Origin of the sequence: Ectothiorhodospira haloalkaliphila ATCC 51935, from assembly GCF_000633935.1 — a bacterium.
GTDB lineage: Bacteria > Pseudomonadota > Gammaproteobacteria > Ectothiorhodospirales > Ectothiorhodospiraceae > Ectothiorhodospira > Ectothiorhodospira haloalkaliphila.
This window is the reverse complement of record NZ_KK214998.1, coordinates 522,611-603,498: the sequence shown is the minus strand read 5'-3', so window position 1 is coordinate 603,498 and position 80,888 is coordinate 522,611. Positions and strand designations below refer to the sequence as shown.

73 protein-coding genes (1 of these 73 cut by a window edge) are annotated in these 80,888 nt (G+C 63.9%); 27 read left to right on the top strand and 46 right to left on the bottom strand.

What is annotated here, in order from left to right; all coding sequences use genetic code 11:
- Nucleotides 1-83: 83 nt before the first annotated feature.
- From ECTHA_RS0110660 to ECTHA_RS0110645, 5 genes are all read right to left on the bottom strand, one after another.
- Complete coding sequence (locus ECTHA_RS0110660) at nt 84-275, bottom strand: hypothetical protein (RefSeq protein ID WP_025280450.1); 192 nt, start codon at nt 273-275, stop codon at nt 84-86.
- 6 nt (nt 276-281) lie between these two features.
- Nucleotides 282-449, bottom strand: coding sequence for a hypothetical protein (locus ECTHA_RS19915; RefSeq protein WP_156946832.1), 168 nt, complete (start codon nt 447-449; stop codon nt 282-284).
- 165 nt (nt 450-614) lie between these two features.
- Nucleotides 615-1,277 (bottom strand): hypothetical protein, encoded by a 663-nt coding sequence (locus ECTHA_RS19520; RefSeq protein ID WP_174411996.1) that lies wholly within the window; start codon nt 1,275-1,277, stop codon nt 615-617.
- A 4-nt stretch (nt 1,278-1,281) separates the two neighbouring features.
- The gene (locus ECTHA_RS0110650; protein ID WP_026623726.1) at nt 1,282-2,574 is read right to left on the bottom strand and encodes an AAA family ATPase; all 1,293 of its coding nucleotides are present in this window, start codon (nt 2,572-2,574) and stop codon (nt 1,282-1,284) included.
- Nucleotides 2,575-3,116: 542 nt separating this feature from the next.
- A complete protein-coding gene (locus ECTHA_RS0110645) occupies nt 3,117-4,031 on the bottom strand; it encodes a LysR family transcriptional regulator (protein ID WP_025280886.1) in 915 nt (304 codons plus the stop codon).
- 111 nt (nt 4,032-4,142) lie between these two features.
- Here ECTHA_RS0110645 and wrbA point away from each other — a divergent pair, with 111 nt between their 5' ends.
- The 6 genes from wrbA (at nt 4,143) to ECTHA_RS19060 (ending at nt 11,809) form a co-directional block, all read left to right on the top strand.
- Nucleotides 4,143-4,751 carry an NAD(P)H:quinone oxidoreductase gene (gene wrbA / locus ECTHA_RS0110640; RefSeq protein WP_025280885.1) on the top strand — a complete coding sequence of 203 codons (609 nt, stop codon included), beginning with the start codon at nt 4,143-4,145 and terminating at the stop codon, nt 4,749-4,751.
- A 101-nt stretch (nt 4,752-4,852) separates the two neighbouring features.
- Nucleotides 4,853-5,359 carry an RNA 2',3'-cyclic phosphodiesterase gene (gene thpR, locus ECTHA_RS0110635; protein ID WP_025280884.1) on the top strand — a complete coding sequence of 169 codons (507 nt, stop codon included), beginning with the start codon at nt 4,853-4,855 and terminating at the stop codon, nt 5,357-5,359.
- A 234-nt stretch (nt 5,360-5,593) separates the two neighbouring features.
- The gene (locus ECTHA_RS18005) at nt 5,594-7,099 is read left to right on the top strand and encodes a BCCT family transporter (protein WP_025280883.1); all 1,506 of its coding nucleotides are present in this window, start codon (nt 5,594-5,596) and stop codon (nt 7,097-7,099) included.
- A gap of 18 nt (nt 7,100-7,117) precedes the next feature.
- Nucleotides 7,118-9,265 carry a glycogen debranching protein GlgX gene (glgX, locus tag ECTHA_RS0110625; RefSeq protein WP_025280882.1) on the top strand — a complete coding sequence of 716 codons (2,148 nt, stop codon included), beginning with the start codon at nt 7,118-7,120 and terminating at the stop codon, nt 9,263-9,265.
- 61 nt (nt 9,266-9,326) lie between these two features.
- Nucleotides 9,327-10,343 (top strand): DUF21 domain-containing protein, encoded by a 1,017-nt coding sequence (locus ECTHA_RS0110620; RefSeq protein WP_025280881.1) that lies wholly within the window; start codon nt 9,327-9,329, stop codon nt 10,341-10,343.
- 113 nt (nt 10,344-10,456) lie between these two features.
- A complete protein-coding gene (locus tag ECTHA_RS19060) occupies nt 10,457-11,809 on the top strand; it encodes a sensor domain-containing diguanylate cyclase (protein WP_025280880.1) in 1,353 nt (450 codons plus the stop codon).
- A gap of 152 nt (nt 11,810-11,961) precedes the next feature.
- Here the strand turns inward: ECTHA_RS19060 and betA are convergent, their stop codons facing one another.
- The 6 genes from betA to ECTHA_RS0110585 all read right to left on the bottom strand — a co-directional run bounded on the left by betA (nt 11,962) and on the right by ECTHA_RS0110585 (nt 21,288).
- On the bottom strand, nt 11,962-13,659 hold the full coding sequence (gene betA / locus ECTHA_RS0110610; protein WP_025280879.1) for a choline dehydrogenase: 1,698 nt from the start codon (nt 13,657-13,659) through the stop codon (nt 11,962-11,964).
- Nucleotides 13,656-15,731 carry a choline BCCT transporter BetT gene (gene betT / locus ECTHA_RS0110605; protein WP_025280878.1) on the bottom strand — a complete coding sequence of 692 codons (2,076 nt, stop codon included), beginning with the start codon at nt 15,729-15,731 and terminating at the stop codon, nt 13,656-13,658. The genes betA and betT overlap by 4 nt, the downstream gene beginning before the upstream one ends.
- A gap of 87 nt (nt 15,732-15,818) precedes the next feature.
- A complete protein-coding gene (locus tag ECTHA_RS0110600) occupies nt 15,819-17,378 on the bottom strand; it encodes a glutamate synthase-related protein (protein WP_025280877.1) in 1,560 nt (519 codons plus the stop codon).
- Nucleotides 17,379-17,592: 214 nt separating this feature from the next.
- Nucleotides 17,593-19,752: a diguanylate cyclase gene (locus ECTHA_RS0110595; RefSeq protein ID WP_025280876.1), complete on the bottom strand. Its 2,160-nt coding sequence runs from the start codon at nt 19,750-19,752 to the stop codon at nt 17,593-17,595.
- Nucleotides 19,753-19,979: 227 nt separating this feature from the next.
- A complete protein-coding gene (locus tag ECTHA_RS0110590; protein ID WP_128571850.1) occupies nt 19,980-20,780 on the bottom strand; it encodes an anti-sigma factor family protein in 801 nt (266 codons plus the stop codon).
- A 10-nt stretch (nt 20,781-20,790) separates the two neighbouring features.
- A complete protein-coding gene (locus tag ECTHA_RS0110585) occupies nt 20,791-21,288 on the bottom strand; it encodes a sigma-70 family RNA polymerase sigma factor (RefSeq protein ID WP_025280874.1) in 498 nt (165 codons plus the stop codon).
- A gap of 193 nt (nt 21,289-21,481) precedes the next feature.
- Between ECTHA_RS0110585 and ECTHA_RS0110580 the strand changes: the two genes are divergently transcribed.
- Nucleotides 21,482-22,480: a DUF2333 family protein gene (locus ECTHA_RS0110580; RefSeq protein ID WP_025280873.1), complete on the top strand. Its 999-nt coding sequence runs from the start codon at nt 21,482-21,484 to the stop codon at nt 22,478-22,480.
- Nucleotides 22,481-22,536: 56 nt separating this feature from the next.
- Here ECTHA_RS0110580 and ECTHA_RS0110575 read toward each other — a convergent pair whose 3' ends face one another.
- Nucleotides 22,537-22,875: a hypothetical protein gene (locus tag ECTHA_RS0110575; RefSeq protein WP_128571849.1), complete on the bottom strand. Its 339-nt coding sequence runs from the start codon at nt 22,873-22,875 to the stop codon at nt 22,537-22,539.
- Nucleotides 22,876-23,113: 238 nt separating this feature from the next.
- On the opposite strand from ECTHA_RS0110575, the gene ECTHA_RS19055 reads away from it, so the two are divergent.
- From ECTHA_RS19055 to ECTHA_RS17985, 8 genes are read left to right on the top strand one after another with little or no spacing between them, the layout of a single operon-like run.
- Nucleotides 23,114-23,809 carry a Na+/H+ antiporter subunit E gene (locus tag ECTHA_RS19055; RefSeq protein ID WP_025280871.1) on the top strand — a complete coding sequence of 232 codons (696 nt, stop codon included), beginning with the start codon at nt 23,114-23,116 and terminating at the stop codon, nt 23,807-23,809.
- Nucleotides 23,806-24,066 carry an MrpF/PhaF family protein gene (locus ECTHA_RS0110565; protein ID WP_025280870.1) on the top strand — a complete coding sequence of 87 codons (261 nt, stop codon included), beginning with the start codon at nt 23,806-23,808 and terminating at the stop codon, nt 24,064-24,066. The genes ECTHA_RS19055 and ECTHA_RS0110565 overlap by 4 nt, the downstream gene beginning before the upstream one ends.
- A complete protein-coding gene (locus tag ECTHA_RS17990; RefSeq protein ID WP_174411995.1) occupies nt 24,066-24,362 on the top strand; it encodes a cation:proton antiporter in 297 nt (98 codons plus the stop codon). The genes ECTHA_RS0110565 and ECTHA_RS17990 overlap by 1 nt, the downstream gene beginning before the upstream one ends.
- Before the next feature lies 1 nt (nt 24,363).
- Nucleotides 24,364-25,317, top strand: a complete 954-nt coding sequence (locus ECTHA_RS0110555; protein ID WP_025280868.1) for a hydrogenase subunit MbhD domain-containing protein — start codon at nt 24,364-24,366, stop codon at nt 25,315-25,317.
- Nucleotides 25,314-25,604, top strand: coding sequence for an NADH-quinone oxidoreductase subunit K (locus tag ECTHA_RS0110550; protein WP_025280867.1), 291 nt, complete (start codon nt 25,314-25,316; stop codon nt 25,602-25,604). The genes ECTHA_RS0110555 and ECTHA_RS0110550 overlap by 4 nt, the downstream gene beginning before the upstream one ends.
- Nucleotides 25,597-27,063 (top strand): complex I subunit 5 family protein, encoded by a 1,467-nt coding sequence (locus ECTHA_RS0110545; protein WP_084306927.1) that lies wholly within the window; start codon nt 25,597-25,599, stop codon nt 27,061-27,063. The genes ECTHA_RS0110550 and ECTHA_RS0110545 overlap by 8 nt, the downstream gene beginning before the upstream one ends.
- Nucleotides 27,060-28,559 carry a complex I subunit 5 family protein gene (locus ECTHA_RS0110540; RefSeq protein ID WP_025280865.1) on the top strand — a complete coding sequence of 500 codons (1,500 nt, stop codon included), beginning with the start codon at nt 27,060-27,062 and terminating at the stop codon, nt 28,557-28,559. The genes ECTHA_RS0110545 and ECTHA_RS0110540 overlap by 4 nt, the downstream gene beginning before the upstream one ends.
- Nucleotides 28,559-30,235 carry a complex I subunit 5 family protein gene (locus tag ECTHA_RS17985; RefSeq protein ID WP_025280864.1) on the top strand — a complete coding sequence of 559 codons (1,677 nt, stop codon included), beginning with the start codon at nt 28,559-28,561 and terminating at the stop codon, nt 30,233-30,235. Before ECTHA_RS0110540 ends, ECTHA_RS17985 begins: the two co-directional genes overlap by 1 nt.
- Before the next feature lie 4 nt (nt 30,236-30,239).
- Here ECTHA_RS17985 and ECTHA_RS0110530 read toward each other — a convergent pair whose 3' ends face one another.
- The 7 genes from ECTHA_RS0110530 to osmF form a co-directional block, all read right to left on the bottom strand.
- Complete coding sequence (locus tag ECTHA_RS0110530) at nt 30,240-31,100, bottom strand: DUF2189 domain-containing protein (protein ID WP_025280863.1); 861 nt, start codon at nt 31,098-31,100, stop codon at nt 30,240-30,242.
- 349 nt (nt 31,101-31,449) lie between these two features.
- Entirely contained in the window at nt 31,450-31,647 is a 198-nt protein-coding gene (gene pufA / locus ECTHA_RS0110525) for a light-harvesting antenna LH1, alpha subunit (RefSeq protein ID WP_025280862.1), read from the bottom strand.
- Between the two features lie 90 nt (nt 31,648-31,737).
- Entirely contained in the window at nt 31,738-31,896 is a 159-nt protein-coding gene (gene pufB / locus ECTHA_RS0110520) for a light-harvesting antenna LH1, beta subunit (RefSeq protein ID WP_025280861.1), read from the bottom strand.
- Between the two features lie 247 nt (nt 31,897-32,143).
- Nucleotides 32,144-32,941, bottom strand: coding sequence for an ABC transporter permease (locus tag ECTHA_RS0110515; RefSeq protein ID WP_025280860.1), 798 nt, complete (start codon nt 32,939-32,941; stop codon nt 32,144-32,146).
- Nucleotides 32,934-33,875 carry an ABC transporter ATP-binding protein gene (locus ECTHA_RS0110510; RefSeq protein WP_025280859.1) on the bottom strand — a complete coding sequence of 314 codons (942 nt, stop codon included), beginning with the start codon at nt 33,873-33,875 and terminating at the stop codon, nt 32,934-32,936. Before ECTHA_RS0110510 ends, ECTHA_RS0110515 begins: the two co-directional genes overlap by 8 nt.
- Nucleotides 33,872-35,035 (bottom strand): ABC transporter permease, encoded by a 1,164-nt coding sequence (locus ECTHA_RS0110505; RefSeq protein WP_025280858.1) that lies wholly within the window; start codon nt 35,033-35,035, stop codon nt 33,872-33,874. The genes ECTHA_RS0110510 and ECTHA_RS0110505 overlap by 4 nt, the downstream gene beginning before the upstream one ends.
- Nucleotides 35,036-35,042: 7 nt before the next feature.
- Nucleotides 35,043-35,954 carry a glycine betaine ABC transporter substrate-binding protein OsmF gene (gene osmF / locus ECTHA_RS0110500; protein ID WP_025280857.1) on the bottom strand — a complete coding sequence of 304 codons (912 nt, stop codon included), beginning with the start codon at nt 35,952-35,954 and terminating at the stop codon, nt 35,043-35,045.
- A 159-nt stretch (nt 35,955-36,113) separates the two neighbouring features.
- Here osmF and ECTHA_RS0110495 point away from each other — a divergent pair, with 159 nt between their 5' ends.
- The gene (locus ECTHA_RS0110495; protein WP_025280856.1) at nt 36,114-38,138 is read left to right on the top strand and encodes a site-specific recombinase; all 2,025 of its coding nucleotides are present in this window, start codon (nt 36,114-36,116) and stop codon (nt 38,136-38,138) included.
- Between the two features lie 88 nt (nt 38,139-38,226).
- Complete coding sequence (locus ECTHA_RS0110490; protein WP_025280855.1) at nt 38,227-38,772, top strand: DUF2058 domain-containing protein; 546 nt, start codon at nt 38,227-38,229, stop codon at nt 38,770-38,772.
- Nucleotides 38,773-38,793: 21 nt separating this feature from the next.
- Here ECTHA_RS0110490 and ECTHA_RS0110485 read toward each other — a convergent pair whose 3' ends face one another.
- The 3 genes from ECTHA_RS0110485 to ECTHA_RS0110475 all read right to left on the bottom strand — a co-directional run bounded on the left by ECTHA_RS0110485 (nt 38,794) and on the right by ECTHA_RS0110475 (nt 40,990).
- Nucleotides 38,794-39,987 carry a BaiN/RdsA family NAD(P)/FAD-dependent oxidoreductase gene (locus ECTHA_RS0110485; protein WP_025280854.1) on the bottom strand — a complete coding sequence of 398 codons (1,194 nt, stop codon included), beginning with the start codon at nt 39,985-39,987 and terminating at the stop codon, nt 38,794-38,796.
- Between the two features lie 91 nt (nt 39,988-40,078).
- On the bottom strand, nt 40,079-40,495 hold the full coding sequence (gene arfB, locus ECTHA_RS0110480; RefSeq protein WP_025280853.1) for an alternative ribosome rescue aminoacyl-tRNA hydrolase ArfB: 417 nt from the start codon (nt 40,493-40,495) through the stop codon (nt 40,079-40,081).
- Nucleotides 40,496-40,501: 6 nt separating this feature from the next.
- Complete coding sequence (locus ECTHA_RS0110475; RefSeq protein WP_025280852.1) at nt 40,502-40,990, bottom strand: LEA/WHy family protein; 489 nt, start codon at nt 40,988-40,990, stop codon at nt 40,502-40,504.
- A 148-nt stretch (nt 40,991-41,138) separates the two neighbouring features.
- Here ECTHA_RS0110475 and ECTHA_RS0110470 point away from each other — a divergent pair, with 148 nt between their 5' ends.
- From ECTHA_RS0110470 to ECTHA_RS0110455, 4 genes are all read left to right on the top strand, one after another.
- Nucleotides 41,139-41,471 carry a DUF3634 family protein gene (locus ECTHA_RS0110470; protein WP_025280851.1) on the top strand — a complete coding sequence of 111 codons (333 nt, stop codon included), beginning with the start codon at nt 41,139-41,141 and terminating at the stop codon, nt 41,469-41,471.
- A gap of 179 nt (nt 41,472-41,650) precedes the next feature.
- Nucleotides 41,651-42,559, top strand: a complete 909-nt coding sequence (locus tag ECTHA_RS0110465; protein WP_025280850.1) for a DMT family transporter — start codon at nt 41,651-41,653, stop codon at nt 42,557-42,559.
- A gap of 103 nt (nt 42,560-42,662) precedes the next feature.
- Nucleotides 42,663-43,820, top strand: a complete 1,158-nt coding sequence (locus ECTHA_RS0110460) for a GNAT family N-acetyltransferase/peptidase C39 family protein (protein WP_174411994.1) — start codon at nt 42,663-42,665, stop codon at nt 43,818-43,820.
- Between the two features lie 46 nt (nt 43,821-43,866).
- Complete coding sequence (locus ECTHA_RS0110455) at nt 43,867-45,342, top strand: RimK family protein (protein ID WP_025280848.1); 1,476 nt, start codon at nt 43,867-43,869, stop codon at nt 45,340-45,342.
- Nucleotides 45,343-45,404: 62 nt separating this feature from the next.
- Here ECTHA_RS0110455 and ECTHA_RS0110450 read toward each other — a convergent pair whose 3' ends face one another.
- From ECTHA_RS0110450 to ECTHA_RS0110395, 12 genes are all read right to left on the bottom strand, one after another.
- The gene (locus ECTHA_RS0110450) at nt 45,405-46,718 is read right to left on the bottom strand and encodes an NERD domain-containing protein (protein WP_025280847.1); all 1,314 of its coding nucleotides are present in this window, start codon (nt 46,716-46,718) and stop codon (nt 45,405-45,407) included.
- Nucleotides 46,719-46,812: 94 nt separating this feature from the next.
- Nucleotides 46,813-47,391 (bottom strand): hypothetical protein, encoded by a 579-nt coding sequence (locus ECTHA_RS0110445; RefSeq protein ID WP_025280846.1) that lies wholly within the window; start codon nt 47,389-47,391, stop codon nt 46,813-46,815.
- A 77-nt stretch (nt 47,392-47,468) separates the two neighbouring features.
- Nucleotides 47,469-47,738 (bottom strand): Lrp/AsnC family transcriptional regulator, encoded by a 270-nt coding sequence (locus ECTHA_RS0110440; protein WP_025280845.1) that lies wholly within the window; start codon nt 47,736-47,738, stop codon nt 47,469-47,471.
- Between the two features lie 129 nt (nt 47,739-47,867).
- Nucleotides 47,868-49,730, bottom strand: coding sequence for a formylglycine-generating enzyme family protein (locus ECTHA_RS19050; protein WP_051582638.1), 1,863 nt, complete (start codon nt 49,728-49,730; stop codon nt 47,868-47,870).
- 33 nt (nt 49,731-49,763) lie between these two features.
- Nucleotides 49,764-53,150: a hypothetical protein gene (locus ECTHA_RS0110430; RefSeq protein ID WP_025280843.1), complete on the bottom strand. Its 3,387-nt coding sequence runs from the start codon at nt 53,148-53,150 to the stop codon at nt 49,764-49,766.
- An 80-nt stretch (nt 53,151-53,230) separates the two neighbouring features.
- Complete coding sequence (locus tag ECTHA_RS0110425; RefSeq protein WP_026623719.1) at nt 53,231-54,358, bottom strand: S41 family peptidase; 1,128 nt, start codon at nt 54,356-54,358, stop codon at nt 53,231-53,233.
- Nucleotides 54,355-54,897, bottom strand: a complete 543-nt coding sequence (locus ECTHA_RS0110420) for a hypothetical protein (protein WP_025280841.1) — start codon at nt 54,895-54,897, stop codon at nt 54,355-54,357. Before ECTHA_RS0110420 ends, ECTHA_RS0110425 begins: the two co-directional genes overlap by 4 nt.
- The gene (locus ECTHA_RS0110415) at nt 54,894-55,538 is read right to left on the bottom strand and encodes a glycine zipper domain-containing protein (protein ID WP_025280840.1); all 645 of its coding nucleotides are present in this window, start codon (nt 55,536-55,538) and stop codon (nt 54,894-54,896) included. Before ECTHA_RS0110415 ends, ECTHA_RS0110420 begins: the two co-directional genes overlap by 4 nt.
- A gap of 29 nt (nt 55,539-55,567) precedes the next feature.
- Nucleotides 55,568-57,247: an SUMF1/EgtB/PvdO family nonheme iron enzyme gene (locus ECTHA_RS0110410; RefSeq protein ID WP_238984820.1), complete on the bottom strand. Its 1,680-nt coding sequence runs from the start codon at nt 57,245-57,247 to the stop codon at nt 55,568-55,570.
- Nucleotides 57,237-59,075: an FtsX-like permease family protein gene (locus ECTHA_RS0110405; RefSeq protein ID WP_025280838.1), complete on the bottom strand. Its 1,839-nt coding sequence runs from the start codon at nt 59,073-59,075 to the stop codon at nt 57,237-57,239. The genes ECTHA_RS0110410 and ECTHA_RS0110405 overlap by 11 nt, the downstream gene beginning before the upstream one ends.
- Nucleotides 59,072-59,824 (bottom strand): ABC transporter ATP-binding protein, encoded by a 753-nt coding sequence (locus ECTHA_RS20560; RefSeq protein WP_275259820.1) that lies wholly within the window; start codon nt 59,822-59,824, stop codon nt 59,072-59,074. Before ECTHA_RS20560 ends, ECTHA_RS0110405 begins: the two co-directional genes overlap by 4 nt.
- Before the next feature lie 10 nt (nt 59,825-59,834).
- Nucleotides 59,835-61,997, bottom strand: coding sequence for a vWA domain-containing protein (locus ECTHA_RS0110395; RefSeq protein ID WP_238624155.1), 2,163 nt, complete (start codon nt 61,995-61,997; stop codon nt 59,835-59,837).
- A 221-nt stretch (nt 61,998-62,218) separates the two neighbouring features.
- Here ECTHA_RS0110395 and ECTHA_RS0110390 point away from each other — a divergent pair, with 221 nt between their 5' ends.
- Nucleotides 62,219-63,466 carry a helix-turn-helix transcriptional regulator gene (locus ECTHA_RS0110390; RefSeq protein WP_025280836.1) on the top strand — a complete coding sequence of 416 codons (1,248 nt, stop codon included), beginning with the start codon at nt 62,219-62,221 and terminating at the stop codon, nt 63,464-63,466.
- On the opposite strand, the gene ECTHA_RS0110385 is transcribed toward ECTHA_RS0110390, so the two are convergent.
- From ECTHA_RS0110385 to hcp, 3 genes are all read right to left on the bottom strand, one after another.
- Nucleotides 63,420-65,798: a hypothetical protein gene (locus ECTHA_RS0110385; protein ID WP_025280835.1), complete on the bottom strand. Its 2,379-nt coding sequence runs from the start codon at nt 65,796-65,798 to the stop codon at nt 63,420-63,422. The genes ECTHA_RS0110390 and ECTHA_RS0110385 overlap by 47 nt on opposite strands.
- A gap of 149 nt (nt 65,799-65,947) precedes the next feature.
- The gene (locus tag ECTHA_RS0110380; RefSeq protein WP_029762262.1) at nt 65,948-67,399 is read right to left on the bottom strand and encodes an HDOD domain-containing protein; all 1,452 of its coding nucleotides are present in this window, start codon (nt 67,397-67,399) and stop codon (nt 65,948-65,950) included.
- Nucleotides 67,400-67,548: 149 nt separating this feature from the next.
- Nucleotides 67,549-68,844, bottom strand: coding sequence for a hydroxylamine reductase (gene hcp, locus ECTHA_RS0110375; protein ID WP_025280833.1), 1,296 nt, complete (start codon nt 68,842-68,844; stop codon nt 67,549-67,551).
- A 165-nt stretch (nt 68,845-69,009) separates the two neighbouring features.
- Between hcp and ECTHA_RS0110370 the strand changes: the two genes are divergently transcribed.
- The 5 genes from ECTHA_RS0110370 to ECTHA_RS19045 are packed head-to-tail and all read left to right on the top strand — an operon-like array spanning nt 69,010 to nt 73,474.
- A complete protein-coding gene (locus ECTHA_RS0110370) occupies nt 69,010-70,125 on the top strand; it encodes a 4Fe-4S dicluster domain-containing protein (RefSeq protein WP_025280832.1) in 1,116 nt (371 codons plus the stop codon).
- Nucleotides 70,118-70,954 (top strand): FAD/NAD(P)-binding protein, encoded by an 837-nt coding sequence (locus ECTHA_RS0110365; RefSeq protein WP_025280831.1) that lies wholly within the window; start codon nt 70,118-70,120, stop codon nt 70,952-70,954. The genes ECTHA_RS0110370 and ECTHA_RS0110365 overlap by 8 nt, the downstream gene beginning before the upstream one ends.
- The gene (locus ECTHA_RS0110360) at nt 70,954-71,736 is read left to right on the top strand and encodes an NADH-quinone oxidoreductase subunit B family protein (RefSeq protein WP_025280830.1); all 783 of its coding nucleotides are present in this window, start codon (nt 70,954-70,956) and stop codon (nt 71,734-71,736) included. Before ECTHA_RS0110365 ends, ECTHA_RS0110360 begins: the two co-directional genes overlap by 1 nt.
- A 17-nt stretch (nt 71,737-71,753) precedes the next feature.
- Nucleotides 71,754-73,049 carry a Ni/Fe hydrogenase subunit alpha gene (locus ECTHA_RS0110355; protein ID WP_203225324.1) on the top strand — a complete coding sequence of 432 codons (1,296 nt, stop codon included), beginning with the start codon at nt 71,754-71,756 and terminating at the stop codon, nt 73,047-73,049.
- Between the two features lie 2 nt (nt 73,050-73,051).
- The gene (locus tag ECTHA_RS19045) at nt 73,052-73,474 is read left to right on the top strand and encodes a hydrogenase maturation protease (protein WP_025280828.1); all 423 of its coding nucleotides are present in this window, start codon (nt 73,052-73,054) and stop codon (nt 73,472-73,474) included.
- A 53-nt stretch (nt 73,475-73,527) separates the two neighbouring features.
- Here ECTHA_RS19045 and ECTHA_RS0110345 read toward each other — a convergent pair whose 3' ends face one another.
- From ECTHA_RS0110345 to folD, 9 genes are all read right to left on the bottom strand, one after another.
- Nucleotides 73,528-75,123 (bottom strand): peptide chain release factor 3, encoded by a 1,596-nt coding sequence (locus ECTHA_RS0110345; protein WP_025280827.1) that lies wholly within the window; start codon nt 75,121-75,123, stop codon nt 73,528-73,530.
- 99 nt (nt 75,124-75,222) lie between these two features.
- Nucleotides 75,223-75,693: a DUF3106 domain-containing protein gene (locus ECTHA_RS17965; RefSeq protein WP_025280826.1), complete on the bottom strand. Its 471-nt coding sequence runs from the start codon at nt 75,691-75,693 to the stop codon at nt 75,223-75,225.
- Complete coding sequence (locus ECTHA_RS17960; protein WP_025280825.1) at nt 75,693-76,109, bottom strand: hypothetical protein; 417 nt, start codon at nt 76,107-76,109, stop codon at nt 75,693-75,695. The genes ECTHA_RS17965 and ECTHA_RS17960 overlap by 1 nt, the downstream gene beginning before the upstream one ends.
- A complete protein-coding gene (locus tag ECTHA_RS0110330) occupies nt 76,106-76,732 on the bottom strand; it encodes an RNA polymerase sigma factor (protein WP_238984817.1) in 627 nt (208 codons plus the stop codon). The genes ECTHA_RS17960 and ECTHA_RS0110330 overlap by 4 nt, the downstream gene beginning before the upstream one ends.
- A gap of 12 nt (nt 76,733-76,744) precedes the next feature.
- Entirely contained in the window at nt 76,745-77,290 is a 546-nt protein-coding gene (locus tag ECTHA_RS0110325) for a type 2 periplasmic-binding domain-containing protein (protein ID WP_025280823.1), read from the bottom strand.
- Nucleotides 77,291-77,391: 101 nt separating this feature from the next.
- Nucleotides 77,392-77,862: a ribosomal protein S18-alanine N-acetyltransferase gene (gene rimI / locus ECTHA_RS0110320; RefSeq protein WP_025280822.1), complete on the bottom strand. Its 471-nt coding sequence runs from the start codon at nt 77,860-77,862 to the stop codon at nt 77,392-77,394.
- Nucleotides 77,859-78,839, bottom strand: coding sequence for a uracil-DNA glycosylase (locus ECTHA_RS17955; protein ID WP_420834490.1), 981 nt, complete (start codon nt 78,837-78,839; stop codon nt 77,859-77,861). The genes rimI and ECTHA_RS17955 overlap by 4 nt, the downstream gene beginning before the upstream one ends.
- Complete coding sequence (locus tag ECTHA_RS0110310; RefSeq protein ID WP_025280820.1) at nt 78,832-80,382, bottom strand: 2-isopropylmalate synthase; 1,551 nt, start codon at nt 80,380-80,382, stop codon at nt 78,832-78,834. The genes ECTHA_RS17955 and ECTHA_RS0110310 overlap by 8 nt, the downstream gene beginning before the upstream one ends.
- Before the next feature lie 328 nt (nt 80,383-80,710).
- Nucleotides 80,711-80,888, bottom strand: partial view of a bifunctional methylenetetrahydrofolate dehydrogenase/methenyltetrahydrofolate cyclohydrolase FolD gene (gene folD, locus ECTHA_RS0110305; protein WP_025280819.1) — the 3' end only. It continues 695 nt past the right edge of the window; the window shows 178 of its 873 coding nt (coding positions 696-873); its start codon lies beyond the right edge, outside the window; its stop codon occupies nt 80,711-80,713.

The window sequence follows — 80,888 nt, the reverse complement described above, 5'->3', positions numbered from 1 at the left end:
CGTCGCTACGCTCCGATGGGTGGCAGCTTTGCCCCGGTCCGGGTGGCAGGCTTCACGTGGAATGGGTGGCAACCTTCAGCGGTCTACGCAGCCTGCTGAAGGAAGGTCAGGTTGGCCCGGTCCAGGGCGCGGGCATAATCCATGGCCGAGGCATCCATCCGCTGACGCAAGCGCGCTGCCGACAGGCCGCGCTTCGAGCCCATGCAGGACAGAAAAAACGGGTCCTTGCGGACCCCCTCGGCGGCTTCAAAGTCGCTCTTGCCCAGGGTGAGCAAACCCAGCTAGGTGCTGAGCACCTGACCATGGTCGGTGCCCCGGTAAGATCCCATCGACTTCACCGCCTGATCCAAGCGGGATGCCGCAATCGCCTCGCCAATCAATGCCAGCCCCGCATGGACGGTGAGAATCCGGCGCGGCGACTGCTCAAGGCGAGGTTTTTTGAGGGTCATATGGGTTCACCCAACTGGTGCAACGGGAAGCCCCAATTTTCTCATTTATCTCGTTTCTTTTGAAGCTTAATCACACATTTTGGCGAGATTTCGTCACGGATTCAGGTACTAGCCATACGGGTTTGATCAATCCTCTATTACCACCAAGACGTCAATCACAACTCATCAATCATTTTCTCCCGCAAGCTCAAGCAACTTCCTACGAAAGTAAATAAAGCTTGGTGAAGCATTATTCGAAACATTCATCTGAGGACTAATTTTCTCCGCCCATTGAGACTTTTCTACGCCGACGGCTTGCCAGCCTTTAGAGGCAAGAGCTGACGCACCTCCGGGATATACTGCATCTGCCAAACATTCCCACGTGCCGCAAATAGAGTCATTCACATATTTATGTAAGACAGTGCTCTTGGCGCTGGGGTAGGCAGCTTTAATCGCTGGAATATCGCCAAGGAACCAAGCTTCGCCCTCCTCAATTGCGATGCAAAAACGGGTTTTGGGCTGTGGATTGCAAGCTTCAAGAATACCAATAAGCTCTTCACGGAATGCTCTAAGGCACTTATCATCGAGATCACATACCAAAATAACCGCCGCAGAGTAGTCATCCGGATAATTGGCGAATGCCTTGCCATACCCACGAAGAAGCCTTGGAAGCTGGTCGAGCAATATGCGTTTATTGGCGTTGTCATTTGCACCAAGATTCTTTGGAAGACGCCCAATTCCTTTGTAAGAGTGGACATTATACGTATGGTCAGCGCTGATAATCTTGGGTATCAATATATCAAGAGCTTTTTTTCCAGACTGATCTTCAACAAGGATTTCAAAATGCACTCGATCACCTCGCATCTAGGTAATCACTGTACCAAAGACTGCCCAAGGGTAGCCCCTCAGAAACCATACTCCTCACTATCTCGTCGTCGCTAGCTCGGCGTATAGCCGAAAAACCATCTGGTCCCTTCTCAAGAATCCATACCTCAGAGGGATCCAGAGCATCGACTAAATAAGGTTGATGGGTAGTAATGAAGACCTGAGACCCACCTTTACGCCCCGTTGCGTGCTCACGAAACTCCTCCGCCAGGGACTCAAGTAGTTTATGGTACAAGCCATTTTCTGGCTCTTCGATACACAAGAATGGCGGCGGCGCAGGGTCCTCCAGCAAAAGCAGATAAGCGAATACTTTCAGTGTACCGTCGGACATTTGCTGCGCATAAAAAGGATCTTGAAAACCCATATCATTGAACCGAAGTAGCAACCTGCCGTCGTTCGTCCGTTCCGTGTCAATCTTGTCAACACCAGGGATTTTCCTTACTATTTGATTTAGGATGGTTCGGAATCGCTTTGGGTGTTCCCTTTCCATAAATTGCACAACATTTCCAAGGTTGTCCCCATGAATATTGAGATGCTTCTGGGGCCCAGCTAGCGGCAAACTCCTAGCTGCATCGGGTGTAAAGTAGCTGAGATACCAACCTTCGATAAATCGACGAAATGCTGAAATCCTTGGATGTTGTTTCAAGGACCCAAGCGTAGCTACGCCTAATTTTCGTATATCCTCAAGCTCCACCAGTTCGGTTTCTTTTGACTCTTCATTGGTTTCATCTGACCTGATCGAATCCAGCAAGCTATCCAAGTCGAAGCACGCCTGTCCCTCTTCGATCTGACGGCCTCCCTGATCCCCTTTCCAAGCAATCCCCTTTCCACTATTCAATAAAAGAAAAGAAAATGGCCATCCTCGCTTTTGACCCTTGCGTCTCTGTCTGAGACGTTCTTTCAAGACATAAGGCCGACCCGAACCATCCATATCGATGGAAATTTCGTAGGTGATTGGCCGAGCGTTCCCGTCTTCTTTATAGTAGACCTCGAATTCAATAGGCCCTGCCTGACCCTGCGCTCGGACCCGCTCAAAGCCTCCCCGCCCATGAGCGTAACATGCCTCTTCGACACCAACCTTCAAAGCGTCTGCTAGAAAGCCAAATGCATCAAATAAGGTGCTTTTACCAACACCATTTTTTCCTATAACTGCTGTCAATGGGGTAAGCGGCTCAGCATGCTGCTGATTCCATAGACGTCCTAAGGTGACGTCTCTGAGAGCTCTGAAATTCTTTATCCGAAAGCCTTCAATTTTAGCCATTATTTGCGTCTCTCTATAGCTGCGAATCGTAAACCGTTGGAAACCACAGCCCACTAGATCCATGCTTGCCGTTGCTTGAAAGTGGGGGGAGCCGGTTACGTGTAACATTAGGTTAAACGCTGAGAGATCCCCATGAATTCATGAAAGGATCCCGGCGGGTAGCTGTTCAGGCTGTCGCAGCCACCCGCAGGAGTTCGAAGGGGAGCATTACACTTTTGTCCCAACCCTTTGGTAGGGCGGTTTTCGGGCCCGTTACAACCGCGTTGACGGGGTGACACCAACACGCCCGCGTGAACCGGGTGCATGAGCGCATCGCGGCTTGGCCCTGGGCCAATGATCTTGCGCCTCGCCGTGAAGGCCGCGCAGGGTTCCTGTGTTCCATGTCCGATCCATCGCATGACTATTGGCAGAACACTACCGGACTTTGTGACGGATTTCATGTTTCAGGTCAATACGACGACGGTACTTGAGCACGGCGCTCTGAGATTGCGAACGGGACATACCCCCCACACTCTTGACCATCCCCCGCTGCGAATCCACTCCTACACCCCCCCAGCAAACCGCGCCACCAAAAAATCAATCAACGCCCGCACCCTGGGCGGCAACCAGCGACGATCCGCGTAAACGGCGTAAACAGTCAGCTCGGGCGCCTGCCATGCATCCAGGCAGGTCACCAGCCGGCCCTGCGCCAGCGCCTCGGTCGCCAGAAAACGCGGCACCAGCACCAGGCCCAGGCCGGTCTCGGCGGCGGTGACCAGCATCTCGCCATTGTCCGAGCGCAGGGAGCCTTCCACGCGCACGGCCACCTCGTCCCGCCCCTGTCGGAAGCGCCATTCCTGGCTGCTGGGTTCGTTGGTGTACACGAGACATTCATGTTCCACCAAATGTTGCGGATGCTCCGGGGTGCCCCGGGCCTGCAGGTAATCAGGGGCTGCGCACAGAACCTTGTCGGTGGTGGCCAGGGGCCGGGCCACCAGGGTGGGGTCCAGGGACGAGGTGATGCGAACCGCCAGGTCGACCCCCTCCTCCACCAGGTTGACCAGGTGATCGTTGAAGGTCACATCCAGTGTGACCGCGGGATAGGCCCGCTTGAAGTCCGCCAGGGCCGGCGCCAGGTGGCGGATGCCGAAGCTCACCGGAGCGCTCAGGCGCAGGCGGCCGCGCACGGCGTCGGTCTCCAGGGCCAGGTCCTGCTCGGCCTCGTCCACCAGTTGCAGGATCTGCACCGCGCGTGGGTAGAAAGCGCTGCCGGCCTCGGTGAGGGAGTGGCGGCGGGTGGTGCGCTGCATGAGGCGGGTGCCCAGATGCCCTTCCAGCTTGCTCACATAGCGGCTGGGTTGGCCGCGCGCCAGGCCCAGGCGCTCCGAGGCGGCGCTGAAGCCCCCGGCGTCCACCACGGTGACGAAGACGCGCAGGGCGCGGATGAGGTCGAAGTCCGGCAGATCGATGCGTTGCATGCATCAATCTTATGCGTTTTGGGGGGTTTATCAACCTGCCGCCATGAATTCCAATGACACACACGCCCCGGTCGGGGGCACCACGTTCTTTTGCACACGGAGGCAAGGACAATGAGCAAGATTCTGGTTTTGTATTACTCCATGTACGGTCACATCGAGACCATGGCCAATGCGGTGGCCGAGGGTGCCCGTGGGGTGGAGGGCACCACCGTGGACATCAAGCGTGTGCCTGAGTTGATGAATGAGGAAGATGCGCGCAACGCCGGTGCCAAGCTGGACCAGGCGGCCCCCATCGCCCAGCCCGAGGAACTGGCGGATTACGATGCCGTGATCTTCGGCACCCCCACCCGCTTTGGCAACATGGCCTCGCAGATGCGCAATTTCCTGGATCGCACCGGCGGTCTGTGGGCTCAGGGCAAGCTGGTGGGCAAGGTGGGCAGCGTGTTCACCTCCACGGGCACCGGTGGCGGTGGCGAGACCACCATCACCTCCTTCTGGCACACCCTGGCGCACCAGGGGTTCGTGATCGTGGGGGTGCCTTATGCGATCCCGGAGCTCACCGATGTGTCCGAAACCCGGGGCGGCAGCCCTTACGGCGCGGCCACCCTGGCGGGCCCCGACGGCAGCCGTCAGCCCAGCGACAAGGAGCTGACCATCGCCCGCTTCCAGGGTCAGCATGTGGCCGAGGTCACCCGGAGGATGACCGGCGGAGCGGTTTGAACCGAGGCCCACGCCATGGCAGGGCGCCCCAACCCTCAGGGGCCGCCCTGCGCTCCTTGAGGCGCGATGCGTCATTGGGTGAATGAAGGCACAATACCTTCATGACCCAACGAATGTTCTTTGCCCTGTGGCCTGATGATCCCCTTCGGGATGCAATCCAGGCCCGCGTGCCTGACGGGCATGGCGGGCGCCCGGTCGCCCGGCACAACCTGCACCTCACGCTGGCCTTCATCGGTGCGGCCGATACGGCCTATGCCGAGTGTCTGAGCCGGGCCGCAAGCACGGTGGAAATCGAGCCATTCGCGTTCGAACTCACGGGGCTTGGGTGTTTCAGAAAGCCCGGCGTGTTGTGGCTGGGGGACGTTGTCCCCCGCGGCCCTCTGGTGCGGCTGGCACAGGACCTGAACACCGCCCTGATACCGTGCGGCTTCCAGCCGGAGGCGCGGGAGTACCGTCCCCATGTCACCGTGGCCCGCAAGCTGAAGGCCCCTGTGGCACGGGCTCCCATTCACCCTATCCGTTGGTCGGTGGACGGCTTCTGCCTGGTGGTATCCAAACCCGGCCCGGACGGCGTGCGCTACGAGGTGGTGCAGCGCTATCCCGTGTGATCACCAGGCGCACCCGCCGTTGCAGGCTCCACGCTCTGTTCAGCGCGTCCCAGGAAACGGCCCGGGCGAGCACGATATAGCCCGACAGTCTCCGTGCCACCGACTCCATCGTGGCAGAGGCATCCAGAGCAAGCCCCGGACGGCGGTGGGTTTGAACTGACCCTGCCCCCATGGCAAGGTGGCTCAACACTCAGGGGACAGGGGACGCCCTGCCATCCTCAGGGCGTGGGAGCCATGCGCGAGCACTCTCTTGTAACGCTGGTAAAAAATCCGGTGTTTTCCGTCTCGGCGGCGGTCATCGGGGTGCTTTCATTGCTGGGCATTCTGCTGCCGGGGCCATTCGCGGCCACCGCCGATCGGCTCTACCGGCTGGTGAGCATCAATTTCGACTGGCTTTATCTGCTGGCGGTGTTCGGCTTCGTGGTGTTTCTGGTCGGGCTGGCCCTGAGCCCCTGGGGGCGTGTCCGTCTGGGGCAACCGGACGACCGACCCGAGTTCGGCTTTTTTGCCTGGATCGGGATGTTGTTCTCGGCTGGCTTTGGTATCGGGCTGGTCTTCTGGGGGGTGGCCGAGCCCCTGAGTCACTTTGTACTGCCGCCTCTGGGGGGCGCGGAGCCACAGACAGAGGCTGCGGGCCGCCTGGCCATGGGGTATGCGTTTTTCCATTGGGGTGTGAGCCAGTGGGCCATCTTCGGCTTGGTGGGCCTGGTGATTGCCTATTTCGAATTCCATCGCCGGGAGGATGGGCGCATCTCCACCGCCCTGCATCCGCTGACCGGTCATGGCCCCCGGCTGCGAGATTCGGTGGACATACTGGCCATCATCGCCACCGTACTGGGCATGGCCACCTCCCTGGGAATGGGTGTGCTACAGACCAATGGTGGCCTTCACACCCTGTTCGGTGTGCCCAACACACCCCATGTCCATCTGCTTATTGTGGTGACCCTGGCCGTGGTGTACCTGGGCTTCACGCTCACGCGGTTGGGAACGGGCATTCAATACCTGAGCATCCTCAATCTGAGTCTGGTCCTGGGGTTGTTGGTGGCGGTGTTCCTGCTCGGGCCTACCCTGTACATCGTGAAGACCTTCTTCCTGGGGCTGTGGGACTATGCACACCATTTCCTGACTTACAGCCTGAGGCTCGGTCCTGGGGAGGGCGATGGCTGGACGCGGCAATGGACCCTGTTCTACTGGGCGTGGATCATCGCCTGGTCGCCCTTTGTGGGGGCCTTCGTGGCGCGGGTATCGCGGGGAAGGACCATTCGCGAGTACGTGGCGGCGGTGTTGACCGTGCCCCCCATGATCGCCTGCTTCTGGTTTGCCGTGTTCGGCGGCACCGCACTGTATCGGGACCTGGAACAAAACGCCGGCCTGGCCGGGTCGGTCAGCGATGACGTGTCGGCCTCGCTGTTCCAGCTGCTGGAAACGCTCCCCCTGGGCACCCTGCTCTCCTGGGTCGCCCTGTTGCTGGTGGTGACCTTCCTGATCACCTCTGCGGCTGCGGCCTCGTACATCCTGGGTTCCATGAGCAGCGGCGGGCGGCTATCGCCCCCCACGCCGGTGCGCGTGGTGTGGACCTTTCTGGTCTCGGCCATCGCCGCCGCGCTGCTCTTCGCTGGCGGGCTGGGAGCACTTCAGACTGCCTCGCTGGTCGCGGCGGTCCCCTTTTCCATTATCATGGTGCTCATGGGGGTGGCACTGATTCAGGCCCTGCGCTCAGACTCCACCCCGCCGAATTGACAACCAGGAGTTGTTCCAATGACGGCCACACCCGATACGCCCTCCCATGACGCGTCGCCCCGGCTACTGCCCGGGATGCCCTACCCCCTGGGCGCCACCTTTGACGGAGAGGGCACCAACTTCTCGGTGTTCTCGGAGGTGGCAGAGCGGGTGGAGTTGTGTCTGCTTGATGAGCAGGGGGAACAGACCGAGTCCTTTGATCTGACGGAGGTCTCGGCCCTGTGCTGGCATGGCTATGTGCCCGGCATCGGCCCGGGGCAGCGCTACGGGTTTCGCATTCACGGCCCCTGGGACCCGGAGCAGGGTCTGCGGTGCAATCCCCACAAGCTGTTACTGGACCCCTACGCCAGGGCGATTGCGGGGCGGGTGAAATGGAACGAAGCGGTGTTCCCCTACCGTTTCGATGATCCCGACAACAGTTTCAACGACCAGGACAGTGCCCCTCATGTGCCCCATTCCGTCGTCGTGGACACGCACTTCGACTGGGAAAAGGATCGCCATCCCCGCACGCCCTGGCACGAGTCCGTGATCTACGAGACCCACGTCAAGGGCTTCACCGTCCGCCACCCGGATATCCCCGAGGCGGTGCGCGGTACCTATGCCGGCCTGGCCCATCCGGTCGCCATTGAGCATCTCAAGTCCCTGGGCGTCACGGCGGTGGAGCTGATGCCGGTGCATCAGTTCATCCATTACTCACACCTTGAGGAGAGAGGCCTGCGCAATTACTGGGGCTACAGCAGCATCGGCTATCTGGCACCTCACAATGAATATGGCTCCAGCGACGACCCCAATGAACTGCTTCGGGAGTTCAAGGGGATGGTCAAGGCACTGCATGAGGCGGGACTGGAGGTGATTCTGGACGTGGTCTACAACCATACCAGCGAAGGCAATCACCTGGGGCCCATGCTCAGCCTCAAGGGACTGGACAACGCCGCCTACTACCGGCTGATGCCCGATGAACCCCGTCACTACATGGACTACACGGGCACCGGCAATTCCCTGAACATGCGCCATCCCCATGTCCTGCAGCTGATCATGGACTCGCTGCGTTACTGGGTGCTGGAGATGCACGTGGATGGGTTTCGCTTCGACCTGGCCTCGACCCTGGCCCGGGAACTGCACGAGGTGGACCGGCTCTCGGCGTTCTTCGACATCATCCAGCAGGACCCCATCATCAGCCAGGTAAAGCTCATCGCCGAACCCTGGGACATCGGCGAGGGGGGCTATCAGGTGGGCAATTTCCCGGTGCTGTGGTCGGAGTGGAATGGCCAGTACCGCGATACCGTTCGTGATTTCTGGCGCGGCGAGGACCAGACCCTGGGTGAATTCGCGTACCGGCTGACGGGCAGCCCCGACCTGTACGAGTCCTCCTCCCGGATGCCCCATGCCAGCATCAACTTCGTGACGGCCCACGATGGTTTCACCCTGCGGGACCTGGTGTCCTACAACGATAAACACAATGAGGCCAACGGCGAAGATAGCCAGGATGGTGCCGATGACAATCGCTCCTGGAACTGTGGCGAGGAAGGCCCCAGCGAGGACCCGCAGGTGAACGCCCTGCGCGCCCGGCAGCAGCGCAACTTCCTGACCACCCTGATGCTGTCCCAGGGTGCGCCCATGCTGCTGGGGGGAGATGAACTGGGACGCACACAACAGGGCAACAACAACGTGTACTGCCAGGACAACGAACTGGCCTGGTATGACTGGTCACAGGTGGACACGTCGCTGCTTGAATTCACGCGCCGTCTGGTGCGTTTTCGGCATGATCACCCGGTGTTCCGGCGGCGACGCTTTTTCGAGGGTCGGGCCATCCATGGCCACGATGTGGAAGACATTGCCTGGTTCACACTCGACGGGGAGTGTATGGAAGAGGATCACTGGGGAGAAGACTTTGCCAGATCGCTGGGGATATTCATCAATGGTGAGTCCCTGCCCTCCCCCGGGCCGCGCGGCGAGCGCATCGTCGATGATCGATTTTTTCTGGCCTTCAACGCCCACCATGAGCCCCTGGAGTTCACCTTGCCCGAGGCCAGCTGGTGCAAACGCTGGCGGGTGGAACTGGATACCGCCGAGGGATGGGTCGATGAGGATCGGCATCACGACGCCGGGGGCACGTTCACCGTGGAGGCTCGCGCCATGATTCTGCTGAGGCGCGTCGGCGAGTGATCAGCGGCTCCCTGGTTTCAGGACGCTTCGTCCTTGAGTTGATGTCGCTGGAGGCGATGAAATGACGCTGCTCACCTGGATCGGAATCCTGCTTTGCCTGTCTCAGTCGGCAATGCTGTCCGGTCTGAACCTGGGGCTGTTCTCGCTCAGCAAGCTGGAACTGGAGGTCGAGGCACGCAAGGGCAACAAACTATCGGAACGCGTGCTGGGGCTGCGTGAGGACGCAAACTTCGCACTGGTCACGATCCTCTGGGGCAACGTGGGGGTGAACGTGCTGCTGGCGTTGCTTTCCGGCTCCGTGATGAGCGGCGTGATCGCCTTCCTGTTCTCCACCGTTGTCATCACGATCTTCGCGGAAATCATTCCGCAATCCTATTTCACCCGCAACGCACTGCGCATGGCGTCGATGCTGGCGCCGGTGCTGCGGGTCTACCAGGTGCTGCTCTACCCGGTGGCACGGCCCACTGCCTGGGCACTGGATGCCTGGCTGGGCGGCGAGAACATCCGCTACTTTCCGGAGCGTGATCTGCGTCGGGTGATCCAGCTCCACATGGAGACCACCGAGTCCGAGATCGCACGGGTCGAAGGACAGGGTGCGCTGAATTTCCTGGAGCTGGACGATGTCCCGATACGAGACGAAGGCGAGCCGGTGGATCCGGGGAGCGTACTGTGTCTTGAATTCGATGGAACAAGGCCCTTGTTCCCAAAAATCACCGCCGATCCCAAGGACCCGTTTCTCTGTCAAATCAACCGCTCGGGCAAGAGTTGGGTGGTCATTGTCGATTCCGACGACTGGCCCCGGCTGGTCCTCAGTGTGAATGACTTCCTGCGGGAGGCCATATTCGCTCCCGAGCACTTCAATCCCCTCCGACACTGCCACCGTCCAATCATCGTGACCAGCGGCACTCGCAAACTCGGTGAACTGATTCCGCGGTTCCGCCTGCATTCCGGGCCGAGGGGGGATGACATTGTCGAGGACGACGTGGTGCTGTCATGGACAGACCAGCCACGATTGCTCACCGGCACCGACATCCTGGGCCGCTTGATGCGAAACATCGTGGGCAAATCCAATCGGTAGCCTGACTGGGCGCCCATCCGACGTCACCTGCCCACTGTACAGGTTGGCTGCCAGCGTGCGATAAAGTGAGCAGATCATTCTCCTTAAGGCACCCAGAGCGGGGGCAAGCCACAATGGATCAGCGTCCACCGAGGCAACCGCCGACCAGTGGCAAGGCATCGCCAGAGTCCAACGCCCCCCTGCCCGGCGGTGAAGAGCATTATCGACTCCTGGTCGAGCAGCAGAATGACCTAGTCGTCAAGGTCGATAACGAGGGCCGTTTCCTCTACGTGAACCCGGGCTATTGCAGCACCTTCGGGAAGCGCGAAGAGGATCTGATCGGCCAACGTTTCATGGCCTTGGTTCATCCCGATGACCAGGCCCAGACCGACGCCGCGATAGCAAGCCTCTATCACCCGCCGCACCGCTGCTATCTGGAACAACGGGCCCTGACCCAGGAAGGCTGGCGCTGGTTCGGGTGGTCCGATGTGGCCGTGCTGGATGAGCGGGGAGAAGTCACTGCCATTATCGGTGTCGGTCGTGATATCCATGACCGCAAAGTCGCGGAACTGCAGCTCCTGCAGACTCAACGAATGCTCGACCTCGCCCTTGAGGCCGGCGGCATCGGCACGTATACCGCCAATTTCAGCACTGGCCAGGTGTGCCCGGACCAGCGTTATCTGGCCCAGATCGGCTATCAACCCGGCGAGATCGTCATCACCGACGAGTGGTGGCGGGCGAACGTCCATCCCGAGGACCTGGCGGCCTTCGCCGAGCAAACGGGGCAAGTCATCCATGGTGGTGTGGACGACTTCACCGCCGAGTACCGTTTCCGGCATCGCGATGGACGCTGGATCTGGCTACAGGACCACGCGCGCGTTTATGAACGCAGTCCAGACGGAATCGCCGTTGCAGTCAGTGGTTTGCGGATCGACATTCACCGGCGCAAGGAGGCCGAGTTGCGCCTCGCCTACCATGCCGACCATGATCCACTGACCGGACTGCTCAATCGGCGTGGCATGTGGCATGTGATCCGTGGCATTCAGGCACAAGGACAGCGGGGACACCGCCCCAATGCGATCGCCATCCTTGATCTGGATTTTTTCAAACGCGTCAACGACACCTATGGTCATCTCGTGGGCGATCAACTGCTTCAAGAGGTCGCCATGGTGCTCCGAGCCAGTACCCGCGAATCCGACTGGGTCGCGCGCTGGGGTGGTGAAGAGTTTCTGATCCTGATGCCCGATACCAACGTGGCCCAGGCACGGAATTTCATTGAGCGCCTGCGCCAGCAGATCGAGGCGGCGCCTTTTTTGATCCGCGAGCACTCGCTCCGCATCACCGTCAGCGCCGGTCTCGCCTCTTCACATCTTGAAGAACACGACAGCCATGAAGCCTTCGTCAGCCGTGCCGACATGGCGCTCTATGCGGCCAAGAAGGCCGGCCGCAATCGGGTCTGTACCGAGACCGAGGCGGACCAGGATTGAGTTGAAAGCCAACTCACCCTGTAACGTTGAAGCCGGCGCGCAGGCGCGACGCTGGAGCGCACTCAATGCCGCGGGGGGATGCAAAGCCCTGGATCATGGAAGCTTCCCATAAGAGTCGACAGCGGTCCCCCATCTCCCCGTCTTTTCAGGTCTTAGCTGGACATCACCCCCGGCCTGTTTTCCCGCTGTTGCTGCTGCCACCCCTCAGGCTCGAACACAGGCACCTCGGAGCGCGGAAGCGGATCGCGGCCCATGATGTGGTCGGCGGCCTTCTCGCCGATCATGATGGTCGGTGCATTGATGTTGCCGTTGGTGACCGTGGGCATGATGGACGAATCCACCACTCGCAGCCCCTCCACGCCGCGCACCCGACACTGCGAATCGACCACAGCGTTCTCGTCCTCGCCCATACGGCACGTGCCACAGGCGTGGTAGGCGGTTGCAGCTGTCTGTGCCACCCAGTCATCAACTTCATCATCCGTATGCACATTCGGCCCCGGTGAGACCTCATCGCCACGGTATGGATCGAAAGCCGCTTGAGCGAAGATTTCGCGCGTCAGGCGCACCCCGTCGCGATAGGCCTGGCGGTCGGCCTCTTCCTGCAGATAGTTGAACACCAGTCGCGGGGCCTCCTCGGGGTTGGCGGACCTCAGCGTAACCGCACCGCGACTCAACGGCTTGTTGGCACCCAGATGCGCCTGAAAACCGTGACCCTTGACGGCCTTGCTGCCGTCGTAGGCGATGGCCCCAGCCAGGAAATGGTATTGCAGATCAGGCCATTTCAGCCCGGGTCGACTGCGGATGTAGGCATTGGACTCGAAATGGTTGGTCGCACCCAGGCCAGAACGGGCGAAGAACCATTGCGCACCAATCCGCAACTGGCCCAGGGGATTCAGCCAGCCATTGAGAGTGATCGGCTGCGTACAGCGCTGCTGCACCCAGACCTCCAGATGGTCCTGCAGGTTCTGCCCCACTCCGGGTAGATCGTGCACCACATCGATACCGTGCTCACGCAGCTGATCCGCCGATCCGATACCGGAAAGCATCAGCAGCTTGGGCGAATTGAAGGTGCTGGCACTGAGGACGACCTCCCGGTTGGCACCTACCCGGTGCACCTGACCTTGCTGCCGGTACTCCACGCCAACGGCCCGCTTTCCCTGCATCACCACCCGCGTGGTCAGCGCATGCATGCGCAGCGTCAGGTTGCCGCGCTTGAGGGCTGGCTTGAGGTAGGCATTGGCGGTCGAGCTGCGCACCCCGTCGCGCACGCTCATGTCCATGCGGCAAAAGCCTTCCTGCCGATAGCCATTGTAATCGCTGGTCTCACCGTAACCGGCCTGCCGACCCGCCTCGATGAAGGCCCGATACAGCGGGTTGCGCATATTGTTGCCATTGCACACACCCACCGGACCGCCGGTATCTCGATAATCATCCTCGCCGTATACACAATCCTCGGCACGGCGAAAATAGGGCAGTACATCCTCATAACCCCACCCTTTGGCACCCGCCTGCTCCCACTCCTGAAAGTCCCCGGCACAACCGCGCACATAGGCCATGCCGTTGATCGAAGAGGACCCGCCAATCACCTTGCCACGGGCATGGTGCAGGCGACGGCCAGCCAGGCCTGGCTCAGGTTCGCAGTACAACCCCCAGTCGTATTTCGGCTTGTTGAGCGGTATGGAAAAGGCCGTCGGCATCTGAATGAAGATCGAATTGTCCTTACCACCAAACTCCAGCACCAGGACCGAGTGCTGACCGTCCGCACTGAGCCGATCGGCCAGCACACAGCCCGCCGAACCGGCACCCACGATGATGTAGTCGAATGCCTCTTCAAATCGTGACTCGCTCATGTATTGGACTCCTTGCCGGCGGCCTTGTCAGGCCCGTCGGGAACCTGCGTGTTGCCACCGAGACTGTGCTGCCGGGAATGGAGAAAGTCCAGATGACGTTCGTACTGGTCCAGCATATCGGCAATCAGTTGCTCCTTGCTGTAACCAGCCACATCGTAACCTTGCCCTCCTTCGCTCAGGTGGACTTCCAGCCTGTAGTAATTGGCCCGGGGCCGGGTGGCGCGCAACGGGAATGCAGGCATGCGCGCCTTGAACGGCCAGATCTGGTAGGTGAAGTCCTGCTCACCACCCAGATCAACGGTCAGCGCAATATGCAACGACTCACCCTTTTCGAACTCGACTTCGGCCTTGATGGACTGCTCACGCAACTGATCACGCACCTGCTCCATGGCCGGTCTGGCAGTATCTGCCAGGAAGCGTTGCGCCTCATTGAAATTGGGGAAGTGCATGGCACGTGCCAGACGTTGCTTCCAGCCATCCTGGCTGACTCGTCCGGTGCGGCCAGAGAGGTGGCCGGAAAGGCTGCGCTGGTGACTATCAAACTTCAGTCCCTCCAGCGTGAGTCCCTTGAACAGCCCGAACATCATCAGGAACAGCACCACAGCAAAGGGCAGCCCCATGATCACCACGGCGCTCTGCAGGGCTTCCAGGCCATCGGTCATCAGCAGGGCCAGGGTCAGCAGGCCAATGATGGCCGCCCAGAGGATGCGCATCCAGTTGGCGGCGTCCTCGTTGGGGTCTCGAATCACGGATGTCAGATTCGACAGCACCAGCGACCCGGAGTCACCCGAGGTGACAAAGAACACAATGGCCAGAATGCTCACCACTACCGTGGTCACACCCGTCCAGGGCAGGCTCTCCAGGAAAAGATAGATGGACGAGCCAGGGTTATTCATGGCCTGCTCGCCAAAGTTCTCCACACCGCTGCCGGTGGCGATCAGATCGATGGCGCTGTTACCCATGGTGGCCATCCAGGCCATCATGAAGGCCAGCGGAAGAATCAGCGTACCGGCAACAAACTCGCGAATCGTGCGTCCGCGCGAAATCCGCGCCAGGAACATGCCAACGAAAGGCCCCCAGGCAATCCACCAGGCCCAGAAGAAGACGGTCCAGGCATTGAGCCAGTCGGCGGGCGGATCAAAGGCATAGGTATTGAACGACAGGCTGACATAGCTCGACAGATAGTCGCCGATATTCATCACGAGCGCGTTCAGCAGCATCACCGTCTTGCCGGAAAACAGCACAAACAAAAGCAGCAACAGTGCCAGCAGCATATTGAACTCAGACAGTCGCCGGATGCCGCGCTCGACACCGGTGATGGCCGATATGGCTGCAAAGACCACGATCATCAGGGCCAGCACCGCTTGCGTGACCGTGCTCTCGGCAATGCCGAACATGTAATTGAGGCCGAAATTGAGCTGGATGATGCCAATGCCCAGACTTGTGGCGATGCCGAACACCGTGCCCAGCACGGCAGCAATATCCACCGAGTGCCCGATCGGCCCATAGATACGCTTGCCGATCAGTGGGTACAGCGCGGAGCGAATGGTCAGTGGCAGGCCGTGGCGGTAACTGAAAAAGGCCAGTGACATGCCCACCAGCGTGTAGATACCCCACCCGGAAAGGCCCCAGTGAAGAAAGGTCAGGCTCAAGGCCTGACGGGCGGCCTCGACAGTGCCCGCCTCACCCACCGGTGGTGCCAGATAATGACTGACCGGTTCGGCCACACAGAAAAACAGCAGGTCAATGCCGATGCCCGCGGCAAAGAGCATGGCGGCCCAGGTGAGGATGTTGAAATCCGGTCGCGAGTGTTCCGGACCAAGGCGAATACTGCCATAGCGGGACAGGCCGATGGCCACCACAAACACCAGGTAGGCGACCACGGCAATAAAATAGAACCAACCAAAGGTGTTGGAAATCCAGGCCAGTACACCGCCGATCACCGCACCGGCCTGCTCGGTAAACAACATTGCCCAAAGCGCAAAGGCTACAATGCCGACGGCTGCCCCATAAAAGACGACATGATTGAGCCCCTGGTCGGGTACCTGCCTACCTTCCGCTTCCTGAGCCATATACCCTCCTGTAACCCACCCCGCTGAAGCGCATCTGGATCACAGGAAACTTAAAACCCATTTTTTCACCCCTGTCCAGTGATTTATTCAACCGCCGCCGGACTCGCCGGCATAGGGCACCCGAGCCATCTCCACCAGGTCGCGATTGAAGGTGATCAGGTCCTCCCGATCGAGGTCCGCCAGGCGTGACCGGCCCGTGGCGCGAGCCAGCACCTGCATCAGCTGCAGGGAGGCCCCGAGGAAGCGGGCGAGCCCGGCGCTCCCTGCATCCGGATCCAGGCGCTTGCGCAGTTCCGGATCCTGAGTCGCCACACCTGTTGGGCAGCGATTGGTGTGGCAGATGCGGGCACCCACACAGCCCACTGCCTGAATGGCACTGTTGCCCAGTGCAATGCCATCGGCGCCCAGCGCCAGGGCCTTGACGAAGTCCGCCGGGGTGCGCAGCCCACCGGTGATGATCAGGGTGACCCGCCCGCTCGCACCTCGAAGGTCCAGATAACGTCGTGCGCGCGCCAGTGCGGAGATGGTCGGCACGCTGATGTGGTCCCTGAGCAGGGCCGGCGCGGCCCCGGTGCCGCCACCGCGGCCATCCAGGATCACGTAGTCAGCGCCTGCATCGAGCGCGAAGGCAAGATCCTGTTCAATGTGGTTCGCGGAGAGCTTGAAGCCAACGGGAATGCCGCCGGTGCGTTCGCGGACCGAATCCGCAAAGCGTCGGAAATCGGCGGGCGTTTCCAGGTCCGGGATCACCGGTGGCGACACCGCATCCTGGCCGGTGTTGATCCCGCGCACCTTGGCAATCTCTTCCGAGATCTTCGCGCCCGGCAACACGCCGCCGACACCGGTCTTCGCGCCTTGGCCGCCCTTGAAGTGGAAGGCCTGCACCTTATCGAGTATTTCCTCGGAGTAGCCATAACGCGCCGGCCCCAGTTCGAAGAGGTAGCGCGAGTTTTCGGCCTGTTCTTCCGGCAGCATGCCGCCTTCGCCGGAGCAGATGCCGGTACCGGCCTGTTCGGCGCCTCGCGCCAGCGCGATCTTGGCCTCGCGGGAGAGCGCACCAAAGCTCATGTCCGTGACCAACAGCGGCATCTCCAGACGCAGCGGGCGCCGGGCCTCCGGCCCGATCACCAGCGCGCTGTCCACATCCATATCGCCGGCAAGCGGGCGGCGCGCGAACTGCGCTGTCAGAATCTGAATATCATCCCAGGATGGCATCCGATCCCGCGGCACGCCCATGGCCACCGTGGGCCCCATGGCCCCCACCTCTTCCAGCCCACCTCGCGCGAGGGCATGAATGAGCTCCACGTGGGGTTCCGTCCCGGTGTTGCGCGGTGTGGGAGCGGCATCGTCGCCGGCCTCTTCCGCGTCCTCATCAAGGCCACCAAATTCCTCTCCCACCGCGCTCTCCGGCACCTGTGCGTGGGTGCCATCGCAATAGGGAAGATCGCCCGACTGCTTGCACATGCACAGCCAGTTCTTGCCATCCTTGCGGGGCTTGAAGGCGATCGGCTCGATGCCGGTCCCCTGGTGGGAGCCATCGCAGAAGGGTTGATCGCTGGAGCGCCCGCAACGACAAAAGTAATACTCCTTGTCCTTTTCGAGCGGGACACCCGTGGGTTTTACTGCCGATACGATTGGCTTTGTCATCCAACCCCCTAACAGTGAACTCAGGACGTGCGAGTCGTTTATGCCAAAACGGCCTCACACCACAACGATTCATCAGTTATTGACAGTTCGCAATATCCCTTATAGTCAGGGCCGAGATCGCTCAGGAACATTCTCATGGCTACCACACTGATCATACCTGGCTATCACGGCAGTGAGGCCGAACACTGGCAGACCTAGATGCCAGCTTCCAGACTCACCCCCTGCCTTTGCAGGGGGAGTCAGGTGACGGACTACCCGGAAAGAACCCCGCCACCTGGTTTCGTCCCTGGCTCTTCGCCTGGTAAAGCGCTTGATCGGCGCGTCTGATGAGATCGCGCATCGTCTCGCCAGGAAAGAATTGGGCAACGCCGAGACTGATCGTCACGCGCCCAACCGTCTTGAAGGGCTCGTCCTCGATACGGCGTCGCATGCCCTCTGCCGCCTGAATTGCCTGGTCCAGTAGTATCTCTGGCAACAGGGCGATGAACTCCTCCCCACCCCAACGGGCGAGCGTGTCCGAAGCCCGCCGGCATTGGTCCAGGCGTTGCGCCAGAGCGTACAAGACTTCGTCGCCCACTTCGTGACCAAAGCGATCATTGAGTGATTTGAAATGATCCACATCCAGGAGCATGACGGAGAACGGGTGACCGTAGCGTTCTGCACGCTGCAGTTCCTTTTCCAGCACGCTTTCGAAATGGCGCCGGTTGGGGATGGCTGTCAGGGTATCCTCGAAGGCTTGCCGATGCAGTTCCGTCTCATAGCGTTTTTGCAGGCTGATATCCCTTATCAGGGTTGAAAAACGCAGGGCATCGCCGTTTTCCGGCGGATGCGCCACCACCGTCTGGTGAACGGGTGTTTCTTCTCCCTGAGCATTGATGATCGCCGACTCTACACACCAGTGCCCGGTCTGCAAGGCTGCCGGAAAACCTTCCTTCAGCACCCGCTGAATCGCCCAGTCCGGCTGCAGGTCCTGCAGAGAAACGGGGGCTGGCTCACCCGGCTGCGGGAGACCATCCGGCAGATTCCAGAACGCCAGGCCGGCTCGATTCATGTAATGGATACGGCCATGTTCATCGCAGGAGCATACGATATCCGGCGCCGCTTCCAGGATCTGGACGATCTTTTCCTTCTCCTGCCAGGCATGACGCTGCTCCGTGATGTCCTCTCCAGAGCAGAGCACCGCCTCGGGGAGTCCGCGTTCATCCCGCAGGGTCACAGCCGTCCAACGAATCCAGCGTTTCTCTCCGGTGCGCGTGAGGATAGGGGAATCCATCCTGGACTCATGAAGCCGCAGGATATGATTCGTCATCATGGCGTTGAATCGTGCCCGCATGTCATGGCGATAACGCTCGGGCACAAACTGCTCAAACCAGTCCAGGCCGACTATGGACCGCGCATCGCATTTCAGGGTGCTGCAGGCGCGCTGATTGGCCATTTCGATGATGCCATTTCTCCCCAGGGTCAGCATGATCACCCCGGCAGTGTTCAGATACGCCTTGGCGCGTTGCTGGGCTTGATGGGCCTGTTGTTCAGCACGCTTGATCTGGCTGATATCCACGTGGGTGCCCATCAGTCGCTGGGGCTGGCCTTCATCATCATATTCGATGACCTGACCGCGACCCTGTACCCACGCCCAGCCACCATGGGAACATTCATAGCGAAACTCGATGGTGAAACGGTCGTTTCCTGCCAGCTGACGACGCCACTGTTCGTCCACGTCCTCCAGATCATCGGGATGAACCATGGCCCGCCACTGGGCATAACTCAAAACACCGGGGGTGTCGGGCGCGTAGCCCAGCATGATCCAGCAGTTGGCGTCCCAATGGATCCGGTCTTCGGCCAGCTCCCATTCCCAGATACCGAATCGTGCCGCCTGTTGAGCGAGGCGGAAGCGCAGTTCCCTACGTCGCAGTTCCTCCTCCTGCCATTTGCGATCGGTGATGTCGTGCACGGTGCCGATCATTTGCAGCGGTCGGCCGGCACCATCAAACTCCACTTTGCCGCGTTCACGGACGATGCGTATCTTCCCATCGGGGCGCAGAATGCGGTGCTCGATATCGTAGGCATCACCCGCGAGCGCGGCATCAACGGCCGCCTGCACCCTGCCTCGATCCTCGGGGTGCACCAATGACATGAACGCCTCATGGGTGGCATGCCAGGCATTGGGAGAAAGCCCAAAAATCCGGTAAACCTCCGGAGACCAACGAATCACGTTCTCCTGGAAATCCGACAGCCAACTGCCCACCTGGGCAATGCGCTGTGCCTCCAGCAGTTCGGTCTCAAGGGAGATGCAGGGGGGAGATCTGGAACCGTCCGATGGTTCAGTACCAACCCCATCGATGCCGCTGTTCGTGTCACCTTCCTGGATTTCCATGACGGTTTTTTGCGGCTCTTGCGGCATCCTGGGATAGCTCTGATAAGGGAAATATCAATCCATGCTCGCTCGATGTTCGCTGTGACATCGGGCTCAAGTGTGGACGTATTCTAAACAGTCTACCCCACACCATGTTGTGGAACCTTGAGCCCACTCAATGTCGGGCGGAGGGAATCCCGGCAACCGGCATCCTTTATGCCAATAGCTCTCGGCCGTCAGCAACGTCTTCATCGGCTCATGGACACAGCGGCGGCGACCTGAGTGAGCATGGCCCGGTCGTGGCCCCCGAGAACCGCGTAATCGATCGACTCGTCGCTCCAGTAGGCGACCGTCTGTGCTCCCTGGCGCGACACGCGCAGCGGGATTTCGGGCATGCCTTCCTCATGCGCGGAAATGAGCACCGATAGGCGCTGACCTTCGGCGTTCTCGTAGATGAACAGCCCGCTCGGCCCGTTCTGCGTTCCCAGGAGCCGCGCGCCGACCACCTCAAGACCCAGGTTATCCAGCTTGGGGCTGTCGACCTTGCGCTGCATCTGCGCTGATAACCAGCCCACCGCCTGCTCCATCTCGTCGGCACGAAACTCCACCGGATATCGATCATCATGGGCGAACACCTGATGGGCCGACAGCGCCTCGGCGACGTAATCCGGGTGATCGGGCACGCTCAGCCGCTCATAGCCCATGTGCGCCCCCCAGCCCAGGACGAAGATGGCCACCGAGGCGGCGAACTGGCCGAGCCTCGGCGAAGCCAGACGTGCATGCCGCTGGCGCTCTGCCAGCCGGCGCGCCAGGTCGCGCTCCAGGGCAGCGGTGCGCAGGTTGGAGTCACCGGTGTCCAGCACGTCGGCAGCGTCGCGGATGAGATTGCGGTGATGCTGCCACTGTGCCGCGGCGTCGGAGAGGGTTTCGTCCCCTGCCAGCCGCGCCTCCACTTCGGCGGCGGCCTCCGGCGATAGGCGGCCATCCAGGTAGGCCTGTAGTTCGGGATCGTGTACGTGATCGGGTATGGGGTCGTCATTGCGTTGCATGATGGTCTCCTCAGGCTGAAAGACTGTCATTCCGGGATTGGGGCTGATCCATGAGTCTGCGCAGGGCCTCGCGGCCGCGGCCAAGCCGCGACATGAAGGTGCCCAGCGGCACATCGAGACTGCAGGCCGCCTCCTTGTAGCTCATACCCTCAAGCGCCACGAGCACGATGGGCGTGCGTTGTGCCTCGGGCAGCTGGTCCAGTGCCGCGAGCACCTGGCGCAGGTCCGCATGATGCGACTGCGTCTCCGGGGAAATCGGCTCGGGCAGATCGGCCGCAGCGGCCTCACGGACCTGCCGGCGACGTATCTCGCTGACATGGGTGTTGTGCAGGATCCGAAAAAGCCACGGACGCAGCGCGGTGCCAGGCTGCCAGGTCTCCGCCCGGGCGATGGCCTTGGTCAACGTCTCCTGCACCAGGTCCTCGGCCGCATCGCGGTTGCGGGTCAGCACCAGCGCGTAGCGGCGCAGGCTCTGGATATGTGTGTGAAGCTCGCTCTTCAGGCTCATGGCGGAACTCCCATCCGGCGCTCGTGATGTCACCCTGCTCGGTGCGTTGTTACGTCATCGTATGAGCGGATAAAACGCGGCACGCTCGGATTTCATCCCTGCCGGATGAGATTTTTTTGCGCGGCCGCCCCGGGTGGGATGAAACCGCGCGCCCGCGCGTTCTCTGGATAAGCATCAACGGACAGGAGCCACCATGTACCAAGATCTGATACCCCAACCCCCAACACTGATGCGACGCCGCAGGGTCTCCTTGCGCGCGCGCATCTTTGGCACGGGTCTGCTCTCCGTGACCAAGCGCAGCACGCTCATGCTGACGATTGCGTTCGGGCTCTACTTCGGCGTGGCGGGCAGCATGATGAACCGGATCGATGCCGACCCGAGCTTCACCCCGCCCACCCCGATCGAGGGGGGAAGCCGCGCGGTGGACATGGCGGCTGCCCTGATCGAGCGCGAGACCATCACCCATCGCTGGAGCCCCAACGACCCATTCTTCTACCCCACGGCCTTTCACATCAACATGCCCAGCTTCCAGAGTGGAATGATGCGAGGGGTGGGCCGTTTCACCCTCGAACTGGAAACCCAGATCGGACGGCTGCGAGGCTCGGGGGCGATTGACAATGATCTTGAACGGGCGGCGGGGCTGTTGCAGTTCCCACCCGATGTCTGGTTGTTCGATCTCAACCAGTCACTCCTGCCCGTGCAGCCGGCCGATGCGCAATACCGGGCCGCTCACGCCGCCCTGATCAACTACAACCAGCGCGTAGCCCGGGGAGAGGCCGTCTTTGAAACGCGCAGCGACGCCCTGGTGATGACCGTGGACCGCATCGCCACCGACCTGGGCTCACGGGCGGCCCGGCTGGATGCCCTGGTGGATACCGACCCATTCATCATCAACTTCACATCCAACCGCATGCTCTACTTCAACAAGGGCATGAGCTATGCGTTCTATCTGCTGCTGCGTGAACTGGGCGAGGACTATCAGAGCGTGATCGCCGCCCACGGACTCGAGCGGGTCTGGGCACAGGCCATCGACAGTCTGCGCCGGGCCTCACAACTGCAGCCGCGGGTGGTGCTCAACGGCAGTGGGGCCAACAGCATTGTCGCCAATCACCTGCAACTGCAGGGGTTCTACCTCAAGCGTGCCGTCCTTCAGCTGGACGAGATCAGCCGCGTGGTGCGCGCCACCCGGTAAAGATGAACACCCCGAGGGAAACACCATCCCTCGGGGTGTTGGCGGCTCAGGACGTCCTACTCGTGCCTGATCACCCGCCGCGACCCACCCGACTTCACCACCTCCAGCACGACGGGACTGACCTGAAGCTCCCTTTGGGCACGGGCCGCCAGGTCTTCCACATCCAGGGCCAGGGTGCGCCGGCTCATGCCGATCCGGCTGAGCTGGCGCTCGGATAGCCGCATCAGGGTGGCGGTGATCACCGCCATATCACGTTTTTCCAGCCAGGACTCGTCGGCCTGGGCATTGCGATGAAACACCCGGCTCCACAGGCCGAGCAACCCATCGCCACAACGCCGCCCCAGGGCGGCGGTGGACGTCTTCATATCGGGCAGATAGCTGAGCATTGCGTTCATGTCCTCGTTCTGGTGCATCCACCCGAAGAACGCTGCTGGCGGGAAGATAATCCCTTCATCTTCCTGCGTGATTGCGTCATGGCTTGATCACTACCGACTCGACCCTCGGGATGAAGCGCCCCCCCTCGCGCGTTCTTATCGACGAACAAGCCAGGCTTCAGCGCGCGCAACGGTTGGCAGCCCGAGCGGGCGCCTTCCTGGCGCGAACAGGTGATCCGGCTGCCCACGGAGACGCATCATGAACCAGTACGCTGACCGCCTTTCAGCAACGCCCCAGCCACTCCTGGAGCGGCCCGCCAGCCGCCCTGTCCAGTTCCCCCTTGGCGTGCATGGGCAAGGGGCAGGCCATGGGCTCCCCGCGCGGCTAACCCGGGAGGCCGATCTTCCCGGCATCGTCGTGGATGCCCACCCACCGCGTCGCGTCCGCCGCCACATTGCCCGTGCAGGTTTCAGCCTGGCCGTCCTTGCGGGGCTGTGGGTGGCGCTCACCGGCGGGACGGCCCAGGGCTGGATGATCGGTGGCCCGGCCATCCTGGCCGCGACGGCGCTGATCTTTCTCTACCCGGCGCCACCACGCTGGCGCCTCTCGCCGGTGGGGGCACTGCGTTTTGGCCCCTGGTTCGCGCTGCGTCTGCTGCTGGGGGCACTCGACGTCGCCCGGCGAGCCCTTGGGCGGCGTCCCCGTCTGGCGCCTGGTTGCCGGGTGTTTCGCACCCGGCTGCCGGAAGGGGCGCCGCGGCTGCTGTTCGCCAACGTCATCACCCTGCTGCCGGGCACCCTGACGGCGGGGCTCCATGACGAGCTCCTGCTCATCCACATGCTGGACACGGACGCCGATCTCGAGGCGCAGCTACGTCCGCTTGAGGCCCGTGTCGCCGCCCTCTTCAGGCTGCGCACGGTGCCCCCACACCTGGCCCTGGAGAACACCCCATGACCCTCGCACTCTCCATCATCGCGCTGGTGCTGCTCGCCTCGATCCTCGCGGGACTCGTCCCGGTCCTGCGCGGACCGCAACCGGCAGAGCGCATGCTGGCGGCGCAGCTCCTGGGGACCGCGGCGGTGGCGATCCTGCTGATCCTTTCGCTGTTGATGGAAATGCCCGTGCTTCTGGATGTGGCCCTGGTCTTCGCGCTTCTCGCGGCCATCACCCTGATCTGCTTCGTCGTCGTCACCCGCAGGGAGGATCACTGATGTCCATCGAGCTTCTGGCCCTCGTGCTGATTGCGGCTGGCGCGGCCTTCTTTGTGGTCGGCACCATCGGGCTGCTGCGCTTTCCCGACACCCTGTGCCGGCTGCATGCCCTGACCAAGGCCGATGGGCTGGGCCTGGGCCTCACCTGTCTCGGGGTGGCCCTGCTGGTCGGCTCGGTCGGCGAGATGCTGCGGATCCTGCTGATATGGGGCCTGGTCGCCGTCTCCAGCGCGGTCTCCGGTCATCTGATCGCGGGCCATGTGCTGCGCTCGAACGCCCCGGTCCGGGGACGCTGACATGATCGATCCGCTCCTGCTCTTCGATGTGATCCTCGGGCTCGCCATCGTCTCGCTGGCCGTGACCGTGCTGGTGGTGCGGGATCGGTTCGCGATGATCGTGCTGGTGATCGTGTTCGGGCTGATGAGCGCGCTGGCCTGGGTGCGTCTGGCCGCCCCGGATGTGGCGCTGGCCGAGGCCGCCATCGGCACCGGGCTGACCGGGGCACTGCTGCTCGCCACCTGGCGGCAGGTGCGCACCGAGCCGGAGCGCTGGCCGGCGCTGCCCCGGGGCGTGATGGTGATCAACATGGGGCTTTGCGCCCTTGTCCTCGCCGGGCTGGTCGGGGCCTTTCTGGCCACGCCGCTGGGAACACCCGGGCTGGGCGTGGCGGTCGCGGACAACCTGGCCGACAGCGGCGTGGAGCATCCGGTGACCGCCGTCCTGCTGAATTTCCGTGCCTACGACACGCTGATGGAGGTGGTGGTGTTGCTGGTGGCCGTGATCGCAGTGTGGATGATCGACCGCGGCGTCAGTCAGGCGCCGCAGCCGACACTGGGGCCAGAACTGGGTGATCTTCCTCGCGGCTTCGCCCGCCTCGTGCTGCCGGCGATAACGGTCATCGGCGCCTACCTGCTCTGGGTGGGGACTTCGGCGCCGGGCGGGGCCTTTCAGGGCGGCGCGGTGCTGGCAGCCGTGGGCATTCTGCTGCTGCTCACCCAGCGGTATCAGCCACAGCCGTCGCATCGGCCGCTGGCGCGGGGGGTGTTCGTCCTGGGCGTGGCGGGCTTTGCCGCCGTGGCGCTGCTGGTGGCCGGCGGGGGACGGGTGCCGTTCGAATACCCGGCCGATCACGCCAAAACCCTGATCCTGCTGATCGAGGGACTGGTCACCCTGTCCATCGCCGCGACGCTGGCCGCGCTCTTCCACGGCCGCGAGCCCGAAGCGATCTCTACCCAGGGGGGCCGTTCATGAGTACTGGACTGATCTTCGGCCTGACCGGCCTGGGCGTCTTTGTGGTGGGGCTGTGCGGCGCGCTCGTGCTGGTGGATCCCCTGCGCCGGGTGCTGGCCCTGAAGCTGTGCTCGGTGGGGGCCGGTTTCATGCTCGTGGTCGCCGCCTGGAAGGCGCCGCCCGAGGCCCCTGATCCGGTACCGCATGCCCTGGTGATCACCGGGATCGTGGTGATGATCAGCGCCACCGCCGTGGCCCTCGCCCTCATCCGTCGCCTGCACACCCTGGAGCACGAGCACCATGATTGAGATGCCGGCCATCGACTGGCTGACCGCCGTCGTCTTCGCCCCACTGGCAGGCGCGATACTGGCCTTCCTGCTGCCCCGCCAGGCCCATTGGGTGGGTGTGGGCGCGGTCGTGCTCACCGCGCTGATGGCCAGCGCGCTGGTGCTGCAGGTGCTGACCGAGGGGGCTGTGGTCACACCCTTGGGCAACTGGGGGGCACCGCTGGGGATCGATCTGCGGGCCGATGGCTTGAGTGCGACACTGATGGCCATGACCACGGGGGTCGGGTTGCTGGTCAGCCTCGGCGCGCTGAATAGCTACGCCCATCACCGCGCCCCGGAGCGCATGCGTCGTTACTTCTGGCCCCTGTGGCTGTTGTTGCTCAGCGGTCTCAATGGCGTCTACCTCTCCACGGACCTGTTCAACCTCTACGTGATGCTGGAGGTGATTTCCCTGGCCGCCGTCGGGCTGACGGTGCTTTCGGGCCGGATCGAGGCGGTGCGCGCGGGGCTTGAGTACATGTATGCCTCGATCCTGGGGGCACTGCTGTTCCTTCTGGGCGTGGGGTTCGTGTATCTGGAACTCGGCCGGCTGGACTTTGCGGGGCTGCTGGCGGCCCCGCCATCCCCCGCGCTGGGGGCCGCGCTGGCGCTGATGGTCGCGGGGCTGGCGCTCAAGACGGCCCTGTTCCCGCTCCACGTGTGGCTGCCCCAGGCCCACGCCAATGCCACCGCGCCGGCCTCGGCACTGCTCTCGGCGCTGGTGGTCAAGGCATCGCTCTATATCGTGCTGCGCCTGGCGCAGTACCTGCTGCCACTCTCGGAGGTGCTGGTCGCGCTCATCGGACTGCTGGGGGTGGGTGCGATCCTGTGGGGCTCGATCCAGGCGCTGCGCGCCGAACGGCTGAAGCTGCTGGTGGCCTGGTCCACGGTGGCCCAGATCGGGCTCGTCTTTGTGGCCTTTGCCCGTGCCGGCGCCGACGGAGTGGCGGAAAGCTGGAAGGCCGCCGCGCTGCTGATGCTGGCCCATGCCATCGCCAAGGCGGCGATGTTCCTGGCCGCCGGGCGCATCAAGGAGGAGATCGGCCATGACCGCATCCGTGAACTCGACCGCTCCCCGGTGCGCCCCACCCTGGCGCAGCTCAGCTTTGCCCTGGCCGCCATCAGCCTGGTGGGCCTGCCACCTAGCCTGGGCTTTGCGGGCAAGTGGATCCTGATGGAAGGGGCGATGACCAGCGGATACTGGCACTGGATCGCGGTGACCATGATCGCGACCATGTTGAGCGTGGCCTATTTCTCCCGGGTTCTCACCGGCTTCCTGCGCTTCGACCGGCAGCGCACCACCGTGGGTGAGCATCAGGGCTGGGCGCTGGCCGACGCGGCACCGCTGACTCTGGCCCTGTGTGCGCTCGGCCTCGGCCTGCTGGCCGCGCCGATCCTGGCCTTCATGAACATCGGCTATCCCTTCGGCGGTGCGCCATGAACAACGCTTCGCTGTTGCCGCTGATCATTCTGCTCATCCCGCTGTGCGCGGCCCCCGTATTGCTGGCATTGCCCGAGCGCAGTGCCGGCCTGCGCACGGCCATCAATCTGGGCGCGGCCCTGGTCAAGGTCCTGCTGGTGGCCTGGCTGAGCTGGAAGGTGAGTCAGGGCGTGATCTACGACCTGCGGTGGACGGTGCTGCCGGGGCTGGACCTCAACCTTCAGGCCGATCCGCTGGCCATCCTGTTCATTGCCCTCTCGGCGGTGCTGTGGCTGATCACCACGGTGTATGCGGTGGGCTACCTGGAGAAGGGTCCGCACCGGGCACGCTTCTTCGGGTTCTTCAGCCTCTGCGTGGCCGCCACGGTGGGGATCGCGCTGGCGGGCAATCTGTTCACGTTTCTGCTGTTCTACGAGATGCTTACCCTGGCCACCTACCCGCTGGTGATCCATTACGGCACCGCCGCGGCGCTGCGGGCGGGGCGCATCTACCTGATCTACACCCTGGGCGGGGGACTGGTGCTGCTGCTGGGCACACTCGGGCTCTGGGTGCTGGCGGGCAGCACCGATTTCGTGCCCGGCGGCATCCTGGAAGGGGTTGCCGAAGACACCCCCCTGGCCGCGCAACTGCTGTTCGCCGTGCTCATCATCGGGCTGGGAGTGAAGGCGGCGATGGTGCCGCTGCACAGCTGGCTGCCCGTTGCCATGGTGGCCCCGGCGCCGGTGTCCGCACTGCTGCACGCGGTGGCGGTGGTCAAGGCCGGCGCCTTCGGCATCATCCGCGTGGTCTATGAGGTCTACGGGATCGAGACGGCCCAGGCCCTGGGGCTGACCACCGCGCTGGCCGTCCTGGCCGCCATCACCATCCTCTACGGCTCGATCCGCGCGCTGGGCCAGGACGACATCAAGCGCCGCCTGGCCTGGTCCACCGTCAGCCAGGTCAGCTACATCGCCCTGGGCGTCGCGCTCGCCAGCCCCATTGCGGCCATGGGCGCGCTCGCCCATCTGATTCATCAGGGCATCATGAAGATCACCCTGTTCATGGTGGCGGGCAACCTGGCCGAGGGGCTGGGCATCAAGCAGGTCAGCCGGATGAACGGCGTGGGCCTGATCATGCCGGGCTCGATGGCGGCCTTCACGCTGGCCGCACTGGGCATGATCGGCCTGCCGCCATTGGCGGGATTCGTGAGCAAATGGTATCTGGCCGCGGGTGGGCTCGATGCCGGGCAAGGCTGGGTGATCCCCCTCCTGCTGGGATCCAGCCTGCTCAATGCCGCCTATTTCCTGCCCATGCTCCACCGGGCCTGGTTCAGGCAACCGGACGCCGCGCCGCAGGATGCGCCGGTCCGTCGGCCCATCGGCTGGATGCTGGCCGCGCCGCCCACGGCCACCGCCGCCCTGGTGTTGGTGGCCGGGGGCCTGGCCAATGCGCCCTTCAGCCCGCTTGAATGGACCCGCTTCATCGTCACCCTGGAATATTCGGCGGAGGCATTCTGATGAAGATCGTGTTTATCCTGCCCCTGTTGCTGCCCACCCTGCTGGCCATGCTGATGGTGTTTCCGGCGGCGCGGCCCTTCATCTGGCGGCTGATGCCGCTGGCGGCGCTGCCGGCCCTGTTGCTGGCACTGCTGGCTCCCGTACCGCTCGGTGTGCGCGGCGATTGGTTGCTGATGGGGGCTTCCTTCGGGCTGGATGAGGTCTCGCGGCTGTTCCTGGGTTTCACCGCGCTGTTGTGGATCGCGGCCGGGGCCGCAGCGCGGGAATGGTTCAGCGGCACGCCGGGCGAGCGCGGCTTCGCGGTATGCTTCCTGCTGGCGATGACGGGTAATCTGGGACTGATCATCGCCCAGGATGCCCTCGGTTTTTACGCCTTCTTTGCGCTCATGAGCTTCGCCTCCTATGGACTGGTGGTGCAGGCCCGCTCGCAGGCAGCCTTCGAGGCGGGCCGGCTGTACATCGCCTTCGTCATCCTGGGGGAACTGGCCCTGTTTGCCGGCCTTGCGCTTGCCGCCAGCGAGGCGGGCTCACGGCTGCTGGCAGATCTGCGCAGCGCCGAACTCTCGGGGCTCAGCGCATCCCTTCTGCTCCTGGGCTTTTCCGTCAAGCTCGGCATCATGCCGCTTCACTTCTGGCTGCCACCGGCCCACGGTGCGGCCCCGGTGCCCGCCAGCGCCGTGCTGTCGGGGGCCATGATCAAGGCCGGGCTCTTCGGTATGCTGGCCACCCTGCCCCTGGGCACGCAGGCACTGCCCGACCACGGCACGGTGATGATGGCGACAGGGCTCGTCACCATCTTTGCTGCGGTGCTGCTGGGGCTGAGCCAGGACAACCCCAAGACGGTGCTGGGCTTTTCCAGCGTCAGCCAGATGGGATTGATCGCGCTGGGACTGGGGGCCGGGCTGATGGCACCCGCCGCCTGGCCGGCGCTGCTGGCGGTGCTGGTGTTCATGGCAGCCCATCATGCCCTGGCCAAGGGCGCCCTCTTTCTCGGCGCCGGGCTGTTCGGTGCCCAAACAGGGCAGAGCGGGCGCGTGCTGGCCCTCATCATCGTGGCCGTGCCGGCGCTGGTGCTGGCGGGCGCACCCGCCACCTCTGGTGCCCTGGCAAAGGAGGCGCTGAAATCGGCCCTCGCGGACGGATCCGAGGCCTGGCTTCCCTGGCTGATCGTGGGGCTGACGCTGTCGGGGCTGGCCACCACCCTGCTCATGGCACGCTTTGGCATCACCCTGTGGCGCAAGCCCCCGGCCGCCCCGTCCATTGCCGTTCCCGAGGGGTTGGTTCTGTCGACCCTGGGTCTGGTCATGGCGGCGGCGGCGCTTCCATTCATCTGGCCCACAGCCGCCGGCCCCCTCGCCGCGCCCATCAGTGCAGCGGGACCGACCGAGACGTGGCCGCTGCTTCTGGGCGCGACGCTAGCCCTGGGTGCATGGATTCGTGCCCGTGCCCTTGCGGTCGGGCCACAGGTGTTCCGGGATCAAATCGCCCGCCCCTTCGTGCGGGTCGCCAAGGGTGCCGAAAAGTTCGTCGCCCGCCAACGCCGCGCCGCAGCGCGCATCGGGCGCCGTGCCCCGGCAATCGTCGGAGAGCGTGCCAGCCACTGGCGGCTCGGCCATACTGCGGTGGCTGCGCTGATCGTCATGGTGCTGATCATCGAAGCAAATGGTTGGAAATGAGTACCTATGACGTTTCGCTCTCAGAGGTCTTGGGATCCTCGTCGTGGACCACCATCTCACGGTATCCATGCCACATGGCGAAGCCAATCCAGGGAAAAACCAGGATCAGCGCGATGAGTGCAGTCAGCACCGACAGGCCGAACAATGCGGTGATCAATGCTGCCCAAGCCAGCATGGGTATCGGATTTCGGCTGAGCACTTTCAGGCTGATCGCCATGGCGTCCACAACCCCTGCGCGACGATCCAGCATCGCAGGTACCGTGACCACGCTCAGCGCGAAGGCAGCGACGGCCAAGGCCGCCCCAGCCACCACGACCCCAATCAGGGAAACGATGCCGCGGGTAGTGGACAGCATGGTGCCAAGCAACTCGCCCAGGCTCCCTGGTTGCCCAAGCACACCCACATTCATGACGCCGATCCATAGGGCCATGTAGCCGGTCCAGATGAGGAACATGGCAGCCAGCATTGCCGCAAACAGCCACAGGGACGAGCCCAGCGCCGGTAAGGCTCGAAAGCTTTGTGGGATGCTCAGATTGCCCTGATCACCATGCTCCAGTTGTCGAGCGAGTTCATTCACTCCCACCGCCAATGCAGGCCCCACCAGCAGAAATCCGGATATCAACGCCATGGTGAGCCATGGTTGGCCCCAGGTGAGCCAGAGAATCCCCAGCCCGAGGGCAGCAACCAGCAACCCGTGAGCCAACCCTGCCGGTGCCCGCCAAAGATCCTTCCATCCCTCTACAAGCCATCGCAGGGGGGCATCGCCAGATATTCGTCGAACGGGCGGCGTACCGCTGTCCAAGGTCTGCCGTGGTTGAATTTCGTCGGAATCTTCCGGATACCGGCGCTTGATCAGGTTGTCCACGATGACATCTCCTTTGGCTCGGCTCGGGTCAGTGTTGGCCCTCAACTTAACCTAGCAGATCACTCAGAAGATTTCTGTCGATGACCACGCCGAACGACAATTCAGGAAGGAGTGGACGACCCGGAACGGGTGTCATTAGCCTGCATGGACAGGCGTGCCACGGCAAAAGGCTACCGATCGGTGGGGATGGGAGGAAAAGGGTACTGACAAGAGACAGTCCTTCGTGGGCGAGGACTGGAACCAGATGGGGTCTTGAGGTGCTGGCGAAGGAATGGCCCGGATGCCGGGCGGGATGAGAACTTCGAAGCCATCCCGCCCGGAAGATCGGGTACAGACAACTCTGGGCCAGTTAGGCCAGGGTCGACTTGCCCGTCTGAGCCTGCATTGCAACCTGCTCGGTCGTGTCGACCAGGGAGGCGGTGTGCATCCAGTTGAAGCGCTCAGTGCTCAACAGGATGAAGTGGATCAAAAGGGCCAGCACGGCCAGGAATGCAAACAGGGCAACCAGCGCTCTGCGCGGATCGAACAGCAGCCAAGTACGCCACATATTGAAATCTCCTATATCGGAAAGAACCTGCTTTTACTGCTTCGCTGAGGGTAGTGCTTCAGACCTGATTCGCCATTGAGGCGAAGGGTCTTACCAGGACACACCCCAGGGACGCCACATCCAGGCCAGAACGTGAGCCACAGCGGCAACCGCCAGGAAGCCCATCATGCTGGTCATGAAGACACCATGAAACTCCATGGCTTCTTCTTCGTTCAGCCCCGAAAGAGAACCTTTCGTTTCACCCATCATTTGAATAGCCTCCAAATCAGCCTTATCGACATATACCGCGTCGACACAACGCGATCTCTTACAACGAGGCCGACACTACACCGGAAGAAGGTCCACAATAGTGATCCAGAACAACTAAATCCCGGAATCCACCAAAAACCGCCCCTGTAGCGGGAACCACTGACCACCATCCACCGGGTGATGGGCGGCTTCTTTCTGGTGGCATCCTCCCGGTCCCGGCCGGGGTGCGCCAGGGGCTATGGCGCTGCTATCCGTTGGCGGCTTGACCATCGCTGGCCTGTCCGGGCACCCGAGGCTGCAATCGCTCGAAGAGACTGTCCACGGCGAGGGCCAGCAGTCCGATCATCACCGCCCCCTGAATGATATAGGGGGTATTGCCATTGACGATGCCAGAGATGATCGGGTCACCCAGATTGCTGGCCCCCACCGTCGCTCCCAGGGCCGCGGTGGCCACATTGATGGTCACCGAGGTGCGGATGCCGGCCAGAATCACCGGCGCTGCCAGCGGCAATTCCACCTGAAGCAATACCTGCCTTGGAGTCATGCCCATGCCCCGGGCCGCCTCAAGCACTTCCGCAGAAACCCCCTGCAGCCCCGCCAGGGTATTGCGTACGATGGGCAGCAGACCATACAGCACCAGGGCCACGATCACCGGCACCGTGCCAAAACCCAGCACCGGCACGGCCAGCGCCAGCACCGCCACCGGCGGGAAGGTCTGACCGATGGAGGCCAGTTGCGCCACCATGGGCATGAAATCGCGCCCGGCCGCCCGCGTGACCGCCACCGCCGCCCCCACACCCACGCAGGTGGCCAGCAACGCCGCCACTGCCACCATCAGGACATGCTGACCCAGCAGCACCAGAAAGCTTTCCCGGACGTAGATCACCTGGCGAAGATCCGGCTCCAGCAGGCGAAACAGGGGTTCCAGGGTGGTCATGCCCACAGCCAGCATCAGCAGGGCCGCCAGCCAGATCAGGGGTACGATAAACCGCCAACGGGATCGCCGATTGCCCCCCTCGCTTCCCTGGATGGCCACCTCACTCATGACGTGCCTTGTGCATCAGCACATCCAGAGAGAGTTGGCCCACGGGGGAGTCGTCCTCGTCCACCACGAGCAGATGCCGCGTGTGATGCCACAGCATCAGTGACAGGGCCTGGTTCACCGTGGCGTGCCGACGCACCATAGGCATACCCTCGGCCTCCGGTGCCACTGGAAGCATGCGTTCCTCCACCCGGATCAGGGCCGCCTCCTTGAGCCCCCGGTCATCCCCGCCCAGCAAGGACGCCACGAAATCATTCGCGGGTGCCCTCAGCAGTTCGGTAGGGCGTCCCTGCTGCACAATGCGGCCCTCGTGCATCACCACCAGCCGATCGGCCAGTGTCAGGGCCTCGTCCATGTCGTGGGTGACGAAGACGATGGTCTTGCCCAGGCGCGCTTGCAGATCGCGCAGCTCTCCCTGCAGGGTCTGGCGAGTGATGGGGTCCAGGGCCCCGAAAGGCTCGTCCATCAGCAGAATCTCCGGGTCGGCCGCCAGCGCCCGCGCCACCCCCACCCGCTGGGCCTGGCCGCCGGACAACTGGTGCGGGTACTTGTGGGCAAACTCCGGCGGCAGCCCCAGCAAATCCATCAGCGCCTCCACCCGTTCCTGAATGCGTGACCCGGACCACTGCAGCAGGCGGGGCACCAGCCCGATATTCCGACCCACCGTCCAGTGGGGAAACAGCCCGGTGCTCTGGATGGCATAGCCGATGCGGCGGCGCAACTGATCCTCCTGGAAATCCCGGATCGGCTGGCCATCCAGATGGATCTCGCCCTCGCTGTGTTCGATGAGTCGGTTGATCATGCGCAGGGTGGTGGACTTGCCGCAGCCGGAAGTCCCTACCAGCACACAGAACTCACCCCGTTCCACTCGCAGCGAGATGCGGTCCACCGCCGTCTCGTCGCCAAACCGCCGGGTTACGTCAAAGAGCTCGATCATGCGGCCTCCCGCCGTCGCATTCGTTCCGCCAGGGCGCCCAGCAGGGCATCGGCCACCAGGGCCATGGCGATGATGGGCAGCGCCCCCAGCAGCACCAGATCCATCGCTGCCTGCCCCAGCCCCTGGAAGATGAAGGTGCCCAGCCCACCGGCGCCGATGAGCGCCGCCACGGCCGTCAGGCCGATGGCCTGAACGGTGGTGATACGGATACCCTCCAGCATCACCGGCAGGGCCAGCGGCAGGCGCACCTGGAAAAAGACCTGAACAGGGCTCATGCCCATGCCGCGGGCCGATTCGATCACGCCCGGATCCACCCCTTCCAGGGCCACGTAGGTATTGCGCACCATGGGCAGCAGGCTGTACGCCACCAGGGCCAGCCAGGCGGGGGCCCAGCCAATCCCGCTCACGCCCAGGGCACCCAACCATTGCACCTGATTGCCCAACCAGGCCAGCGGCGCCAGCAAAAGCCCGAACAGGGCAAGGCTGGGAATGGTCTGCAGGGAGTTCAGCACCCCGAATCCCAGGCGCCGCAGGCCATCGAAACGACGCATCGCCAACGCCATGCCCAGCCCAATCAGCAGGCTGGCACCCACTGCTGCCCCCACCAATGCCAGGTGGTAAAGCACGGCTTCCAGGAATTGTTCGCTGCGGGCCTGGTATTCCTGAACCAGCGCCAGCGGCGTGAGCCATTGGCTCAATGCCATGCCCCATATGGCGATGACGAACAGCAGCAGGCTCCATACCCACACGCGGCGCAACCGCAAGCGAATGCGCAACTCCACCAGCACCAGCAACCACAGGAACAGCAGCACCCAGAGACCGGGGCCGATGCCCACCCTCGCCTGAGGCATATCCGGGTCCAGCACGGCCACAACAGCACCGGACAACCACAGGGGCATGGCCACCAGCAGGCCCGTCACCAGCCCCAGGGCTGTCCAGAGCCTGGCAGAGGAGGGGCGCCAGGCCAGCCACACCACGCAGGCCATGAACATAGCCCCCAGCAACGTGACCATCCATCCCAGGGCCTCAACCGGACTCAGGGGCGTCCCCTGCACCAGCCGATTGGGGGCCACACTGAGGGCATCCAGTCCCAGCCAGGTCAGCAGCCCCAAGCTCATCAGACTGACCAGGACCCGATTGGGCCTGGCGTCACGAGACATGGGTTACTTACTCACCCAGATCCGAGAGGAAGTCCGCGGCCACCCGCCGGGCCGAGAGCCCCTGCACTGCCACCTGACCATTCAGGTGCTGCAGGGTCTCCATGTTCAGTGCCCGGAACACGGGCTCCAGCAGATCGGCAATCTCAGGGTGGGCCTCAAGCACCATCTGCCTCACCACCGGGGCCGGCTGGTAAACCGGCTGCACTCCCAGGGTGTCCTCCAGCACCACCAGATCCAGGGCCTGAATGCCGCCGTCGGTACCGTAGGTCATGGCGGCATTGACACCACTGGTCTGACGGGCGGCGGCGCGCATTGTGGCCGCGGTATTACCCCCCGACAACACCAGCAGCTGATCCGGACGCAGTTCGAACCCATAGGCTGACTGGAAGGCTGGCAGGGCCTGCTCCGACTCGACGAATTCGGCGCTGGCGGCGAACTTGAATTCCCCTCCCCGATTCAGATAATCGGCCAGGTCCTGCAGCGTGACGAGACCATGGGCCCGGGCCAGATCACCGCGCACACTCATGGCCCAGGTATTGTTGGCATCGGCCGGAGCGAGCCAGATCAAGCCGTTTTCCGCGTCTCGCTCACGCACGGTGGCGTAGGCCTGTTCGGCGTCATGCCATACGTCGCTGTCGGTCATATCGAAGAAGAAGGCGCCGTTGCCGGTGTATTCGGGGTAGATATCGATATCGCCCGAATTCAATGCCCCGCGGAGGATGCTCGTGCCCCCCAACTGCAGCCGGTCACGGACTTCGATGCCACCCGCCTCAAGCCGCTGGAGGATGATCTGACCCAGCACGGCACCCTCGGTATCAATCTTCGAAGACACCACCACCGGCTTGCCGGCCTGTGCCACGGAAACGGCGCAAAGGGCGCCAAGCGCCAGTGCAAACAGTCCTTTCATGAAGCGAGACATGACTCTTCCAATGCTTGTGGATCTGGCGGGAGTATAAGGGCCTCCGCATGGTCGACTCCAGCGCCCGAGGTCTGGCTTTTCCGCTCCAGTGCCGCAACAATCGAGCGGTAGTGCGACTCCTCGTCACCCCCATGAAACGGATCCAAACGGCGGGAACCCATGCCAAGGCAATCTCTCGAATCCCTGCTTGAAAGCCTCAACACGTCAGAACACCCCGGCCTGGTCCCCCTGCTCGGCGCCGTGGTGGACTGGCTTCGCCCCGATGGAGCGGAAACCACCGAAGATGTGGTGGAACGGATCCAACAGTTGCATGATGCTCAGAAAGGCCGCAGCCAGAAAGGCGAGCAGCCCGCCGCGCCTGACCTGCGCAAGCACCTGCAAACCTCCATGGCGGAGGCACGACATCTCTCGCTGTACACCGAAATTGGTCTGTTCTCTCGACGGGGCTTCGTGCGGGAGTTGGGCCAGCGTTTCTATGAGCGGATCAACCCTCGGCCGCGCGACCCGGAAAATCTGCGGGATGTGCTCTCCCAGGTTTTCAATCGACCTGGTGACACCGTATGGGTCACCCAGGTGCCCGATGATGCCTGGATCCTGCTGCTGGACGCTCTGGTGGACCTGGATGACACCAATGGCCCGGCCCTGACGCGTGCCCGGGAACAAGTGCTCTATTCACTTGAGATGCTCTCCCTATGGGTGGCCGCCGAAGAACTGGAGCCGGAGCTGCTGCGCCTGGACCCGGACATTGCCGAACGCAACTCCCCCTTCGTGGCCCTGGAGCGGGAACTGTCGGCCTATGTGCGGTACTACGCCCAATGGCTTGAAGACCCGAAACAGGATGCCCACGACGACGAGCACGCCCGGGTGCTCCTGCAACAATGCATGGATCAGGTGGATCGCTTTCACAAGCGGGCAGTCACCCATGGCAGCAGCATGAGCCTGACCCATCTACTGGAGCGTCTGGATCAGACTCTCACCCGCATCAGCGACTTGCTGGACATCCTCAAGCGCGACGACAACACCTGCCAGCGCTGTGCCGGGGCCCGGCTATTCAGGGAAATGGTGGTGCAGAACGCCCGGCAGCGTAGCCTGCGCGCCCTGTGGCAGGACAACATCAAGCTGGTGTCGCGCAGCATCACCGAGCAATCCGGCGAGACCGGTGAGCACTACATCACCCAGAACCGACGCGAATATCTGCAGATGCTGGGTTCCGGCGCCGGCGCCGGCCTGATCATAGCGTTCATGGCCCTGATCAAGATCCAGCTCATGCAGATGGGCCTGTCCCCGGGCGTGGAAACCTTCTGGGTAAGCCTTAACTATGGCCTGGGCTTCGTGCTGATCCATATCCTGCATTTCACTGTGGCCACCAAGCAGCCCGCCATGACGGCCGCCCGACTGTCGGCTGCCATCGAGGCCGGTGAAAAGGGCGCGGCCAACCAGGCACAGATCGCCCGGTTGCTGATCCAGGTGGGTCGATCCCAATTCGTGGCGGTGCTGGGCAACGTGAGCCTGGCGCTGCCGGTGGCCCTGCTGGTGGGCTGGGCCTCGCTGGCCTGGTTGAACCAGCCGGTGATGGATGAGGCCCAGATGCACTATCACCTGCTGGAACTGCGTCCGTTGGCGGGTCTGGCCATATTCCACGCGGCCATCGCCGGCGTCTGGTTGTTCGTCGCCGGGCTCATCGCAGGCTATTTCGACAATCGCAGCGCCTATCTGCAACTGGGGGCCCGGCTGCGGGATAATCCCCTGCTGGCCCGTGTGACGCCCATGGGGTTGCGTCATCGCATTGCTGACTATCTGGACAAGAACTACGGGGCTCTGATGGGCAACTTCCTCTTTGGCGTGCTGCTCGGGGTCACCGGATTCATCGGGCTTTTGCTGGGACTGCCCCTGGATATCCGCCATGTGGCCTTTGCCTCGGCCAACCTGGGCTATGTCGCCTCCATCGAGGCCATGCAGAGTGCCACCTTCCTGATGTACTTCCTGTTCGTGCTGGTGATCGGGGCGGTTAATCTATGGGTGAGCTTTGCCCTGGCCATGTATGTGGCGCTGCGCTCACGGGGTGTGCGCCTGGGAGACCTGCGTCAGTTGATGCGCGCCTACGGGCGGGAATTGCGCAAGGATCCGCAAGGCTTCCTGCTACCACCACGGCACACCCCGGAGGATTCCCAACCCAAGGATTGACCCGGACTGGCTCTGGCTCGGGCGGGCGGCGTAGAATGTCGCCCCTTTCCCAAGCCAACATTTCCAGCCCACACCCGCGGATAGTCCCATGGCCAACTCCCTGCATGAACAGCTCCTGAAAGCGGGGCTGGTGGATGAGAAAAAACTCAAGCAGGCGCGGCACGCCTCGCCAAAGAAGAAAAAGAAGGGCAAAGGCAATGCGGCGGCGGAACCGGCCCAGCCCAGCGCGGCCGAGGAGGCGCGGCGCCGGGAGGCGGAACGCTCCCGCGAGCTGAACCGTCAGCAGAAGGAGGCCGCCGAGCGCAAGGCCCTGGAGGCGCAGATCCGCCAGTTGATCGACACTCATCGCCAGGACCGGGAGGGTGGCGAGATCGCCTATAACTTCCAGCACGGCAAGTTGATCCGCCACCTGCATGTCACCCCGGAGCAACGGGATCGGCTGGGCAACGGGCGGATGGCCATTGTCGCCCTGGAGGATGGCTACGAGGTGGTGACCCGGGAGGGGGCCGACAAGATCGCCGAGCGGGATGCCGACCGAGTGGTGGTCTGCAATGACCCCGACCCCCGGGACAAGGCGAAGGATGAGGATGACCCCTACGCCGGTTACGAGATACCGGATGACCTGATGTGGTGAGTGTCCACCGCGCGAGGCGGGCTATCCAGCCAGCGCACAGCCCGCCGCATGACCGGATGCCCAGGCCCATTGGAAGTTGAAGCCACCCAGATGACCGGTGACATCCACCACCTCTCCAATGAAGTACAGCCCCGGATAGGCCCGACACTCCAGGGTCTTGGAGGACAGGGCATCCGTATCCACCCCGCCCACCGTGACCTCGGCCACGCGATACCCTTCCGTGCCCGACGGCCACACCTGCCATGACTGGCACACCCGCTCCACCTGGGCAATGTCCTCGTCACTGAGCTGATCCAGGGGCTTGCTCTCCACCCAAAGATCACACCAGCGTTGCGCCACCCGTCGGGTGAGTCGCTCTCCCAGCAGGGTCTTCAATTCCATCTTCGGACGCTGCGTGCGCACGCTACGGATGTGATCGCCCAGGTTCACGCCCGGGAAGAGATCGATCTCCACCGGCTGCCCCGGCTCCCAGTAGGATGACACCTGCAATACCGCCGGCCCGCTCAGCCCCCGATGGGTGAACAGCAGGTTCTCCCGGAAGCTCTGGCCATCAAATCCTGCCTCGGCATCCAGGGCGATGCCGCTCAGGTCCTCCAGGCGCTTGAGGGCCTTGCCCTCCAGCGTGAGGGGCACCAGCCCGGGGCGTGTGGCGCGCACGGGGATATCCAGGGATCGGGCCAGGTCAAAGCCGAACCCGGTGGCCCCCATGGTGGGAATGGAATAGCCCCCGGTGGCAATCACCAGGGCGTCGGCCTGCACGGTCCCCGTGGGTGTGTCCACCTGATGGGGCGCGCCGATGCGCACATCCTTGATGGCGGTGCGGGTGCGGATCTCCACATGACCGACCTCGCATTCCGCCAGCAGCATGTTGAGGATGTCCTTGGCGGAGCGGTCGCAGAACAGTTGGCCGTGTTCCCGTTCGTGGTAGGGAATGCCGTAGCGCTCCACCAGGGCGATGAAGTCCCAGGGGCTGAAACGGCTCAGGGCGGATTTGGCAAAGTGGGGATTGGCGCTGATGAAATCCTCGGCGGTGCAGTGCAGGTTGGTGAAGTTGCAGCGCCCGCCGCCGGACATGAGGATCTTCTTGCCCGGTTTGTTGGCATGGTCCAGCACCAGCACGCGCTGGCCCCGTTGTCCGGCCACCCCGGCACACATGAGGCCAGCGGCACCGGCGCCGATGATGATGACGTCGTAATGAGTGGGAGGGGTTGGCATGGTGGCGGAGTTTAACAGTAGTCCGGGCCCCTCTCCCGCAAGCGGGAGAGGGGTTGGGGTGAGGGCCGTCGATGGCAGAAGCGCGTCGGACTCAATCCGACCTGACCGGCCCCCGTAACGCCTTGGTCCGACCGCGCTGAATCTTCTTCTCCAGGCGTCGCCGTTTGGAGGCCAGTGTCGGCCGCGTGGGCTTGCGCTTCTTGACCGGCCGCCCGGCCTCCTGGATCAACTCCCGCAACCGCTCCAGGGCATCTTCGCGGTTCTGTTCCAGGGTGCGGAAACGCTGGGCCTTGATGATGATCACGCCATCCTTGCTGATGCGCTGATCCGACATCCGCAGCAACCGGTCCTTGTACAGGCGCGGCAGTGAAGAACGCTGGATATCAAAACGCAGATGCACCGCCGAGGCCACCTTATTCACATTCTGACCGCCCGCCCCCTGAGCGCGGATCTGGCTGATCTCTACCTCCCAGTCGCCCAGGGTCACGTTGTTGGAAATATGCAGCATGACAACTCACCGTGGTGCCGGCCGACCACTCAGGGCTGAGATGGGAATCTGACCCGTTTCCTCCATGGTGATCAGGCGGCTGAAACCACCCGCATCCAGCCGCGCCCGCACCTTGTAGTTCAGGTGATCGCGATCGGCGCGGGCCATCAGATCATTGAGCAGACGCAGGCTGTTGATCAGATCCAGCCCCGCTTCCACCTCAAAGCGTGACTCACCAAACGCCGGGATGGTCTCAAGGTCGCTGGCTACACCGGTGATCAACTGGTGCCCCTCGAAATCCACGGCGTAGCTCATGCCCCGCAGGGGCAGGCTGGCGGGGTTGGGATTGACCACCCGCAGGCCCAGGGCAAACCGGGGCGTCATGCCCTGATTGGGCACGACGCGGAAGGACTCCAGGCTCACCGACGGCGTCTCGAAGTCACTGCGCATGGCGGCGCAACCGCTCAGCAACAGGGCACCGGAGGCCAGCAGGAGACGACGTCGTGTGATGAGCATGGAAAGACTCCAGTGAGCCGGGGAAGATGGACCCTCAGCTTAACGCAATCAGGCCCCGTTGCAGCAGGGATTGGACCACGGCTTGCGAACGCGTGCCAGGCCATGCGATGGTTATCGGTTCACCAAACGTGAACCACGACGCCCTGCCATGCTGATGCCCCTGCTGCTCATGTTCGCCATCCTCGCCGTGGGCGCGGGCCTGCTCATCTGGCATGCGCGGATCGCCTTTGTGGTGAAGCTCCAGGACGGCAAGGCCCAGGCACAACGTGGCACGCCACCGCCGGACTTCCTGAGGGGCTGCGGGGATGTGGCACGCATGTATGGCCTCAAGCAGGGCCGGATCCAGGGCATCCGCACGGGACAGGGAGTCCGGCTGAGCTTCTCCCGGGACATCCCCGAACACACCCACCAGCCCTTTCGCAACGTCTGGACCCCTCCCCCAGGTGGCAACGGTGGCGGCGGCCGCCGAGCCGCCGGTTAGCCTCGGGAAGCGAAAAACGGACAGCCTCCTTTTCGTGGGAGCTGGCCTGCCAGCGATGCCCTGCGACAGCAGTGCGCCGCCTGGACTGGCCCTGCGCTGAAATCCTTCGCGGCCAAGGGCCGCTCCCATGATGGCTTGGCGACTCGCGGTTCCCGCCTCAATCACAAGGCCCGTATTTGATGTCCACCCACAACCCCGCCCCGACCCGCGATACTTCCACCCTGATCCAACAAGGACCTGGCCATGGCCTGGCTGTGGGCGCCCTGCTCATCGGCGCCGGGCTCTGGGGGTGTTTCTGGATCCCCCTGCGCTGGCTGGAACAGGCCGGCCTGCACGGCCTGTGGTCGGTAGCCTTCATCTATCTCGGTGCAAGCCTGGTGGGGCTGGTGGTGGCACGGCACCATCTTGGCTGGGTGCGCCGTCACCCGGGGCGATTTGCCGGCATTGCGCTCACCTCGGCGCTGTCGGGCACCGCCTTCTCCCTGGGCATGATCGAGGGCGATGTGGTCAGGGTGCTATTGTTCTTCTACCTGTCGCCGGTGTGGGCGGTCATCCTCGCGCGCCTGCTTTTACGCGAACCGCTCACCCCGCAGGCGCTGTTCGCCCTGACCCTGGCCATGACCGGTGCCCTTGTGATGCTCTGGCCCACCAACACCGGCCTGGCCCTGACCCGGGCGGATCTGCTGGGCCTGCTGGCGGGCATGGCCTTCTCGGCCACCAATATCCAGGTGCGCTATGCCTACTGGATGCCGCTGCGGGTGAAGACCCTGGCGGCCTGGTCTGGAGCCCCCCTGCTGGCCATGGGGGCTGCGGGCACCCTGGGCATCGGCCTCACGCCGGACCCATGGACCATCGCCGTGGCCCTGCTGGTGGGCATGACGATCATGACCACCATGACCCTGACGGTGCAGGTGGGCGTGACCTGGCTCCCGGTGCGCCAGTCCTCGGTAATCCTCATCTTCGAGCTGGTGGCTGGCGCCGTCTCAGCCGCCTGGCTGGCCGGCGAGCTGCTGGGCCCCAGGGACTGGATCGGTGGCGCGCTCATCGTGATGGGCGGCCTCATCGCCGGGTGGCGACGTTCCCGCTAGGGCAGATCATGGGTCGGTCCAGCCGACCGGCGGCGGCGTTTGGCAATTGACGAAACCCCGGCCATGCCCAATTCTGAAGGCTTGACGGCCACTCGATGATGCCATGGAACACGCCACTGCCCCCCTGCCTTGCGCCGACACTGCCTCGACTCCCGAGGGTGTGATCCGGCCTGCCCGGATGACCGATATCCCTGCACTCGTGGCCCTGGAGCAGCGCTGCTTCCCCACAGATCGCCTCTCCCGACGGCAATTCCGCTACATGCTGACCAAGGCCAATGCACACACCCTGGTGCACGACACCGGCAAGGGCCCTGGGGGTTACGTGCTCGTGCTGTTCAGCCGCGGCACGTCAAGCGCAAGGCTGTATTCCATCGCCCTGGACGCCGCCGCCCGGGGGCAGGGCCTGGGCCGAAACCTGGTGCGGGCGGCCGAAGCCGCTGCCCGGGCCAGGGACTGCGCCTACCTGCGCCTGGAGATCCGCAAGGACAACACGGCCTCGCAGTATTTGTTCGAGTCCCTGGGCTATCGACGTTTCGGTGAGTATGACGACTATTACGAAGATCACATGGATGCCTGGCGCTACGAAAAATCACTGGCAGCCGATCTGCGACCGGAGATGGTCCGCGTGCCGTTTTACGAGCAGACCCTGGATTTCACCTGTGGCCCTTCCTGTCTGATGATGGCCATGAAGGCCCAGGACCCGACGCTGACCCTGGACCGCAAGCTGGAACTTCGCCTTTGGCGGGAGGCCACCACCATCTACATGACCTCGGGCCATGGGGGTTGCGGGCCTTTCGGGCTGGCCCTGGCTGCGGCCCATCGGGGCTTTTCCGTGGAACTCACCCTGGGCGATGAACAGATACCGCTACTGGATTCCGTGCGCAGCCAGGACAAGAAAGAGGTGATGCGTCTGGTTCAGGAAGACATGCTGGACGAGATCCACGGCCTGGGCATTCCGGTGCATTACGGGCACCTGACACCGGTGGACCTGCGGGCGCGTTTTGATGCCGGCGGCATCCCCGTGGTGCTCATCAGTTCCTACCAGATCTACGGCGAGAAGTTTCCCCATTGGGTGGTGGTGACCGGCTTTGATGAGCACTTCATCTACGTGCATGATCCCTTCGTGGACTACGACAACGGTGAAACCCCGCTGGACTCGTTGAACATGCCCATCCTGCAACGGGATTTCGAGCGCATGGCCCGCTATGGCAAGGCGGGACTCAAGGCGGTCCTGGTGATCGGCCCCCGAGCCGATTCGTAACCACACAAAGCCCGAACCCCGCGCAACAAGCCACAAGGAAGCCCCCATGTCGGATCATGTCCTGCTCATCGAGCAACCCGGAGACTGGAAGCCCCATTTCCCGGACTACCCCGTGGTGCTGGCCGCGGACTACCTCACCCACCCGGACCATGCCGCCGGCAAAAGCCGCTTGCGGGTGATCAACCTGTGCCGCAGCCTTCGCTACCTGAGCGTGGGTTACTACTGTTCGCTGCTGGCCGAGGCCCGGCAACACAAGGTGGTGCCCTCGGTGCGAACCCTGCAGGACCTCTCCCGCAAGTCCATCTACAGCCTGGACACCGAGGACATCGACCGCAAGGTGGCCCGGGTACTGGGGCGCAAACGCTCGGGACTGGAACCCACGGCGTTCGAGATCACCGTCTTCTTCGGGCAGTGCGCACCCAAGGAACTACGGGAGATCGCCCAGCAGTTGTTCACCGTCTTCCCCACCCCATTGTTCAAGGTGGAATTCCGGTTGGTGGGCCAGTGGCGGATCGAAGCCCTCAAGCCCATGGCCCTGAACAGCCTGGATGCCGAGCAGGAGGACGCCTTTTTCAGCGCCCTGGAAACCTATCTCAAGCGCCCTTGGCGCAAACCCCGGGGCACCCGCAGCTACAAGTATGATCTGGCCATCCTGCAAAACCCGGAAGAGGATCTGCCGCCCTCCAACCGGGCGGCCCTGAACCACTTTGTACGCCTGGGACGCACCATGGGGCTGGAGGTGGACCTGATCGACCGACGGGATTTCGGGCGCCTGGCGGAATACGATGCCCTGTTCATCCGCGAAACCACCCGCATCGACCATCACACCTACCGCTTCGCTCGCAAGGCCAGCAGCGAGGGCATGGTGGTGATCGACGACCCCGATTCCATCCTCAAGTGCACCAACAAGGTCTACCTGGCTGAACGGCTCTCGGCCAACAAGGTCCCCACGCCCCGCACGCTGGTGCTGCGCCGAGAAAACCTCCTCACCGCTGAGGAGCATATCGGCTATCCCGTGGTCCTGAAGATCCCGGACGGATCATTCTCCCGAGGCGTGTTCAAGGCCGAGAACCGTGCCGAACTGGAAGAGATCGGCCGCAGGCTGCTGAAGGAATCGGATCTGATCCTGGCCCAGGAATTCGTTTACACGGAGTTTGACTGGCGCATTGGCGTGCTCAACAAGCAACCCCTTTACGCATGCCAGTACCTGATGTCCCGAAAACACTGGCAGATCGTGAACCACCAGGCCAAGGGCCGACTGCGGCAAGGGGGTGCGCGTACCCTGGCAGTGGAGGATGTCCCTCCCATGGTGATCAAGACGGCCCTCAAGGCCGCCAATCTCATCGGCGATGGGCTTTACGGGGTGGATCTGAAACAGACAGACCGTGGCATGATGGTGATCGAGGTCAACGACAACCCGAGCCTGGACGCGGGCGTGGAGGACGCCCTCCTCAAGGAGGACCTGTACCGCCGCATTCTGGAGGATTTTGTGCGGCGGCTGGATTTAACCCGAAAGCGCTAGGGCACAGCCCGCGGTCATGATCTCCCTTGAAGACCACCAGGCATGGCAGGAGGCCGCCCGAATCAACCCCCGTCCCTTGCCGCCCTCGCCTCTTCCTTGACCGACTCAGGCCAGGCGAAGGAGATACGGTTGCCGCTGCCCCGTTGTTCGCCGCCGCGCTCGGTCCCCTTTTCCGTGAGTTGCCAGGCGCCGTCCTTTTGCTCCAGCAGGCCCTGCTCAGCCAGCAGGTCGAGGAAAGGGGCGGTCTTCATGCCCAGGGCGGAGGCGATACGGGAGGAAGGTAATTTCTTCTCGGACGCCTGGCCTTCATCCCGATGGGAGGCCGGTGGCGAGGGGGCATCGGAAGCCGCCGTGGATGACTTCTGTGCCTTCCCCCCCGCAGATTTTGCCTTGCTGCGGCGTTGGCCCGCGGTCTCCTTGGCCGCCTCCCCGGTCTTGCCTCGGGCTGCGGGTTTCGCCTTTCCTTTGGGGGCCGCGCCCTCCTGGGTGGCGGATTTGGAGGACTTCCTAGCACCACGGGCGCCCGCACGACCCCGTTGGGTGCGGGGCTTGGCGTCGTCCTCCCTGGGTGCTGCTGGTGCGGCGGGCGCGGTATCGGCATCCTCGGGCCGTGCTGCCTGCTCCGGCGCCACCCCGGGGGAGGCTGCCTGATCACTGATGCCGAATTCGGCCTCATAATCCGGCGCACGTGCCACATGCCGCCCGACCAGCGCCTCGGCACAGCCCTGAAGGGCCTGGATGCTCACGGTGGAGGCCAGGGCACGTAACATGGCCAGGTAGTTTCCACCCTGCCCTGGCTTGCCCCGAAGGCCTTGTTCCAGAACATCCTCCAGCCAGGTGACCTGGCCACCCGGGTTGTGCTCGCCAGCCAGGTGCACATGGGCATCGGGCCCCACCACGATGCGGCCGTGGACCTGTGGAATGAGCCTCACGCCCAAACGATGGGGCCAGGACATGAACAACACCGCGTTGCCCAGGGCTCGCACCTGCTCGGCCAGATCGTTCAGCGGGTCGATGACCTCCAGCGGGTTGCCGTCCACTTCCTCATCCACATGGAAGAAGCGCTCCTCGGCCTCCACCCTGACCCCGGTATTGAAGAAGCGGGAATCCAGCACGAACGCCTCCATGCGGCGGTTGAACACCACATGATCGAAGTGAACGGACGTGCCCCGCACTTCCAGTTGCAGGTCATGGATGACCACAGCCTGATCGGAGTCGGCCAGTTGCTGATCCAGTTCGGCGGCTGCGGCCAGCCGCCCCTCCAGGGCCAGGATCCTCGCCCGGATCTGCCGGGCCGGTTCTTCGCTGGCCCGCTCAAGCAGACGGTTTAGTTCCTCAATGTGGGGGGCGAGGTCGTCAACAGGCTTGATCAGCATGGCACACTTACCTGTGGTTTCCCGGAGTATTTATGTGGGTAGCCAATATCCCACGAAAAATAAGTCATATCTACCCTGCGCAGGGAGCCCGACGCTACATGGCCCAAAGCAGAAACGTGCTGATGGCACCAAACAGCAGGACCGAGACAATGGCCCAGAGGCTCAGACCCTCCACTTCGGCGGCCCGCTCACGCCGAAAGGTCCCGCTGAGCCGATAACGCAGGGTGAACAGGGCGGCATACCCGATGATTGCGGCAGCCGGCACGTAGATGATGGCCAGCAACACACCCCATACCACGAAGGGTGGGCGGGTCTGGGCGAAGATGTAGCCCAGGATGATCCAGAGGGCCACCAGGCCCAGCGGGATGGCTGCAACCACGGGGTTGAGCGGCGAAGGCTCCTTCAGACGCGCCCAGAGGCCCACCCGGGGTTGCTTGGGTGGCCTGCCACGGCGCACCCCACCGGAGCCGTCAGGATGCGGTGTACCCTCGCCACGCCCCTGGGCCAGGTGCTGGTCGTAGAGGGCGGCCGCCTCGTTCAGGTACTGGGCCTTGGCCTCGTTGGGGTCCTGGTCGCACTGCTCCAGGCACCGCTGCCAAAGGCTTTCACTTCGATTTTCGTCAAACTCCCGCGAGGCCAACAGCCAGGCCTCGCGATGCTGAATCTGGGTCATGGGGGTTCCTTGCAAATGAATGAATACCCACCCTGGCGCGAGGCAAACCACGCAGCCCTGGGTCGGTCGGGATCACATCAAACGGAGAACATGGCCTCCAGATCGTGCCGGGAGTACGCCTTGAAGGCCAGCAGTGTGTTGGTCTTCTCCAGGCCGTCGATGGTCAGCAGTCGACGGGTCACCACCTCGGCCAGATCATCGTTCCTGGGCACGCGCGCGATGGCGATCAGGTCATACTGACCGCTGACGGAAAAGACCTCGGTGATCTGTTCCATATCGGCCAGTTCCTCGGCGATCTGGTTGATCTTCTGACGCTGGACATTCATCAGGATGATGGCGGTGACCATGGGGACTCCTCGGTTGGGAAAGGGTCGGGATGGACAGCAAAATACCTGAACAGGTGGGCACAACGCCAATCCCGCCAGCCCCGCGACTCATGCCTCATGGCATGGCTGTCAGGGCAGGTACACCATGGCTCATTCCGCCTCCGCGCTCGGGTCCGGGTCCGGCAGAACCCGGACCGGCCGAAATCCATCATCGCCCATGCCCATCATGCCCCCCGCGCCCCGGGCCGCGGCACGCACCTGATCGCCTTCACTGAACGAGCCGCCCCCCCGGGAGACCCTGAGCGTGCAGGAGGCGCGTTCCGTGAGCGGGCTGCCATCCGTCGGCATCAGTTCATAGTCTTCCGTATAGCAATCCCGGGTCCACTCCATGACATTGCCGCTCATGTCATACAGGCCGAAGGCATTGGCCGCCTTGGAGGCCACAGGCTGTGACCGACCGTCGCTGTTGCATAGGTACCAGGCCACATCGTCAATGTGATTGCTGCCGCAAAAGCGCAGATCGGTGCCGGCACGACAGGCGTATTCCCATTCCGCTGAACTGGGCAATCGGTACGTGTGACCGGTCTTCTCACTCAAGCGACGCAGATACTCCAGGGCCATGCTGTAAGACACGTTGTCGGCGGGACAGTCCGGGCAGTCCGGAAAACGGAAGGGCGTGGAGTCCAGCAAGGCGGACCACTGCGCCTGGGTGACCGGCGTTCTGGCGATGGCGAAGCGGCTGGCGATGGTGATGGTTGTCTGCGGCCCTTCCTGCTCATGTCGACCATGCTCGGACTCCGGTGACCCCATGACGAAACTGCCTGCCGGGATGACCACCATCTCCGGGCACTGGGGGCAATCCCGGATGGTTTCCAGATCGACCACCGCAGGCTCAGGGTTCTGCAGCGCCCCCTCGGCAACCACGTCGGCGAACAGGGGCGAGCGCCGCACATTGGGATGATACTCATAGGTCCAGACCATGGTGCCGCGACCCGACCAGGCCGAGACCCGCAGCTCGACAGTGAACTGATCGCCTGGGCAACCCCGATTCGGCCAACGGATTTCCGCCTCGGCCAGCGGGGTGCCCACGGAATCCGGGTTGTCCGGCGAGAACCGGCCGGTGGCGGCCGAACCGCGATCCATGATCGGTCGCGTACCGGAACGATACTGTGCGCCAACGGCAAACCCACCGGACATTGGATCGATCTCGGGGGCCGAACCGCTCAGGTATTCCACATCGCTCCCGACGTTCCTCAACTCGATCCGCCCCACCCAGGTCTCCTCCTTGAAGGCATATTGAGGCGGCTCGTCCCAGCGCCAGTCAAAGGCCAGGTTGACCAGCCGCGAGTAGCCGCGAGAGGACTGGCGGACCTGGGCCCGATCGACGGCACTGTCCGTATTGAAGTTGAAGGAAAAGGTGCTTTGCCGACTGTCCGAGCTCTGCCAATAACGGGGCTCGGCCGACACCAGGACCCACCCCGACACCCCATCAGGCGGCAGACCCTGCCCGATCTGCGTCTCGACCTGGGATCCAACCCGTGTTGCGTTTTTGGATTCGTCAGTACCCTCGGACGCAGTCTCCAGGGCCGGCTGCGCGTAAAGGGCCAGCAGCTGCGCCAGTTCCCTGAGTTCCTGAACCCGCTCGGAGAGATAAGGGGCATCCGCCGCGCGGGCAATCAGCGCCTCCACCGTGTCCTGATTGGCGCTCAGCAGATCAATGTCATGCGGGCGCAGATCCAGCGCGAGCTGGCTGAAGCGCTCCGGCAATTGGTCCCAGCCCCGCAGGGCCCGAACGGTCAGCCGACCTTCGCTCGCCAGTTCCACCAATTCGGCAGGCAGAGCGCTGTCTTCGGCCGCAGGTGCCGGCGTCGGCGCGAGTGGTTGCTGATCGTTCCCCGTGGCTGCCTGGACCATTGCAGCGACCATGCAGGCCGAAAGCAGCAACCAGACCGCCAAGTGAATGATGATGCCCCTGGGGAACGCCTTCAAGGGAGATCCGGCATTGATGAACATGGGTCACTCCTATAGGACAGTGCCATCCGACCGTTACCTGGCGTGTAGTCTCGTGGTCAGTCGATAGCTTCCCTGCCCCGCCTGGCGGTAAACCCGCAGGTAATAGGTGCCTGGCTCCAGATCCCCAAGCTCCAGACGACGACGGGATTCCCGGCCATGATGATCCTCGGCAAGGTTGCGGGATCCACCGGCATCACGCAGTTGCGCCGCCAGTTGCAAATCTTCATCGGCCCGGACGTATACGAAAAGCTGGCCGGAGGTGGGGAGGGTCAGGCGAAACCAGTCCTCGGTATCGCGCCCCGTGGCATCCCGGTAGCCCAGCAGACCGGTGACCTCATGCCCCGCCTCGATGGGACGGGCCAGCTCCATGCTGTCGTGGCGGGCCAGTTCACCGGCCTCGCCCACGGCGTCCAGTCGAGGCAAGAGTGTGTATCCCCCATGACCCTCATGACGCATGATGCGTACATGGTAGGTTCCAGGCGCGAGATCGGCCCGTTCCAGCTGCCTTTGCGATCTGCGGCCGTGGTGGTCCTGATGCAGCACTCCCGTGCTCGCCTCATCCCTCAGCTGCGCGGCAAGCCGCAGGGCCTCTTCGGCTTCGATGTCCACCGTCAGTCGCCCATGGGCAGGCAACGTCACCTGGTACCAGTCTTCCGTGTCCCGACCCTCGTGGTTGCGATAGCCGAGCAAGCCGGTGGAGACCTGATTCACGGGAATGGATTGCGCCTGCTCGGCAGAATCGTTGGGTTCCCGGTCATTGGGTATGGACACCCTGCGCAACTGGGGCGTGAGCACGTAATCCCCCTCCCCGCTCTGGCGCAGGACCCGCACCTCGTAAAGACCCGGGGCAAGATCAGGCTGCTCCACCCGTCGGCTGTCCCGGCGTCCGTGACGGTCCTGAGTCAGCACATCCGCACCCTCCGCATGCCGCAACTGCAGAGCCAGTTGCAGATCGCCATCGGCCTGCACTTCCACGGTCAGGTGCCCATGCCCCTCCACGCGGAGTTCATGTGCCTGCTCCCGCTGCTGGCCATCCAGCGATCCGCGCTCGATCGCCATGGCCTGTTCCCTTGGCGGTGTCAACGCCATCCCCTCCCTGTCGTCCCCCGGCTGACCGGGAGCCACGCGAGCCGCTTCGGCCCTGCTGGCGGCCTCCTGGGGGTCCTGCACGGCCAGGTATCTCTCCAACCGTGCTGCCCTGGCCTTCACCTCATCATCAGGCCAAACAGACAACGCGGCCTGATAGGCGTCCAGGGCCTGTTGATATTCCTGCCGGGCCTGGTGATCACGGGCCTGATTGATGAGCTCTCCCGCAATACGCCCCTCCAGGTGCCGATCCAGCGGCGTGTGCATCACGCCGTCATCCGTGGCGATGGCATCCACCACCCCAGCAAGTACCGGCGCAATGGGTTGATAGCTACGCGCTGCCTGTTCAAAGTCACCCTGCTCCAGGAGCCATTTGACCTCTTCCACGTCGGCCTCGACGCTCTTGTAGTTTTCCTTGGGAATACGCGCCTGCCAGCTGTCGAAAACCGCCTGTGCCTCCTGATGGTTTCTGCGCGTGATGGCATTGAAGCAACCCAGGCTATCCTCGGTACCACTCGGGATCGGGGTATTCCAGGTATTGAGAGGGCCCTTGCACACGCAGGGACCCGACCCCATGGGGCGTCTGCAACCCGAGCCCACGCAGAAGTATCCCCCCAGCATGCCGCCGCATTGATTGCACAGACAATCGAGGAATCGATCCGAATCCTCCGGCCTGACACCCATTGCCTCGGCATGGGCAAAGGCCTCATCGATCTGCTCGCGATGACGCACCAGCCGCCGTATTTCGGCCAGGAACTCCTTCGATGCCTGCTCCCGGGCCTCCGCTTCCTTGGTGCCGGTGATGGCCTCGACAATGGCATCGGGCAGGTACAGGATGCCGGTGACGCTGTCCCTGGCCATGAGATAGGGGATCTGCAGCAGGGTCGCGGACACATGGCGGGTGAGGCTGGGATCATTGCCTCGCTCCACTTCGCGCATGAAGCGCTGGATCTCGGCCCGTTCCGCTTCTTCGTAGGCATGGCCCACGCCGGTGCCATACCAGGCGGCGTTCTGGTACACGCGCATGAAGAAATCAAATGCCGTATCGTCGGCCTCGGTCTGATCCAGGGCGTGGTACACCCCTTCCCTGCCCATGAAATAGCCGGATACACCCGCCATCATGATCCGCACGGCGCTCACCCCCCGTGGAGGAGGTGCGGCATTGGGCACCGCTTCAATGCGCCGCGTGGCATGGAGTCTGCGGGTTTCGCGGGCCACGCTCTGGGCAAAGTCGCCGCCGACGCTACGCTCCAGACGACCGATGGCCTCACCCGCCTTGGAGGGACTCATGCGGCTGATCTCTTGGGCGATGGCCCGACTGAACTGTCCACCCTGGGTGGGGTTGAGGCGGGCCAGGGTGCCGAAGGTGTCCACCAGTTGATCCGAGGCACGCTGCAGGCCGTGTCGGTTCATGGCACGCACCGCGGCGGCATCCCTGGCCGTGGCCACGCCGCGACCCATGTCATGGAGCCTGGAGAGGGCCTGGTCCAGGCCGGTATCCCCCAGGGGAACGGGGTTCAGGTCATGCTGCAGCCGCAGGTGGTTGTCCAGGCTGAATTGACGGCTGATGTACTTGGCGGACTGGGATTCCGCCAGCTGCGCCTGAGCCCGAAACAGTTCGGCCCGCCGGGGATTGACAGGCTGCATCGCCTCCGCCTCCCGCAGCCAGGCGTTGGCGCTGCGATCGCTGGCCTGACTCAGGCGGCGCATCTCCGCCGAGAAGTCCATGGCGTCGTTGATGCTGATGGGGATGAAATCCCCTGGTGCCCCCTGGGCCAGGGCCATCTGGGTACGCACCGCCCCCGGCGTGGCGTAGGCGGTCCCGCCCCGCTGGTTGATGTGCCGGACGATCTGATCAAACTGGTCCGTGTGGTTGGGGTGGGGCATGAAGTCCGTGTCGGTGTCGAACCGCTCCACCGGTGTCCGGACCCCCTGGCGACCGAAATGCTCACGGATCACACGCTGATATTCGGCCTCGATCCGCTGGATATCCTCCAGGGTGATGCGACGCCCGCCGGTGGCCAGCACATTCACGTCGGTGTCGGTGCCGGGATTGAAGCCCCGCCCGCCGAACTCGGCCCGAAACCCGGCATTCTCCACCGCCTGACGGGAAAACTGGCGGTTCAGGGCGTGAAAATGCTCCTGAACCGCGTTGTACTGATCGATGGGCAGTTCGCGCCACACGGCGGCCAGATTCACTTCCCGGTTGGAGAAGAACACCAGCATCTCCTGATGCGGTGTGGCAGTCCCCTGGGCCACCATCTGTGCCGCGGTTTTCAGCCCGGGAGTCCAGGCCTGGGCCACGCCGCACAAGGTGAACAGCACGAGCGCCATGGCACACCGGAGGATGAATCCATGCCTGCCGGCCCCGCGTCCGGGCCTGGACCGCCACCCTGCATGTGGAAACCTGGTCATTACTGCACTCCCCGCCCCGCCTCCAGGGCCATGGCCAGCGACATGAGGCGTTGCAGGTCGCTCAGCACGGCATCCCCCACCTCCACATCCGGGCGAAGGCCTCGACCACTGCAGCTCTGGCCATCGGGCAACAGGACTTCACGGTTGGTGAACCGCAGCACGGAGCCATCCGACAGACGTCGGTCGGTCTGGGAACTGCATTTGCCGAAGGTGGGCTGACCCACCAGACGGGCGCGCCCATGGTGTTGCAGGATGCCGGCGAACACCTCCGCCGCACTGGCCGTCTGCGGGCCCACCAGCAATACCAGGGGCATGGAGAGCTTGGCCCCTTCGGGGGCGCTGAAGCTGCGGATTTCCCCGCCGCGTGCCATGACGCCGCCCAGGGAAGCCCCCGGCGGCAGAAACAGCCCCGCCAGGTCCAGGGCCTCATGCAGGTCACCGCCACCGGCATGGCGCAGGTCCATCACCAGGGGGGTATCCGCGTCGGAGGCCTCGGGGCTCACCCGATCCAGGAAGTCCCAGGTGGCCATCAGGGCGGGTCGGGTGCGTCCGGCAAGAAAATCACGCACCCGGACCACGCCCCGGTCCCAGGGCTCCACCAGTTCCACATCCAGGGGTCGGAAGGGCTCGCGGGTGAGCACCGTTCTGCGCTTGGGGCCCGCGGCACTCTCCTGCCATGTCAGTTCCACGCGGGAACCCGCCTCGCCGCGAAGCGCATTCATCAAGGCATCCGCCTGCCAGTCCGTCAACGACTGACCATCGATCTCCAGCAATCGGGCCCGATCCGGCAGGCCGGCCCGTTTTGCCGGGCCACCCTGGTAGGTCTGCAGCCACACCTGGCCCGACTCCAGTTGCAGATCCGCGCCGATGCCCGTCCAGGTGGGCGCGTCACGATCGAGCCGTGCCGCTTCCCTGTCGGGGAAATGCCGGGCATACGGGTCCACGCTGGCCAGATCCGCATTCAGGTGGCCGGCCCGAAGCCCAGCCAGGACCGACTCCGGCGGGGCCTCGTACAGGTGCTGGCGCAACAGCTGGCGGATCTCATCCAGGGGCGCGGCCGCCTCGGTCAGGGCCGGCCCTGGCACGATCAGGCCCAGCACCAGCAGGGCAAGGGCCACTCTCCTCATCTGGCCAGATCCAGCGACAACTCCATCAGCAGATCAAACTCCTCGCGCAGGGCGTTGCGCTGTTCTTCCAGCTGTCGACGGCGCAGGTCCGTTTCCGTATCCCCCATTCCCGTGCCTTCCAGGGCGTCCAGGGCGGATTGCTGGGACTGCATGCGTCCCTGGAGATCATCCAGGCGCGTCTGCAATTCCTTCACCCGGGCATCATCCTCGCCATGGCGGGCGGAAAGCCCCTCCACCTGACGACTCAGACCGGTCACATCCCGATCCAGGGCCGCCAGACGCTCCCGCTCCAGGGCCACCTCGCGGCTCTGGCGGGCCTTGCGGGCTTCCAGGTCCTCACGCTCGGTCTGCAGTTCCCTTTGGGTCTGGCGTAGTTGCTCCAGACGATCCTCGCGTTCCTGCACCCGCTGATCGTAGGCGCCGGTGCTCATCCCCTGGATACCCCCCAGCAGGCCACCCTCACGGGGGTCGGTGGAGGTGGCGCAGCCCACCAGGCCCAGGGAGCCCATCACGGCCACCATCAATGTCACGCGTCTCATACCGACAGCCTCTGATCGATGCGGGCCAACTGGCTGCTACCCTCGCGCAATTCTTCAAGATTGCCCTGCAACTCGGCCACTTCCCGTTCCAGGCGTGCCAGGTAGGGATCATTGGCGGGCCGGTCCTTCCCCTCCTCGGCCAGGATGGCCTCCTGCACCTTGAGTTCTTCCTCCAGGGCCTTTTCCAGCTTCTCGCTGCGAGCCAGTTGGCGCTGCAGATCCTGGCGCCGAGCCTGCAGACGTTTCTTGTCCTCGGAGCCGGCATCGTAGCGGGCCCTCAGGTCGCGGGATTCCCGCTCCAGGGCGGCGATCTCGGTCTTCATCTCCTGGTTGTAGGCCACCGTGGTGGTATTGAACTCGGCCACCCGGGTGGCTTCACCGTCCAGAAAGTCCTCAGTGGTCGCGTAGGCCTTCTTGCGCTTGGCCACCTCATTGCCCACCACATAACCGGCGCCGGCACCGAGCAGGCCGCCGATCACGGCGCCGCGCTCACCGTCCACGGCATACCCCAGAAGTCCCCCCAGCAGGGCGCCGGCTGCCGTGCCCTCGGTACGGGTGCGATCCGTATCATCCATATGGGCACAGCCGGTGACGAGGGCACCGGCGAGGATGACGGGAAGAGTGGTTTTGATGATGTTCATGGTGCTTGCCCCCTGCAGGGATATCGTGATCAATTGTCTTCAAAGCCTTCAAAGCGCTCGCGGAAATCCTGCATCCAGACCTGCGGGTCCGAGCGACGCTGTTCGCTGAACACGTCCACGTGCTCGCGCAGCACTTCCATCACCAGACGTTCACGGGGCGGCAACTCCGTGGCATCCAGCACCTGGAAGGCGTGTTCGATGTACTGGGGCTCATAGTCCCCAAGCTCGGCCACCTTGTCCTGGTAGCCCCGCAACTGTTCGCCGGCGGCGATTTCCAGGTCGTGAATGGAGCGCTCCACGGCATCCACCTGGTCCTGATAGCGGGTGGAGATTTCCGCCAGCCGGCGGGCCCGCCCCAGGGTGTCGTCCAGACGCGCCAGGCGGGACAGGTACACGCTCAGGTTCACGCCGTTGCGGGCGGCATCCTGAGTCAGGCTGCGGGCGCTCTCACGCTGAGCCAGTTCCAGTCGCTCCCGTGCCCGGTCCATCTGCGCCTGCACGGCCCGCAGCGGCTCCACCAGGTCGGGGTTTTGCGCCATGAGTCGATCCAGGATGGGATCCACCGTCCCCAACTGAACCGAGGCCTGGGCCACCAGGTTGTCCAGGGTGCGGCCCACCGGCATGGTGCGGCGCAGATCCTCGCGGTAGGCCTCATACTCCTGCTCAATGCGCGCCTGCTGGGCGGAGCTGACCAGGACGTTGGCACCAATGGCCAGCCTGGCCCCGGTGTTGAAGGAACGTCGCTCCTCCACCCGTTCTGCGTCGGCGTTCCAGGCATAGATGTCCAATTCGGCACGGAGGGAGCTGCGCAGCTCCGAGGCGGGGGTGGAGACACTGCCGCCCCGTACTGCCACACCCCCCGGCTTGCCCTGCCAGATCTCCGGACGGAAGAGGCCCGAGGTCATCTCCTGCACGTTGCCCAGCAGGTCGTGAAAGCCCAGCCCGTCGGCCTCTCGCAAACCCACCGGGCGCAATTCATGGCGGGCATTGTCCAGATGCCATGCGTATTCGTTCGCCTGGCGGGTGGGGAATGGCAACCGATCATTGAAGGTACCCGCCTCCAGGGCCGGCATGCCGCCCCGGGCCACATACTCCCATTCCTCCTCCGTGGGCAGACGCATGAAACCGGGCACCCCATCCACCCGGGGCAGCCTGGCACGGCGCTCAGGGTGATCAGGATCGAACAGCCAGTGGTTGTATGCCCGCAGGAAGGCCTGGATGTCCTGATGACTCACATAAGCCAGCGGCTGCATCAGGGCATCGCGCAACTCCCGCCCCCTGAGTTGGGGGAGCTCCCGCACCTGGGGATCACCGCTGGTTTCCAGCAGGGTTTCCAGGCCCATGACGGCGATGTACTGGGCCCGGGTGAGTTCGTACTTGCCCAGCACCAGATACCAGCTGCCATCATCCCGTGCGAAGGAGCCACTGATCTGAGTGCGTTGCAGCCCCTCGAAGATGCCCCCGCTGGCATCCCCGATCTGGATCACCCGATCCCGGTCGCCCCAGAAACCCTGCCCGGGCACCGATACGCTACGAAAGACCATCTCGGCCCCGTCGGGCATGGGCAGGATCAGGTCACCCGCGGCGGGGCGGGGGTTGAAGACCGACTGGGGAGGTACCTCGGCAAGGCCGGTCAGCGGTGCCATCAACAAGGCCAGGCAGAAGAGCAAAGCCCCCAGGCCGCGCGCAACAGGAAGGTTAATGTTCACGAATGGCCTCCGCCGGATCGATGCGGGTGGCCCGCCAGGCGGCCACCAGCGAGGCCAGCACCGCCAGGGCCAGGGTGGCGGCAATGGCTATCAGAATCTGCTCACCCGGCAGGGTGCAGAACCGCTCGCCCGGTGCCAGCTCGCTGGCAAAGGTGCGGTTGATGGCCCAGGCCAGAGACGCGTATCCACCGAGTGCCGCCAGCAGCCCCAGGGCCGCAATCATCACCCCCTGGGCCACGGGGAAGAAGAAGACATGCCAACGGGCCAGCCCCAGCAGGCGCAACACGCCCAGGTCCCGACGCAGACGCTCCACGGCGGCATACAAACTGGCCACCAGGACCGCCGTGCCACCGCTGATGCCCAGCAGGGCGATCAGCCAGAACAGCCGCCCCAACCCCTCGTCCAGCACCTGAATACGCTCAATGGCCTCCACCTGGGCCACGAATTCAAGCCCCTGCTCCTGCAGGCGCGCTGCCAGTGCGGGGACATCGTCGATGCTTTGGGCATAGAGGCGAAAACCCCGGTAGCCTCCCCGCGCCATCTCGAAGCTTCCCGTATCAGCGCGATAGGTCAGGGCCCGCTGCGTGCCAGTGCGCAGCACGCCCAGCAACTCCACCGGCACCACCGGATGCTGCCAGTCGCCGGCCCCGACGACATCCAGATGCAGTGTCAGGGTGTTCGCCCCGTCACTGACCACCTGTACGGAGTCACTGGAATGATCCTTGGGCACCAGCACGGAGGTGAGTTCGCCTGCCGGTGCAGCACGGCCGGTAAAACCGCCCCATGGCGGCACGGGGGCCTGGAGTAATCGGGCCTGGCGAGGCGACAAGGACAGGCCGGCCAGCACCATTTTTCGACCCTGGTCGTCCACGAGTGGAAGCGCGTCCACATAGGGGAGCACCACGGCCTCGCGTCCGCGCAGCTTCTGCTCGATGGCCCTGAGGTTGGAGACGGTGACGGCGCTACCAGGGGTGAAGACATCGTAGACGGTCAGTGACTCGGGCACCGGCACACCCAGACGTTGCTGGGACTGCTGCCGATCGGCATCGGCGAGGCGCGCAAAACCCGTGTTGATGATGAGGCCCGTACGGGCAATGGGGTCCAGGGGCTCTTCCAGCAGCAGGATGGCACCATCGAAACTGAGGAAGGGCTCAGGCGTGTCTCCGGCCCAGCCCCGGTCAGGTGCGCCATAGCCCTCCTTGTAGGCCTCCACGTCCACCACCAGATCCAGCGGCGCGTACACCCGGGGCAGACTGCCCGCGCGGGCATCCAGCACGGAGAGCACCTGGAAGGTCTCGCGGGCCTCCTCGGTGCGTGTACCCCGGGTGCGGGTGACCCTCACCTGCAACGCATCCCCGGCGGAGACACCCATGCGCCGGGCCGCCTCTGCGGACAGCACCAGCTGGCCATCGCCGGGGATGCGGGCACCGTTTTCCAGCAACAGCGGATCGCCGGGTCCGGTGGGGATCAGGTCGAACAATTCGCTGCGACCAGTCTGAGGGTGGACCACCTGCAGCACGGAGGACAGGGGCAGGATGGTGGGGGTGAGGAAATCCACACCCGGCCAGCGGGCCACCTGCTCGAACCACTCCGACGGGAACTCCCGGGTATGGGCTGGACGGATCTCCCGGTAGACCGGGTCCTCCACCAGCCGCTCCCGCAGGGTCTCGATAGTGCCGCTCTTGAGGCCCATCAGCACCAGCAGCGGGGCAATCACCGCCGCCAGGGCCACCACCAGGCACAGGGTGAGGATCCAGTCGTGACGCAGGTGGGAAGCGGCCAGCCCCGGTATGAGTCTGATGGGATGTGCCGGAACAGGATGCTTCACGCGGCCACCCCTTGTTGAAGAGGGTAACAGGTGGAGCGGGTGACATTCTCCGAGGTCTGCACCACATCGAATGTGTAAGTACGATCGGCATGACCGCTGACCAGGTCCACATCATGTGTCACCAGGACCACGGCCACCCCTTCGTCCCGGGCCAGGGCCTCCAGATCGGCCATCACTGCCCGAGCACGGGCCTTGTCCACGGCCGCCGTGGGCTCGTCGGCCAGGACCAGTCGCGGGGCGTGCACCAGGGCCCGGGCGATGGCCACCCGCTGACGTTGCCCCACGGAGAGGGCGCCGGGCATGCGATCAAGGCAACCCTCCAGGCCCAGACGCTCGGCCAGCACGTACAGCCGCTGCCCGGCGGGACCACAACCACGGATTCTGGCCGAGAGTTCGATATTCTCCCGCACACTGAGAAACGGCAGCAGGCCCCCGGTCTGCAGCACATAGCCCAGATAATCCCGACGCAAGGCCGCCAGGCTCGCCTCGTCCCCCAGGCGCCAGAGGCGGCGGATATCATGCTCCGAATCCGCCTCACCGGCGCGAAAGCCAAAATCCTCGGCCCGCGTGGGGGCCATCACCAGGGCGAGGATGTCCAGCAAGGTGCTCTTGCCACAGCCGCTGGCACCCACCACGGCCACCAGTTCACCCGGCTCCACCGAGAACTGTGGCACCTCCAGAGTGAAGACACTCCCTCCCTGGGAGCGGTCCTTGCCGAGGCCGGTGATACGGATCATGGGCGTGGACACGGTCGCTCCTTCAGGGCAGGTAATCCAGGTGCAATGGGTACACCCGGTCCCGGTCGTCATCCGTGTCGTTGAGCTGGAACCACACATCCACCTGCTCGTTGATGGCACGGTACTGCTCCAGCTTGGCCAGCAGGCTCCACTCCAGCTCGGCACGCTGCTGCGTGGTCATGCTGGCAAACATCTCATCGGTCAGCGACAGGATGTCGCTGCGATACGGCAGGCTCTGGATGAACGCCGGCAACAGACCCGTATCCGCCAGCTGGGCGCCCTGGCCGATCTCGTCGGGCTGCTTCATGGTCTGTCCGGCCACCCCCTGCAGCGCCTCGAAGAACTGCGCCTGGGTGACCTCCGCCCGCATCAGCGCCTGCACCACCCGGTCCAGGGACTGGGACAGGGTGCTCAGCTGTTCACGGGTGACCAGTACCCGCACATCCAGCGACCGGTCCGCCGGATTCACCAGGTCACGATCCAGCGACCAGGCCACGATGTCCTTGGGGGGGGTGGCCTCGCGGCCGATGTATTCGACCAGGGCCGCCTGCCACAGGGCCGATACCGATTCCAGCTCGGCATCGCCCGTACCGGCGGTGGACGTGGCAACCTGCCCTGTCGAAGCCGCCGGGCCGGCCGGGCCACCCATGGCCTGCCGCAGCAGGTTGTTGATGTCATCGGTCACCTGTTCCACCAGGGCCAGATACTGCGCCTGCTCGAAGGCATCCACTGCCTCGATGGCCGAACGACCGGCATCGCCCCGCACCCGGGACAGGTGACTGAACTGGGCATGGGCAATGGGATGGTCCGCCTCGGCACGCGGATCCTGAAGATGGATGGCCAGCAGGTGTACCTGGGCATCATCCAGTTCCCGGCGCAGGTCCACTTCGTCCTTGCCGGTCACGTTCTGGGCATGGCCCTTGGGATGGGAACTGGCGTCCCCCACCAGGATCATGAAACGCAGGGCATCCTCCCGCCAGGCAGAGCGCAGCGCCGTGTCCACGCCAGCAAACCCCTCCTCAGCGTAGTCCAGACTGCCCACCTCGGTGGCCCGGGCCGAATGGGCCAGCAGGTCCACCAGCGCTTCGCCGTCCACCAGTTCGGGGGTGTGGTTGCGGGTCACGTATTCCAGCGCCGGGATGACCTCGATGCTGTCACGGAAGGTGACCAGACCAAAACGAAACCGCGCCGAGGTCTCGCCGGTGAACTCACGCGTCATCCGCGCCACCGCGTCCCGGGTCATGTCGATGAACGGCTGCATGCTGCGCGTGGTGTCGATCACGAACACCAGGTCCACCTTGAGATCCTGGAGTCCAGCACCTGCCTCGCCGCGTCCCACACGGGACTGGTCGGCATACTCGGGATTGGTCAGGGTGTCGGCGCCCCGCGCCCGGGGCACCGCCGCCGCCAGTTGCAACAGGCGGGCATCGTCACCACGTATCCGTGTCTGCTCCCAGTCCAGGATCGGCAGCATGTAGAACTGCCGGGTAATGTCCACGAAACGCTCCGGCTCCATGCTTACCACCGACTCGGGTACCTCACCCTCGCGGATGTCCGTATACAGGGATCGGGCACGACCCGCCATGTCCATGTCGTCCACCAGGGACTCCAGCGAGGCCAGGTCCTGGAACATGAGCACCGGACTGCGGCCCTCGATGGGGTCTCCCGGATGGGTGTAGGACACCAGCAGCGCCTGGCGCCACTCGAATACATCACGGGCCTGCATCCAGCCCAGCGGGGCGTCCCGGCCCTGACCTACCTGATACCAGCCTTCAGGATCTCCGCCGCGGTCCAGATCCACCCCCTCCCGGGCAAACACATACAGTGGCCGGAAGGCTGCCACATTGGCCTGGATGATGGCCGACTCATCCGCCTGGCGCTCGGCGTACACATGGGAGAACGGGCGCGGCAGCACCCGCAGCGCCAGTTCGGTGGACACCTCCACGCACGGCCCTTCCCCCGCGCAGCGAATGCCGTCATCCCGGGGCTCGGATGCCGCAGCGGCGTGGCCCGTGTCGCCCTCCAGGTCCCAGAGAGAGGGGCTCCCTCCCGCCGGGGCATGACCCACGGTGCCTTCCAGCGCCGAAAGGTCGGCCTGGGCCGTACCAAGACCAAAAGCCATCAGCAGCGGCAGGCAGAGCGACAGCACCGGGCGTCGGGTAGCGGAAATTTCCGGGATGGTCATGGCACCTCCTCAGACAACAACATGGGCAATGATCACATCATCCTCCCCGCGCCCGCACATGGCGAGTCGTCAGCGTGTCAACCATGCTTTGGACCACTGTCAACCCTGGTGTAGACTTGCCGCCAAATCAGTCATTTGAGTAGACGATGTTCCTGTCGAAAAACGATTGGCGAGCGGCAGGTTCGACCGCTTCATATGTGGCCTGGCTGACGACATTCCCCATGTCGGGGGTGCTTCTGGGCAAGACGGAGTTGATGCTCTGGTTCCTGATCCCGCACACCCTGGGACTGTTGGCCCTGGGTTATGCGGCGATCCGCTTGCCCTCCATGCGCCTCGAGCGCCTGTGCCAGGCAGGCGTGATCCTCACCAGCCTGCTGACGCTGATATCAGCGCTGATCCCGGACATGGTGGTGGCCATCTGGATGATCGCCCTGGGTTTGGGCGCCGTGCCGGTCTCCCTGAGGGTGGGCCAGTATCTCAAAGGTGCCGAACAGCCCGTCACCACCGGGGTCGCCACCCTGGCGGGCGGCAATCTTCTGGCCCTGGCGCTGATCGCCTCCCCCATGCCCGACCCCATGAAACTCATGCTCCTGGCCGTGTTGCTGCTGGGCCTGTTCCCCCGGTCCCGTGAATCCGGGGACCCGCGCCCTGAAGACGCCACCACCCTGGAGCCACTGCTGCGTTACCTTCCCTTTGTACTGCTGTTCCAGGTGGTGAGCGGGCTCATGTACGGCGGCCTCATGCCCGCTTACGGGGCGGTGGCCTGGGCCCCGGGCTCCGAGGTCCTGTTCTATGGAGCGGGGGCCGTCCTGGCCTTGTGGCTGCTGGGTCGTTATCAGGCCACGGTCACCATGCTGACGGCTGTGCTGGGCGCATTGGTGGCGTTTGCACTGTGGCAGATCGCCCCGCACGCCCCGGGCATCCATGGCGCCATGTTCGCCATGATGATCGCCGCCGGGCTGGTGGACCTGTTCCTGCTCTCCCGAATCCTCAGGCATCATCCGGTGAGTACTGCCTATTGTTACGGCGTGGGGGCCCTTTGCGGGGGCATCATCCTCGGCAAATGGCTGGCCATGAGTGTGGGTGGCGCCGCGGAGGTGCTGGCCTTCGCGGCACTGATCGTTTTGAATCTGGCCGCCCTGCTGCTGCATATCCCGTTCACGCGTCGGGAACCTGAATCGCTGGATTCGGGTGATGCCGCAGCGGTCGGTATGCCTGCGGTCCCCGCGGGGATTGCTCAACTGCTGTCCGAACAGGAACAGCATGTGCTGAAGCAGGTCATGGAGGACAAGACCTATCGGGAGATCGCCGCCAACCTGGGCATTTCCGAGTCTTCGGTGAAGACCTACATGCACCGGATCTACCTGAAGACCGGTGCATGCAGGCGCCACCAACTGATGGAGATGGTCCGCCAATCCGGTATCAGCGATTCAGGCCATCCAGCAACGGAGCCAGATCGTTCCCGTTGATCAGTATCTGCCCGAGGCTGTCTGCCTGAATGTGGTACTGATGGATGCTGCCGGGGGCCTCTGATTCGGGGGTTTCTCCCAGCATCTTCAGCATCACCACCGTGGCGTTGATCTGTCGACGCTCCTCCTCGCCCGCCATGGCCAACAGCGGTTCCACCAGGGCATCCAGATTGTGGATGCTCAGGTCCCATTCACCGGAAACCCGATCCGGCCCGGCTTCGTCCGCCTTCTCGGCCCATCCCCGGCCACTGATGAGGATCTGTCCGTCCGGGAATCCAAGGGTCACATTGGGGATGTCCAGACGCGAGTCATTGCCGACCAACTGTTCAAGCATCACCACCACGGGGTCCAGGCGTCCCGTCTGAAGGCCTTCGACCACGCCGGCATCGGCCAGGAAGCCCGTTGGCAAACCTTTGGCTTTCAGCTCCAGGGCCACCCCTTCAGGCAACAGGCTCTCCATTACGGGAGGCACCATGCCATCGAACGGCACCACCCCCGCGTGGGCATAATCCATGCTCAGGTTGGGTGCGGGCCCGTCCAGAGCCTCCAGGGCAAGGTTCAGATGGAAACTCCCTACACCCATCTCTTCCCGAATCTCCTCCCGACTGTCCACGAACGTGCCCCGGGCGTCGTCCAGACTCATGGTCACACTCAGACCGCCCAGGATCTCGCGAGCCATCCCCAGTAGCACTTCATCCTCCAGTCCCCCGGTCATCATGGACTGCATGCCCAGGTGCAGCAGGGCCATGGAGGACAGCCCGTTCAGTCGCCCCTCCATGGAGGCCGATTTCATCTCGAACTGCACCTGCTCGCGCCGATCGCCATCTCCGAAGGACCAGCCTTCCACCGCCACACCGGCCCACAGATCGCGATGCAGGTCGCCCTGTGCGGAAGGTACGAAACCGATCCGGACATGTCCCTCGGTCATGCGGAAGAATTGATAATCCTCGGGCCCATTGATGAACAACTCCGACATCTCCATTGTCGATTCAAAACCTCCCATGGCCTTCAGCGTACTGGCCAGGAGTTCCGCCGGGTCCTGCTCCATCAGCTGCTCTGGCGTGGCCGCCTGATCGCTCAGTCTCGCGAGGGTGGCCAGATCCATGCCCTGGTAGTCTGCATTGAATGCCAGCCGGCCCAGCGTCACCATCGACTGATCTGCCATGTTGAGCACGTCCAGGCCCTTGATCTCCACGGCCAGTGGGCCGCTGAAGATGCCTGCCCCGGCGTCCTGAAGATCCAGCGTCACGTCCATTGCATCCAGGGCAATGCGTCGGGGGGATTCCGGATCGAAGCGTTGACCATGATCTCGTGGATGATCCACCGGAGCATCCGGGGACCGTCCATAACCCACGGTCATGGAGGAAGGCCCCATGGTGAAGCGGGTTTCCAGCATCACCCCCAGGTCATCCGCCCACACCCCCTCAAGACGGGGTGCCGTGAAGTCCACCCGGGCCAGGCGTTCGCCATCCTCGGTGAGCACCGACACCTCGGAGGGCAGACTCACGTGGAAGGGAATGCGTTCGTCCGCGAAAGGTCCCACCGTGACGGTCAGGTCATCCAGGGGAACCCAGGAGGTGGACATGCCCACAGTGGGCCAGGGAGCCATCACCGCCACGGAAGTCAGGCTGGTCTGAAAGCGTCCGTCGCCCAATGGCACCAGCTCCTGCGGGGCATCCATCTGAAGCGGCCCCTGCAGCGCTTCAAGACGCTGATTCCAGTCCGACCACCATTGCGCCACGCGTTCGGGCAATGCGGGGCCCTCTTCTGGCCGCAGTCCATGCTCGTCAGCCGGCATCACCCTGAGCCCGTGGCGATCATCATCCCGGGTGGCCAGTCGCTGACGTTCACCCGAGGCATCCTCCAGCACCAACTGGCCCTGGCCCCGAAAGCGGGTCTCATCAGTCAGGGTCAGCGCCTCACCAGGGCGTAACGGCTCCCAGTCCAGGTAATCCCGATCCTCCAGCAGCGCCAGCAGGGCTTCCAGCGCGGCGGGATCGGCCCTCAGGTCACCGGACCGGGCCTGTTCCAGCAGCTCGCGCACCTCGGCAGGGCCGGCAGAAAACAGGTCCACGCCCTGGCCCCGCAGGTCCAGGGCAAGCCGGGAGAACTCCTCGGGGAGTCGACCGAAGGCCCGCAGGGCCCGGAGGGTCACCTGTTCCCGGGATTCCATGGAGATCAGTTCGGACGGCCCCGACGCCCATTCCAGATCCCCCTCCAGTTCCAGGACCTGATAACGCCCCTGGGAAACATCCTGCGCAGACGCCAGCCCCGCCGCCAGCAGAAAGCTCGCAGCCACCGAACCCGTCCAACCCACCTTGATCCCGACCATGTGAACCCCCTTGCATCATCCACGCCCCCCGGCCCACGGGTCGAAAGGCCACTCAGTCACTCATGGTTCGCCTTTGAGAGGGATTGCTCAAGTCGTCCGGCTGTCGACCATGGACGGCGGTGCCATCATCGGGGCTGGTCCGGCACCGCTCAGGACCCTTGCAGCCGATAGAGCGTCAGACCGATATTCCCCTGCTGAACAAAGTGCTCGAAGGTCCTGAACGCCTCCTGGGACAACGGCTCCTGGCTGTAGGCCCGGTCAGCGTAAATCATGCCCACAGGTTTATCACCCGAATTCAGGGACATGACGAAGCAGGGGTGGCAGCCGATACGATCCACGTCGGCGGGCGAGTACAGGCCGGGCTGACCCTCCGGTGTGAGCCAGTGCGCCTCGGGGCTGAAGACTGCCTTGTGAAACAGGTTGGGAGGTGAGGACACCAGCGGCAGCGTGAACTTGTATGTATGGCTCTGTCTACGCCACCCCAGGGCAACCTTCTCGTGCAGCACCGCACGATCGGAGGACAGCGCAGCGAACAGGGCCCGGTCCATTCCCAGGCCGCGCTGAATGCCTTCCATGATGGTTTCCAGCAGCAGATTGATATCGATCCGGCTGCTGGAAAGGATGCTCGATATATCCCGCAGAATCTGCACCTGCAACTCCTTGCGATCCATCTGCGAGGCCGAAGCATCATGGTCGATCAGTTCACGGGCCTTGCGCTGGATCAGCTCGGCCGCCTCCGTGGCGCCGAATTGCCTGGCAATACCGGCGGCGGATTCAGTGTTTTGTCGCAGGTGGCTCTCGATCTCTCGCTGGTTCTGACCAGTGAGCGAGGCGATCTGCTCCAGGCAGGCCGGATACTGATGAGATTCCTCACCCTGCTTGAGCACGTTCACCACCTCGCAGCCCAGATGCACGAGCTTGACCCGCGGCTCGCGAACCCGGCCATGCTTGCTCACGGTCTCCTCGATCAGCCCCTTGAGGTTCCAGCTCTTGCACAGGGCCACATCCAGATCGGCCAGCTTGAAGCCCAGCACTTCACGCTCTGCGGCCTGCTGGGTCATGGTGCCCTCATCCAGCAGATCCCGCAGTCGGTCGCCCTCCTCGCCCGAGAAACACCAGAAGGCAATGTGACCGATGTTCTGCAGCAGGGCGGCAATGAACACCTCTTCAGGAAACGGATCCTGGGTTGCGATGGCCAGGTATTTGGCCTGCACCGCGGAGTGGATGGCGCGGGCGATCTCCTCGTGGGCACGATTCTTGTTGCTGGCGGACAGGATGGCCTCGAAGAAGGCACAGGCCAGCACCATCTCGCGGATCACATCAATGCCGATGATGACGATGGCGCGGGTGACGGTGATGATCTTGCGGCGGCCGGGGTTGAAATAGCTGCTATTGCTCAGCTTGAGGATTCGCGCAGTGAGGTTGGGGTCCTGCAAGATGACGGTGGCCATTTCCATGGCCCCCTTCTTCTCATCCTCGATGATGGTGTTGATGGCCTGCACGGTATTGGAAAAGACCGGCATGTCACGCTCACGCAGCGCGACGGTCCACTCCGCCAGGGTTTTCTTTTCCGGGACGGCCCCGGCCACGTGGGTGCTCATGGGACAGGCCTTCGATCAACAGGGTGTGAAGTTTATCACAGGGATTTGGGGCCGATATCCCGGATTCATGGTCCTTTGCGGGCCTGCAATCCTGCCCCGGGAAAGGCGCAACACCAGTGGTGCGCTGCCTTCCCCGAGGCGCAGCATGATCAGGTCGTCGCCACGGCGCGGGCCGCGTCACCCTGGGGGTCGCTCCCCGTCAGCTTCAGGTCGTAACGTTCCTGGAGCAATGCGAAGACATTCGGGGACACAAAGGCCGGCGGATTCGGCCCCAGGGTGATGCCCTTCACGTTCAGGCTCAGCAGGGTGAGGAACACCGCCACGGCCTTCTGCTCGAACCAGCTGATCACCAGGCTCAGGGGCAGTTCATTCACCTCGCACTCAAAGGCCTCGGCCAGGGCGAGGGCCACACGGATGGCACCGTAGGCGTCGTTGCACTGTCCCATGTCCAGCAGACGGGGGAAGCCCAGGTGCTCGCCGTATTCCTGATCCCGGATGCGGTACTTGCCGCAGCCCAGGGTGAGGATGAAGCTGTCGTCGGGGGTCGCTTCGGCGTAATCGCTGAAGTAGTTGCGGCCCTTGGCGGCGCCGTCGCACCCACCGATGACGAAGAAGCGACTGATCTTGCCGGCCTTGACCGCCTCCACCAGGGTATCGGCATGGGACAGCAGCACGCTGTGGTGGAAGCCCACCGTGGATTCACCCTTGGGCTGATCCACACAGGGCGCACAGCGACGCGCCGCCTCGATCACCGCGGAGAAGTCCTCGTGGGTGATGCGCTGACCTTGCGGCACGGCCGTGGCGCGGGTGGTGAACAGGCGGTCACGGTAGCTGGCCGGCGGAATCAGCACACAGTTGGTGGTGGCCAGCACCGGCCCCGGGAACTGGTCGAACTCCCGCTTCTGCATCTGCCAGGCGCCGCCGAAATGACCGGCCAGGTTCGGGTGGTTGTGCAGTTTGGGGTACATGTGGGCCGGCAGCATTTCACCGTGGGTGTACACCTTGATGTCGGTGCCCTCCACCTGCTTGAGCAGATCCCACAGATCCAGCAGGTCGTGGCCGGTGACCAGGATGCCGGGGCCGGCCTGGGTGCCTTCCTTCACGGTAGCCGGGGCCGGTTGACCGAAGGTCTCCACGTGACCCCGGTCCAGCATCTCCATCACCTTGAGGTTCATCTGACCGCAGCGCAGACACAGTTCCAGCAGGGAGTCCATGTCGAAGTTCACGTTGGTCATGGTGGCGAACAGGGCTTCCTCCATGAATGCGGACACTTCCGCATCCGACTGCCCCAGGCGACGGGCATGATGGGCGTAGGCCGCCATGCCCTTGAGGCCGTAAATCAGCAACTCCTGCAGGGAGTGCATGTCCTCGTCCTTGCCGCAGGTGCCCGGGGAGGTCACGCAGGCAGTCTGCCGGAAGGTCTGTTCGCATTGGTTGCAGTTCATGGTGATGCTCCAGGGAATAGGCTCGAGGGCCGCAGTATCCGGATCGGGAGGCCCGCCCCTCCTTGACCGGCATCAAGGCGTACCCGGGGGCCATGGATATTGACCTGGATCGTGCCTGCGGCATTTGTCATCCCCGCGTAGCAAGGCCTGCGCTAACCTCTCATCATGGACGAGCAAACCGTCTTCCTGCCGCGCGCCGAGGCCGACCGCCTTCTCGAGGCCCTGCGGGGCGCCGGCTTCGGTCGCATCCTGGGTCCGGTGGCCCGGGAGGGTACCCTGCTGTTCCAGCCGCTGAGACGCTGGGATGATCTGCCCGCGGGTGTCCGCGACGTGCAGCAGCCCGGCCGTTATCGCCTCCAGGAGCAGGACACCCCCCGCTGCTTCGCCTGGGCCAATGGCCCCCAGGCGCTCAAGCCCCTGACCTTCCGCCCACGGGAGCCCATCTGGCGGGCGCAGCGATCCGCCGATGGACAACTGTCGTTTCAGTCCACTCAGGAAGATCCGGAGCCCACGGCACTGATCGGCCTGCGTGCCTGCGATCTGGCCGCGCTGGACCTGCAGGAGCGGCATTTCATGCACGGGCGTTTTCCCGACCCCTGGTTCCGCAGGCGACGCGAGGCGCTATTCCTGGTGGGCATGTCCTGTGCACACCCGGCGCAGACCTGTTTCTGCGCCTCCACCGGTGATGGTCCGGCCATCAGCCGGGGTCATGATCTGGGCATGGCCGAGCTGGACGAGGGGTATCTGCTCTGGGCCGGCACCCAGGCGGGGAAAACCCTGCTGGAACGTCTCGACCTGGATGCGGCCACGGCGGCGCAGCGGCGTACGGTTGAAAAGGAAACCCACCAGGCCGCCATGGGCCAGCGCCGCACCCTGCCCGGTCGCCATCTCAAGCAGGGCCTGTATGAACGGCTTCAGGCCGGGCACTGGAAAGATGTGGGCGAGCGCTGCCTGTCCTGCGGCAACTGCACGGCGGTGTGCCCCACCTGTTTCTGTCACATGGAAATGGACGAACCGGCCCTTGGCGGCGACAGTTCCGAGCATCTGCGACAATGGAGCTCCTGCTTCAATGCCGAACACAGCTTCATGGGACATTTCGTGGTGCGCTCCGACACCCGGCTGCGCTACCGCCAATGGCTCACCCACAAGCTGGGCAGCTGGCACGAGCAATATGGTCGCAGCGGCTGCGTGGGCTGTGGCCGCTGCATCACCTGGTGTCCGGTGGGCATCGACATCACCGCCGAGGCCCATGCCCTGCTGAAGGAGGCCCCCGATGCGTGAGCCCACCGACCTGCCCTGGGCTGCCCGCATCACCAGCCGTGTGCAGGAGACCCGGGACATCTTCTCCGTGAAGCTGGAGCTGGTGGACCCGAAGATTCGTGACGCCTACCGCTCCTACCCAGGGCAGTACAACATGCTTTATCTGTTCGGGGTGGGCGAGGTGCCCATCTCCATCGTGTCCGATCCCGAGGACAACGGCCCGCTGGAGCACACCATCCGTGCCGTGGGTCGGGTCACGCACGGGCTTGAGCGCCTGCGGGTGGGCGACACCCTGGGCCTGCGCGGCCCCTATGGCCGGGGCTGGCCCCTGCAGGCGGCCCAGGGCCGCAACGTGGTGGTCATCAGCGGCGGACTGGGCTGCGCACCGGTGGTCTCCATGATCCGCTACATGCTGCGCCGGCGCGATGACCATGGCCAGATCACCATCCTCCAGGGAGTGAAGCACAGCAACGACCTGATCTGGCGACGCCAGTACCAGGAATGGGAGCAGATCCGCGACGTGCAGGTGCTGCTGGCGGCGGACCAGGGCGGCCCCCAATGGCCCTTCAGCGTGGGCAATGTCACGGTGCTGCTGGAGAAGGCGAACATCCCTCCGGAGGACACGGTGGCCGTGCTCTGCGGACCGGAGCCCATGATGAAGGCGGCCATTCCCCGACTGCTGGAGCGGGGTGTGGACCCCTTCCATATCTGGCTGAGCATCGAGCGCAACATGCAGTGTGGCATCGGTCATTGTGGCCATTGCCAGGTGGGGCCTCACTTCATCTGCCAGGACGGACCCGTGTTCCGTTATCCGGATATCGCCGACTGGATCGACCGGGAGGGCTTCTGATGAAACCCAGGGTATCGGTCCACAAATTCAGCTCCTGCGACGGCTGTCAGCTGGCCTTCATCAATGCCGGCCCCGCCTTGCTGGAACTGGCCGGGCTGGTGGACATCGTGCATTTTGCCGAGGCCGGCCCCATGGACCCGGATGCCCCCGTGGACATCGCCTTCGTGGAGGGCAGCATCTCCACCCAGGAAGAGGCGGTGCGCATCCGTCGGGTGCGGGAGAGTGCCCGTTATCTGATCAGCATCGGCGCCTGTGCCACCGCCGGGGGATTGCAGGCCCTGCGCAATTTCAACGCCCAGGGGGTGGATGACTGGACCCGGGCCATCTATGCCCGCCCGGAATTCATCGAGAGCCTGGACAAGGCCAGCGCCATCTCCGACCAGGTGAAGGTGGACCTGGAACTCTGGGGCTGCCCGGTGAATGCCCAGCAGGTGTTCACCGCCATCCGCCGACTGCTGTTCGGCGCCCTGCCCTTCGTGGACAACGAGAAGGTCTGTCAGGCCTGCAAGCGCCAGGGCATCGTCTGTGTCCTGGTGACCCGGGGCACACCCTGCCTCGGGCCGGTCACCCGCACCGGCTGCGGCGCCATCTGCCCCGCCTTCGGCCGTGACTGCTACGGCTGCTTCGGGCCCGCGGAAAACCCCAACACGGCGCCACTGTCCCGGCGCTTTCAGGGGCTGGGGCTGATGCCCGAGGACATCGCCCGGCGCTTTCACTTCATCAACAGCCAGGCCCCCGGATTTCTCGAGGAAGGCCGCAACTGGGATCAGGGCACGCCATGAGTGAGCACGCACCCCACATGCGGGACATCCGTATCGAGGTTCCGGTGCTGGCCCGGGTGGAAGGGGAAGGCGCCCTGGAGCTTCGGGCCCGGGAGGGCCGCATCGAGGAGTTGCGCCTGCGCATCTTCGAACCACCCCGATATTTCGAGAAATTCCTGGAAGCTCGTAGCTGGCGCGAGGTGCCCGACACCGTGGCGCGCATCTGCGGCATCTGCCCGGTGGCCTATCAGATGAGCGCCGTGCAGGCCCTGGAACAGGCCTTCGGCCTGACGCCCTCCGAATGGGTGATCCGCAACCGGCGCCTGATGTACTGCGGTGAGTGGATTCAGAGTCATGCCCTGCATGTGCACCTGCTGGCCCTGCCCGACTTCCTAGGCTATGACAACGCCATCGCCATGGCCCAGGACCACCCGGAGGCGGTGCACCGGGGTCTGGCCCTGCAGAAACTGGGCAATGATCTGATCCGTTTCCTGGGGGGCCGTTCGGTGCATCCGGTGGGTGTGCGGGTGGGCGGCTTCCATCATGCTCCCTCACTGGAGGATGCGCGGGCCCTGGGGGATCGGCTGGATCAGGCCGTGGACGATGCCGAGGCCCTGGTGGGATTCACCGCCGGCCTGGACCTGCCGGTGGATGAGCAGAGCTTCACCAACGTGGCCCTGCGGCATGATGATGACTATCCCATGTATGCCGGGCGCATCGTATCGGATCAGGGTCTGGACATATCGGCGGATGACTATGCGGATCATTTCGTGGAGAGCCACGTACCCCATTCCACGGCGCTGTATTCTCACCTGGATGGCCAGCCCTATCTGGTGGGGCCGCTGGCCCGGCTGAACCTGAATCTGGATCGCCTCTCCCCCCGCACCCGGGCCGCACTGGATGCCACGGGCCTTAACTGGCCCAGCCGGAACATGTTTCACTCCCTGGTGGCCCGCGCCGTGGAATTGCTGGAGGCCCTGCAGGAGGCCCGCCGTCTTCTGGAGGCCTATGCCCCCACGGACACGCCTTATGCTCAGGTGGAACCCCGGGCCGGAGAAGGCTTCGGCGCCACCGAGGCGCCCCGGGGAATCCTATGGCATCACTACCGCGTAGACGATGAGGGCAAGGTGGTCACCGCCCGCATCGTGCCCCCCACCTCACAGAACCAGGCCCGCATGGAGGAGGATCTGCGCCAGTCGCTGGAGGCCTTTGGATTGCATCATGACGACGATTCCCTGCGGCTGCGGGGGGAGATGGTGATCCGTAATTATGATCCGTGCATCTCCTGTGCAACGCATTTCCTGAAGGTGCGGGTGGATCGGGGAGAGGGGTAAGGATGGGGGTACTCGTCATCGGTATCGGCTCCCCCTTTGGTGAGGACACCCTGGGATGGGAAGCCGTGGAGACCCTGCCCCCCATTTCCGGCGTGAACACCCTGACACTGGACCGCCCCGGCGCCGGTCTGATCGAGGCCATGAAGGAGCAGCACAGCGTGATCCTGGTGGACGCCATGGATGCCGGCGGACCACCAGGCGCGGTGCATGCCCTGTCCATGGACGACCTGGTTCACCCGGACACCACCGTCTCCAGTCACAACCTGGGCGTCGTGGGCGCACTGGCCCTGGGCAAGGCCATGGGGGTCCTGCCTCCGACCGTACACATCATCGGCATCCAGATGGGATCCACTCCCATGCCCGATGAGATCAGAAAAAGCGCCCTGGCCCGGATTCACCAGCAGATCAGGGATTGGATCAGCTAAGGCAGGATCGGTAAGTCGGGAGGACGGATGGAACATCCGCCCCCACCCTTGTTTCAACTGGCGATACCGTGCTCCCGGGTGGCGCTGAACTCGATTTCAGGCCATTTTTCCTGAGCCATCTGCAGATTCACCCGGGTCGGGGCGATGTAGACCAGATCGCCGCCGTGGTCGATGGCCAGGTTGTTCGAGGCCTTGTCCCTGAACTGCTCCAGCTTGCGCTCATCCCCGGAACTGACCCAACGGGCCGTCTGCACGTTCACGTTCTCGAAACCGGCGTCCACGTTGTACTCGTTCTTCAGGCGGTGGGCCACCACATCGAACTGCAGCACGCCCACGGCGCCCAGGATCAGGTCATTGTTGTTCAGCGGCTTGAACAACTGCGTGGCGCCCTCCTCACAAAGCTGCTGCAGGCCCTTCTGCAACTGCTTCATCTTCAGGGGATCACGCAGCTGGGCGCGGCGGAACAGCTCCGGGGCAAAGTTGGGAATGCCGGTGAAGGCCAGCTTCTCGCCCTCGGTGAAGGTGTCACCGATGCGGATGGTGCCATGGTTGTGAATGCCGATGATGTCACCGGGGAAGGCCTCCTCCGCATGTTCCCGGTCCGAGGCGAGGAAGGTCAGGGCGTCAGCGATGCGTACGTCCTTGCCGATGCGCACATGGTGCAGCTTGCTGCCCTTCTTGAAGCTGCCGGAGCAGATGCGCATGAAGGCGATGCGGTCCCGGTGCTGGGGGTCCATGTTCGCCTGAATCTTGAAGACGAATCCGGAGAACTTCTCTTCCTCCGGCATCACCTCCCGGGACTCCGTGGCCCGCGAACGCGGCGGCGGGGCGTATTCCACGAAGTCGTCCAGCAGTTCCTGCAGACCGAAATTGTTGATGGCCGAACCGAAGAACACGGGCGTCAGACGCCCCTCCAGATAGGCCTCGAGGTCGAACTCGTTCGAGGCCCCCATCACCAGTTCCAGTTCCTCCCGCAGCTCATCGGCCTGGCCACCCAGCACCTCATCGAGGCGCGGATTGTCCAGCCCCTGGATCACCTCGCCGGCATTCCTCTTGCCGCCATGGGTGGGCGAGAACAGGTGCACCGCATCCCGCTTGAGGTGGTACACCCCCTTGAAACGCTTGCCCATGCCGATGGGCCAGGTGATGGGCGCACAGGGGATCTTGAGCACATTTTCCACCTCGTCCATCAGGTCGATGGGATCGCGACCCTCCCGGTCCAGCTTGTTGATGAAGGTCATGATGGGGGTGTCGCGCAGGCGGCACACCTCCATCAGCTTGATGGTGCGCTCCTCCACGCCCTTGGCCACGTCAATCACCATCAGCGCCGAGTCCACGGCGGTGAGGGTGCGGTAGGTATCCTCGGAGAAGTCCTGGTGACCGGGGGTGTCCAGCAGGTTGACGATGCAGTCCTTGTAGGGGAACTGCATCACCGACGAGGTGACGGAGATGCCGCGCTGCTTCTCCAGCTCCATCCAGTCGGAGGTGGCATGACGATCCGACTTGCGCCCCTTCACGGTGCCCGCCATCTGGATGGCACCCCCGTACAGCAGCAGCTTTTCGGTGACGGTGGTCTTGCCGGCGTCCGGGTGGGAGATGATGGCGAAGGTGCGCCGCCGGGCGGTTTCCGTGGTGTGTCTGGAGGGCATGAGTGAGGATCGACCTGGGTAAAACCCTGCATTGTACGGGATGTGGGAGGGGGACTGTAATGGGTGAGTGGTTGACCCGGGCCCTGGCGCCTCCCCCCTTCAATGATGACGCCCCCGCCGCTCCCGCCACGCCTCACGCTCCTCCGGGGTCATCTCCTGCCAGCGCTCCCTCAAACGCTCCTGTTTCTCATCGGGCAGATCCCGATAACGCTCCCAGCGTTGCCGCAGTTCCTGCCGCTCCTCCGGGCTCAGGGAGCGCAGGTGCTGGGCGCGGGACTTCATCCGTTCCCGCTCCTCGGGCGACATGGACTGCCATCGTTCCAGCCTGTGGTTCAGGGCGGCCCGCTCGTCTGCGTCCATCCCCTTCCAGCGCTCGGCCATGCGCAACAGGTGGGCTCGGCGCTTTTCCGGCAGGTCGTTCCACTCTTCGGACAAGGGTTCCAGCACCGACTGCTGGTCGCGGCTGAGTTCGGACCATGCGGGTGCCTCCGGCGGTGCATCTTCGGCCATGGACGTGACCGGCCAGGCCAGGCACAGGACAAGACAGGGCAGGATCAGGAGGGTTCTCATCACTGCCCCTCCTCCATGGCCCAGAGCACGAACGCCGGATCATCCAGATCCACCACCCAGAAGGGGTCGTCACTCTCCATGAGCCAGTCCATGTCTTCCATCTCGGCCAGGGCCACCGGCATGGGCTCATGACCGGTGCCCGGTGCCAGGGCAAACCATACAGCCACCGTAAGCATGAGCGAGGCCGCCAGGGCCAGCCCACCTGCGGGAAACCAGCGCGCAGGTGCGGCCGACCGGGTCGCGGCCAGTGCGTCACGGCGGGCCTGGCGCAGGCGAGCCTGCTCGGAGCGGGTCAGTGTGGCCTGAGCGTCCAGCGTGTGGCACACCCGCTCCAGCAGGGCGGCGGAATCATCAACCCCTTCCCTGGAATCATTGTCCGGGGCGGGATGGGCAGGGGAATGCCGTTCGGGGCTCATCGGTAGGCCTCCAGATGTCCCTGCAGGCTTTGCAGGGCTCGGTACAAATGGGTCTTCACGCTCCCTTCACTGATGCCCAGCGCTGCGGCCGTGGCCGCCGTGTCCAGACCCTCCCAATGGCGCAGCAGGAAGGCTTGCTGTTGCCGCAGGGGCAAGGCGCGCAAGGCAGACTCCAGATCCCGGGCGAACCGACCATCGGTCAGGGCCTGGTCCGGCCCGGGGGTGAACGAATCCGGCAGGGTGTTCATCGGATCCTCCTGGTCTTCTTCTGCCGACCAGCCAAGGACCGCCAGGACCCGTTGACGCACCCGGCGACGCCGATAGGTGTCGCGGATACGGCTCTGCAGAATACGCCAGAAGAGTGGCCCCCAGGCCTCCGGTGGCCGGTCCCGGTAGCGGTCGATCAAGGCCACCATGGCATCCTGCACCAGGTCCAGGGCGGCCTCTCGCTCCCCCAGGGCCAGAGCCGCCATGCGCACGGCACGGCCCTGCACCCCTTCCAGGAATTCATCCAGGGTGCTGGCCACGGGGAAGGCTTGCCTGCCATCCGCCGGTTTGGGTCTGGGGGCGGTGGTGGGCACCGCCCCATCATCCATGGACCAGGCTTCCAGGGGCGCGGACATCATGCCTCCGCGTCAACCACGTTTCTGCTGAAACCATTCACGGCGCTCCTGTGGGTCCATGCCCCGAAGTTTCTCACGCATCTCGCGGCGCTCTTCCGGGCTCATGGCTTCCCAGGCCGCGCGCCGTTCCTGCTTGCGTTCACGCAGGGCCTTACGATCATCCTCGTCCATTTCCCTCCAGGCCTCACGCCGCTCCTGCATCTTCTCGCGCATGGCCTGGCGATCATCCTTGTCCATTTCCTGCCAGGCCTTGCGGTGTTCACTGCGCTTTTCCCGCAGTGCCTCGCGCTGCTCATCCCTCATGTCGTTCCAGGCCTGACGGCGCTCCTCGCGTTTTTCACGCAGCGCCTGACGCTCTTCCTGAGACATGTCCCGGCGGAAATCGGCCCTGTCCTTCCCGCCCCAGGGGGCGCCCTGTTCGGCGCGGGGATGATCCATGCCTGTGGGTTGTGCCGAAGCGATGCCCATGCCGCCAAAGGCCAGTGAAAGGGCCACAGCCCCGGCGAGCAAGGAACGGGTCAGGATGAGGCTGGGTTGGCGAGTCGGCTTGCGATTCATGATGTGTCTCCCCATGGGGTGTTTTCGGTGTGTTCACGGGGTAATACGCACCAGCGCCACTGGCGTTGACACACCCAGACCCAGACCTGAGTTCTTTTGCCCTACTTCAGGTGCCGGGCCATCACCAGGGCATCCTCGCGGCCGTGGATGGCGGGATAGTAGCCGCGACGCAGACCGACTTCATTGAAGCCCTCGGTACGATACAGTTCCAGGGCTGGGGCGTTGGTGGGGCGCACCTCCAGGAATACCGTTTCCACATGTCGCTCCCGGGCCACTTCAAGGAAGCACCTTAGAAGATGGCGGCCAAAACCCCGTCCCTGCATCTCTGGACGCACGGTCAGGTTGAGCACATGACATTCCCCCACCGCCATGGACATCACCCCGTAACCAATGAGATGACTGGTTTTCGCATCCTCCAGCACCCAACAGGAGTAGCCCACTCGCAGGCAGTCCTGAAAAATGGCCTCAGTCCAGGAGAACGGATACGCACGGGGCTCCACTTCCATCACCCGTGACACGTCGTTGCGCATCATGGGCCGCAATTCCAGATTGGGCGCGGTGACTGCGTTCATGATCCCTTCTGTCCGGCTTGTATCTGATCCATGGCCCGGCACAGATCCTCCCAGGCCTTGCGCTTTTCCAGCGGCCGCCTGAGCAGATAGGCCGGGTGGTAGGTCACCACCACCGGGATGCCCCGGTAGGTCCGCACCCGCCCTCGCAGGGTGCCCAGGGCATCGCTGGTCTCCAGCAGGTTCTGGGCCGCCACCCGCCCCAGGGCCACCAGGACCTTGGGGCGGATCAACTGGATCTGGCGATCCAGATAGGGCCGGCAGGCATGGGCTTCCTCGGGGGAGGGGTCCCGATTGCGCGGGGGACGGCACTTGAGGATATTGGCGATGTAGACCCCCTCCCCCCGTTTCCTGCCCAGAGCGGAGAGCATGCTGTCCAGCAACTTGCCGGCCCGGCCCACGAAGGGCTCGCCCTGGCGATCCTCCTCGGCACCGGGGGCCTCGCCGATGAACAGCCAATCGGCCTGACGGTCGCCCACGCCGAATACGGTCTGGGTGCGTGCCTGTGAAAGCTCGCTGCAGTGGGTGCACTGGGCCACCCGGGCGGCCAGGCCATCCCAATCCAGGGTGGACACCCCATCGTCGGGTTCAGGCAGGTCGGGATCGTCGTATCCCTCTCCCGAGGACATCACCGGCTCGTATCCATCGTCGGGCCAGGGCGCTTCGTCCAGCCAGGGCGGCATCTCCGGCTCCGGGGGCGCTTCACGCCCCACGGAGGCATCCACGACCACGGGCGGTGCCTCGACGGCGGGCGCCTGCTCCGGCACGGGTGTCGGATCAGGGGCGGCGCCCGCATCCACCGCTGTGGCCGTCACCGCCCCGGCAACCTCCTCTGCCCCGGGTGCCACGGCCACGGACTCCGGAGGTGACAGATCCAGGCCCGCCTCCGGCTCCCGGCGCGGCACCCAGACCTGTATCCCCATGGCTTTCAGGTACTGCCGTCGCCGGGCTTCGTCCATGGCCTGGCCTTGATCAGACATCTCCGCGCTGAGGATGGGCCCGGTGATCCGGGGTCACAAGACGGTTCAGGGCGTTGAGATAGGACTTGGCAGAGGCGATGACGATGTCGGTATCGGCCCCCTGACCGTTGACGATGCGCCCGGCCTTCTCCAGACGCACGGTGACCTCGCCCTGGGCGTCGGTACCGCTGGTGATGTTGTTCACCGAGTACAGGAGCAGCTGCGTGCCGCTGTGCATCACCGTTTCGATGGCCTTGAAGGCGGCATCCACCGGACCACTGCCCTCGGACTCGCCATGGAGTTCCTTACCCTCCACGTTCACCGTCACCTGGGCCACCGGCGTCTCACCGGTCTCCGAGCACACCCGCAGCGACACCAGTTTGGCGCGCTCATGTTCCATGGCAATGGCCGCCTCGGTGGCCAGGGCCTGAAGGTCCTCGTCGTAGATCTCGTGTTTCTTGTCCGCCAGTTCCTTGAACCGGGCAAAGGCCTCGTTCAATTCCTCCTCGGACTCGAAATCGATGGCCAGATCCTTGAGGCGGGTGCGGAAGGCGTTGCGACCCGAGTGCTTGCCCAGGACGATGCGGTTGTCCGACCAGCCCACATCCTGGGCGCGCATGATCTCGTAGGTGTCACGGTGCTTGAGCACCCCATCCTGATGGATGCCCGACTCGTGAGCGAAGGCATTGGCGCCCACGATGGCCTTGTTGGGCTGCACCGGGAAACCGGTGATGGTGGAGACGAGCCGCGAACAAGGCACGATCTGGGTGGTGTCCAGGGTGGTATCGCAGGGGAAGACATCCTGGCGGGTACGTACCGCCATGACGACCTCCTCCAGGGCCGCATTGCCGGCCCGCTCGCCCAGGCCGTTGATGGTGCACTCCACCTGGCGGGCCCCATTGAGCACGGCGGCCAGGGAGTTGGCCACGGCCACACCCAGGTCGTTGTGACAGTGCACGGAAAAGACGGCCTTGTCGGCATTGGGCACCCGCTCGCGCAGATTCTTGATCAATTCCCCGAACTGCTGGGGGATGTTGTAGCCCACGGTGTCCGGGATATTGATGGTGGTGGCGCCCGCATCGATCACCGCCTCGATCACGCGGCACAGGAAGTCGAGCTCGGAACGGCCGGCATCCTCGGGGGAGAACTCCACGTTGTCCGTCCATTGGCGGGCACGCTGAACGGCCAGTACGGCCTGTTCGACCACCTGACCGGGGGTCATCTTGAGCTTGTGCTCCATGTGGATGGGCGAGGTGGCCAGGAAGGTGTGGATGCGCGCGGAGTTGGCATCGCGCAGGGCCTCACCGGCTCGATCAATGTCCGCTTCCTTGGCACGGGCCAGACCACAGACCGTGCTGTCCTTCACCGCCCGGGCCACTGCCTGCACGGATTCGAAGTCGCCGATACTGGCGGCCGGGAAGCCCGCCTCGATCACGTCAACGCGCATCTTTTCCAGACCCTTGGCGATGCGGACCTTTTCCTCCCGGGTCATGGAAGCCCCGGGGCTCTGTTCGCCGTCGCGAAGGGTGGTGTCGAAAATGAAGAGTTTTTCTTTGCCTGCCATGTCTCTGAACTCCCAGGGAACGGCCGCTGCCGTCCGCGTGTTTGGGTAGGAATTCTACACTGACCCGGGCCCTGGTTGGGGCCGGTCTTTCCTGCGTTGGGGTGCGTTTTGGCCTCGCCAGGCGAAGTGAGTCGCCGCTAGCGCGGCAGTCGCAGCAGGGTCAGCAGAGGCAGGCAGGAAGCACGGTCCAGCGAAGCGTCCCGGGGCGGGACGCTCACGAGGTGGCCGGATTGTGCTTGGGGATGGCGCATGTGTTTCGATTCCTCTTGGTCACGACTGTAGCAAAGCCCTTGCGCCGATGCAAAGCCTCAGTGATGACCTCGGGATTTCACGAGAAACAGATACCCGCCTTCTCCGAGGCCTCACAGGCCTGCAGGGTGTTCTTCATGAGCATGGCCACGGTCATGGGACCCACCCCACCTGGCACGGGCGTGATCCAGGCAGCACGCTCCGCCGCCGCCTCGAACTGCACATCCCCCACCAGGCTGCCATCCTCCTGGCGATTG

Bases quoted from the DNA above. Each gene is read 5' to 3' on its own strand.
- ECTHA_RS19915 (WP_156946832.1), bottom strand. From the start codon at position 449: ATGACCCTCAAAAAACCTCGCCTTGAGCAGTCGCCGCGCCGGATTCTC.
- ECTHA_RS0110650 (WP_026623726.1), bottom strand. From the start codon at position 2,574: ATGGCTAAAATTGAAGGCTTTCGGATAAAGAATTTCAGAGCTCTCAGA.
- ECTHA_RS0110645 (WP_025280886.1), bottom strand. From the start codon at position 4,031: ATGCAACGCATCGATCTGCCGGACTTCGACCTCATCCGCGCCCTGCGC.
- wrbA (WP_025280885.1), top strand. From the start codon at position 4,143: ATGAGCAAGATTCTGGTTTTGTATTACTCCATGTACGGTCACATCGAG.
- thpR (WP_025280884.1), top strand. From the start codon at position 4,853: ATGACCCAACGAATGTTCTTTGCCCTGTGGCCTGATGATCCCCTTCGG.
- ECTHA_RS18005 (WP_025280883.1), top strand. From the start codon at position 5,594: ATGCGCGAGCACTCTCTTGTAACGCTGGTAAAAAATCCGGTGTTTTCC.
- glgX (WP_025280882.1), top strand. From the start codon at position 7,118: ATGACGGCCACACCCGATACGCCCTCCCATGACGCGTCGCCCCGGCTA.
- ECTHA_RS0110620 (WP_025280881.1), top strand. From the start codon at position 9,327: ATGACGCTGCTCACCTGGATCGGAATCCTGCTTTGCCTGTCTCAGTCG.
- ECTHA_RS19060 (WP_025280880.1), top strand. From the start codon at position 10,457: ATGGATCAGCGTCCACCGAGGCAACCGCCGACCAGTGGCAAGGCATCG.
- betA (WP_025280879.1), bottom strand. From the start codon at position 13,659: ATGAGCGAGTCACGATTTGAAGAGGCATTCGACTACATCATCGTGGGT.
- betT (WP_025280878.1), bottom strand. From the start codon at position 15,731: ATGGCTCAGGAAGCGGAAGGTAGGCAGGTACCCGACCAGGGGCTCAAT.
- ECTHA_RS0110600 (WP_025280877.1), bottom strand. From the start codon at position 17,378: ATGACAAAGCCAATCGTATCGGCAGTAAAACCCACGGGTGTCCCGCTC.
- ECTHA_RS0110595 (WP_025280876.1), bottom strand. From the start codon at position 19,752: ATGGAAATCCAGGAAGGTGACACGAACAGCGGCATCGATGGGGTTGGT.
- ECTHA_RS0110590 (WP_128571850.1), bottom strand. From the start codon at position 20,780: ATGCAACGCAATGACGACCCCATACCCGATCACGTACACGATCCCGAA.
- ECTHA_RS0110585 (WP_025280874.1), bottom strand. From the start codon at position 21,288: ATGAGCCTGAAGAGCGAGCTTCACACACATATCCAGAGCCTGCGCCGC.
- ECTHA_RS0110580 (WP_025280873.1), top strand. From the start codon at position 21,482: ATGTACCAAGATCTGATACCCCAACCCCCAACACTGATGCGACGCCGC.
- ECTHA_RS0110575 (WP_128571849.1), bottom strand. From the start codon at position 22,875: ATGAACGCAATGCTCAGCTATCTGCCCGATATGAAGACGTCCACCGCC.
- ECTHA_RS19055 (WP_025280871.1), top strand. From the start codon at position 23,114: ATGAACCAGTACGCTGACCGCCTTTCAGCAACGCCCCAGCCACTCCTG.
- ECTHA_RS0110565 (WP_025280870.1), top strand. From the start codon at position 23,806: ATGACCCTCGCACTCTCCATCATCGCGCTGGTGCTGCTCGCCTCGATC.
- ECTHA_RS17990 (WP_174411995.1), top strand. From the start codon at position 24,066: ATGTCCATCGAGCTTCTGGCCCTCGTGCTGATTGCGGCTGGCGCGGCC.
- ECTHA_RS0110555 (WP_025280868.1), top strand. From the start codon at position 24,364: ATGATCGATCCGCTCCTGCTCTTCGATGTGATCCTCGGGCTCGCCATC.
- ECTHA_RS0110550 (WP_025280867.1), top strand. From the start codon at position 25,314: ATGAGTACTGGACTGATCTTCGGCCTGACCGGCCTGGGCGTCTTTGTG.
- ECTHA_RS0110545 (WP_084306927.1), top strand. From the start codon at position 25,597: ATGATTGAGATGCCGGCCATCGACTGGCTGACCGCCGTCGTCTTCGCC.
- ECTHA_RS0110540 (WP_025280865.1), top strand. From the start codon at position 27,060: ATGAACAACGCTTCGCTGTTGCCGCTGATCATTCTGCTCATCCCGCTG.
- ECTHA_RS17985 (WP_025280864.1), top strand. From the start codon at position 28,559: ATGAAGATCGTGTTTATCCTGCCCCTGTTGCTGCCCACCCTGCTGGCC.
- pufA (WP_025280862.1), bottom strand. From the start codon at position 31,647: ATGTGGCGTACTTGGCTGCTGTTCGATCCGCGCAGAGCGCTGGTTGCC.
- pufB (WP_025280861.1), bottom strand. From the start codon at position 31,896: ATGATGGGTGAAACGAAAGGTTCTCTTTCGGGGCTGAACGAAGAAGAA.
- ECTHA_RS0110515 (WP_025280860.1), bottom strand. From the start codon at position 32,941: ATGAGTGAGGTGGCCATCCAGGGAAGCGAGGGGGGCAATCGGCGATCC.
- ECTHA_RS0110510 (WP_025280859.1), bottom strand. From the start codon at position 33,875: ATGATCGAGCTCTTTGACGTAACCCGGCGGTTTGGCGACGAGACGGCG.
- ECTHA_RS0110505 (WP_025280858.1), bottom strand. From the start codon at position 35,035: ATGTCTCGTGACGCCAGGCCCAATCGGGTCCTGGTCAGTCTGATGAGC.
- osmF (WP_025280857.1), bottom strand. From the start codon at position 35,954: ATGTCTCGCTTCATGAAAGGACTGTTTGCACTGGCGCTTGGCGCCCTT.
- ECTHA_RS0110495 (WP_025280856.1), top strand. From the start codon at position 36,114: ATGCCAAGGCAATCTCTCGAATCCCTGCTTGAAAGCCTCAACACGTCA.
- ECTHA_RS0110490 (WP_025280855.1), top strand. From the start codon at position 38,227: ATGGCCAACTCCCTGCATGAACAGCTCCTGAAAGCGGGGCTGGTGGAT.
- ECTHA_RS0110485 (WP_025280854.1), bottom strand. From the start codon at position 39,987: ATGCCAACCCCTCCCACTCATTACGACGTCATCATCATCGGCGCCGGT.
- arfB (WP_025280853.1), bottom strand. From the start codon at position 40,495: ATGCTGCATATTTCCAACAACGTGACCCTGGGCGACTGGGAGGTAGAG.
- ECTHA_RS0110475 (WP_025280852.1), bottom strand. From the start codon at position 40,990: ATGCTCATCACACGACGTCGTCTCCTGCTGGCCTCCGGTGCCCTGTTG.
- ECTHA_RS0110470 (WP_025280851.1), top strand. From the start codon at position 41,139: ATGCTGATGCCCCTGCTGCTCATGTTCGCCATCCTCGCCGTGGGCGCG.
- ECTHA_RS0110465 (WP_025280850.1), top strand. From the start codon at position 41,651: ATGTCCACCCACAACCCCGCCCCGACCCGCGATACTTCCACCCTGATC.
- ECTHA_RS0110460 (WP_174411994.1), top strand. From the start codon at position 42,663: ATGGAACACGCCACTGCCCCCCTGCCTTGCGCCGACACTGCCTCGACT.
- ECTHA_RS0110455 (WP_025280848.1), top strand. From the start codon at position 43,867: ATGTCGGATCATGTCCTGCTCATCGAGCAACCCGGAGACTGGAAGCCC.
- ECTHA_RS0110450 (WP_025280847.1), bottom strand. From the start codon at position 46,718: ATGCTGATCAAGCCTGTTGACGACCTCGCCCCCCACATTGAGGAACTA.
- ECTHA_RS0110445 (WP_025280846.1), bottom strand. From the start codon at position 47,391: ATGACCCAGATTCAGCATCGCGAGGCCTGGCTGTTGGCCTCGCGGGAG.
- ECTHA_RS0110440 (WP_025280845.1), bottom strand. From the start codon at position 47,738: ATGGTCACCGCCATCATCCTGATGAATGTCCAGCGTCAGAAGATCAAC.
- ECTHA_RS19050 (WP_051582638.1), bottom strand. From the start codon at position 49,730: ATGTTCATCAATGCCGGATCTCCCTTGAAGGCGTTCCCCAGGGGCATC.
- ECTHA_RS0110430 (WP_025280843.1), bottom strand. From the start codon at position 53,150: ATGGCGCTCGTGCTGTTCACCTTGTGCGGCGTGGCCCAGGCCTGGACT.
- ECTHA_RS0110425 (WP_026623719.1), bottom strand. From the start codon at position 54,358: ATGAGGAGAGTGGCCCTTGCCCTGCTGGTGCTGGGCCTGATCGTGCCA.
- ECTHA_RS0110420 (WP_025280841.1), bottom strand. From the start codon at position 54,897: ATGAGACGCGTGACATTGATGGTGGCCGTGATGGGCTCCCTGGGCCTG.
- ECTHA_RS0110415 (WP_025280840.1), bottom strand. From the start codon at position 55,538: ATGAACATCATCAAAACCACTCTTCCCGTCATCCTCGCCGGTGCCCTC.
- ECTHA_RS0110395 (WP_238624155.1), bottom strand. From the start codon at position 61,997: ATGACCATCCCGGAAATTTCCGCTACCCGACGCCCGGTGCTGTCGCTC.
- ECTHA_RS0110390 (WP_025280836.1), top strand. From the start codon at position 62,219: ATGTCGGGGGTGCTTCTGGGCAAGACGGAGTTGATGCTCTGGTTCCTG.
- ECTHA_RS0110385 (WP_025280835.1), bottom strand. From the start codon at position 65,798: ATGGTCGGGATCAAGGTGGGTTGGACGGGTTCGGTGGCTGCGAGCTTT.
- ECTHA_RS0110380 (WP_029762262.1), bottom strand. From the start codon at position 67,399: ATGAGCACCCACGTGGCCGGGGCCGTCCCGGAAAAGAAAACCCTGGCG.
- hcp (WP_025280833.1), bottom strand. From the start codon at position 68,844: ATGAACTGCAACCAATGCGAACAGACCTTCCGGCAGACTGCCTGCGTG.
- ECTHA_RS0110370 (WP_025280832.1), top strand. From the start codon at position 69,010: ATGGACGAGCAAACCGTCTTCCTGCCGCGCGCCGAGGCCGACCGCCTT.
- ECTHA_RS0110365 (WP_025280831.1), top strand. From the start codon at position 70,118: ATGCGTGAGCCCACCGACCTGCCCTGGGCTGCCCGCATCACCAGCCGT.
- ECTHA_RS0110360 (WP_025280830.1), top strand. From the start codon at position 70,954: ATGAAACCCAGGGTATCGGTCCACAAATTCAGCTCCTGCGACGGCTGT.
- ECTHA_RS0110355 (WP_203225324.1), top strand. From the start codon at position 71,754: ATGCGGGACATCCGTATCGAGGTTCCGGTGCTGGCCCGGGTGGAAGGG.
- ECTHA_RS19045 (WP_025280828.1), top strand. From the start codon at position 73,052: ATGGGGGTACTCGTCATCGGTATCGGCTCCCCCTTTGGTGAGGACACC.
- ECTHA_RS0110345 (WP_025280827.1), bottom strand. From the start codon at position 75,123: ATGCCCTCCAGACACACCACGGAAACCGCCCGGCGGCGCACCTTCGCC.
- ECTHA_RS17965 (WP_025280826.1), bottom strand. From the start codon at position 75,693: ATGAGAACCCTCCTGATCCTGCCCTGTCTTGTCCTGTGCCTGGCCTGG.
- ECTHA_RS17960 (WP_025280825.1), bottom strand. From the start codon at position 76,109: ATGAGCCCCGAACGGCATTCCCCTGCCCATCCCGCCCCGGACAATGAT.
- ECTHA_RS0110330 (WP_238984817.1), bottom strand. From the start codon at position 76,732: ATGTCCGCGCCCCTGGAAGCCTGGTCCATGGATGATGGGGCGGTGCCC.
- ECTHA_RS0110325 (WP_025280823.1), bottom strand. From the start codon at position 77,290: ATGAATCGCAAGCCGACTCGCCAACCCAGCCTCATCCTGACCCGTTCC.
- rimI (WP_025280822.1), bottom strand. From the start codon at position 77,862: ATGAACGCAGTCACCGCGCCCAATCTGGAATTGCGGCCCATGATGCGC.
- ECTHA_RS17955 (WP_420834490.1), bottom strand. From the start codon at position 78,839: ATGTCTGATCAAGGCCAGGCCATGGACGAAGCCCGGCGACGGCAGTAC.
- ECTHA_RS0110310 (WP_025280820.1), bottom strand. From the start codon at position 80,382: ATGGCAGGCAAAGAAAAACTCTTCATTTTCGACACCACCCTTCGCGAC.